This window comes from Phycicoccus avicenniae, assembly GCF_050496545.1.
GTDB classification, from domain to species: domain Bacteria; phylum Actinomycetota; class Actinomycetes; order Actinomycetales; family Dermatophilaceae; genus Phycicoccus; species Phycicoccus avicenniae_A.
The window spans coordinates 55,140-170,482 of record NZ_JBNVZV010000003.1 but is presented as its reverse complement, the minus strand read 5'-3'; the positions used below and the strand labels follow the sequence as shown (position 1 = coordinate 170,482).

The window sequence follows — 115,343 nt, the reverse complement described above, 5'->3', positions numbered from 1 at the left end:
GCGGCCACCCTGCTGCCGGGCGTGGAGTTCTCGACCCGGATGCCCTACCCGGACGCCCGCCGCCTGCTCGACGCCGGCGCCTCGGTGGCGCTGGCCTCGGACTGCAACCCCGGCACGTGCAACACCGCGTCGATGCCGTTCGTCATCGCCCTCGCCGTGCGTGAGCTGCGGATGACCGCGGCCGAGGCGCTCGTGGCGGCCACCGTGGGTGGGGCGCGGGCGCTGCGGCGCGAGGACGTCGGCCACCTGGCGGTGGGGGCCAGGGCCGACCTCGCCGTGCTCGAGGCGCCCGGCCACGAGCACCTCGCCTACCGGCCCGGGATGCCCGTCGCCCGAACCCTCGAGCTGGCCTGACCGCGCCGGCTCCCGCCCTGGCCGCGCCGGGACCACGACCCGAGGTCGCAGGGGTGTGCGCCCGGGACCCGGTCGTTCCGACAGGGATCCCGGTCACCAGGGGAGGGATCGTGGTCGCGCGGTCAGGGATCCCGGTCGCCGGGGGAGGGATCGTGGTCGCGCGGTCAGGGATCCCGGTCGCGGCGACCGCATCTCCGGGAGCACAGGGTGCGTCCTCGGGGCCACGGTCAGCGCTGGACCGCCCGGCCCGGTGCCCGGCGGCTCGCGGGCGGGCGCGGCTCAGCTGACCGGCTGGTCCTTGATCTCGGTGGGCAGGTGCCCGGCCGAGCTGCGGTAGTACTGCGCGGCCTTGCGCTCGGTGAGGGTGCGCGCCGCGCCGACGGCCAGGCCCATGACGGCGGCGTACGCGAGGGCCTTGACGGCCGGGGCGTCGGGGTTCTTCGGGTTGATCTCGTCCTGACCGGCCTTGGCCCAGACCATGTTGACGAGCTTGGTGGCGACGATCCCGGCGAGGATGGGCCCGCCGGTCCCGAGGATCTTCCAGGCGAGCTTTCCCATGGTCGTACCTCTCGACGGATCCGCAGGTCAGGCGACTGCCCGACCGGTCCTCGCCACTCTAGTGCGGACGGGGATATGCTCGGGACGTCCAACGACAGGGGAGCGCCCAGGCGCTGAGAGTGCGGTCCGACCGCAGACCCTCGAACCTGATCCGGTTAGCACCGGTGGAGGAAGTCGGGAATCTCAGGTGTGCTCCACCGTCGCACGGCCGCGCCGCGGTCGCGTGCCGGTGGGGTCACGCCTCCCCGAGGTCATCACCGACCACGGGAGAAGCACAGACATGGCCACGTCCACCACCGACGCGCCCTCGCGTCGCTCCGTCACGGCGACCGGGCGCCTCGCGTCCTGGCGCACCGTCGACATCATCACCATCGCGTTCCTCGGTGCCGCCTTCGGCATCGTCTTCTGGGGCTGGGCCTTCGCCTACGAGCCCCTGAGCAAGCTCGTCACCGTCGCGTACGTCCCCCTCACCGGGCTCTTCGCGGGCACCTGGTTCCTCGCCGGCGTCGTCGGCGGGCTCGTCGTGCGCCGGCCGGGCGCCGCCCTCTTCTGCGAGGTCGTCGCCGCGCTCGTCTCGATGCTCCCCGGCACGCAGTGGGGTGCCTCGACGCTCGTCAGCGGCGTCCTCCAGGGCCTCGGCGCCGAGCTCGCCTTCGCCCTCCTCGGCTACCGCGCGTGGGGCCCGGCTGCCGCCGCCCTCGCCGGCGCGCTCTCGGCCCCGCTCGAGTGGGTCTTCGAGGTCATGAAGTTCCCGGCCTCGTGGGCCGACGTGCCGGTGCTCGGCACGGTCGCGGGGGGCGGCGGCTGGTACGCCGAGCTCGTCCTGCGCGACAAGATCGCCTACCTCGGTGCGCTCGGCGTCTCGGGCGCGGTGATCGCGGGCGGGGTCGGGTGGCTGCTCACCCGGCAGCTGGCCCGGGCCGGGGCGCTGTCCGCCTTCCCGGCGGGCCAGGAGGTCCAGGAGGCCCGGGCTGTCTGACACCGTGCGCACCGCGCAGCGCGGGAGCGTCGAGGTCGAGGGGCTGACCTGGCGCCCCGTCGGCCGCCGCGAGCCCGTGCTGCGCGACGTGACGCTCACCGTGCGCCCCGGCGAGCGCGTCCTGCTCGCCGGGGCGTCCGGGGCCGGCAAGTCGACCCTGCTCCGCGCGCTCACCGGGATGCTCGGCTCGCTCGAGCCGGGCGAGCTCTCGGGGTCGGTGAGGCTCGACGGCGTCGCGCCCGGCGAGCGCCCCGGCGCGGTCGGGCTCGTGCTCCAGGAGCCCGGCAGCGGTGTCGTCGCGGCCACCGTCGGCCGCGACGTCGCCTTCGGCCTCGAGAACGTCGGGGCCGACCCCGCCGGCATGGCCGCCACCGTCGAGCGTGCCCTCGCGGCGGTCGGCCTCGGCGACCTGCCCCTCGACACCCCGACCTCCGCGCTCTCCGGCGGGCAGACGCAGCGCCTCGCCCTGGCCGGCACGCTCGCCCTCGACCCCTCGCTCGTCCTCCTCGACGAGCCGACCGCGATGCTCGACCCCGGCTGTGCCGCCGAGGTCCGCGATGCCGTGGCGGCCCTCGCGGCCGACGACCCGCGGACCCTCGTCGTCGTCGAGCACGTGCTCGGTCCGTGGGTGCCGCTCGTCGACCGGCTCGTCGTCCTCTCCGCCGACGGCCGCGTCGTCGCCGACGGCCCGGTGGCGGAGGTGCTGGCCGCCGAACGCGACACCTTGCTCGCGATGGGCCTCTGGGTGCCCGGCGAACCGGCCCCTCGGCCGCTCCCGGTCGACCCCGCCCTCGTGGCGCGTCCCCAGACCGGCCGGAACGAGTCCGCCCTCACCGCGACGCCGTTCGCGGTCGAGCGCACGGTCCGCCTCGTGGACGGCAGCAGCCGCACGGTGCCCGCAGCCCGGCTGGACGAGCCGCTGGATGCCCCGCCGGGCGGCCTGACCGTCCTCGTCGGCCCGAGCGGCTCCGGCAAGTCGACCGTCCTGGCGACGCTGGCCGGGTTCCTCGACCCCACCCCGGACGGCGCGGTCCGCGTCGGCCCCGGCGACGAGGCGGCGGACCCGCGCCGGCTCGACGCGGCCGGCCTGGCCGCCCGGCTCGCCTGGGTCCCGCAGTGGGCCAGCTCGACCCTCGTGGCCCGGACCGTCGTGGACGAGGTCCTCGTCACCTCGCGCACCCTCGGGCGAACCGACCCGCAGGAGGAGGCGCGGGCCCTCGCCCTGCTCGACGCCCTCGGCCTCTCGGAGCTCGCCGCGGCCGACCCCCGCCACCTGTCCGGCGGCGAGCAGCGGCGGCTCGCCGTCGCCGCTGCCCTGCACCACGGGCCGCCGGTGCTCCTGGCCGACGAGCCGACGGTGGGGCAGGACCGGCACACCTGGGCCGCGGTCGTGGGTCTCGTCGCCGCCCACCGGGCCGCCGGCGGTGCGGTCGTCGCCGCCACCCACGACGCCGAGGTCGTGGCGCGCGCGGACCGGGTGCACTCGCTCGTGGCCCCCGCGAGGCCCCCGGAGCCGGTTTCCCGACGGGTGCCGCTGGCCGCCCGCTGCGGACCGCTCGCCCTCCTCGCCGGCGCGATGCTCGGCATCCCGGCGGGCGTCGTCTCGCCGCACTGGACGACCTCGCTGGTGGTCCTCGCCGCCCAGGTGGTCCTCGCCGGGGTGGCCCTGGCCGCTCCCGGGCCGGGGCCGGCCCCGACCGGCAGGCTGCGTCGAGTGCTGCTGCGCACCCTCCCGGGTGCGCTCGCCGCGCTGTCGACCGGATGGTCCACCTGGTGGCTCGCCGGCCACGACCTCGACACCGCCCTCACCGTCGCGCTGCGGGTGCTCCTCATCGTCATCCCCTCGGCCGTGCTCCTGCCGTGGGTCGACCCCGACCGGCTCGGTGACCACCTCGCCCAGCGCCTCCACCTGCCCGACCGCCCGGTCGTGGCCACGGCCGCGGCGCTCCAGCGGGTGCACACCTTCGGGGCGGTCTGGACCGAGATCGGCCGGGCCCGACGGGTCCGCGGGCTCGGGTCGAGGGTGCGCCGTCCGGGGGAGGTCGCGCGCCACCTCGCCGCGTCGACGACCGGACTGCTCGTGCGCACCCTCGGCGCCGCCGTCGAGCTGTCGGTGGCGATGGACGCCCGCGGTTTCGCCACGGCCCGGCGGCGCACCTGGTGGGCACCGGCGCCGTGGCACGGAGCGGACAGCCTGCTCGTCCTGCTCGCGACCCTCCCGACCGTCCTGGCGGTCCTCGTCCGCTCCGGCGGATGACGCCGGTCATCCGGGGAACCTGCCTGTCCGGAGGGGGGATTGATCAATCCTCGGTCGACGAATAGTAGAACAAGGTCAAGTCTTGGCAAGGGTTCGGTCAAGAAGCCCGCCGGGGTATATGACAACGTTGTCAGAGGTCCTATCGTGGCGAGGCATCGCGCGCTCGCGAGCCACGGTGCGTCGAGTTCCTTCCGGGGGGTCATCCGACACTCCGGTCCCATTCCGGCGGAGCAGGGCCACCGGCACAACGAAGGTGGACGCAGGGTGCGCGGCTCGCTCCTCGGGAGACTGCTGGGTCTCGGTCCGGGCGAGCGCCTGCCCGCCCGCCGCCGCCTCGCGATGCTCCTCGCCACCGCGCTCGTCGTGGTCCTCGGCGGCGCCGTCGTCCTCCCCGCCAGTGCCCAGGCCGCTCCGCCCGCCGCCGCCACCACCGCACAGGCACCGGCCGGCGCGGGCACCACGACCGGCCTCGCCGCTGCCGCGCCCAGCGCCACCCTGTCGGTCAGCGCGAACCCGACCTCGCTGCCCTACGGGGGCGGCAGCGTCACCTACACGTACACGCTGGCCAACAACGGCGACTCCCGGCTCTTCTTCCAGTCGGCCACCGACACGGTGTGTCCCGCGATCGAGTACGTCTCCGGCGGCTCGACGACGGGGGTCGACAACACGCGGGTGGTCGACGCCGGCGGGTCGCTCGTCTTCCGCTGCACGACGACCGTCACCGCGACGGCCACGAGCACCGCGACCTTCACCTTCGGCTACGGCAGCTTCTGCCCCGTGCAGTGCGACGGCTCGCTGACCCGCACCGCGCAGGCGACGGTCACCGTCCAGCAGCCGCTCTTCCCCTGCACCAACATCTGGTACGGCTCGGTCGGTACGTCGTCGACGACCGCAGGGTCCTACGGCCGGATCTTCCCCACCGCGACCTCCGTCGGGAACATCGTCCCGCCCGGACTCACCGGGTCGTGGAGCACGTCCGCCATCGCGATCGACCCCACCAACCCGGACTTCCTCTACTACACACCCCGCACCTCGAACGTCTCCGGCAGCTTCTCCAACACCCTCTACCGGGTCGACCTCAACACCCAGGTGCAGACCAAGGTCGCCGACGGCACGACCGGCGGCCAGGAGTTCGTGACCAACCGGCTCGCGTTCGACGTCAACGGCCGGCTCTGGAGCTTCGCCAACACCGGTCTCATCTACTCGTGGACCGCGGCCGGTGGCTTCTCCGCGGCGAAGTCGCCGACGACGAGCAACGGCGTCCTCTTCTCGAGCCTGCAGTCCGGAGACATCGCCTTCGACGGCAACGGCACGATGTACGTGCTCGCCGCCGATGCGACGACGACCTACCTCTACCGCATCACCGCCGCGTCGCTGGCCACCGCGACCCCGAGCGCCCAGCTCGTCAACACCTTCGCGGCCCCGACCGTCGGCGCCTTCTACAACGGCCTGGCCTTCTCCTCGGACGGCACGCTCTACGCGACGTCGACGAACACGGGGACGGCCACCTACGCGCTCTACAAGGTCGACCCCGACCGCGGCACGGTGACCCAGCAGACCACGGGCACGAACCTGCGCATCGTCGGCGACCTCGCCTCCTGCGCCATCCCCAAGCCCGCACTGCGCGTCACGAAGACCGTCTCGCCGAGCACCGCCGTCCGGGGTGGCGAGACGCTGACCTACACGGTCAAGGTCGACAACATCGGCACGCTGTCGGCGCTCGCGACGGCCGTGCAGGACGCCATCCCGGCGAACACGACCTACGTCCGCAACTCCACGACGCTGAACGGGACGGCGGTGTCCGACACCGGGTCCGCGCCCTTCTTCCCCTACGCAACGTCGACCGCGGTCAACTCGAGCGGTGTCAACAGCGGCATCGTGGCGCAGGGTGCCTCGGCGACGGTGACCTTCCGCGTCACCGTCAACTCCCTGACCGCGGCGGTCCGCTCGGTCTGCAACCAGGCGACCGTCACGGCGAGCGGCCTCAGCTCGACCCTCTCGGACGACCCCGGGGTCGCCGGGTCGGGTGACCCCACCTGCAACCTGGCGTACACGCCGGGCATCCAGGTCACGAAGACGGCCAGCCCGACGACGGTGAACATCAGCGGCCCGGTCACGTACACGTACACCGTCATCAACAACGGCAACGAGCCCCTGCGCGCCGTGACGTTGGCCGACGACAAGGGGACGGTCAGCCAGACGCACACGGGCGACACGAACAACGACAACCTCCTCCAGATCGGGGAGGCGTGGGTCTACACCCTGACCCAGACGCTCTCGACGACGACCACCAACACCGCGACCGCCACCGGCACCGGCAACGTGAGCGGGGCGGCCGCCTCCGACACCGACACCGCGACGGTCACCGTCACGCGGCCGACCCTCAACCTGGCCAAGACCGCGGGGGCCGTGACCGGGCCGGCCGGCGACGGCACCTACCGCGCGACCTACACGGTGACGGTAGGCAACACCGGCAACGGTGCCGGTACCTACGGGCCGATCACCGACACCCCGGCGTTCGCCGCGAACCTCCAGCCGACCGGGGCCTCGTGGAGCGGGCAGGCGACCGGTTCGGCGACGGGCGCCGGCCCCTACTCGATCGGCGCCGCCGGGACGAGCATCGCCGCCGGGGCGACGCACACCTACACCGTCGTCGTGACGTTCCGGTACACCAACGGCACCCAGGCGGTGGCCTGCGCGGGCACCGGGACCGGCCTCTACAACGGCGCCACGTTGCCCGCCGGGCAGGAGGCGGGCGGCACGACCGACAACGCCGCCTGCGCCACGCCCCCGGCCCCGCCAGCCCCGGGGCTCACCCTCACCAAGACCGCCGGTGCCCTCCAGGACCTCGACGGCAACGGCGCCGACGCCGGTGACCGCATCGTCTTCTCGTTCGTCGTCCGCAACAGCGGGAACGTCGACCTCGACACCGTGGCGCTGAGCGACGCGAAGGTCGGCCTCCCCGCGCTCACGTGCCCGGCCACGACGCTGGCGGTCGGCGCATCGATGACCTGTACCGCGGTGTCGTACACCGTCACCCAGGCCGACGTCGACGCCGGTGCCGTGGCCAACACCGCGACGGTGCGGGGCAACGCACCGAACGGCGTGACCACGACGGCGACCTCCTCGACCTCGACGCCCCTCCCGCCGTCCCCGCGCCTGTCGCTCACCAAGGCCGTCGCCGAGGTGACCGACGTCAACACCAACGGTGTCACCGACCCCGGTGACCGCATCCGGTACACGTTCAGCGTCACGAACACCGGCAACGTCACCCTCGGGTCGCTCACCGTCACCGACGCCAAGCTCGGCCTGAGCGCCGTGGCGTGCACCACCGGCTCGCTCGCGCCCGGTGCGACCGCGACCTGCACGACCTCGCCCGTCTACACCGTGACCAGCGCCGATGTCACGGCGGGCGCGGTGACGAACAGCGCGACCGCCTCCGCGAGCCCCGTGAGCGGTGGGTCGGTCACCTCGAACACCTCGAGCACGAGCACTCCCGTGGCCTCCGCCGCGTCCCTCGACGTCGTGAAGACGGCCGGCTCGCTGAGCGCCCTCGACCCCGAGACCGGGCGCTACACCGCGACCTACACCGTGCAGGTCGTCAACTCCGGCCAGACGCCGACGACGTACGGCGCGCTGACCGACACCGCCTCCTTCGGTCCGGGCATCGCCGTCGAGGGCGCCTCGTGGACCGGCCCGACGACGGGTACCTCCTCGACCACCGGGCCGTACACGCTCGCCCCTGCCGGGACCTCCGTCGGCGGGACCACGACGCAGACCTGGACGGTCACGGTGCGCCTGCACATGACCCGCACGACGCCCTCGACGGCCTGCGCCGGGCCGGGCTCCGGCCTGTACAACGCCGCCTCGCTGCCGGCCGGCCAGGAGGCGGGCAGCACCGCGAACAACGCGGCCTGCCTCGCCCCACCGACCCCGCCGGCCCCGTCCATCGACCTCGTCAAGACCGTCCAGGGCGTGCAGGACGTCAACGGCAACGGCCTGACCGACGCCGGCGACCGCATCACCTGGGCGTTCACCGTCCGCAACACCGGGACCATCGCCCTCGCCGGCGCCTCGGTGAGCGACCCGCGCCTCGCGGCCGCGGGCATCACCATCACCTGTGCCGACCCGGCGCTGTCGGTGGGTGAGAGCACGGCGTGCACGGTCTCCGGCCCGTACACGATCACGGCCGCCGACGTGACGGCCGGAGCGGTCGCCAACACGGCGACGGCCACGGGGACACCGCCGTTCCTCCCGGCGGTCACCGACACCGACTCGACGAGCACCCCCACGCAGACCGCCTCGCTGGTCCTCACCAAGACCGCGGGCGCCGTGACCGACGCCAACGGCTCGGGGCGCCAGGACGCCGGGGACGCCGTCGCGTACACCTTCTCGATCCGGAACACCGGCAACACCGCGCTCAGCGACCTGCGGATCGGTGACGCGCGCCTCGGGCTGGGGAACGTCCTCTGCGCGGCGGGCCCCCTGGCTGCCGGCGCGACGACCTCGTGCACCCGCACCTACACCCTGACCCAGGCCGACGTCGACGCCGGCTCGGTCACCAACACGGCGACCGCCACGGGCACGCCGCCGAACGGCGCCACGCCGGTGAGCAACACCTCCTCGGCGACCGTGACCGTGGCCCCCACCAACGGTCTGGCGCTGACCAAGACCGCCTCCGGCATCGCCGACACCAACGCGGACGGCCGACCCTCCGCCGGCGACCGCATCACCTACGGCTTCTCGGTGCGCAACACCGGGACGACGACGCTCACGAACGTCACGGTGACCGACGCCAAGCTGGGCGTCTCCGGTGCCGCCTGCGTGGCGACGCTCGCGCCCGGCGCCACCGCCACCTGCTCGACGGTCGTCGCGTACCCGATCACCCAGGCCGACGTCGACGCCGGGTCGGTCACGAACACGGCCTCGGCCACCGCGACCCCGCCGAGCGGCGCGGCGCCGACCGCGAGCTCGAGCACGACGACCCCCGTCACCACCGTCGCGGCGATCTCGCTGACCAAGACCGCGGGAGCGGTGGCGGACACCAACGGCAGCGGCCGCCAGGACGCCGGCGACCGGGTCACCTACTCCTTCACCGTCACCAACACCTCGAACGTCACGCTCGGCAACGTCACCGTGACCGATGCCAAGCTCGGTCCCGTCACCTGCGTCCGGACCACGCTGACGCCCGGGCAGTCCACGACCTGCTCGGCGGCGGCGTACGTCCTCACCCAGGCCGACCTCGACGCCGGACGGGTCGACAACACGGCGAGCGTCAGCGGCACCACCCCGGGCGGCGGGACGGCGACGGCGACCGCGGCGGCGGTCGTCACGCTCGTCCCCGCGGCGTCCGTGGCCCTCGTCAAGGTGAGCGAACCGGTCCAGGACCTCGACGGCAACGGCCCCGACGTCGGGGACACGGTGGCGTACTCGTTCCGTGTCACCAACACGGGCAACCAGAGCCTCTCGACGCTCAAGATCACCGACGCCAAGCTGGGCATCAACGGATCCGCCTGCGCCGCAGGACCGCTGGCTCCGGGTGCCACGGCGACGTGCGTGGCCCCGGCGCCCTACGTCCTCACCCAGGCCGACGTCGACGCCGGCTTCGTCGAGAACACCGCGACCGTCGACGGCACCGCCCCCGCGGGACCCGTGACCGCGAGCGACGTCGAGCGCCGCGCCCTGGCGCCGACGTCGTCGGTCTCCCTGCGGAAGGTGGCCGGCGCGGTCACCGACCTCGACGGCAACGGCCAGGACGCGGGCGACACCGTCGCCTACTCCTTCGAGGTGACCAACACCGGCGCCACGACATTGCGCGACGGCGTCGTCATCGACCCCAAGCTCGGGCTCACCGCCTTCACCTGCGCCCCCGGCGCGATCGCGCCCGGCCAGAGCGTCTCCTGCCCGGCCCCGCGCGAGTACGTCCTGACGCAGGCCGACGTCGACGCCGGCGGCGTGACGAACACCGCGTCGGTGAGCGCGACGACCCCGACGGGTGGCACCACGGCGGTGACGACCGGCACCTCGACCCGGCCGATCGTCCCCACGAACTCGATCGCCCTCACCAAGACCGCGGGAGCGGTGGTCGACACCGACGACAACGGCCCCGACGCCGGTGACACCGTCACGTACACGTTCACCGTCCGCAACACCGGCGGCTCCACCCTCGACGACATCCGGCTGGACGACGCGCTGCTCGGGCTCTCCGGCAGCGTCTGCGCGGCAGGACCGCTGGCTCCCGGCGCCACCCTCTCGTGCCCCTCGGCGACGTACACGCTCACCCAGGCCGACCTCGACGCCGGCCAGGTGGTCAACACGGCGACGGCGTCCGCGACGCCGCGGGCGGGGTCCCGGCCGACCGCCTCCGCGAGCGCCGTCCGCGACGTCGACCAGCTGGCCACCCTCACCGTCGCCAAGACGGCCGGCCCGGTCGTGGACGCCAACGGCTCGGGGCGCCAGGACGCCGGTGACACGGTGTCGTACGGCTTCCGGGTCACCAACACCTCGAACGTCACGCTCAGCCTCGTCCGCGTCAGCGACGCGATGCTCGGCCTCTCCGGCGAGGTCTGCGGCACGGGCACCCTGGCGCCCGGTGCCTCCACCACCTGCTCCGGCTTCATCCACACGCTGACCCAGCAGGACGTGGACGCCGGTCGGGTGCAGAACACCGCCACGGCGAGCGGCCGGACGCCCGGCGGCACCACGGCCACGGCGGTCGCCACGGCCGTCCGCGACGTCACCGCACCGAGCTCGCTCAGCGCCACGAAGACCGCCGGCGCGGTGGTCGACGCGAACGGCTCCGGTCGCCAGGACGCCGGCGACACCGTGACCTACACCTTCACCCTGCAGAACACCGGGGCGAGCACCCTGACCGCCCCCCGGGTCACCGACCCCCAGGTCGGCGTCGTCGACTACGCCTGCGGGACGGGCTCGCTGGCGCCCGGGGCCTCCGCCACCTGTACCGCCCCCGCGTACACGCTGACCCAGGCGGACCTCAACGCCGGCCGCGTCGACAACACGGCGACGGCGGCGGCCACCACGCCGGCGGGCGACACGGTCTCGGCGTCGGCGAGCGCGACCCGACCCCTGTCGGCGGCTCCCGCGCTGGAGCTGACCAAGCGCGCCTCGGCGGTCACGGACGTCGACGGCAACGGCGCGGACGCCGGCGACACCATCACCTACTCGTTCGCGGTCCGGAACACCGGCAACGTCTCCCTGACGGACGTGCGGGTCGACGACGCCAAGCTCGGGTTGTCGGGGACGCTCTGCGTCACCGGTCCACTCGCACCGGGGGCGGCGTCGGACTGCACCGCGACCCGCACCTACACCCTGACCCAGGCCGACGTCGACAGCGGAGCCGTGTCGAACACGGCGACCGCGACGGCCACCGGCGCCTCCGGCGGGACCGCCTCCGACGGGTCGAGCACGACGACCACCCTGACGACGGTCGCGGCGGTGGCCCTCACGAAGACGGCCGGTGCCGTGGTCGACGCCAACGCCGACGGGCGACAGAGCGCCGGCGACACCGTCGCCTACACGTTCACCGTCCGCAACGTCTCGACGGTGACGCTCTCCTCCGTCTCCGTCTCCGACCCGCGCCTCGGCACGGTGACCTGCACCGCGACGACCCTCGCGCCGGGGGCGAGCACGACGTGCACCGCCGCTCCGTACCGCCTCACCCAGGCCGACCTCGATGCGGGGACGGTCGTCAACACGGCCTCCGTCACCGCGTCCGACCCGCGCGGGGGCACGGCCACCGCCGCGGCGTCGGCCACCGTCACCCTGACGCCGCCGACGACCCTCGCCCTGGACAAGTCCGCCGGGCCCGTCGTCGACGTCGACGGCAACGGCGTCGACGTGGGGGACACGATCACCTACTCGTTCTCGGTGACGAACACCGGCAGCGTCACGGTGACCAACGTGGTCGTCAACGACAACAAGCTGCGACTCACCGGGTACCTCTGTGCCGCAGGGCCGGTCGCGCCCGGGCAGACGGTCGGCTGCACCGCCCCGGCCTTCGTCCTGGCCCAGGGCGACGTCGACTCCGCACGCGTCGAGAACCTCGCGACCGTCACGGCCACCACGCCCGGCGGCGGCACGAGCACGCCTCCGGGCCAGGACTCGGTGGTCACGCCGCTCTCGCCCACCTCGGCGCTCCTGCTCCTCAAGACCGGTGGGGAGCTGCGTGACGCCAACGACGACGGCCTCCCGAGCGCGGGGGACGAGGTCGTCTACACGTTCACCGTGACCAACACCGGCGCCACCACGCTGCGCGACATCCGGGTCACCGACGACAAGCTCGGCCTCGTCGACTACCTCTGCAGCGCCGGCCCGGTCGCGCCGGGGGCGAGCGTGACCTGCCAGGGCCCGCGTCCGTACGTCCTCACCCAGGCCGACGTCGACTCGGGGTCGATCGAGAACACCGCCACCGCGACCGGCCGGCCGCAGGTCGGGTCGACGGTCAGCGACTCCGACACGGCCACCACGCCGGTCGACCAGGTCGCCGAGATCATCCTCGACAAGGCCGTCGGCTCCGTCGCCGACACCAACGGCACGGGGCGGGTCGACGCGGGCGACCGGGTGACCTTCACCGTCACGGTCACCAACACGGCGGCCGTCACGCTGACCGACCTGGCCGTGTCCGACCCGCGGGCGGGAGCGGTGACCTGCGTCCCGACGGTGCTCGGACCGGGGGAGCAGGCGACCTGCACCGTGCCGCCGGTGACGATCACCCAGGCCGAGGCCGACCGGGGTGCCGTCTCCAACACCGCGACCGCCACGGCCCTCGAGCCGGGCGGCGGCACCGTCACGAGCACCGACACGGCGAACCTGCCGATCGCGCAGGTCGACGCCGCCCAGCTCGACAAGACCGCGGGCGCGGTCCTCGACACGAACACGTCGGGGACGGTCGACGCCGGCGACACCGTCACCTACACGTTCGCGGTCCTCAACACCGGGACCACGACGCTGCGTACCGTGCTCGTCGACGACGCCCGGATCGGGCTCAGTGGCTTCTCGTGCGCGGGCGGTGGCTCGCCCCTCACGCCGCGCAACACCCGGACCTGCACCAGCCCGCCCTACACGCTGACCCAGGCCGACATCGATGCCGGCCGGGTCGACAACACCGCGACGATCCGGGCGACCGGGTCCGCCGGGACGGCCACCGCCCAGGACGACGCGACCGTCCTGCTCCCGAGCAGCGGCGACATCGAGCTGACCAAGTCTGCCTCCACCCCCGTCGACATCGACGCGGACGGTCGGATCGAGGCCGGCGACACCATCACCTACACGTTCCTGCTGCGCAACACCTCGACGGTGACCCTGACCGACGTCACGGTGAGCGACCCCCTGCTGGGCCTGGACGGCGCGCGCTGCGGCGCGGCGTCCCTGGCGCCGGGGGCCACCACCACCTGCACCCGCACCCACGTCGTCACGCAGGCCGAGCTGGACGCGGGGGGCGTCGACAACACGGCGAGCGCCCGGGCCCTGCGGCCGGACGGCTCGGCGAGCACCGACACCTCGAGCGCCCGGGTGCCGCTGCCCGGCACCTCCCAGCTGCAGCTGACGAAGTCGGCCTCCGGCGTGGTGGACGGGGACGGCAACGGCCCCGACGCCGGCGACACCCTCGAGTACTCGTTCAGCGTCCGCAACCTGGGCACGACCAGCCTCACGGACGTCCGGGTCTCCGATCCCCGCACCGGCACCGAGGCGGTCCTGTGCGCCGCCGGACCGCTCGCGCCCGGGGCGACGGTCCCCTGTGCGGCGACCGCCACCTACACGCTCACCCAGGCCGACGTCGACGCCGGCGCCGTGGCCAACACCGCGACCGCGACCGCCGTCCCGCCCTACGGCACGACGCCGACCGCGACCAGCTCCACGCTGACGCCGGTCGACAGCGTCGCGTCGATCTCGCTCACCAAGAGCGGCTCGGCCCCCGAGGACACCGACGGGTCCGGCTCGGTCACCGTCGGCGACACCGTCCGCTGGTCGTTCACGGTCACGAACACGACCACCGTGACGCTCAAGGCGGTCCGCGTGGTCGACCCCTCGGCCGGCGAGGTGACCTGCCCGGTGACCACCCTGGCTCCGGGCGAGAGCACCGTGTGCACCATCGCCGGGCACCGCCTCGACCAGGCCGAGGTCGACGCCGGCCGCGTGGACAACACCGCCACCGTGCGCGCCGAGGACCCGCGCGACGTCACCGTCACCGACACCGACAGCACGAGCGTGACGTTCGCGCCGCCGTCGTCGCTGACCCTCGAGAAGACCGCCGGCCCGGTGGTCGACACCAACGGCTCGGGCCGTGAGGGCGTCGGCGACACGGTCACCTACACGTTCAGCGTCCGCAACACCGGTGCGACGACGCTGTCCTCCGTCACGGTGGACGACGCCCGCATCGGCGTCACCGGCCTCGCGTGCGGCACGGCGCTCGCACCGGGGGCGACCACGTCCTGCAGCGCGACCTACACGCTCACCCAGACCGACGTCGATGCCGGCCGCGTCGACAACACCGCCACCGCGTCGGCGGGCACGCCCTCGGGCGGCTCCGTCACGGACGACGACGCGGCGTCGGTGACCATCCGACCGACGACGTCGGTCGAGCTGACCAAGACGGCCTCGGGCGTGACCGACGTCGACGGCAACGGCCCGGACGCCGGTGACACCGTCGAGTACTCGTTCTCGGTGCGCAACACCGGGTCCTCCACGCTGACCGCGGTCACGCTCGACGACCCGCTCCTGGGTCTGGAGGACGAGACCTGCACGACGACGCCGCTGGCGCCCTTCGCGGTCCAGCCCTGCGCGGGAACCTTCGTCCACGTCCTGACGCAGGCCGAGGTCGACGCCGGTGCCGTGCGCAACACGGCGACGGCGACCGCCACGAGCGCGGCCGGCGCCACCGCCACCGACGACTCGACCGCCACCGTGTCCGTCGACACGTTGGCCGCCCTCCGCCTCGACAAGGCCGTGACCGGGGTGGCCGACACCAACGGCAGCGGCCGCCGCGACGCCGGGGACACCGTCACCTACGGCTTCACCGTCACGAACACCTCGGCGGTCACGCTGACCTCGGTCACGGTCGAGGACAGCCGGATCGGCCGGGCCCAGAGCGTCTGCGGGACGGGGACCCTGGCCCCCGGGGCGAGCACGACGTGCTCGTCGACCTACGTGCTGACCCAGCCCGACGCCGACGCCGACCGGGTCGACAACACGGCCGTCGCCCGCGCCGCGACCCCAACCGGCGGCACGGTCGAGGACGACGACACCGCCTCCCTCGTCCTCGGTGCACCCGCGTCGGTCGAGCTGACCAAGACCGCCGGTGTGGTCGTGGACGCCAACGGCTCGGGTCGCCAGGACGCCGGAGACACCGTCGAGTACTCGTTCTCGGTGCGCAACACCGGTGCGGTGAGCCTGACCGACCTTCGCCTCGAGGACCCGGTCGCCGGCCTCTCGAACGCCCTCTGCGCGGCCGGCCCGCTGCTGCCGGGCACCTCCACCCCCTGCGCGGTCCGCGGCACCCACGTCCTCACGCAGGGCGAGGTCGATGCCGGGGTCGTCGACAACACGGCGGTCGTCTCCGCCGCGGCCGCGACCGGCGGCCGGGTCACCGACGCCGCCGAGGCCTCGCGGGCGGTCGACTCATCCCCGCTGGTCGACCTGGCCAAGGAGGGGTCGGCCGTCGTCGACACGGACGCCAACGGCGCGGACGCCGGGGACACCGTCACGTGGACGTTCACGGTCACCAACACCGGGCCGACGACGCTGACCGGCGTCACCGTCACCGACCCGCGCATCGGGGTCGACGCGCTCGTCTGCGCGCCGTCGCTGGCGCCGGGCCAGGTCGTGCGCTGCGCGGTCGACTACTCCCTCACCCAGGACGACGTCGACGCCGGGACCGTCGAGAACACCGCGGGCGTCACCGGCACCGACACCCGGGGCCGCACGGCGACGGACGACGCCACGGCGTCGGTGGCGGTCGACGCGCTGGCCGAGATCACCCTCGACAAGACCGCCGGCGACCCGACGACCGCGCAGGGCGCCGACCCCGAGCGCGTCGACGCCGGGGACACGGTCACCTACACGTTCACGGTCAGGAACACCTCCGCCGTGACCCTGCGGGGCGTCACCGTCACCGACCCGCTGGTGGGCTCGGTCACCTGCCCGCTGACCACCCTGGCCCCGGGTGGGTCGACGACGTGCACGGCTCCCGCGTACGTCCTCACCCAGGACGACCTCGACACCGGGGTCCTGGACAACCGCGCGGAGGTGGCGGCGACCGGGACGAACGGCACCGTGCGCGCGGCCGACGTCGCGACCGTGACGCTCCCGCAGGAGAGCGGCATCGTCCTCACCAAGCTCTCGGGCGGGGTCTCGGACACCGACGGCAGCGGCCGGGTCGACGCCGGAGACACCATCGACTACTCGTTCCGTGTGACGAACACCGGCACCACGCGGCTGGACCCGGTGCGCATCGATGACGCTCGTCTCGACGTCAGCGGACTGCCCTGTGGCAGCGCGCCGCTCGAGCCGGGTGAGACGCGGACGTGCTCGGGGCCGGTCCTCGTCCTGACGCAGGCCGACATCGACGCGGGCTCCGTCACGAACACCGCCACCGCGACGGGCACCGACCCGGGTGGGCGTGACGTGACCGACGAGGACACGACGACGACCCGGTTCGACGGACCCGCGACACTGAGCCTGGCCAAGTCCGCGGGTGCCGTGCAGGACACGAACGGCAGCGGGCGCCAGGACGCCGGCGACACCGTCACCTACACGTTCACCGTGACCAACACCGGGGCGCGGACGCTGCGCGACATCGCCGTCCGCGACGAGCTGGTGGGCGCCACCGCCCTGCCCTGCGCCACGGGTCTGGCGCCCGGCGCCTCGGCGACGTGCTCGGCCGACCTCGTGCTCACGCAGGAGGACGTCGACCGCGGCCGCGTCGACAACACCGCCGACGCCACCGCGACGACGCCAGACGGTGGCAGCGTCTCGGCGGACGCCTCGGCCTCGGTCGTGCTCGCCCCGGCGACCGGCCTGGACCTGACGAAGACGGCGTCGGCCATCCGCGACGTGGACGGCAACGGGGCCGACGCCGGCGACACCATCACGTACTCGTTCACGGTGCGCAACACCGGGACGACCCGCCTGACGGACGTCCTGCTCACCGACCCGATGCTGGGCCTGGACGCGGTGCCCTGCTCCGCCGGCCCGCTGCAGCCGGGCGAGACGGTCGGGTGCGACACCGCGTACGTGCACACCCTGACCCAGGCCGACGTCGACGCGGGGTCCGTGGCGAACACGGCCTCGGCGGCGGCCACGACCCCCACCGGCTCCGCGCCGAGCGACACCTCCTCGACCGTCACCCCGCTGGACCGCGTCGCGGAGCTGCGGCTCGAGAAGGCGGTCGGCAGCATCGCGGACGCCAACGACTCCGGTCGGGTCGACGCCGGCGACACGACGACGTACACGTTCACCATCACGAACACCTCGAACGTCACCCTCTCGACGGTGCGGCTGACCGATGCCCGCCTCGGGCTCGAGGACGAGGTGTGCGGGGCGGGCTCGCTGGCGCCCGGTGCCTCCACCGAGTGCACGAGCGACCCGTACGTGCTGACCCAGGCCGACGTCGACGCCGGGCGCGTCGACAACTCGGCGACGGCGACGGCCACCGGGCCGGACGGATCGTCCACCCGCGCCGATGCGGCCGCCACCCTGCGGGTGCCGACCGTCAACTCGATGTCCCTCGACAAGACCGCCGGGACCCCGACCACGGACCGGGGCCTGGACCCCACCACCACCGACGCGGGTGACGTCGTCGACTACTCGTTCCGGGTGACCAACACCGGGACCCAGACCCTGGACCTGCTGACCGTTGCCGACCCGCGGATCGGGTTGACCGCGCTGCGCTGCGTGGCGACCCTGGCTCCGGGCCGCTCGGTCGACTGCGCGGGCAGCTACACGCTGACCCAGGCCGACATCGACGCCGGTGGGCTCTCGAACACCGCGACCGCCACCGGCTTCACCCCGCCCGGTGACCCGGTGCGGACCACCGACGGCGCCGACCTCGAGGTGACGGGTCGGAACGCCTTGGCGCTGACCAAGTCCGCGTCGGCCGTGGCCGACACCGACGGCAACGGCGCCGACGCCGGCGACACCATCGAGTACTCGTTCTCGGTGCGCAACGACGGCACGACCACGCTGCGCGACCTCACGCTGACCGACCCGCTGCTCGGTCTCTCGGCGGCGCCGTGCGCCAGCGGTCCGCTCGCGCCGGGCGCCTCCATCCCGTGCGACCGCACCTGGACCTACACCCTGACCCAGGACGACATCGACGCGGGCGCGGTCTCCAACACGGCGACGGCCACCGCGGTGCCCCCGTCCGGCACGCCGTCCACCGCCTCGTCGTCCACGACCACCCCGATGACCACGCTCGCGGAGCTCACCCTCGTGAAGAGCGCCGGCGACGTCGTCGACACCGACGGCGACGGGGTGGCCTCGGCCGGCGACACCATCGCGTACTCGTTCACCGTCGAGAACGTCTCCAACGTCACCGTGCGGGTCATCCAGGTCGCGGACCCCAACCTCGACGACATCCGGTGCGCCGCGATCACCCTGCGGCCGGGCGACACGACCACGTGCTCCGCGCCGGCGTACGTGCTCACCCAGGCCGACGTCGACGCGGGCCGGGTCGACAACACCGCGACCGCCGTCGGGCTCGACCCGCAGGACGTCGAGACCACCGCCACCGACACGGTGACCACCCGCCTCCGGACCTCGGGCTCGCTGCGGATGGCCAAGACCGCCGGGGACGTGGTCGACGCCAACGGCAGCGGCCGCATCGACGCCGGTGACACCGTCACCTACGGCTTCGCCGTGACGAACACCGGCTCGACCAACCTCTCCGACGTCTCCGTGGACGACGCCCGTCTCGGCGTCCAGGGGCTGCGCTGCGGCTCCGGTGCGCTGCGGCCGGGCGCGACGGTCCCGTGCCCCCCGGCCGTCCACGAGCTCACCCAGGCCGACATCGACGCCGGTGAGGTCCTCAACACCGCGACCGCCGCGGGGCGCACCCCCTCCGGCGACCCCGTCACCGACGACGACTCCGCCACCGTGCGGTTCTCCGGCCCGTCCTCGGTGCGCCTGGACAAGTCGGTCTCCGAGGTCGTCGACGTCGACGCCGACGGGCGGGCCGACGAGGGCGACCGGCTGGCGTACACGTTCGTCGTGACCAACACCGGGACGATGACCCTCACCGACCCGGTGATCGACGACCCGCTGCTCGTGCTCGACGGGTTCGCCTGCGCCCCGGGCGTCCTCGCTCCGGGTGCGAGCGCGACCTGCGAGGCGCCGCGGCCGTACACGCTGACCGCCGCCGACGTGGACGCGGGCGTCGTCGAGAACACCGCCACGGTGTCGGCGGGGACCCCGGCCGGTGGGTCGGTCATTGACGAGGACTCCGCCTCGGCGCCGCTGGACCGGGTGGCCCAGGTGCGCATCGTCAAGACCGCGGGCGACGTGGCGGACGCCAACGACTCCGGTCGGGTCGACGCCGGCGACACCGTGGCCTTCACCCTCCGCGTCGAGAACACCTCGAACGTCACCCTCACCGACATCGCGGTCTCGGACCCGCTGCTCGGCGCCGTCACGTGCCCGACCTCGACCCTCGCCGCCGAGGCCACGACGACGTGCTCGGCCGGCGTCCACACCCTGACGCAGGCCGACGTCGACGCCGGCCGCGTCGACAACACCGCACGGGTCACCGCCACCAGCCCGGTCTCGGTCGTCTCCGACGAGGACTCGGTGCGCGTGCCACTCACCGGCGCGGCCTCGATCTCGCTCACCAAGACGGCCGGCCCGGTCGTCGACGTCGACGCCAACGGCCCCGACGCGGGCGACACCGTGACGTGGACCCTCGAGGTGACGAACACGGGGACCGTGACGCTCGACTCGGTGCTGGTGGACGACGAGCTGCTCGCTCTCACCGAGTTCGCCTGCGGCTCCGGCCCGCTCGCCCCCGGAGCGAGCCGGACCTGCGTGCTGCCGACGTACGCGCTGACCCAGGACGACGTCGACGCCGGTGCCGTGACCAACAGCGCGACCGTCGCCGGGACACCGCCCACCGGTGACCCCGTGACCGACACCGACTCGGCCTCCGCGACCCTCACGCCGGGTGGTGCGCTGACCCTCGACAAGCAGGTCGTGGGGATCGCCGACACCGACGACAGCGGCCGCGACGACGCCGGCGACACCGTCACCTACCGCTTCACCGCCACGAACACGGGTGCCACGACGGTCACCGGCCTCGTGCTCGACGACCCCCGTCTCGGGCTCGCCGGTGTCCGCTGCGGCGACGCCACCCTGGCCCCCGGGGCCTCGACCACCTGCGAGCGCCCCTACGTGCTGACCCAGGCCGACGTCGACGCCGGTCGGGCCGACAACGAGGCCGCGGTGCGAGGGACCGACAGCCGCGGCGCCGCGGTGCGGGCCGAGGACGGAGCCACCGTCACGTTCGTGCCGACGACTGCGGTCGAGCTGACCAAGACCGCCTCGGGGGTGCGCGACAGCAACGGTGACGGCCGGGTCTCCGCCGGCGACGAGGTCGAGTTCGCCTTCTCCGTCCGCAACGCCGGGGACGTCTCGCTGCGCGACCTCGTCGTGGACGACGCGCGGTTGGGCGTGGACGGTCTGCCCTGTGCGGCGGGCCCGCTCGCGCCCGGTGACACGGCGGTCTGCGCCACGACCGTCTCCTACGTGCTCACCGCGTCCGACCTGGACGCGGGCGCGGTCCTCAACACCGCGACGGTCACGGCGACGCCCTCCACCGGGGGCACCGTCACCGACGACGCCTCGGCCGTGGTGCCTCTCGACCGCCTCGCCGGGCTCGAGCTGACCAAGACCGCGGGCCCCGTGGTCGACGCGAACCAGTCGGGTCGTCTCGACGCCGGGGACACCGTGGCGTACGCCCTCTCGGTGCGGAACGTCGGCACGACGACGCTGCGAGGCGTGGCCGTCACCGACCCGCTGCTCGGTGACGTCACCTGCCCGACCGGCCCGCTCGCGGCCGGTGCCAGCACGACCTGCACCGCCGACCCGTACGTCCTCACCCAGACCGACCTCGATGCCGGTCGCGTCGACAACACCGCCACCGCGTCCGCCACCGACCCCGACGGCGAGCCCACGAGCGACCTCGGCACCGCGGTCGTCGAGCTCGACGCCGCCCCCGGCATCGCCCTCGCGAAGTCCGCCGGCGCCGTCGTCGACGCGAACGACGACGGCCGGGTGGACGCGGGCGACCGCATCACCTACACCTTCCGGGTCACCAACACCGGAACCACGACGCTCGGCGGGGTGACGGTCGACGACGACCGCCTCGGCCTGACCGGACTGGCCTGCGGCACCGGCCCGCTCGCGCCGGGCGAGACCCGTTCCTGCACGGCCGGCTACGTCCTCACCCAGGCCGACCTCGACGCGGGCTCCGTGACGAACACCGCCACCGCGACCGGGACCGACCCGGCGGGGCGCGACGTGACGGGCGAGGGCTCGACGACGACGCGCTTCGACGGGGCGGCCGCGCTCGGGCTCACCAAGACCGCCGGCTCGGTGCAGGACACGAACGACAGCGGACGCCAGGACGCCGGCGACACCGTCACCTACACGTTCACCGTGACCAACACGGGTGCCCGGACGCTGCGCGACGTGGCCGTCCGCGACGAGCTGGTCGGCGCCACCGCCCTGCCCTGTGCCGCGACCCTGGCCCCGGGTGCCTCGGCGTCCTGCACCGCCGACGTCGTCCTCACCCAGGAGGACGTCGACCGCGGTCGCGTCGACAACTTCGCCGACGCGACGGCGACGACGCCGTCCGGCACCACGGTCTCCGCCGACGACTCGGCCTCCGTCGTGCTCACCCCGGCCACCGGTCTCGACCTGACCAAGACCGCCTCGGCCATCCGCGACGTCGACGGCAACGGCGCCGACGCGGGTGACACCATCACCTACTCGTTCACCGCACGCAACACCGGGACCACCCGGCTGACGGACGTCCGGCTCACGGACGCGATGCTCGGCCTGGACGCGGTGCTGTGCTCGGCCGGCCCGCTGCAGCCGGGCGAGACCGTCGGGTGCGACACGGCGTACGTTCACGTGCTGACCCAGGCCGACGTCGACGCCGGGTCCGTCGCCAACACCGCGTCGGCGACCGCCACGACGCCCACCGGCGCCGCGCCGAGCGACACCTCCTCGACCGTCACGCCGCTGGACCGGGTCGCGCAGCTCCGCCTGGAGAAGACGGTCGGCGCGATCGTCGACGCCAACGACTCCGGTCGGGTCGACGCCGGCGACACGGCGACCTACACGTTCGCCATCACGAACACCTCGAACGTGACGCTCGGCAGCGTGCGGCTGACCGATGCCCGCCTCGGGCTCGAGGACGTCGTGTGCGGTGACGGGACCCTCGCGCCGGGTGCGACCACGGAGTGCACGAGCGACCCGTACGTGCTGACCCAGACCGACGTGGACGCCGGGCGCGTGGACAACGCGGCGACGGCCACGGCCACCGGGCCCGGCGGGGTGTCCACCCGCGCCGATGCCACGGCGTCGCTGCGGGTCCCCGTGACCGACAGCATGACGCTGCAGAAGACGGCGGGGACACCGACGACGGACCGCGGGACGGACCCGGCGACGACCGACGCGGGCGACGTCGTGGAGTACGGCTTCCGGGTGACCAACACCGGGACCCAGACCCTGGACCTGCTCACCGTCGCCGACCCGCGGATCGGGCTCACCGCGCTGCGCTGCGTGGCCACGCTGGCGCCGGGCGAGTCGGTCGACTGTGCCGGCAGCTACACGCTGACCCAGGCCGATGTCGACGCGGGCGGCTTCTCGAACACCGCGACCGCCACCGGCTTCACACCGGCCGGCGACCCGGTGAGCGCCACGGACGACGCCGACCTCGTCCTGGCCGGCCGCAACGCCCTGGCCCTGACCAAGACCGCCTCGGCGATCGCGGACACCGACGGCAACGGCGCCGACGCCGGCGACACCATCGAGTACTCGTTCTCGGTGCGCAACGACGGCACGACCACGCTGCGCGACCTCACGGTCACCGACCCGCTGCTGGGTCTGGTGGCGGCACCGTGCGCCACCGGCCCGCTCGCGCCGGGCGCCTCCGTCCCGTGCGACCGCACGTGGACCTACACGCTGACCCAGGACGACGTGGACGCCGGCGCGGTGCGCAACACCGCGACCGCCACGGCGGTGCCCCCGTCGGGGACCGCGCCGACGGGCTCGTCGTCGACGACCACCCCGATGACGGCCGTGGCCCGCCTGACGCTCGTCAAGACCGCCGGTGACGTCGTGGACGTCGACGACGACGGCGTGGCCTCGGCCGGCGACACCATCGCCTACGCGTTCACCGTCCGGAACGTCTCCACCGTCACCGTGCGCGCCATCCGGGTCACCGACCCGAACCTGCAGGACGTGCAGTGCGACGCGGTCACGCTGCGGCCGGGTGGGACGACCACGTGCTCCGCGCCGGCGTACGTGCTCACCCAGGCCGATGTGGACGCGGGCCGGGTCGACAACACCGCGACCGTGGTCGGGCTGGACCCGCAGGACGTGGAGACCACCGCCACCGACACCGTGACGACGCCCCTGGCGACGTCGGGCTCGCTGCGGCTGGCCAAGACCGCCGGTGACGTGGTCGACGCGAACGGCAGCGGCCGGGTGGACGCCGGGGACACCGTCGCCTACGCCTTCTCGGTCACCAACACGGGCTCCACCACCCTCACCGACGTCGCGGTCGACGACAGCCTGCTCGGTGTCTCCGGGATCCGGTGCGGCGGTGGCCTCCTCGCTCCCGGCGCGCGCGTCGACTGCCCGCCCGTGGTCTACACGCTCACCCAGGCCGACATCGACGCCGGCGAGGTCGTCAACACCGCGACGGCCACGGGGCGCACGCCCTCCGGAGACCCCGTCACCGACGACGACTCCGCCACGGTCACGCCGACCGGCCCGTCCTCCGTGCGGCTGGACAAGTCGGTCTCCGAGGTCGTCGACGTCGATGGCGACGGCCGGGCCGACGAGGGCGACCGGCTGACGTACACGTTCGTCGTGACCAACACCGGCGCGACCACGCTCACCGACCCGGTGGTCACCGACCCGCTGCTCGGGCTCGACGGGTTCGCCTGCGCCCCGGGCGAGCTGGCACCCGGCGCGAGCGCCACCTGCGAGGCGCCGCAGCCGTACACGCTGACCGCGGCCGACGTCGACGCCGGTGTCGTCGACAACACCGCGTCGGTCTCCGCCGACAGTGCCTCGGGGGCGGTCACGGACGACGACAGTGCCTCGGCGCCGCTGGACCGGGTGGCCCAGGTGCGCATCGTGAAGGCCGCGGGTGACGTGGTCGACGCCAACGACTCCGGCCGGGTCGACGCGGGCGACACGGTCTCCTACACGCTGCGCGTCGAGAACACCTCGAACGTCACCCTCACCGACGTCGCGGTCTCCGACCCGCTGCTCGGCACCGTCACCTGCCCGACGACCACGCTCGCCGCCGGTGCGACCACGACCTGCACCGCTGCGGCGTACACCCTGACCACCGCCGACCTCGACGCCGGCCGGGTCGACAACACCGCGCGCGTCACGGCGACCAGCCCGGTCTCGGTGGTCTCCGACGAGGACTCGGTGCGGGTCCCGCTCACCGGCGCGGCCTCGGTCTCGCTCACCAAGACCGCGGGCCCGGTCGTCGACGTCGACGCCAACGGCCCCGACGCGGGCGACACCGTGACGTGGACCCTCGAGGTGACCAACACGGGAACCGTCTCGCTCGACGCGGTGGTTGTGGACGACCCGTTGCTCGGCCTCACCGGGTTCGCCTGCGGTGCAGGCGCGCTCGCTCCCGGCGCCAGCCGGAGCTGCGTGCCGCCCACCTACGTGCTGACCCAGGAGGACGTCGACGCCGGTGCGGTCACCAACACGGCGACGGTCTCCGGCACGCCGCCCACCGGTGACTCCGTGACCGACAGCGACTCGGCCACCGCCACCCTCACGCCGGGCGGTGCGCTGACCCTCGACAAGGAGGTCGTCGACCTCGCCGACACCAACGACAGCGGCCGCGACGACGCCGGCGACACCGTCACCTACCGCTTCACCGTCACCAACACCGGGGCGACCTCGGTCGCCGACCTGGTCCTGGACGATGCCCGTCTCGGCCTGGTCGGGGTGCGCTGCGGTGACGCGACGCTGGCCCCCGGCGCCTCGACCGGCTGCGAGCGGTCCTACGTGCTGACCCAGGCCGACGTCGACGCGGGCCGGGTCGACAACGAGGCCGCCGCGCGTGGCACCGACAGCCGTGGTGCCGCGGTCCGGGCCGAGGACCGCGCCACCGCCGTGCTGGACGCCGCCGCGGGCATCGAGCTGACCAAGACCGCCTCGGGCGTGCGCGACACGAACGAGGACGGCCGGGTCTCCGCGGGCGACGAGGTCGAGTTCGCCTTCTCCGTCCGCAACACCGGGGACGTCACCCTGCGCGACGTCGTCGTCGACGACCCGCGGGTCGGTGTCGACGGGCTGGCCTGTGCGGCAGGCCCGCTCGCTCCGGGTGACGAGTTGGCGTGTGCCGCGACGGTCACCTACGTGCTCACCGCGGCCGACCTGGACGCGGGCGCGGTCCTCAACACCGCGACCGCCACGGCGACGCCGACCACCGGAGGCACCGTCACCGACGACGCCTCGGCCGTCGTGCCGCTGGACCGCCTCGCCGGGCTCGAGCTGACCAAGACGGCGGGCCCCGTGGTCGACGCGAACCGGTCCGGCCGCTCCGACGCCGGTGACACGGTCACCTACACGTTCACCCTCCGCAACGCGGGCACGACCACGCTGACCGGGCTCGCGGTCGACGACCCGCTGCTCGGCGCGGTCACCTGCCCGACCGGCCCGCTCGCGGCCGGGGCGAGCACGACCTGCACCGCCGACCCGTACGTCCTCACCCAGGCCGACGTCGACGCCGGGCGTGTCGACAACACCGCCACCGCGTCCGCCACCGATCCCGCCGGCGACCCCGTGAGCGCCGTCGACACCGCGGTCGTCGAGATCGACGGGGCGGCCGGCATCGGTCTGGAGAAGTCCGCCGGCGCCGTCGTCGACGCGGACGACGACGGGCGGCAGAGCCCCGGCGACACCGTCACCTACACCTTCACCGTGACGAACACCGGCACCACGTCGCTCGACGACGTGACGGTCGACGACGCCCGCCTCGGGCTGGCCGACCTCGCCTGTGGCACCGGGCCGTTGGCGCCCGGCGACGAGCGCGCGTGCACCGCGACGTACACGCTGACCCAGGCCGACCTCGACGCCGGTCGGGTCGACAACATCGCCACCGCCTCGGGCTCCTCCGGCGGACCCCAGGGTCCGCGGGTCGCGGCGACCGACGACGTGACCGTCCCGCTCACCGGCGTGGCCTCGCTCTCGCTCGTCAAGACCGGCACGCTCGTCGACGAGGACGGCGACGGCCTGGCCACGGAGGGCGAGACCATCCGGTATGCGTTCCGGGTCACGAACACCGGCACCGTCACCCTGAACGACGTCGCCGTCTCCGACCCGCGCCTCGGTGGCACCGTGCGCTGCCCGGCCGGTCCGCTGGCGCCCGGCGACTCGGTCGACTGCGACGTGCTCGCGTACGCCGTGACCGCCGGCGACGCCGCCGCGGGCTCCATCCGCAACGTGGCCGTGGCCACCGCCGTCAGCGACACCGCCGGCGTGCCGGACCCGGCCCCGAGCGAGAGCACCGCCGTGGTCGAGGCCCGGCCGCCGTCGGGGGTCGTCCTGACCAAGACCGCGCGCCTCCTCGACGAGGACGGTGACGGGCGCGCCGACGCCGGTGAGCGCATCGCGTACACCTTCTCGGTCCGCAACTCGGGGCAGAACCCACTGACCGACGTCCGCCTCACCGACCCGATGCTCGGCCTCGCCGGTGCCCTGTGCACGGCCGGACCGCTCGCGCCCGGCGCCGAGCAGGACTGCGCCTCGCTGACCCGCACGCACATCGTGACGGCCACCGAGGCCCGCAGCGGCGAGGTCGTCAACCGGGCGAGCGTCTCGGCCGCCGACCCCTACGACGGCGTCGTGTCCGACTCCGACACCGCGGTCGTCACCGCCGCCGAGGGGTCGGCCACGCCGCCGCCCGCCGGTGGGGGCGGTCCGCTCGCCCAGACCGGCAGCGAGCTGCTGCGCGGCCTGGTCCTCGGTCTGCTGCTCCTGCTCGGCGGTGTCGTGGCCGTCCGGGTCTCCCGGCGCCGGGGTGCCGGGGCAGACACCGAGCCCCGGGCGTGATGCCATGGAAACCCCTACGAGAGGAAACACCGTCGTGACACCCAGGACGCGGACCGCCGCCGCCCTGACCACCCTCCTGCTGGCCACCGGCCTCGCCGGCTGCTCCGGCGACGAGGCGGACCCGACGCCGACGAACAGCGGCGCCCTGCAGACCGTCACCGCGGCGCCGCCGTCGAACCAGCCCGCGGGCGCCATCAAGGAGCTCTCGAAGGTCGAGTGCGCCCAGGACGGCAAGGACTGGTCCTTCTCGGCCACCCTGACCAACGACGGGTCGGACCGGATGACCTACACCGTCCTCGTCGCGGTCGCGAAGAAGGAGGGCGGCACCGTCGTGGGCAGCAAGACCCTCACCGAGACCCTCGACGGCGGCGACTCGACCGAGCTCGAGGCCAAGGACTTCTACTCCGGCAACGAGAAGGCCGCCGACGTACAGTGCGTGCCGTCGGCCACCAAGGCCGAGGCGAAGTGAGCCCGGCCCCCGCCGGCGACCGGGGTGTCGCCGGCGGCGGGCATACTGGTCGTTCGTGTCCGCCGACCCCCTGACCACCCCCACCGGGGCCGCCCGCATCCCCCGCGAGATCTGGGTGCTCATCGCCGCGGCGTTCGTCATCGCGCTCGGGTTCGGCCTCATCACACCGGTCCTGCCGGGGTTCGCCCAGAGCTTCGGCGTCGGCGCCACGGCCAGCAGCGTCGTCGTCAGCGCGTTCGCGTTCTTCCGGCTCGTCTTCGCCCCGGCGGGGGGCCGGCTCATCGGCCGGCTCGGGGAGCGGCCCATCTACCTCGCCGGGCTGGTCATCGTCGCCGTCTCCACCGGCGCCACGGCGTTCGCCGGCTCCTACTGGCAGCTGCTCGTCTTCCGCGGCCTCGGCGGCATCGGGTCGGTGATGTTCACCGTCTCGGCCGTCGCGCTCATCGTGCGCCTCGCGCCGCCGTCCATCCGGGCCCGGGTCTCCTCCGCCTACGCGTCGGCGTTCCTCATCGGCGGGGTCGGCGGGCCGGTGGTCGGTGGCCTGCTCGGGGGGCTCGGGCTCCGCGTGCCGTTCCTCGTCTACGCGGCGGCCCTGCTGCTCGCCGCCGGCATCGTCTTCGTCTTCCTCAAGGACACCGCGCTGCGCCCGGCGGAGGGCGCCCCGGTCCTGCCCGTGATGGGCGTGCGCGACGGCTGGCGGGACAGCGCCTACCGCGCCTCGGTGGTCTCGGCGTTCGCCAACGGCTGGGCGAACTTCGGGGTGCGCAACGCGATCCTCCCGCTCTTCGCGGCGGCCGTCATCGTCGACCAGTCCCTCGACCCCGCCACGCGCGAGACCCACCAGTCGCTCGTCGCGGGCACCGCCCTGGCGGTCTTCGCGGCCGGCAACGCCGTCGGGCTCACGGTGGCCGGCCGCACCTCGGACCGGATCGGCCGCAAGCCGTTCATCATCGGCGGGCTCCTCGTCTCGGGGGTGGCGACCCTCGGCACCGGCCTGGCCACGAACCTGCCGCTCCTCGTCGCCTTCTCGGTCGTCGCCGGGCTCGGTGCCGGCGCGCTCAACCCGGCCCAGCAGGCCTCGCTGGCCGATGTCGTCGGCCGCGACCGCAACGGCGGCCCGGCGTTGGCCGCCTTCCAGATGGCCTCCGACACCGGCGCGATCATCGGGCCGATCCTGGCCGGCACCCTCGTCGACCACGGCAGCTTCGGCCTCGCCTTCGGGGTCACCGGTGTCATCACCCTGCTCGCCGTCATGCCCTGGGTGCGGGCGCGCGAGACCCACCCGGTGCGCGCCGTGGCGGCCGCGGCGGCCGGTCCCGCGGAACCGGGGCGCCCGGACACGCGTTGACGATGGGCCACTCCCGACCCACCGGAGGTCCGCCATCACCGCTCCCGCCGCCACGACGTCCGCCCTCGACACCCTCGACCAGCAGGTCGACACCCTCCTCGCCCTCGGCTACCCGGCGCTCGCCGGGCGCAGCGAGTCCGCCTTCCTCGAGCTCCTCGCCCCGCTGCGTGAGCACGCGGCCGCCCTCGGCGATCTCCCGGCCCCGGCGCCCGGTCGCGTGCCGCTCGTCCTCGTCCTGACCCGCGAGGTGGTCGACCCCGAGGCCACCGTCCCGCTGCTGCGGCTCGCCCCCCGGGGGACGAAGCCGGGCAGCGTCGACCGCAACCACGGCGAGCAGGGGCTGGCGCCGTACCGCCCGATCGAGCCGGTGGTCCTCCCGCGGCCGGACGCCTACCTGCTGCTCGACGTCGACCGCGGCGAGGAGTTCCGCGGCGTCCGCCCGGAGGAGGCGCTGCCGGTCGTCCTCGGCCGGGGGCGCACGCCGCTGACCATCGAGGAGGGCATCGCGGTCGTCACGCACGCGCCGGAGCTGCTCGAGAAGAACCGGTGCTTCATGCTCTCCGGCTCGCGGCGCGGCGACCGCCGGGTCCCCGCGATGTGGATCAGCGAGCGGGCCCCGAAGCTCGGCTGGTGCTGGGACGGCAACCCGCACGACTGGCTCGGGGTCGCCTCCGCGGGGTCCCGCCTCGGCTGAGGCGCGACGGCCCGGCGTCAGTCCGCGTCGGGGCCGACCTCGCGCACGACCTTGGGCATGACGAGCGAGGCGAGCAGCATCGTCACCGAGACGCCGGCCGCGACGACGAAGACCGCGCTGAGGGCCGGGGCGAGCACCCCCGCCGGCAGCGACTCGAGGTCGGACGGGGTGTGCCCCAACCGGTCCCGCACGACCGTGTTGGCCACCGCCCCGAACGCGGCCACACCCACGGCGCTGCCGACCGAGCGCGCGAAGATCGACGCGCTCGTCGCGACGCCGCGCTCGCGCCACGGCACGGCCGACTGGGCGGCCACGAGCGACGGGCTGGCCACGTAGCCGAACCCGAGCCCCAGGACGAGGCACGCACCGGCGAGCAGCCACACCGAGCTGTCCGGCCCGACCGCGAGCAGCACGCCCGAGCCGGCGACGGTGAGCACCGAGCCGATGAGCAGCGTCGTCCGGAACCCGAGGCGCAGGTAGAGCCGCCCGGACGTGGCCGCCGCGACCGGCCAGCCCATCGTCATCGCGGCCAGAGCGAACCCGGCCACGATCGCGCCCGTCCCGAGCACCCCCTGCGCGTACAACGGCACGTACGACGTGAGCCCGAGGAGCATCACCCCGACGACGAGCGAGACGAGCATCGCCCCGCCGACCACGCGGTGCGAGAAGACCCAGAGCGGCAGGACCGGCTCGGCGGCCCGGCGCTCGACGACGACGAACGCGACGAGCAGGACGACGGCGGCGGCGAAGAGGCCGATGCTCACCGGCGAGCCCCACGACCACAGCACGCCGCCCTCGAGGAGCGCGACGAGCAGCGCGACGGTGCCGAGCAGCAGGAGCATCGTCCCGGCGTAGTCGATGCGCGGCCGCGCCGACTCCGGACGCGGCTGCTCGGTGAAGCGCCGCCAGAGCATCCAGGCCGCGGCCGCGCCGAGCGGCAGGTTGACGAAGAAGATCCACCGCCAGGTGAGGGCCTCCGAGAACACCCCGCCGAGGGTGGGGCCGACCAGCGAGCTGACCGCCCACACCGAGGCGATGTAGCCCTGCACGGTGGCCCGCTCGGCGACGCTGTAGATGTCGCCGACGATCGTCATCCCGATCGGCTGGATGGCCCCGGCGCCGAGGCCCTGGACGGCGCGGAAGGCGATGAGCGCGCCCATCGACCACGCGAGCCCGCAGAGCAGCGAGCCGAGCACGAACAGGCCGACGCCGACGAGCATCACGGTCTTGCGGCCGTAGAGGTCGGCGATCTTGCCGTAGACGGGGACCGAGACGGCCTGGGCGAGGACGTAGACCGAGAAGAGCCACGGGAACTGCGAGAGCCCGCCGAGGTCGCGCACGACGGCCGGGACGGCGGTCGCGAGGATGGTGGCGTCGATGGCGACGAGGCCGGTGGAGAGCATCACCGCGAGGAGGACCGGCCCACGCTCGCTCCGCAGCCCGACGTCGGCGCGGGGGACTCGGGCGGCGGTGGGGGTGCTCACCGCAGGGCCAACCGCCGGGGGCTGGCCGGCATTCCGGGGTCTACCAGCTCGTCTCGACGCACGAGCGGGTGCCACGCGGCTCGACCTGGAGCGTGGCGTGGTCGATGCCGAACTCCTCGCGCAGGCGTGCCCCGGCGTCGGCGAGCACGAGCCCGGGGTCGGCACCGTCGGCGCAGACGAGGTGCGCGGTGGCGACGTGCATCCCGGAGGTGAGGGTCCAGAGGTGGAGGTCGTGGACGTCGACCACGTCGGCCACCGAGCGCAGGGTGGCCTCGGCGGCATCGGGATGGATGCCCGCCGGCGCGTGCTGGCCGAGGACGGCGACCACCTCGCGGCCCAGGAGAACGGCGCGGACGGCGACGAACACGGCGATGGCAAGGGCGACGACGGTGTCCCACACCGGGTTCCCGGTAAGAGCGATGAGGCCCGCCGCCGCGAGCACGCCGACCGACCCGACGGTGTCGGCGACGACCTCGAGGTAGGCGCCCTTGACGTTGAGGCTCTCCGCGGCGCCCCCGCGCAGCAGGGCGAGCGACACGAGGTTGACGACCAGCCCCAGGCCGCCGACGAGGAGCATCGCGCCGGTGGCGACCTCCGGGCTCGCGCCGACCCGCCCGACCGCCTCGACGACGATGTAGACCGACACCCCGAGCATCAGGAGGACGGCCAGCCCCGAGGCGAAGACCTCCGCGCGGTACGAGCCGAAGGTACGGCGGCCGGTGGAGTCCGGGCGGGTGGCGATGCGGGTGGCCACGAGTGCGGCACCGAGGGCGACGACGTCGGCGGCCATGTGCCCGGCGTCGCTGAGAAGGGCGAGCGAGCCGGCGACCAGACCGGCGACGAGCTCGACGACGAAGAAGGCGCCGACGAGGACGAAGGCCACCCGCAGCCGCCACCGGTGCTGCGCGCCGGCGTGCCCGGAGGGTGCGTGGGAGTGGCCGTGGCCGGCGCCCATCGGTGCCCTCCTCCGCTGCTCGGACGTCCTCCCGAGGACGCTACCCCGCGCGCTACGGTGCCGCCGTGAGCGCCCCGCTGAGCGAGACCGAGACCCGGGTCCTGGCCGCCCTCGACGAGGACGAGCTCGTCGCGAGCCTCGTCGCGCTGGTCCGCGTCCCGAGCGTCACGGGCACGGCGGCCGAGGGGGAGGTGCAGCACCTGCTGGCGGGCTGGTTCGCGCAGGCCGGCCTCGAGGTGGACCTCTGGTCCGAGGACCTCGAGGCGGTCCGCGCCGATCCGGGGTTCCCCGGCACCGAGGCGCCGCGCGAGGAGGCCTGGGGGCTGGTCGGGACCACCCCGGGCGAGGGGACGCCCGGCCTCGTCCTCCAGGGCCACGTCGACGTCGTCCCGGTCGGCGACCCCGCGGCGTGGGCGCACGACCCGTTCGCGGCCGTCGTCCGCGACGGCCGGCTGCACGGGCGTGGGGCGTGCGACATGAAGGCCGGGGTGGCCGCCAACCTCGCGGTGGCCCGGGCACTGCACCGCTCGGGGGTCCGGCTCGCGCGGCGGCTGGCGCTGCACTCGGTCGTGGGCGAGGAGGACGGCGGGCTCGGCGCCTTCGCGACGCTGCGCCGGGGCCACGCGGGCGACGCGGCCGTCGTCACCGAGCCGACGAGCGGGCGGCTGCTCACGGCCAACGCCGGCGCGCTGACCTTCCGGCTCGAGGTGAGCGGGCTCGCCGCGCACGGCAGCACGCGCACCGAGGGCGTCTCGGCCCTCGACACCTTCGCCGTCGTGCACGCCGCGCTGCGCCGGCTCGAGGCATCACGGAACGCGGCGCCCGACCCGCTCTTCGCCGGCAACGCGCTGCCGTACGCGCTCTCGGTCGGTCGGGTCACGGCCGGGGACTGGGCGAGCAGCGTGCCCGACCTGCTCGTGGCCGAGGGACGCTACGGCGTCGCCCTCGACGAGGACCCGGCGCAGGCGCGCGAGGCGCTCGAGCGCTGCGTCGCCGAGGCGGCGGCCACCGACCCGTGGCTGTCCACGCACCCGCCCCTCGTCACCTGGCCCGGCGGGCAGTTCGCCTCGGGCCGGCTGCCCACCGGGCACCCGCTCGCGGACAAGGTGGCCGATGCCGCCGAGGCCGTGGGGCTGGTGCGCCCGCGAATCGGCGGTGCTCCGTACGGCTCGGACCTGCGCCTCTACGCCGCGGCCGGCGTGCCGACCCTCCAGTTCGGGCCGGGCGACGTGCGGCTGGCGCACTCGCCGCGCGAGTCGGTGGCCCTCGACGAGGTCGTGGCCGTCGCCCGGGCGCTCGCCGTCCTCGCCGTCCGCCGCCTCGCCACTCCCGCCTCCTGACCCGCCGCCCTCCTCCGCGAACGTGTGTGTACACGCCGCGCGATCCCGGCGTGTTCACACACGTTCGCGAGAACAGAGGGGGGGGCGGGGGGCCTCGCCGGCTGGGGGGTTCCGCACGGCGCGTGCGCGGCCTAGCGTCGGGCGGGTCAGCAGCGTCGCGACGAGAGGATCCGCCATGCCCCTGGACAACCCGTTCTACACGGCCGAGATGCAGGGGACCTTCGAGCTCCTGCGGGTCGGGCGCTTCGAGCTCGAGGAGGGTGGCGTCATCCCGGACCTGCACCTCGCGGTCGCGACCTTCGGCGAGCTGAACGAGGCCAAGGACAACGCGATCCTCGTGCCGACGTGGTTCTCGGGCACGCACGCCACGTGGTGGCAGGTCTACATCGGCGAGGGTCGGGCGCTCGACCCCAGCCGCTGGTTCGTCGTCGTGGTCAACCAGATCGGCAACGGGATGTCGACCTCGCCGCACACCACCGACGACCCCTCGATCGCGATGTCGCGCTTCCCGCAGGTGCGCATCGGCGACGACGTCCGCGCCCAGGAGCAGCTGCTGCGCGAGCACTTCGGCATCGAGCGGCTGGCCCTCGTCGTCGGTGGCTCGATGGGCGCCCAGCAGACGTGGGAGTGGGCGGTCCGGTTCCCCGACAAGGTCCTTCGCGCGGCACCCATCGCCGGCACCGCGCAGAACACCCCGCACGACTTCCTGTTCACGCAGACCCTCATGGACGCCATCACCTCCGACCCCGGGTGGAACGGCGGCGAGTACGCCTCGCACGAGGACGTCCGCGACGGCCTGACGCGGCACGCCGACATCTGGGCCACGATGGGCCTGACCACGGACTTCTGGAAGACCGAGTTCTGGAAGGGCATCCCGCCGATCGCCGAGGGCCTGGAGTTCTCGACCTTCGACGTGTTCCAGCAGAACTTCACCCGCACGCTCTTCACGATGATGGACCCCAACGCCCTGCTCTCGATGGGCTGGAAGTGGCAGCGCGGCGACGTCGCCCGCAACGCCGGCGGCGACCTCGCGGCGGCCCTGGGGCGCATCACGGCCAAGACCTTCGTCATGCCGATCGAGCAGGACATGTTCTTCCCGCCGCGCGACTGCGAGCCCGAGGCGGCGATGACGCCGGGCGCCGAGGTGCGGATGCTCCACAGCATCGCCGGCCACTTCGGACTGTTCGGCTTCGAGCAGTCCTACCTCGACGAGGTCGACGCCCACCTGCGCGAGCTCCTCGACACCCCCGTCTGAGCCCCCTCCACAACGAACGTGTGTGGACGCGCCGGGGATCCCCGGCGGGTTCACACACGTTCGCGGGAGGGACCGGAATCCACGCCGGAGGAAAAAGTTCGGCGAGACCCCCATCCGGCTGAGCCCGGGGCTTCGAAGCCCTCGTGCACGCATCCGCAGGACCGGAGGGAGCACGATGACGCCGCTGACGCAGCGCCTGCTCCGCGCCGTCCTGCTCGCGGTCGGTGCCCTCGTCTCCGGCTTCGTGCTCTCCGTCGCGGTTGCCTCCTCCGCATCGGCCGACGAGGGCGGCGGCCTGCTGGGGCGCGCCGGTGACCTCGTCTCCTCCGTGACCACCCCCGTCGTCGAGCCCGTGACCACGCCCGCCGCCGAGGCCCTCGAGCCCGTCGTGAAGCCGGTGGCGAAGGCGGTCGAGCCGGTGGCGAAGCCGGTCGAGAAGGCCGTCGAGCCCGTCGTGAAGCCGGTCGCGAAGGTCGTCGAGCCCGTCGTGAAGCCGGTCGCGGACCTCGTCGAGCCCGTCACCACACCGGTGGCCGAGACCCTCGCCCCGGTCACCGACGTCGTCCTCGAGCCGCTCGCTCCGGTCACCGACGCCCTGACTCCGGTGGCCGGGACGGTGCCGCCGGTGGACGGCCTGCTCCCGGTCACCGGGCCCTCCGCCGGGTCGAGCTCTTCCACCATGTTCACCCCGCCGGTCCCGGCGGCCCCCGTCGTCCCGGCGACCGAGGCCCTGCCGTCCGCCGCGCCGGTCCTGCCGTCCGACGTGACCCCCACCTCCGCCGTCGAGCGCACCCCTGCGGCCCCGGCCGTCCCGGTCCTCCCCACCACGCCGACCGCCCCCGCCCCTGCACCCGCGGCGCCGGGCTCGGCCGCGACGGTCCACGGCCCGCACGCCCCCGACACCTCCGCGCTCGCCCCCCGGGCGGCACGGGATGCCTCGGCCCTCACCGCGCTGCCCGCCGGTGAAGAGGCCGTCCTCGCGACCCAGGCCTTCCTCCGGCCCGGCGTCGCCCCCGACTGACCCGTCAGGTCGATCCCGCGCGGCTCCACGAGCCGCACGGTGCCGGAGTCCCGACGACCCCGTGCGCCGGCACAGGACACACCTGACGAAAGGTCTGACATGAACACCTGGATCAAGCGATCCCTGGGCACCGCTGCCGTCGCCGGCGGCCTGCTCCTCGGTGGCGCCGCGATGGCGTCCGCCGACGAGGGTTCGAGCGCGTCCCAGAACGCGGCCGACTCCTCCTTCTCCTCGCCGATCCGCATCGGCGGCATCGACCTCGGGGCCACGAGCAGCAGCTCGTCGAGCTCCTCGGTCACCGAGACCCGGACCGACCGGGACGGCTCCCAGGAGTCGACGACGCGCGCGTCGAAGGACTCCTCGAAGAACTCGGTCGGGCTCTCGACCGGCGACATCACGGCCGACCCGTCGGCGGCGATCTCGTCCATCACGAAGTCCGCCACCTCGCGCGACTCAGGCTCCGACGAGAGCAGCTCCTCGTCCAGCACGAAGGGCAAGGCCACGGCGAAGGCGCCCGTCTCCATCGGCGGCCTGGGCCTGACCGGCTCGAACGAGCAGGCCTCCACCGACCAGGAGAAGGTCACCCGCACCGACGAGGACGGCGACACCCGCACGTCGGAGTCGGAGTCGGCGAGCGCGTCGAAGACCGGCTACTCCTTCGGCATCGGCAAGCTCACCGCCGACCCGATGGGCACCCTCTCGGGCGCGCGCAGCGACGAGCTGACGCGTGACGACGAGGACGTCACCGGGGCCTCGACCTCCGAGGCCGCGGGCTCGTTCTCCTCGCCGCTGTCCTTCAAGGGCATCACCGGCGCCTTCTCCGACGAGCGCGCCTCGATGGACGCCCGTCGCGACACCGTGACCGACGAGGACGGCACCCGCTCCGAGGCCACCCGTGAGGCCCGCGCCTCGAAGACCGCGGGCGGGTTCGACACCGGCTCCTTCACGGCCGACCCGAAGGGAACCTTCGGCGCCACGCGCTCGGACGTCTTCTCGACGAAGGACCGTGACGAGGCCGCCACCCGCTCGAAGAGCACCTCGGTGTTCGACCTCGCCGCGCCGTACTCGGCCAGCGGTGGCTCGGGCTTCTTCTCCCGTGAGGACGCCTCGGCGACCGAGCGCGAGACCGTGCGCTCCGACGAGGACGGCACCCTGACCCGCACCGAGCGGGACGAGGACGCCAACGCGTTCGGCCAGACCTTCGGGTTCGACCGCAGCGAGGGTGACCTGCTGGGTTCCTTCCGCAGCACCAGCCTCTTCGACGGGGTGTTCGACAACCGCTGACCCCTGGGTCGGCACTGCACCACCCGGACCCGGCCGGCAGCCACCCGGCTGCCGGCCGGGTCCCCGGTGCCCGGGCGCGCTGTGCCGTGATGTGCCGGGCTGGAAGAGTGGTCGCCATGAACGACGCCGAGGTGACCATCGACGGACTGCCCGACCGGTACACGACGACCCGACCGGAGGTCGAGGACGTCCCCGAGGTCGCCGCCCTGCTCGCCGCGCACCAACGGGCCGCCAAGGGCTCCGCGGGTGTCGACCCCGAGGCCGTGATGGTCCAGCTCGCCGGCACCGGGTCGTGGACCCGCCGGCAGGTCCTCGTGCGCGACCCCGACGCCCGCCTCGTCGCGTGGCTCTCGGTGCACGACAGGGCGGCCGGGCGCACGCTCGTCGAGGTCACGGTGGCACCGGACCTCGCCGACGACGAGGCCACGGACCTGGCCGGCCACCTCTTCGCGGCCGGTGAGCGCTACGCCCGCGACATCTCCCGGATGCGGCGGCTGCGCACCACCCTCCTCGACTCCGGCGCCTACGCCGACGACCCCCGCCAGCAGCGCTGGCTCGAGGCGGCCGGCTTCCACCACACCCGGACCTGGCTGCAGATGACCCGCCCCGTCGACCCCGCGGAGGCGAGCAGCCTGCCCGGCCCGCGCGAGGGCGTGCTCGTCCGGCAGGTCGACCGCCACGACGACGGCCTGCCCGTCGCCCAGGACCTCCAGGCCGTCCACCGCGTGCTCGAGGAGTCCTTCCAGGACCACTTCAGCTCCTACCGCGAGAGCTTCCCCGAGTTCGTCATGCGCCTGCGCGAGGACCCCGGCCACCGCTGGGACCACTGGTGGCTCGCGACCGTCGAGACCGAGGACGGCGCGGTCCCCGCCGGGGCGGTCGTCTCGTCGGTCCTGCGCCCGGATGCCGACGGCATCCCCGGCAGCTACGTCGACTACATCGGCGTCCACCGGCGGGCTCGCGGGCGGGGCGTCGCGAAGGCGTTGCTGCACACCGTGATCGCCGATGCCGCGCGTCGCGGCCGCAACCGTGTCGGGCTCGAGGTCGACGCCGACTCACCGACCGGCGCCGATGGCCTCTACACCTCGATGGGCTGGGTCACCGACTACCGGACGCAGTCCTGGCACCAGGACCTCGACCTCTGAACGAGCGGGCCGCCGTGCCTCAGCGGGCGATGTCGACGACGAGCCGGCTGGGGTTCGTGGCCGTCGTGACCTTGAACGGCCGCCGCTCGCCGGTGAGGCCGATGAAGCCCTGCCCGATGCCCTCGAAACCACCCCAGATCGCCTTGGCCTCGGCGACGCCGGTGCCCTTCAGCGTCGCCGGCAGCGGGTCGTCGGGGCTGGGAGCGGACTCGCCGGGGACGTCGAGGGAGCTGACGAGGACCTCGAGCCAGACGTCGCCGGCCACCGTGACGCGGTCCCCCGACCCGTCCGCGACGGGCGCGTCCACGTAGCGCACGGCGTAGTTCGGGACGTCCGGGCCGCTGAACTCGTAGACGACGCGGACGTAGCCGGTGTGCTTCCCGACGCGGCTCTCGAGGCCGATCCCGAGTGCGCCACCGAGCTCGGGCCAGTCCTTGCTCTGCCGGTCGGCGAGCGAGAACCCGGCGAGCGTGGGGCTCGTGCTGGGCGACGGAGTGGACGAGGACGCAGTGGGGGTCGGGGTGGGGCTGGCGGAGGGGGAGGAGGCGGTGGTCGACGGGTCCGGGCCGAGCCCGGGCTCCTCCTTGCCGCTCGTCGTGCAGGCGGCGAGCGCCACGACCGCGAGCGCGGCCGCGAGAACCACCCCCGTCCGCCGCGTGCGGTCGGTCCTGCGTGCCTCGTCCATCGGTGCTCCCTTCACGACCCCATGGTCCCGGACGGGGTGCCACCCGCGTGGGACGTCAGGGGAGGGGCGTGCCGTTCCGGGCCTCAGCGCACCGAGATCCGCGCGCCGTGGCGCGGCACGCTCGTGATGTTCCGGACGCGTGGCTCCTCGGTGCCGACCGTCTCGACGTCGTACTCGACGAGCACCTCGCGCAGCACCGCGACGGCCTCCATCAGCGAGAAGCCGGCACCGATGCACCGGCGCACCCCGCCGCCGAAAGGAATCCAGGTGTTCGGGGCGGGCTGACCACCGAGGAAGCGCTCGGGGCGGAACGCCGCGGGGTCCTCGTGGCTCTCGGCGCGGGAGTGGGCGAGGAGGATGGAGGCGGCCACGGTCGTGCCCGAGGGCAGGTCGACGCCGGCGAGCGTCGTCGGGGCCGTGAGCACCCGGACGACCATCGGGATGACGGGGTGCAGGCGCATCGACTCCTTGACCAGCGCCTCGAGCCGGTCCTCGTCGCCGGTGCGGGCGGCATCGCGGGCCCAGGCGCGCAGGTCGGGGTCGCGGCCCACCTCGTACAGGGTCCAGGCCAAGGCGGTCGCGGTCGTCTCGTGACCCGCGAGCAGGAGGGTGACCAGCTGGTCGCGCAGCTCGGCGTCGGTGAGGCGGTCACCGCCGTCGTCGACGCGGATGAGCCGGGTGAGCACGTCGGTGCGCTCGTCGAGGTCGTGGCCGGCCCGACGCTCGGCGATCTCCTCGTACACGAGCGCGTCGAGGGCTGCGGTCCGCTGGGCCGCCCTGCGCCACATGCCGACCGAGCGCAGCCGCGGGACGAGCGACCCGAGGAAGACGAGCGGGCTGACCTCGACCAGCTCGCGCACGAGGGGGCGCAGACGGGCCAGCCGGGTCTCGTCGGTGACGCCGAAGACGACGCGGAGGATGACCTCGAGGGTCAGCGCGTTCATCCGCTCCAGGGCGGGGAACGGCACGCCCGGGCGCCAGGCGCCGACCTCGGTCTTGGCCAGCCCCGTCACGAGGTCGGCGTACCCGCGCAGCGCGCGCCCCGAGAAGGCCGGGGTGAGCAGGGCGCGGGAGCGGCGGTGCTCGGCCCCGTCGACCAGCAGCAGGGAGTGCTCGCCCATGACCGGGGCGAGGATGGAGTTGGCCTCGCCGGCGTGGAAGACGTCGGGGTCGCCGGCGAAGATCTCACGCACCGCGGAGGGGTCGGCGAAGAGGACGACGGTGCGAGGGCTGGGGACGAGCCGCACGGTGATGACGTCCCCGTACCGGCGGTGCAGCCACGGCACGAAGCGGTGCCGCATCCGCATCATCCCGATGCTCTGGACCAGGCGGGGGAGGCGCGGGCCCGGGGGCAGGGCGGTCGTGCGGTGCATCCCGTCCTCCTTCCGGTCCCTCGAGCCTAGCCGCGCGGGCCGCTGGACCACGCCGTCTCGACCTCCCGCAGCACCTGGGCCGCCTGGCGGCGTCCGGCGCGGGCGGCGTCGGCCCGCCGGGCGGGGTCGAGCACGTTCTTCCCGATGGCGGCCAGCGCGCGGGCGTCGGGGGCGACGACGGCGGTGCTGCGGGCGCCGGTCCTCGCCAGCTGCGCCTCGATCGAGGAGGCCTTCGTCAGCGAGCGGGGGAGCGGGGCGATGACGACGACCGGGTCGCAGCCCTCGGCGACGTCGGCGTTGGTGGTCGAGCGGACGCCCCCGTCGACGTAGTGCCGGTCGCCGACGGCGACGGGGGGCCAGACCATCGGGACGGCGCAGCTGGCGGCGACGGCGTGGACGAGGTCGACGCCGCCGTCACGGTCGAGGACGACGAACTCGCCCGTGCGCGCGTCGACGGCCGTGATGCGCAGGTCGGCGGAAGGCCAGTGCTCCCACGGCACGCGGTGCCGGATGACGGCCACCCGCTCGGCGCCGTCGCCGGGGTGCGCGCGCAGGGCCTTGCGCCCGACCCGGGCGCGCTTCTGGTGCGCGCTGCCCGGTCGCACCACAGCGGGTAGGAGGCGCAGCATCGTCCACCGGGACAGGGTGGCGCCGATCTCCCCCTCGGGCGGGGCGAGCTGCGCGTCGTAGAGCTCGGCGAGCGGTGTGCCGGAACGGATCTGGGCGCCGGCCACCGACCCTGCGGAGGTGCCCACGACGAGGTCGGCCGTCGTGAGGTCGACACCCGCCTCGGCGAGGCCGTGCAGGAGCCCGAGCTCCCACGCGATGCCGGTAATGCCGCCACCGCCGAGGACGAGTGCGCTGCGGGTCATCGCCCCACCGTAGGTGCCGGGGGCCGGCGGGGTCGCCGGACGTACCCTGACGTCATGGGTCGACGGGTGGCGCTCGCGCTCGGCGCCGGTGGTGCACGCGGGTACGCGCACATCGGCGCCCTCCAGGTCATCGAGGAATGCGGCTACGAGGTCGTGGCCGTCGCCGGGACGTCGATGGGGGCGCTCGTCGGCGGGCTCCACGCGGCGGGCCGGCTCGATGCCTACACCGAGTGGGTGACGGGCCTGACCCAGTACGACGTCTGGCGGCTGCTCGACATGAACCTCGGTGGGGGAGGGGCGATCCGGGCCGAGCGCATCTTCTCCAAGGTCGGTGACATCCTCGGTGGCGCGCTCATCGAGGACTGCGCCATCCCCTTCACGGCGGTGGCCACGGACCTCAACCACCGGCGCGAGGTCTGGTTCCAGCGCGGGCCGGTGGCGACGGCCATCCGCGCCTCGGTGGCCATCCCGAGCCTGGTGACGCCGATCGTGGTCGACGGCCGGCTGCTCGTGGACGGTGGCCTGATGAACCCGGTGCCCATCGAGCCGACCGCAGCCGTGATGTCCGACCTCACGGTGGCGGTCAGCCTCCAGGCGGGGCACAGCCAGGGCATGCCGGTGGCGCCGGTGCGCACGCCGGGGCCGATCGCCGGGTCGGTGCGCTCGTTGACCCACCGCGTCAGCGCGCTGATGGGCGGCGGCTCGCACGCCTCGACGGAGGCGCCGGACGCGGCCTCGGGCGAGGAGGTCGAGCCGGTGACGGAGGGGGCGTCACCGGCGTCGGTGGCCGCGCCCGGGTACGCGCCCGCACCGAAGGACCTCGCATCGACCGAGATCTTCAACCGGTCCTTCGACACGATGGCGGCGCTCATCACCCGCTACCGGATGGCGAGCAACCCGCCGGACGTCCTCGTCTCGGTGCCCTCGGACGCCTGCCGCACGATGGACTTCCACCGCGCGAGCGAGATGATCGCCCTCGGCCGCGAGCTGACCGCCACGGCCCTGGACGACGCCGGCTACTGACGGCGCGCGGGCACCCTCACTGCGGGTCGACGCGGGGCGAGGCGCCCTGCAGCTCGTCGATGAGCTCGGAGGCGCGGGCCTTGGTGAGGCCCTCGGGCACCTCGCGGCCGGCCTCGCGGGCGAGGGTGGACAGGTAGCTCAGCTGGGGCCCGGTGGCGGGCTCGTCGCCGGTGGCCCACTCCTCGGTGGGCTTGGCGGCGTCCTGCGGGTCGGGGGTCTGCTCGGGCATCGGGGTCTGGTCGCTCATCCGGCCACGCTAGGCGGGAGCACCGACAACGTGGTCGCGCGCGTCTCGTTAGCGTGGTCGGCGTGCAGCCCTCCCTGAAGTACGCGGTGGTCGAGCGCGAGCGCCGGTTCCTCGTCGCGGGCGTCCCCGACGGCGACGTCGAGCGACGCGAGATCACCGACCGCTATCTCATCGGGACGCGCCTGCGGCTGCGCGAGGTGCGTTCGCCCGACGGGAGCGTGACCCGCAAGCTCGGGCACAAGGTGCGGCTCGGCGACGACGCGTCCGCCGTGGCGTGCACGAACCTCTACCTCGACGAGGCCGAGTGGACGCTGCTCGCCGACCTCCCGGCCCGGGTGCTGCGCAAGACCCGCCACCTCGTGCGACGGGACGGCCGGCTCGTCGCGGTCGACGAGCACGAGGACGGCACGCTCGTCGCCGAGGTCGACGACGGGGACTCCCCGCCCGCCCCGCTCCCCCCGTGGCTCGAGGTCCTCCGGGACGTGTCGCACGACGAGGCCTGGACCGGGGTCGCCCTGGCGCGCTGACCGGGGTGGGTCCCTGCCGGGTCGAGGTGGAGCCGGCCCCTGTGACGGTGCGGTATCACCTCGACCGGTCACGGGCGGCCCGAGCGGCGTCGAGGTCCGCACGGGTCAGGACCGACCGGGTGGCCACGTCGACGTCGAGCAGCGGACCGCCGTCGAGACCGCTGCGGTCGATCGCGCAGACCGCCGTGCCCACCCTGGCGCCTAGGCCGCGCAGGGCGAGCGTCGCCTCGCGGGCCGCGCCGCCGGTCGTGAGAACGTCCTCGACGAGCGTGATCACCGCACCGTCGACGTCGGCGCCCTCGACGAGGCGGCGCGTGCCGTACTCCTTGGCCTGCTTGCGCACGAAGACCACCGGCAGCCCGGTGAGCGACGAGACGACCGTCGCTATGGGGACACCACCGAGCTCGAGCCCGCCGAGCACGCCGGTGCCGGGGGGCAGGAGCGGCACCATCGCCTCGGCGACCGCCCGCAGGAGGGCGGGGTCGGACTCGAAGCGGTACTTGTCGAAGTACTCGGTCGCGGTGGCTCCCGAGCGCAGCGTGAACGAGCCGGTCAGCCGGCACGTGGCGTCGATCCGGGCGGCGAGCTGGAGGGGGTCCACGGCGTCCAGCATGCCCGGGCGGGAGGGCGGCCGCGCGACGGCGGGGAGTGATCGCGACCCTCGAGATCGGGCACCACGCAGACGAAGGAGCGCCCCGGTCTGCGTGTCTCCCTCTCTCTCGACGTGCCGCCTGCGCAGCGGCTCAGGCCGGTGGGCCCTCCCAGGGGTAGCCCGCCCCGACGAACGCCTCACGGACGGCGGCCTGGTCGCCCTCGACGTCGTCCCGGAACAGGACCCGCCCGCCGGCGGACTCGATGACGACCTTCGAGCCGCGTCGGTGCACCCCGTCCACCGCCTCGCGGGGGATGACCCGCTCGACCGAGCCGCGGCGCTCGACCCGGACCTCCTGCGGCCCGACGTGCAGCACCGCGGTGTTGGTGAGGACCCACGCCGCGAACGCCAGGCCCAGCACGAGGCCGATGAGCGGCCGCCCCCACACCAGCCACGAGCCGTCGAACGAGGCGAGCCAGCGCACCGGGCCGCCGAAGGGCACCCAGCCGTTGTCGGCCGCGAACCCCGCGAGCCAGGGCAGCAGCAGCCCGAGCGCCAGGCCCACCCCACCGAAGAGCGTGACCACGAACGTGCGTCCCGCCGTGTCGAAGCCCCCGATGCGCCGGGTCGGGTCCGCGTCGTCGTTCCCCATGCCCGTCGAGGCTACGGGAGCGCGGGCCCACGGGCCGGGGAGGCGGGCGTACGGTCCGAGGATGAGCATCCGCCTCGGCTACCAGATCCCGAACTTCAGCTACCCGGGCGGCGACCCGGCGCGCATCGTCCCCACCGTGGTGCAGCAGGCGCGGGAGGCCGACGCCGCCGGTGTCGACGCCGTGCTCGTGATGGACCACTTCTACCAGCTGCCGGGCATCGGCGACCCGGACCAGCCGATGCTCGAGGCCTACACCCTCCTCGGGGCGCTCGCCACGGCCACCGAGCGGGTGCAGCTCTCGACGCTCGTCACCGGCAACACCTACCGCAACCCCACGCTGCTCGCGAAGGTGGTCACCACCCTCGACCTCGTGAGCGGTGGGCGCGCCGTCCTCGGCATCGGCGCGGGATGGTTCGAGCTCGAGCACCAGCAGCTCGGCTTCGAGTTCGGCACCTTCACGGACCGGTTCAACCGGCTCGACGAGGCGCTGCGGATCATCGAGCCGATGCTGCGCGGCCAGCGCCCCACGGTCTCCGGCGACTGGTACCGCACCGAGGGCGCGATGAACGAGCCCCGGCTGCGCGACGACCTGCCCATCCTCATCGGCGGTGGGGGAGAACGGAAGACGTTCAAGTTCGCCGCCCGGCACGCCGCGCACCTCAACCTCATCTGCAACGCGTCCGACATCCCGCAGAAGCTGGAGGCGCTCGAGGCCCGCTGCGCGGAGGAGGGCCGCGACCGCTCCACGCTGGAGACGAGCTACCTCGCCTTCGTGATGATGGACGAGGACGGCGACGCCGCCCGTGCGATGCACCGCGACTTCCTCGGGTCGCGCGGGGTCGACCTCGACGCGATGGACGACGACCAGCGCCGCGTGGCCACCGACCGGCAGTTCGTCGGCACCCCCGACGAGGTCGCGGGCCAGCTGAAGGAGCGGGTGCTCGACCGCGGGGTCGACGGGCTGGTCGTCAACATGGTCGCCAACGGCCACGTGCCCGGCGCGGTGACGATGATGGCCGACGCGCTCGCCCCGCTGGTCCCCCGGGCCTGACACAATCCATGCGCGGGGGGCGTTCCGAACACCCGCGCAGGGGCCGCGTCGCGCACGTGGCGCGACCCTGACGGGCATCGTCGCCGGTCGGTGCCCGAAGCCGTCCGCAGGGGACCGTCATGCAGCACCGCACTCCGTCCGTCGTCTTCTCCACCCGCGCGCTCCTCGTCCTCGCCGCCGCCGTCGGCCTCGGGGCCACGGCCGTCGCGCCGGCCGCGGCGAGCGCCCCGGCGTCCGCCGGCACCGCCGCGATGGGTACCGCCTGGGTCCGCGCCGCCCACCTCGTGCCGGGCCTGGGGACGATGTCGATCTCCCTGGTGCCCTTCGCGGGCAGCACCCCGGGCGAGGTCACGAAGCCCGGTGTCCCCGCCGCCCCGCTCCAGGGCGAGGGCCGCGTCCTGGCCCCCGCGGCGGACTTCGGGAGCGCCGGTGACTACCGCCAGGTGCCCGAGGGCCTCTACAACGTGGAGGTCCGCCCGATCGGGGCCGCCGCAGACACCCCCCCACTCCTGACCGGGACGGTCGACGCCGTCGCCGACCGGGCCTACACGGCGGCCGTCCTCGGCCCGACGTCGTCGCCGCAGGTGCAGGTGCTCACCGACGACCTGCGGCCGCCGGAGCCGGGCACGGCCAGGGTCCGGCTGCTCGCCGCGGCGACCGGCGCCGCGACGGTCACCGTGCGGGCGCAGGACGGCCCGACGGTCGCCGAGGACGCCGCCTTCGGCCGGCTCACCGCGTACGCCGTGGTCCCGGACGGCCGCTGGACCCTTGATGTCACCACGACGGCCACCGGCACGGGGACCACGACCGGCGGCACCGCCCGCGGCACGGTCGACGTCGCGAGCGGCGGTGTGTACACGCTCCTGGTGGTCGACGCCGCCGGCGGTGGCGTGCGGCTGTTGCCGCTGGTGGATGCCCAGGGCGTCCCCACCGCGCCGAAGAAGGGGGTGCAGACCGGCCTCGGCGGGGCCGCCGAGCGCCCGGCCGACCCCGCGCTCGGCGGCGGACTGGCCCTCGCGGGGGCCGGTGCCACGGTGCTCGTGGCCCTCGGTGCCCGCCGTCGGGTGGCGGCCCGGTCCGTCGGTCGGGTGCTCGGGCGGGCCGACTGACCGCACCCGAGCCGCCCTGTCGGTGGCCGCGGCGAGGATGGCGGGGTGCCCGAGGGCGACAGCGTGCACCGGCTCGCGCGGCGGCTCGACGCCCGCCTCGCGGGTCGTCGCGTCGTGCGCTCCGATCTGCGCCACCCGCGGCTGGTGGGGGCCGACCTCGCCGGTCGGCACGTCATCGGGCACGACACCCACGGGAAGCACCTGCTCACCCGGTTCTCCGCCGCCGACCGGTCGGGTGGGTCCGCCGGGTCCGACGAGGCGCCGCCGCTCACCCTGCACAGCCACCTGCGGATGGACGGCGAGTGGACCGTCACCCGGCCCGGGCGCCGGCTGCCGGCCCGACTCGGGCACGAGGTGCGGCTCGTCCTCGCCCTCGACGACGGCGCCACGGTGTGGGGGCTGCGCCTGCACGACCTGGCCCTGGTCCCCACCCGCGACGAGCGGCGCCTCCTCGCCCACCTCGGCCCGGACCCGTTGCGTGAGGACTGGGATGCCGCGGAGGCGGCCCGCCGGCTACTCGCCGACCCGGCCGTCCCGCTGGCCGCCGCCCTGCTCGACCAGCGGCGGGTCGCCGGCTTCGGCAACCTCTGGGCCAACGAGCTCTGCTTCCTCGCCGGGGTGAGCCCGTGGACCCCGGTCGGGGAGGTCGACGTCCCCGCCCTCCTCGAGCGCGGTGCCGCGATGCTGCGCCGCTCGGCCACCGTGCCCGGGGCGCACCAGGTGACCACGGGCTCGCGGCGCCGGGGCAACGAGCACTGGGTGACCGGCAGGGTCCGGCAGGGGTGCCTGCGCTGCGGCGGACCGGTCCGCGTGGCGGCCGAGGTCCCAGGGGATCCGGCCCGGCGCAGGACGTGGTGGTGCCCCGCGTGCCAGCCCGGCCCCGGCCCCACGGACGGTCGCTAGCAGGCGGGAACATCCGGCACCCACCAAGAGTTGAGTTGGGTGAACGCAAGGTTGGCGATCCTGGTTTGCGCAGGTGCGAACCGTCGTCCTACCGTGAGTCCCAAGCACTCAACCCCGTGACACCACAGCAAGGAGAACCCGGACATGGCCCGTGCAGTCGGCATCGACCTCGGCACCACGAACAGCGCCGTCGCCGTCCTCGAGGGCGGCGAGCCCACCATCATCGCGAACGCCGAGGGCGGTCGCACCACCCCGTCGGTCGTCGCCTTCTCCAAGGGCGGTGAGGTCCTCGTCGGCGAGATCGCCAAGCGCCAGGCCGTCACCAACGCCGACCGCACCATCCGGTCCGCCAAGCGCCACATGGGCACGGACTGGAAGACCGACGACATCGACGGCAAGGCGTACACCGCCCAGGAGATCAGCGCCCGCATCCTCCAGAAGCTCAAGCGCGACGCCGAGTCCTACCTCGGCGAGCCCGTCACCGACGCCGTCATCACCGTCCCGGCGTACTTCGACGACCACGAGCGCCAGGCCACCAAGGAGGCCGGCGAGATCGCGGGCCTGAACGTGCTGCGCATCGTCAACGAGCCCACCGCCGCGGCGCTGGCCTACGGCCTGGACAAGGGCAAGGAGGACGAGCTCATCCTCGTCTTCGACCTCGGTGGCGGCACCTTCGACGTCTCGCTCCTCGAGGTCGGCAAGGACCCCGAGGACGGCTTCTCGACCATCCAGGTCCGCTCCACCAGCGGTGACAACAAGCTCGGCGGCGACGACTGGGACGAGCGCGTCGTCTCGCACCTGCTCACCACGGTGAAGAACACCAGCGGTGTCGACCTGTCCAAGGACAAGATCGCGATGCAGCGCCTGCGCGACGCCGCCGAGCAGGCCAAGAAGGAGCTCTCGTCGGCCAGCTCGACGAGCATCTCCCTCCAGTACCTCTCGATGTCCGAGAACGGCCCGATCCACCTCGACGAGACGCTGACCCGCGCCCAGTTCGAGCAGATGACCAAGGACCTCCTCGACCGCACCAAGCAGCCGTTCCAGAACGTCATCAAGGACGCCGGCATCTCGGTCTCCGACATCGACCACGTGGTCCTCGTCGGCGGCTCGACCCGCATGCCGGCCGTCAGCGCCCTCGTCAAGGAGCTGACCGGCGGCAAGGAGCCCAACAAGGGCGTCAACCCGGACGAGGTCGTCGCGCTCGGCGCGTCGCTCCAGGCCGGTGTCCTCAAGGGCGAGCGCAAGGACGTCCTGCTCATCGACGTCACGCCGCTCAGCCTCGGCATCGAGACCAAGGGCGGGCTGTTCACCAAGCTCATCGAGCGCAACACCGCCATCCCGACCAAGCGCAGCGAGGTCTTCTCGACGGCCGAGGACAACCAGCCGTCGGTGCTCATCCAGGTCTTCCAGGGCGAGCGCGAGATCGCGCAGCAGAACAAGCCGCTCGGCACCTTCGAGCTCTCCGGCATCGCGCCGGCGCCGCGCGGCGTGCCGCAGGTCGAGGTCACCTTCGACATCGACGCCAACGGCATCGTCAACGTCTCGGCGAAGGACCGGGGCACCGGCAAGGAGCAGAAGATCACCATCTCCGGCGGCTCCGCGCTGTCGAAGGAGGAGATCGAGCGGATGGTCAAGGACGCCGAGGCGCACGCCGAGGAGGACAAGGCCCGCCGTGCCGAGACCGAGACGCGCAACATGGGCGAGTCCCTCGTCTTCTCCACCGAGAAGTTCCTCTCCGAGTCCGGTGACAAGGTCGCCGACGAGCACCGCGCGCCGGTCGACACCGCGCTCGCCGAGCTCAAGGACGCCATCAAGGCCGACAGCGGCGCCTCCACCGAGGACATCCAGGCCAAGATCGACCAGCTCAACAAGGTCTCCCAGGAGATGGGCGCCGCCGTCTACGCCGCGGCCGCCGAGCAGGGCGAGTCGGGCGACGTGCCCGGCGCCGAGGCCAGCGACGGCGGCCAGCCGGCCACCGACGCGGGTGACGACGACGTCGTCGACGCCGAGGTCGTCGAGGACGACGAGGAGAAGAAGTGACCGACTCCTCGAGCGACGACTCGGTGAACACCGAGGCCGTCAACGACGAGCCGCAGCACCACGGCGAGGAGGTGGCCCCGGGGCAGTCCGGGGCCACCGCCCCCGGTGGCGTCCCGGCGGGCGAGCCCGCCGAGGCCCCGGCCGGCGCCGAGAACCCCTCTGCCGCAGGGGAGGACGTCCACCCGGACACCGTCCTCGCGGCCGAACGGCTCGGTGACCTGCAGCGGCTCCAGGCCGAGTACGTCAACTACAAGCGGCGGGTCGACCGCGACCGCGCCGTCGTGCAGGAGCGCGCGGTCCGCGACGTCCTCGAGTCGGTGCTGCCGGTCCTCGACGACATCCACGCCGCGCGAGAGCACGGCGACCTCGAGGGCGGGCCCTTCGCGGCCATCGCCGACAAGCTGGAGTCGACCCTCGGGCGCTACGGCCTCGAGCGCTTCGGCGCCAAGGGCGAGGCCTTCGACCCGCAGCAGCACGAGGCCCTGATGCACGCGCCGTGGCCGGCCGACGACGCCGAGCTGCCGGGCGACGCGTCGGGCACGACCGTCGTCACCGTGCTCCAGCCCGGCTACCGTGCCGGTGAGCAGGTCCTGCGGCCCGCTCGCGTCGCGGTCGCCGACCCCGACTGACCCGACCCACCGACAGCGACCGAGAGGAGGCGCCGATGGCCAGCCAGGACTGGTTCGAGAAGGACTTCTACGCGATCCTCGGCGTCCCCAAGGACGCCGACGAGGCCGCGATCAAGAAGGCGTATCGGCGCCTCGCCCGCAAGCACCACCCCGACCAGAACGCCGGGGACGCCGCGGCCGAGCAGCGCTTCAAGGACATCGGCGAGGCCAACGCGGTGCTCTCGGACCCCAAGCAGCGCCAGGAGTACGACGCCGTGCGTTCGATGGCCGGCGGTGGTGCCCGCTTCCGCGCCGGTGCGGGTGGCCCCGGTGGCGCCGGGGGCTTCGAGGACATCTTCAGCGCCTTCGGCGGCGGCGGCGGAGCCGGGGCAGGCGGGAGCCGGGTGCGGTTCTCCTCCGGCGGCGCCCAGCCGGGCGGCGAGGACATCAACGACATCCTCGCGCAGATGTTCGGCGGCGGCGCGGGTGCGGCCGGCGGGGACCCCTTCGGCGGCACCGGTTTCCGCGGCTCGCGCGGTCCCCGGCCGGGCGCCGACGTCAACGCACGCACCACCCTCGGCTTCCGCGACGCCGTCGAGGGATCCACCGTCACGCTGACCACCGCCGACGGCAAGCGGGTCACCACGAAGATCCCCGCCGGCGTCCGTGACGGGCAGAAGATCCGGTTGCGGGGCAAGGGTTCCGACGGCGACCCCGGCGCCCCGAAGGGTGACCTCATCCTCACCGTGGCCGTCGAGAAGCACCCGGTGTTCGGGCGCGACGGCGACCACCTGACCGTCGACCTGCCGGTGACCTTCGCCGAGGCCGCTCTCGGTGCCACCGTGCCCGTGCCGACCCTCGAGGGGTCCTCGGTGCGGGTCAAGGTCGCCCCCGGCACCCCGAGCGGGCGCGTCCTGCGCGTCAAGGGTCGCGGCGTCACCGGCCGGCACGGCACCGGCGACCTCCTCGCCCGCGTGCAGGTGGTCGTGCCCCAGCGTCTCTCCGACGACGCCCGGCGCGCCGTCGAGACCCTCCGCGAGGCCGAGGGAGACGCCGACCCCCGGGCCGCCCTGTTCCAGCAGGCCGCGACCTGACGACGGGAGCATCGATGGCCACTCTCGACGCCTCCGCGTTCAGCCCCGACGACGACACCCCCGTCTTCGTCATCTCGGTCGCGGCCGAGCTCGCCGGGATGCACGCCCAGACGCTGCGCCAGTACGACCGGCTGGGGCTCGTCACGCCGTCGCGCACCAAGGGCGGCGGGCGCCGGTACAGCCGGCGCGACGTCGGCCTGCTGCGCGAGGTGCAGCGCCTCTCCCAGGAGGAGGGGGTCTCGCTCGCCGGCATCGCGCGCATCCTCGAGCTCGAGAACCAGGTCGATGCCCTGCGGGCGCGGGTCGCCGAGCTGGCCGCCGAGGTCGACGCGCTCGAGGCCGGCAGCGGCCGCACCACCCGGGTCTTCTCGGTCAGCCCCGCCGGCGACGTCTACGCGGCCCGCCTCGGCGAGCGGCCGCGCAGCACCCGCAGCCAGGCCCTCGTCGTCTGGCGCCCCACCCACCACCGCTGACCCACCCGACCGGCGGCGCGCCCGGGCCCGGGCAAGGCTCTGGCACGATGGTGCCTCCCGCGCTCCCGCGAACGACCCGGAGGTGCCGTGCCGCACGTGTTCGTGGGTCTCGACGTCGGCACCGGGAGCACCAAGGGCGTGGCGGTCACCGCCGACGGCACCGTGCTCGCCAGCGCCACGCGCCCGCACCGGGTGAGCCTGCCGCGCCCCGGGTGGGCCGAGATGGACCCCGAGCGGACGTGGTGGCCGGACGTCGCCGCCGTGTCGCGCGAGCTGGTCGCCGCCGTCGGGGCCGAGTCCGTCGCCGGGCTCTGCGTGAGCGGGATGGGTCCGTGCCTCGTCCTCACCGACGCCGACGGCACGCCGGTGCGCCCCGCGGTGCTCTACGGCATCGACGGCCGGGCCACGCGGCAGATCGCCGCGCTCACCGGACGGCTCGGTGCCGAGGCCGTCCGCGCCCGCTGCGGCAAGGACCTCACCACGCAGGCCGTCGGTCCGAAGCTCCTGTGGGTGCGGGAGGAGGAGCCCGAGCACTTCGCGCGGGCGCGGCGCTGGTGGGGCCTGAGCTCGTGGGTCGTCGGCCGGCTCACCGGTGAGTACGTCCTGGACCACCAGTCGGCCAGTCAGTGCGACCCGCTCTACGACGTCTCGGCGACCGGCTGGGCGCAGGACTGGGTGCCCGAGGTCGCGGGGCACCTCGACATGCCGCGCCTCGTCTGGCCGCACGAGGTGGTCGGCGTCGTCGGCGCCGCGGCCTCGCGGGAGACCGGGATCCCGGAGGGCACCCCGGTCTCCGCCGGCACGGTGGACGCGTGGGCGGAGGCGTTCTCGGTCGGGGTGCGCGACACCGACGACGTGATGCTCATGTACGGGTCGACGATGTTCCTCGTCCGCCCGCTCGACCGGTTCGCGGTCCGGCCGGGGCTGTGGACGACGGTCGGCGTGCGCCCCGACAGCCTGACCCTCGCGGCCGGGACGGCGACCAGCGGGTCACTGGTCCGCTGGGTCCACGACCTCACGGGAGGCGCTCCGGTCGGCAGCCTCGAGGCCGAGGCGGCCGAGGTGCCCGCCGGGGCCGAGGGGCTGCTGCTCCTGCCCTACTTCGCCGGCGAGCGGACGCCCGTCCAGGACCCGCGTGCCAGCGGCGTCGCCGTCGGGCTCACGCTCCGGCACACCCGCGGCCACGTCCTGCGCGCCGCCTACGAGGGCATCGCCTTCGGGGTGCGCCAGATCCTCGAGCTCTTCGACGCCGTCCCCCTGTCGCACCCGGACGCCGTGCCCCGGCTCGTGGCGGTCGGCGGCGGCACCCGGTCCGCCCTCCTCACCCAGGTCGTCAGCGACGTCTGCGGACGCGCCCAGGTGGTCCCGGAGGAGACGGTCGGGGCCAGCTACGGCAGTGCGCTGCTCGCGGCCATCGGCACCGGGCACGTCGCGCCGGAGACCGACTGGGCGCGGGTCGGGCGGGTGGTCGAGCCCGACGCCCGCGCCCGCGACCACTACGACCGGCTGTACCCCGTCTTCACGGAGCTGTACGCCGACACGGTGCGGCACGCGCACCGGCTGGCCGACCTCGCGGACGTCGCCGACCGGGAGGCTCAGGCGCGCTGAGCCGCCGGGTGCTCGAGCAGCGCCGCGGCGGTCGGCTCGTCGGTGACCAGCTGGGTCACGTACCCGGCGCGGACGGCAGCGAGGATGCCGGCCACCTTGACCGTCCCCACGGCCACCCCGATGGCCGCGGGGATGCGCCGCAGGTCCTCGAGCCGCATCGCGACCAGGCGCTCGCTGCCGGGGAACTCCAGCGGCCGGCCGGACGCGTCGAAGGGCCGTGAACAGATGTCGCCGACGGCCGTCGTGAGGCGCGAGTTGCCCCCCGGCAGGACGCTCGGGAGCGAGGTGCGGGTGCTCGGGGGCGCACCGATGCCGAGCACCGCGGCCCGGGCCCGCTGCCAGAGGTCGGTGACGCGGCGCGTCGTCGGGTCGTTCGTGAGGATCGCGTGCAGGTCCGGGCCCGGCATCGCGGGGGCGTAGAGGAACTGGGGCACCCCGCCGACCCGGGCCGCGACCTGCCGGGTGATCTCGTTGGTCTGGTAGTACTCCTCGGGCTCGTCGGTGCCGCCGACGACCGGGGCCACGAGCACCCCGGGGAGCGCGGTGAGCTCGTGCTGCGCGATGCCGTGGACGGTGGCGCCCGAGGAGACGAGCAGGGCATCGCCGGACGCGAGCCCCGCGGCCGAGAGCGCTTCTCCCACAGCGGGTGCGAGCACCGAGCCGGGTCGGTTGCCGCCGACGGCGGGGGTGACCCAGCACCGCGTCAGCCCGAGCTGCTCGGCCACCCGCGCGCCCAGCTCGGCGGTGCGGTCGGGGCGCGGCTCACGCACCTCGATGTGCACGATGCCCTGCGCCCGCGCCTCGGCCAGGAGCCGGCTGACGGTGGGGCGGCTGGTGCCGAGCGCCGCGGCCACCTCGGCCTGGTTGGCGTCCTCGAGGTAGTACATCCGGGCCGCCCGGTAGAGCAGGTCCGGGGGGAAGCGGCCGCCCACGACGCGCTCGACGTCGGCAGCACGGCGCGCGGGACTCATCGGCGCCCTCCTCCCACCTCGTGCGGTCGCAGGCAGTATGCCCGACGTCCGCTCTGAAAATTAGTTCTGGACAAACGTGCGCACCCGTCCTACGGTGGGCGCCACCACCCACGACAGGCGCGACGACGCGCCGGACCACCGGAGGTCTCCCCGTGACGGACACGGCCACCAGCCAGGGACCAGCGACCCATGAGCTGCCGACGACGATGCAGGCGGTCATCTGCCACGGGCCGCGCGACTACCGCCTCGAGGAGATCCCGGTGCCGACCCCGGGTCCGGGCGAGCTGCTCGTGCGGGTCGAGGCGGTGGGCATCTGCGCGAGCGACCTGAAGGCGTACCACGGCGCCGCGAAGTTCTGGGGCGACGCCAACCGCCCCGCGTGGGCCGAGACCGAGGTCGTCCCCGGCCACGAGTTCACGGGCACGGTCGTGCGCGCCGACGACGAGGCGCGGGCCCACTGGGGCGTCGAGGTCGGCGACCGCGTCGTCGCCGAGCAGATCGTGCCCTGCTGGGACTGCCGTTACTGCGACACCGGGAACTACCACATGTGCGCGCCGCACGACATGTTCGGCTTCAAGCGCCGCAACCCCGGCGGCATGGCGAGCTACATGGTCTTCCCGACCCAGGCCCTCGTGCACCGGATCAGCAAGGACCTGCCGCCGGCCCACGCCGCGTTCGCCGAGCCGCTGTCCTGCGCGCTGCACGCCGTCGAGCGGGCGAACATCCGCTTCGACGACGTCGTCGTCGTCGCCGGCTGCGGGCCGATCGGCTTGGGGATGATCGCCGGCGCCGCCGCGAAGTTCCCGGCCGAGATCGTCGCCCTCGACATGGACCGGCGCAAGCTCGACCTCGCGCTGCGCACCGGGGCCACGCGGGCCATCAACATCGGCGAGGAGGACGCGGTCGCGGTCGTCAAGGAGATGACCGGCGGCTACGGCGCCGACGTCTACCTCGAGGGCACCGGGCACCCGTCCGCGGTGCTCCAGGGGCTCAACCTGCTGCGCAAGCTCGGCCGGTTCGTCGAGTACTCGGTCTTCAAGGACGACGTCTCCGTCGACTGGTCGATCATCAGCGACGACAAGGAGCTCGACGTCCTCGGCGCCCACCTCGGCCCCGGCTGCTGGCCGGCGGCCATCCGGCTCATCGAGTCCGGGCGCCTGCCGATGGACGACATCTGCACGCACCAGCTGCCCCTGTCCGAGTTCCAGCACGGGCTCGACCTCGTCGCCTCCGGCCAGGAGTCGATCAAGGTCTCGCTCATCCCGTCATGAACGTCCTGACGCGCGTGAAGCGCCGCTCCCTCGTCCTCACCACCGCGCTCGTGGTCCTCCTCGTCGCGATGGTCGTCTCGACCCGCTTCGTCACGCCGGAGGAGGCCCAGGCGCTGCGCCCGCAGGTCTTCGAGGCCAAGGGCTACGTCGCCGAGAACTTCCCGAAGGTCGTGCAGACGTTGCAGGAGAAGGGGACCGACCTCGGCACCCTCGCGCCGGCCGTCGACGCGGATGCCGCAGCGGCCGGCAAGGAGTACGGCATCGACGTCGGCAGCGGCAAGTTCGCCTTCCCGGTCACCGTCACCGGTACCGTCGCCTCGGTCGACAACGGCTTCCTCGAGCTGACCGTCCCCGGCGTCCCCGCCGACGACACGGTGCGTATCCCCGTCGCGAACGCCGTGAGCGGCACGCCGATCCGTGACGCCTCCGGGTTCATGACCTTCAGCGACTTCCCCGGTCAGACCGACTTCCAGAACGTCGCCAACGAGCTGAAGATCAAGGTGCTCGCCGACGTCGTCGGGAAGCTGGAGCCGGCGTCGCTGCAGGGCAAGCAGGTGACCGTGGTCGGCGCCTACAGCACCGGTGGCCCGAAGAACTCCTTCCTCGTCCAGCCCGTGTCCGTGCAGGTGGCGTCGTGACCCAGGTCGCCGAGGCCGCCCCCGCGACCGACGAGCCCGACGGCGAGGTGGTCCTTCGCGCGGTCGACATCACGAAGACGTACGGCGTGACGCGCGCCCTCAAGGGCGTCAACTTCCAGGTGCGCCGCGGCAAGGTGACGGTCCTGTTCGGCGAGAACGGTGCCGGCAAGTCCACGCTCATGAAGATCATGTCCGGCGTGGAGCAGCCCACCGGTGGCGTGCTCGAGCTCGACGGCGAGCCGGTCGAGCTGGCGTCGACGACCGACGCGGTGGCCCGCGGCATCGCGATCATCCACCAGGAGCTCAACCTCTGCCCGAACCTGTCGGTGCGCGACAACATCTTCATCGGCCGCGAGCTGCGGACCCGTCGCGGTGACGTCGACTACGGGCGCGAGGCCCGGATCACGCGCGAGCTGATGGAGCGACTCGAGGAGCCGATCCACCCCTCGACCCTCGTCGCGGACCTGCGCCTGGGCCAGCAGCAGATCGTCGAGATCGCCCGGGCGCTGGCGGCCGACGCTCGCATCCTCATCATGGACGAGCCGACCTCGGCGCTGTCCGCGGCCGAGGTCGAGGTGCTCTTCAAGGTCATCCACGACCTGACCGCCGACGGCGTCGCGATCGTCTACATCAGCCACCACCTCGAGGAGGCCATCGAGGTCGCCGACCACGCGGTCGTCTTCCGCGACGGCGAGCTCGTGGCCGACCGCGACGCCGAGGGGCTGACCCTCCCGTGGGTCGTCGGGGCGATGGTCGGGCGTGAGGCCGAGTACGACTTCACCGACACCCCGCGCGACTTCGGCGAGGTCGCCCTCAGCGTCGAGGACGTGCGGGTCGTCGACCCCGACGCCGGCGGCCGGCTGGCCGTCGACGGGGTGAACATCGACGTGCGCGCCGGCGAGATCGTCGCCGTGTACGGGCTGATGGGCGCCGGGCGCACCGAGCTGATGGAGGCCCTCTCCGGCCGGGAGCCGATCGCGTCCGGACGCGCCGTCCTCGGCGGCACCGACCTGGCCGGCCACTCGATCCAGGAGCGGATCGCCCTCGGGATCGGGCTGGTCCCCGAGGACCGCCAGCGCGACGGCCTCGTGCAGCTGATGACGGTGGGGCAGAACCTGTCCCTGGCCAGCCTGCTCGGCGCGGTACGCCGCGGGTTCGTCTCGCGCAAGCACGAACGCGGCGGCATCGACGACCAGATCCGCGACGTGCGGGTCAAGACGGCCGGCCCCGAGGCGCTCATCACCTCGCTCTCCGGCGGCAACCAGCAGAAGGTCGTCATCGGGAAGATGCTGCTGACCCGCCCCAAGGTGCTGCTCCTCGACGAGCCCACCCGCGGCATCGACGTCGGCGCCAAGGGCGAGATCTTCAGCCTCCTCTTCCGCGAGGCCGAGCGCGGCCTGGCCGTCCTCTACGTCACCTCCGAGATCGGTGAGGCGCTGACCGCGTCGCACCGGGTCGTCGTCATGTCCAAGGGCCGGGTCGTGCGCGAGTTCGACCCCCGCACCTGCACCCGCGAAGAAGTCATGGCCGCTGCCGGCGAGGCCGGCGGCGACGTCCACCCGAAGGAGCCCGACAGTGAGTGACACCCTCGCCCCGCCGCGCGAGACCCGCCCGGCCGCGACACCGCCGCCCGCCGGCCGGTTCCGCAAGGTCAACTGGAACGCCCTGCTCGTGGAGGGCCGGGCGCTCATCGCGCTCGCGATCATCGTCGTGATCTTCGCGTCGCTGTCCCCGAACTTCCTCGATCCCTCGAACCTCATCCTGATGACGCGGCACGTCGCGATGAACGCGATCCTCGCCATCGGGATGCTCATGGTGATCCTCAACGGCGGCATCGACCTGTCGGTCGGCTCGACCGTGGGGGTCACCGGCGTCGTCGCCGGCTACCTCCTCCAGGGCTGGGACATGCCGCTGACCCAGCTCGTCGCCTACCCGCCGGTCTGGGTGGTCATCGCGGCGGCGGTCCTCATCGGCGCCTTCGTGGGGTGGCTCAACGGCGTCCTCGTCTCGAAGCTGAACGTCGCACCGTTCATCGCGACGCTCGGGATGCTCTACGTCGCCCGCGGCATCGCCCTGCTCATCACGAACGGCGAGACCTTCACCAAGCTCCAGGGCGAGGAGGGCCTCGGCAACACGGGGTTCGTCTCGTTCCTGGCCAGCGCGCCCCTCGGCATCCCGATGCCCGTGTGGTTCATGGTCGTCTTCGCCGTCGTGTTCTCGTTGCTGCTCAACCGGACCGCGTTCGGCCGCTGGCTCTACGCCACCGGTGGCAACGAGCGGGCTGCCGAGCTGTCCGGCGTCCCGGTCAAGCGGGTGCAGACGGTCGTCTACGTGCTCTCCGGGCTGTGCGCCGCGACGGTCGGCCTGCTGCTCACGGCCGACCTGCCCGCCGCCACCCCGCGCGCCGGCGAGTTCTACGAGCTGAACGCCATCGCCGCGGTCGTCATCGGTGGCGCCGCCCTCTCCGGCGGGCGCGGCACCATCCGCGGCACGCTCATCGGCGCCTTCGTCATCGGCTTCCTCGTCGACGGGCTCGTGCTCGTCGGGGTCTCGGTCTTCTGGCAGCAGGTCATCAAGGGCGCGGTGATCATCCTCGCCGTCGCGGTCGACCAGCTGCAGCAGTCGCTCCAGAAGCGGCGGGCCCTGCGCAAGGTCGCCGCCGCCACGAACCGGCCGGGCGCGCCGCGTCCTGCCTGACCTCGGTGGGTGCCGCACCAGTGAGGGGTGCGGCACCCACCGGGACCCGCACCACCCCTCCCCCCGAAAGGAATCCCATGTTCCGCAAGCTCACGACGGCGGCAGCCGCGCTCGTCGTCACGGTCGGGCTCGCCGCGTGCGGCTCGTCCGACAGCGGCTCGTCCTCCTCCGGTTCCGCCGCCGCGGGCGGCTCGGGCGGCGGTGGCGGCACGATCGCCGTCATCACGGTCGACCCGTCGAACCCGTACTGGAAGGCGGAGGTCGACACCGCCGTCGCCGAGGCGAAGAAGCTCGGCTACCAGACGACGGTCGACGCCCACGGCAACGACGCCGACAAGCAGAACCAGTTCATCGACGGCGCGATCTCCAAGAAGGTCAAGGCGATCATCCTCGACCCCGCCGGGGCCGACGAGTCGGTCGGTGCCGTGAAGAAGGCGACCGACGCGGGCATCCCCGTGTTCCTCGTCAACGCCGAGATCGCCGACCAGGGCATCGCCAAGAGCCAGATCGTCTCGAACAACGCGCAGGGCGCGACGCTCGGTGCGCAGTCGTGGGTCGAGTCGGTCGGTGAGAAGGGCGAGTACGTCGAGCTCTTCGGCAACCCGACCGACAACAACGCCCAGGTCCGCTCGGACGGCTACACCGAGGTCATCTCGCAGTACCCCGACCTCAAGCTGGTCCAGAAGGAGACCGCGAACTGGGACCGCGCCGAGGGCAAGGCGAAGATGGAGATCATGCTCCGGGCGCACCCGAACATCGTGGGTGTCGTCTCCGGCAACGACGAGATGGCGCTCGGTGCGATCCAGGCGCTCAAGGACGCCGGCAAGCTCGACAAGGTCAAGGTCCTCGGCTTCGACGGCAACCAGGACGCCGCGGACGCGGTGAAGGCCGGCGAGATGGTCGCGACCGTCCTGCAGCCCATCGTCCAGGGCACGACCCTCGCCGTGCAGCAGGCCGACGCCTTCCTCAAGGGCGGCAAGACCGGCGCCTCGACGGAGAAGCAGGCCATCGACTGCGTGCTCATCACCAAGGACAACGTCGACAAGCTCGACAACTTCGTCCTCTCCGAGTGACGTCGCGGGGCGTCCGCGCGACCAGCCGCGCGTGACACCCCCGCGTCCCCGACCCGGGGCGGCCGGTGCCTGTGTGCATCGGGACCGGCCGCCCCGCCCCACACCCCCACCGGCCGCGGAAGGGCCTGCCATGACGCACATCCACGACGACCCGTCCCAGTTCAAGGAGGAGGTCATCGCCGGGTTCGCCCGCGCCTACGCGCGCTACGTGCGCCGCGTCCCGGGTGCGGCCGGCTTCGTCCGCCGCGGCGGTCCGGGCGCCGGCAAGGTGAGCCTCGTCGTCGGCGGCGGCTCCGGCCACTACCCGTCCTACTCCGGCGTCACGGGCGCGGGGTTCGCCGACGGTGCGGTGCTCGGTGACGTCTTCACCTCGCCCTCGACCGAGCAGGTCTACCGGGTCGCGCGGGCCGCGAGCGGCGGCGGCGGTGTCGTCCTGTCGTTCGGCAACTACGCCGGCGACCGGCTGAACTTCGGTGCGGCGCAGAAGCGCCTGGTCGAGGAGGGCATCGACACCCGCATCGTGTCCGTCACCGACGACGTCGCGTCGGCGCCCGTCGAGGAGAAGGACCGCCGCCGGGGGATCGCCGGCACCTTCACCGTCTACAAGGTGGGCGGTGCCGCGGCCGACCGGGGAGACCCCCTCGACGAGGTCGAGCGGCTCATGCGCCTGGCGAACGACCGAACGTACTCCTACGGCGTCGCCTTCGACGGCTGCACGCTGCCGGGCCGGGACGACGCGCTGTTCCACGTCGAGGACGGCCGGATGGACTTCGGCCTCGGCATCCACGGCGAGCCGGGCATATCGTCCGCGCCGTGGATGCCGGCGCCCGAGCTGGCCGCCGCGCTCGTCTCGACGGTCCTGTCCGAGAGGCCTGCCGACGCCTCGGGGCGCGCGGCCGTGCTCGTCAACGGGCTCGGGGCCACGAAGTACGAGGAGCTGTTCGTCCTGTACGGGCACGTCGCCCGGCTGCTCGAGGAGGCCGGGGTCGAGGCGGTCCAGCCCGAGGTCGGTGAGCTCGTGACGAGCCTCGACATGGCCGGGTGCTCGCTGTCGGTCACCTGGCTCGACGGCGGGCTCGAGGAGCTTTGGGTGGCACCGGCCGACACCGCGGCCTTCCGGCGCGGGGACGTCGGTGAGCTGCCGACGTACGAGGCGGTCGAGGTGGCGTCGGCGGCCGACGAGCACGCCGTCGACGTCACCGCGAGCGAGGCCTCGCTCGCCGCCGTGCCCCGGGTGCGTGCCGCGCTCGACGCGATGACGCGAGCCGTCGAGGACAACGAGGACGAGCTCGGCCGGATCGACGCGATCGCCGGCGACGGGGACCACGGCATCGGGATGGTCCGCGGCTGCCGCGCCGCCCGCGAGGCCGCGCACGGAGCAGCCGGTGGTGCGGGTGCGGTGCTCGCCGCGGCGGCGGACGCGTTCGGGGACAGGGCCGGTGGGACGAGCGGCATCCTCTGGGGCATCCTGCTCTCCGGTGTCGGTGCGGAGCTCGGCAACGAGCAGGAGGTCACCGCCGAGGTCGTGGCGGCGGCCGTCGCCCGGGGACTCGACGCGGTGCAGGCCGCCGGTGGGGCGCAGGTGGGCGACAAGACGCTCGTCGACGCGCTGGTCCCCTTCGTCGACACCCTGCAGGCGCGGGTCACCGCCGGGGACGACCTCGGTGGGGCGTGGATGGTGGCGGCCTCGGCCGCGGTCGACGCGGCCCACGAGACGGCCTCCCTGACACCGAGGCTGGGGCGCGCGCGGCCGCTGGCCGAACGAAGCATCGGCACCCCGGACGCCGGGGCCGTGTCGTTGGGCCTCATCGTGACCGCCGTGGGCTCCGTCCTGGCGGGCGAGAGCGTCGGCAGTGCGGGCGGTGCGTCGTGAGCGCCCCGTACCGGATGCTCGTCGGGTCCGACGTCGCCGGCTTCGACTACAAGGAGGTGCTCCTGGCGGACCTGCGTGACGACCCGCGGGTGTCGGCCGTCGAGGACCTGGGAGTGACGGCCGAGGACCTGGAGTCGGAGTCGTACGGCGAGGTCGCCATCCGGGCCGCGGAGGCCATCCGCGACGGCCGGGCGGACCGGGCGATCCTCGTGTGCGGCACGGGGATCGGGGTCGCCATCGCCGCCAACAAGGTGCCCGGCATCCGGGCCACCGTGGCCCACGACTCGTTCAGCGTCGAGCGCTCGGTGCTCTCGAACGACTGCCAGGTGCTCACCTTCGGGCAGCGCGTCGTCGGCCTCCAGCTGGCCCGGCGGCTGGCCCGCGAGTGGCTCGGCTACGAGTTCGACCCCGCGTCGCCGTCGCAGGAGAAGGTGGAGGTCATCTCGGCCTACGAGGGCTGCTGAGCGTGTGGCTCGGCACGAGCTGGAAGATGACGAAGACCCTCGCCGAGGCGCGGGCGTGGGTCGGCGAGGTGACGGCGGTGCCGGTGCCCGACGGTGTCGACGCGTTCGTGCTGCCCTCCCACACGGCGTTGGCGTCGGTGCGCGACGCCGTCCCTCCCGGGCACCGGCTGGGCGTCGGTGCGCAGGACGCGCACTGGTCGGCGGATCCGGAGTGGACGGGGGAGGTGTCGATGGCGCAGGTGCGGGACGCCGGCGCCGTCCTCGTCGAGGTCGGGCACTCCGAGCGCCGGCGGGGTCTCGCCGAGGACGACGCGGTGGTGACCCGCAAGGCCCGTGCGGTCCTCGACGGCGGGCTGGTGCTGCTGCTCTGCGTCGGCGAGCCCCCGGCGGTGCGCGAGCGAGGTGAGCACCTCGACCACGTACTCGACCAGGTGCGGTCGGCCCTCTCCGGGCTCGAGCCCGACGGTGCGCGCCGGGTCCTCGTGGCCTACGAACCGGTGTGGTCGATCGGGGTGGGGGGGCGTCCGGCCGATCCGGCCGATGTCGCCCCGGTGGTCGACGCCCTGCGTGCCGAGCTCACCTCCCTCGCCCCCGACGCCGGCGTCCCGGTCCTGTACGGCGGGAGCGTGGACCCCGCGAACGCGGAGGCGCTGCTCGACACCGGGGTCGACGGGTTGTTCGTCGGCCGCGCCGCGTGGGCGCCGGGTGGTTTCCTCGCCCTGCTCGACCTCGTGGCCCGGCGCGTCTGAGCGCCGACCATCCGTCGAGATCAGGTGACTGGCCGGCGATCTGCCTCGACCTCCTGCGTGTCACCTGATCTCGGCGGGGCGGACCGGCCGGGTCAGCGGGCCGGGAGGCGGGTGACCCAGTAGCGCGCCGTGGCCGGCGAGGCGACCCCGAAGCGGGCGTTGACGGCCCAGAGCGCGCCACCGGCCAGGGTGGCCGTCGACGGCACGTCGAGGGTCGGGTCGGTCAGGGCACCGCGCCAGCGCGCCGCCCATCCGCGGTGACCGCAGGACAGCGAGAGCACCGACACCTCGGCCTGCCCGCTGCCGCGCACGACGTAGAGCGTCGAGCCGCGCAGCTCGAGGCCGTCGCCGCCGACGATGCCCGGGCCGCCGGAGACCGGGACCTCGCGGACCCGGCCGGTGCGGGGGTCGGCGGCCCAGAGCCCGCCCGCGGAGCTGTGGTCGAGGAGGGCCACGCCCCGGGTGACGCGGATGCCGTTGGCCGCCAGGTTCGTGCCGTCGTAGCCGGGCCACGCGCCGGTGAGCGGCACGAATCGCGGTGTCGTGGAGGCGGGCCGGCCGCGACGGTCGAGGTCGATGGCGGTGAGCCGGTCGACGCGCGAGTCGGTGACCCAGACGGTCCGCTGCGTGACGTCGAGGTCGTTGAGGAAGCCGCCGCCGGGGACGACGACATCGGCCACGACCGTGCCGCGCCGGGCATCGACGGCCCACACGTGCGCCACGGTGCCCACGTTGCCGACGGCCCAGACGAGGCCGGAGCGGCCGTCCCAGCGCAGGCCGCGCAGCTGGCGACCGGTGGCTCCGGGGAGGAGCACGCGCACCGAGCGCGAGCCCTTGGCCAGGTCGCCGGTGACGATGCGTCCGTCGTTGAGGGAGCCGACGTAGAAGCGGGTGCCGGGGCCGGAGGTGATGCCCTCCGGCTGGATCCCGTCGGGCAGGCGGACGGTCTCGGGGAGCCGGCCGCCGTGCCCGCGCCCGTGGGCGTCGGCGCGGTCAGGGGCCACGAGGAGGGCGGCGGCGCCGAGGGCGGTGGCGGCCACGGCGGTGCGGCGCGAGGGCCGGGGGAGGGCGACGGTGGTGCTGCGCTGGGTCGTGTCCATGCCCCACCGTGCCCCCTCGGGCCCGCGAACGGGGGAAACGGTGCAGACCCGCTGACCGGGCGTCGACCCTGCTCAGGCCGTGCGTCGGGTGCGCACCCTCGCCGTGGCGGTGACGACGACCACCGCGGCGGCGATCGCACCGAGGGCCACGAGCGCCGACGAGGGCTCGTCGGTGAGCCGGCCCCACGCCAGCCACGCCAGGCCCCAGGCGATGGCGGCCGCGACCGCCCACCGGCCGCCCAGGCGCCGGGCCAGCCAGGTGCCGAGCGCGGCGACGACGGCGAGCACCACGAGGGCGACGACGACGCCGGCCGTGCCGTCGAGGTCGACCCCGGAGGCCGAGACCGTCGCCACGATGTTGGCGAAGGTCGCCACCGACACCCAGCCGAGGTAGAGGCCGAAGGTGCCGTCGACGAGCACGGTCTCGGGGGTGCCGTAGGACGGGTGCTCCTGGAGCCGCAGCACGAGCACGACGAGCGTGGCCCAGAGGGCGATGATGACGACGACGCTCGCCCACAGCCAGGACTGCTGCGTCACGAGCAGCCAGGCGGCGTTGAGCACCATCGAGACGGCGGCGAGCCACCCGATGCTCCGGTGCCGGCGGTCGGTGGCCTGCCCGGGCAGCCACTGCCACACCGTGTAGCCGAGCAGGCCGGCGTAGATCACGGACCAGATGGAGAAGGCGGGGCCGGCCGGCGCGACGTAGGTGGCGTCGGCGGCGAGCGCCCCGCCGGAGGACTCCTCGACGCGGGTGCCGATGACGCCGACGCCGACGAGCGTGCCGACGACGCAGAACACCTCGGCGAGCGTGACGCCCACCTGGCGCAGGCGGTCGGCGGAGGTCGGGGCGGTCGAGGTCGTCGTCGCGGCGCTCATGCGGCGACGCTACCGGGGGCTCCCGGGCCGCGGTCGCGCCACCCGCGCAGGGCCTGCCTGCGCGTCCATACTTGGCGCGTGACCGAGCACCTCATCGTCTTCCCCGACCGCGAGACCGCCGAGGACGTGGCCGACGGCCTGCGCGAGGACGGCTTCGACGACGTCCGGGTCGTGCGCGAGGCGCTGGCCGGAGAGGACGACGCCGAGGACCACGAGTGGGGCGTGTACGTCCGCGAGGAGAACGTCGTCGACGAGAGCCGCCCGGTCGCCCAGGGGCTGCGGGACCGGTTCGCGGCCCTCGCCGACGAGCGCGGTGGCTGGTACGACCCGGACCCCGCCGGCTGACCCGGGCCGGTCCCCTGATCCGGTCGCGCGACAGGGCTGAGCGGAATACACTCAACTTTGGTGAGCGTTGACCTCGATGACGCCCCGACCGCACGACCAGGAGACACGCACGCATGGAGCTGAAGCCGACGACGAAGGTCGCCGAGGCCCTCGCCCTCGCCCAGCGGGCCGCGCAGACCGACGGCCACCCCGAGATCACCCCCGACCACCTCACCAGCGCCGTCGTCCGCCTTGACACCCCGATGGCCGACGCGCTGCTCACCGCCGCCGGCACCGGCGCCGCGCACGTCCTCGCGCAGGCCGACGCCCGCCTGCGCGCCCTGCCGAGGACGAGCGGCGCTGCGGCCACCCCGACCCCCGGGCGCGACCTGGTCGCCGTCCTCCAGCAGGCCGACACCCTCATGCGCGCGAAGAGCGACACCTTCCTCGCCCTCGACCTCGTCCTGCTGGCGCTCGCCGAGACCGGCCACCTCGCGGCCGTCGAGAAGCGCGGCGCCGCCGACATGGAGCGGCGCATCACCGAGCTGCGCGGCGGCCGCCAGGTCACCTCCGAGACCCCCGTCGAGGGCGGCGAGGCCCTGGCCCAGTACGGCACCGACCTCACCCAGGCCGCCCGCGACGGCCGGCTCGACCCCGTCATCGGCCGGGACGACGAGATCCGCCGGGTCGTCCAGGTCCTCTCCCGGCGCACCAAGAACAACCCCGTCCTCATCGGCGAGCCCGGCGTCGGCAAGACCGCCGTCGTCGAGGGACTGGCGCAGCGCATCGTCGACGGCGACGTCCCGGAGTCGTTGCGCGGCAAGCGGCTCGTGAGCCTCGACCTCGGCGCGATGGTCGCCGGCGCCAAGTACCGCGGCGAGTTCGAGGAGCGCCTCAAGGCCGTCCTCGAGGAGATCAAGGGCTCGGACGGCGAGGTCGTCACGTTCATCGACGAGCTGCACACCGTCGTCGGGGCCGGCGCCACCGGCGAGTCCGCGATGGACGCGAGCAACATGCTCAAGCCGATGCTGGCCCGCGGCGAGCTGCGCCTCGTCGGCGCCACGACCCTGGACGAGTACCGCGAGCACGTCGAGAAGGACCCCGCGCTCGAGCGCCGGTTCCAGCAGGTCTTCGTCGGCGAGCCGTCCGTCGAGGACACCGTCGCCATCCTCCGCGGCCTCAAGGAGCGCTACGAGGCGCACCACAAGGTCGAGATCGAGGACTCCGCGCTCGTGGCCGCGGCCTCGCTCTCGGACCGCTACATCACCGGACGACAGCTGCCCGACAAGGCGATCGACCTCGTCGACGAGGCCGCGTCCCGCCTGCGGATGGAGATCGACTCCAGCCCGGTCGAGATCGACGTGCTGCGCCGGGCCGTCGACCGGCTGCGGATGGAGGAGCTGCACCTCGCCAAGGAGACCGACGACGCCTCGCGCGAGCGGCTCGAGCGGCTGCGCGCCGACCTCGCCGACCGCACCGAGGAGCTCGCCGCGCTGACCGCCCGCTGGGAGGCCGAGAAGGAGGGCCTCAACCGCGTGGGCGAGCTCAAGGCCCGCCTCGACGACCTGCGGACCCAGTTCAGCGTCGCGTACCGCGAGGGGGACTTCGGCGCCGCCGGCCGGCTGCAGAACGGCGAGATCCCCGCCCTCGAGCGCGAGATCGAGGCCGCCCAGGCCGCCGAGTCCGCGGCCGCCGCCGACGACCTCATGGTCAAGGAGCGGGTCGGCGCCGACGACATCGCCGAGGTCATCGCCGCCTGGACCGGCATCCCCGCCGGGCGGCTGCTCCAGGGAGAGACCGAGAAGCTGCTGTCGATGGAGACGATCATCGGCTCCCGGCTCATCGGCCAGGCCGAGGCCGTGCGTGCCGTCTCCGACGCCGTCCGCCGCAGCCGCGCCGGCATCGCCGACCCCGACCGGCCCACCGGCTCCTTCCTCTTCCTCGGGCCCACCGGCGTCGGCAAGACCGAGCTCGCGAAGTCGTTGGCGGACTTCCTGTTCGACGACGAGCGGGCGATGGTCCGCCTCGACATGTCCGAGTACTCGGAGCGGCACGCGGTGGCCCGGCTCATCGGCGCCCCGCCCGGCTACGTCGGGTACGAGGAGGGCGGCCAGCTCACCGAGGCCGTGCGCCGCCGCCCGTACTCGGTGGTGCTGCTCGACGAGGTCGAGAAGGCGCACCCCGAGACCTTCGACATCCTCCTGCAGGTCCTCGACGACGGCCGGCTCACCGACGGCCAGGGCCGCACCGTCGACTTCCGCAACGTCATCCTCGTGATGACCTCGAACCTGGGCTCGCAGTACCTCGTCGACCCGCTGCTCGACCCGGGCGACCGGCGCGAGGCCGTGATGGCGGCGGTCCGTGGCGCCTTCAAGCCCGAGTTCCTCAACCGGCTCGACGAGGTGGTCGTCTTCGACCCGCTCTCCACCGACGAGCTCGCGCACATCGTCGACCTCCAGGTGCGCGCGCTGTCGGCACGGCTCGCCGACCGGCGGATCGACCTCGCCGTCACCGACGACGCGAAGGCCTGGCTGGCCCGCACCGGGTACGACCCCGCGTTCGGCGCCCGCCCCCTGCGCCGCCTCGTCCAGCGCGAGATCGGCGACCGCCTGGCGACCGCTCTCCTCGCCGGCGACGTGCGCGACGGCGACACCGTGGGCGTCGACGTCGACGGATCGGGCGACGGGCTCACCCTGACCTGATCCCCGGGGCGGCGCGTGGCGGTTACCCTGCCGCCATGCGCCGCCGTCCGTTCCTCGCCGCCCTGGCCGCGGCCACCCTCCTCGCCGCGGGCTGTGGTGGCGGCGCCGAGGACGCGCCCGCCAAGCCCCCGGCCGAGCGCCTCGCCGCCGCCCGGACCGCGCTCGAGAAGGCCGGCTCGCTGACCCTCGACCTGACGAGCACCGACGTCCCGGCCACGCAGAACGGCGTGAGCGCCGCCAAGGGGCAGGGCGTCGTCGACGCCGCCGAGCCGAAGTTCAAGGGCACGATCACGGGCACGGTGCGCGGCGTCGCGGCGACGGTCGACGTCATCGCCGTCGGGAAGGACGCCTACCTCAAGCTCTTCACCCCCGACTTCGAGAAGTTCGACCTCTCGACGCTCAACGCCCCCAACCCGGCCACCTTCTTCGACCCCGCCGCCGGCATCGCCGGGCTGCTGCCGAAGACCGCGTCGCCGACGACCGGCGGGCAGGTCCGGGCCGGCAAGGAGGTCCTCACCCAGATCTCCGGAACGCTTCCGGCGCAGGAGGTCTCGGACCTCTTCCACCTCGGCGACGGTACCGGCACGTACAAGGTCACCTTCGCGCTCACCGAGGCCGACCAGCTCCGCACCGCCACCCTCGTCGGCCCGTTCTTCGAGGGCACGACGTCGACGTACACGCTCACCCTCACCGACTACGGCTCGCCCGTTGAGATCACCCGCCCCTAGGGCGCTGCTCGGCGCGGCCTCCGTCGCCGTCGCGCTCGCCGCCGCCGACACCTACGTCGTCGTCCTGGCGCTCACCGACATGATGCGCGGTGTCGGCGTGGGCATCGACTCCCTCCAGCGCGCGACCCCCATCGTCTCCGGCTTCCTCCTGGGTTACGTCGCGGTCCTGCCCCTCGTCGGGCGGCTGGCCGACCTCGTCGACCGGCGCCGCGTCCTCCTCGGCTGCCTCGCCGTCTTCGTCGTCGGGTCGATGGTCACCGCGCTCGCCGTCGAGCTGCCGGTGCTGGTGGCGGGCCGGGTGGTCCAGGGCGTGGGCGGCGGCGGCCTGGTGCCGGCCACCCTCGCGCTCGTCGCCGACCTCTGGCCGGCCGGGCGGCGCGGCGTGCCGCTCGGTGTGGTGGGCGCCGTCCAGGAGCTGGGGTCGGTGCTCGGGCCGGTGCTGGGGGCGGCGGTGCTCGTCGTCGCCGACTGGCGCGCCATCTTCTGGGTCGGGGCGCTCGCCGGGGTGGTGCTCGCGGTGGCCGTGGTCGTCACCGGCGGGGGCGGGGTGCGGCGCCCGCGCGTGCTGCCGACCGTGCTCGGTGCGCTGGCCGTGGCCACCGGATGGCTCGCGCTGGCGGCGCCGGAGTCGCTGGCGACGAGCGTCGAGCTGGGGGTGCCCTTCGTCCCCTTCGGCGACGCGACCTCGCGGCTGGCGACGCCCGTCGGTGGGGTGGCGGTGGTGCTCACGGTCCTGGCGCTCGCCGCCGTGATGCACGGCCGTTGGGCGGCGCTGCGGCGGGTCGACCTGCTCGGGGCCGCGCTCGTCGGCGGGGCGCTCGGATGCGTCGTCCTCACCTTCGCCGCCGCCGAGCCCGAGCGCGAGGTCGTCGGGCCGCTCGGCTACGCGCTCCTCCCGGTGGCCGTCCTCCTGGTGCTCGCCTACCTCGTCCACCACCGCCGCGCGGTGGCGCCGCTCGTGCCCCGGGGGCTCGTCCGCGGCCGGCTGGTGCGCGCCCTCGGCGTCTCGCTGCTCGTCGGGGTCGCGCTCGTCGCGGTCGTCGTCGACGTGCCGCTGCTCGCCCGGCTCGTCCACACCACCGACCAGGGGGAGGCGGCGCTCGTGCTCGTCCGCTTCCTCGTGGCCGTGCCCGTCGGCGCGCTGGCCGGTGGCTGGCTGCTGCGCCGGGTCGGCGCGGGCATCATCGCCGGTGTCGGACTGGCCCTCACGGCAACGGGACTCGCGGTGATGTCGACGTGGGGCAGCGGGTCGCTCGAGCAGTGGACCTCGACGCTCGTGCTCGCCGTGACGGGCCTCGGCATAGGCCTGGCCCTGGCGCCCGTCAACGACGCCGCGCTCGCGGAGTCCTCCGAGGAGACGCACGGAACCGCCTCGGCCCTCGTCGTCGTCGCCCGGATGGTCGGGATGGTCGTCGGGCTCGCGCTGCTCACCGCCGTCGGGCTGCACGCGTACTACGGCGCGGTCGCCGCGCTGCCCGACCCCACCGACACCGACGCGCTGCGGGAGGCGGCCGTCGTCCAGGTGTCGTCCGTCTTCCGCGGGGCGGCCGGCGCCGCGGCGCTCGGAGCCCTGCTGGCGCTCACCCTCGGCCGGGCCGCCCACCGCCCGGACGCCTCCCGGCCGGAGGGGTTCGCCCTCGCCGCCCGCGGGTAGCGTCGGCCCATGGCCACCACGAGCGACCTCCTCCTCGACACCCTCGACCGCGTGCGAGAGACCGTGCACGGGCTGCTCGAGGACACCCCCGAGGAGCGGCTCGCCGAGCCGCCGGCCGAGGGCGCCAACACCGTCGCCTGGCTGATCTGGCACCTGACCCGCGTCCTCGACACCCACGTCGCCGACGCCTTCGACCGCGACGTCGCGTGGACGAGCGACGGCTGGTTCGACCGGTTCGGGCTGCCCTTCCCGGCCAGCGCCCACGGGTACGGCATGTCGTACGACGACGTCCTCGCGGTCCGCGCCTCCGCGGCCGACCTGCGCGGCTACTTCGACGCCACGCACGCCCTCGTCGCCGACGCCCTCGGAACGGTCACCGATGCCGAGCTCGACCGGGTCGTCGACGAGGACTGGGACCCGCCGGTCACCCTGGCCGTGCGCCTCGTCAGCGCGCTCAACGACGCCACCCAGCACGTGGGCCAGGCGTCGTACGCCGCGGGCATCCTCACCCGCGGCTGACCGGCGGATGCCCGAGCTTCCCGAGGTCGAGTCCGCCCGCGCCGTCATCGAACGGGCGGGCCTGCAGCGCACCGTCGTCGACGTCGACGACTCCGACACCTGGGAGTGCCGGCCGCACCGGCCCGGCGAGATCCGCGACGCCCTCGTCGGCCGGCACCTGACGGCGGCGCACCGGCGGGGGAAGTCGATGTGGTGCGAGGTGTCGGGCGTCGCGGCGCCGACCCTCGGCATCCACCTCGGGATGAGCGGGCGCATCCTCGTCAGCGGTCCCGGTGGCGTGGCCGAGGGTGGGGACTACCAGGGCACCGGCCGGCGCGCCGACCCGAGCCGCCGCCGGGAGGTCTGGTTCCGCTTCTCGCTGGTCTTCGAGGACGGCGGGATGCTGCGCCTCCTCGACCCGCGCCGGCTCGGCCGGGTGCGGCTGGACCCCGACGTCGACGCGCTCGGACCCGACGCCGCGGAGGTGGGGCGCGAGGAGTTCCGCGAGCGGGTCGGGCGGGGGCGGCTGCCGCTCAAGGCCCGGCTGCTCGACCAGACCACCATCGCGGGGGTGGGGAACCTGCTCGCCGACGAGGTGCTCTGGCAGGCCCGGCTCGACCCGCGGCGGCCGGCGGGAGAGCTGACCGTCGAGGAGCTCGACGGGCTGCGGCGGAGGCTGCGCTCGGCGGTGCGCACCGCGGTGCGGCAGGGCGGGGTGCACACGCTCGAGGTCGTGCCGCACCGGGGCGCCGACGGGCACTGCCCGCGCTGCGGGGCCGAGATGCGCCGCGCCACGGTGGGCGGCCGCACGACCTGGTTCTGCCCCCGCGAGCAGGTCTGAGGCGGTGCCTCAGGCGTGGCGCAGGCTCGGGCCCGACCCCTCGCCGTCGACGCCGACCGGCACCGGCAGGGGCGCGACCCCGGTGAGGCACTTGCGGTAGCGCACGTGCGACCCCCAGCGCGCCAGCTCGTCCCACAACGCGGCGTGCGCCGCCCACGGCAGCGGCTCGGCGCCCTGGCGCCAGGAGCCGCCGAAGGAGATCCACGCCGGCACCCAGTCGGCGGCGTCGTCCCAGGCCCCGCGGCGTGCCTCCACGACCCGCCGGCGGTACTGGAACGCCTGGCGCGGGCCGTCCTCGCAGATCGGTGCCGTCGCCATCGGCCACACCCGCAGGTCGAGGTGCATCAGGCTCACCTCGAGGGCAGCGAGCACCGCCGGGTCGACGAGGACCGTCGCGACGTTCTCGTGGGGCGGACGGGTCATCCCGGCACGGTAACCCCGACCCCCGACGTCCGTCAGCCCCCGCGGCCGGACGTTCGACGCCCGGGCCCCGCTCAGGCGTCGAGCTCGACGACGACCGGGGCGTGGTCGCTGGCGCCGGTGCCCTTGCGCTCCTCGCGGTCGATGGCCGCGCCGGCCACGCGGGCCGCGAACGACGGCGAGCCGAGCACGAAGTCGATGCGCATCCCGCGCTTCTTGGGGAACGCGAGGCGCTGGTAGTCCCAGTACGTGTAGGCGCCGGGGGTGTGCGGGCGCACGACGTCGACGAACCCGGCCTCGAGGAACGCGTGGAACGCGGCGCGCTCGGGCGGGCTGACGTGGGACTTGTCGAGGTAATACTCCATCGACCAGACGTCCTCGTCCTGCGGCGCGATGTTCCAGTCCCCGCAGAGGGCGACCGGCGTGCCGTCGGCGGCCCACTCGACGGCGCGGTCCCGCAGCTGCCCGAGCCAGGCCAGCTTGTAGGCCATGTGCGGGTCCTCGAGGGCGCGGCCGTTCGGCACGTACACCGACCAGAACCGCACGCCGCCGCAGGTCGCTCCGATGGCGCGCGCCTCGGGCGCGAGCGGCTCGCCCCATCCGGGGTCGCCGTCGAAGCCGACCTGCACGTCCGTGAGCCCCACCCGCGACAGGACCGCGACGCCGTTCCACTGGTTCAGCCCGTGGTGGGCGACCTCGTAGCCGAGCGCCTCGAAGCGGTCGAACGGGAACTGGTCCTCGCGGGCCTTGGTCTCCTGCATGGCGAGCACGTCGACGTCGGTGCGCTGGAGCCAGGCCTCGACGCGGTCGATGCGGGAGCGGATGGAGTTGACGTTCCAGGTGGCGATGCGCACGCCGCCAACCCTAACGAGCACCTCCGACGGCCCCGGGTGTGAGGATCGGGTGATGGACGCAGCGGCGGTGCGCACGACGGACGTCGACACGGACGGGGCGCGGATCCACGTCGCCGTGAGCGGCGAGGGCCCGCCGGTCGTCCTCCTCCACGGCTACCCGCAGACCCACCGCCTCTGGGACCGCGTCGCCCCCGCGCTCGCCCGCCGGCACACCGTCGTCGCCCCCGACCTGCGCGGCTACGGCGACAGCAGCACCCCGCCCGGTGGCCCCGACCACGCCGGCTACGCCAAGCGCGCGATGGCGCAGGACGTGCTCGAGGTGATGGCCGCGCTCGGCCACGACCGGTTCGCCGTCGTCGGCCACGACCGCGGCGCCCGGGTCGGGCACCGGCTGGCGCTGGACCACCCGGAGGCGGTCGAGCGGCTCGCCGTCCTCGACATCGTGCCGACGCTGCACATGGTCGAGCACACCGACGCCGCCTTCGCGACCGGCTACTACCACTGGTTCTTCCTCGCCCAGCCCGACGGGCTGCCCGAGCGGCTCATCGGCACCGACCCCGAGTGGTTCCTCCGGGAGAAGCTCCGGCGGTGGTCGGCGCCCGGGCACGCGCCCGACGAGGAAGCCGTGGCCGAGTACGTCCGCTGCTTCACGCCCGGGACCGTGCACGCGAGCTGCGAGGACTACCGCGCCGCGCTCGGCATCGACCTCGAGCACGACCGCGCGAGCCGTGCCGCCGGCGAGCGGGTGGCCGCGCCGCTGCTCGCGCTCTGGGGCGAGCGCGGCTTCGTCGCCCGCACCTACGACGTCCTCGACGTCTGGCGCGGGTACGCCGACGACGTCGCCGGCCACGCGGTCCCCGGCGGCCACTTCTGCGCCGAGGAGGCGCCGGCCGAGGTCCTCGAGGCCCTCGACGGATGGCTCGCCGGTTAGCGTTCCCGGATGAGCACCGCCCTCGTCACCGGCGCCTCGGCCGGCATCGGCCGCGCGTTCGCGCAGCGCCTGGCCCACGACGGCCACGACGTCGTCCTCGTGGCCCGCGACCGCGCCCGCCTCGAGCGCCTCGCCGACGAGCTGCGGCAGGCCCACGGCGTCGGGGTCGAGGTGCTCGTCGCCGACCTCGCCGACCGGGCGCAGACCGACGACGTCTGCCGGCGGCTCGCCGACGAGGCCCGTCCGGTCGAGGTCCTGGTGAACAACGCCGGCTTCGGCCTGCACCGGCCCTTCCTCGACAACGACCTCGCGCAGGAGGAGGCCGCGCTGGACGTGATGGTGCGGGCGGTCCTCCTCACGAGCCACGCCGCCGGGCGCGCGATGCGCGGGCGCGGCCGGGGGAGCATCGTCAACATCAGCTCGGTCGCCTCGTTCATGGCGAACGGGACCTACGCCGCCGAGAAGTCCTTCGTCACGGTGTTCAGCGAGGCGCTCGCGGGTCAGCTGCGCGGCTCCGGCGTCACCGTGACGGCCGTGTGCCCCGGCCTGACCCGCAGCGAGTTCCACGAGCGCGCGCGGATGCGGCTGCCCGGGGTGCCGCGCGGGATGTGGCTCGACGCCGACGAGGTGGCCCGCCAGGGGCTGGCCGACGCCGCGGCCGGGAAGGTCGTCTCGGTGCCGGGCCCACAGTGGAAGGTGCTCTCGACGCTCGTCCGGGCGATGCCCCGCCCGCTCGTGCGCGGTGGCGCCGCCCGGGTCGTCGAGGCCCTGCGGCGCCGCTGAGCCGGCCGGCGTATCACCCGCCGGTGCCCGGCGCTCCTCCCCGGTGACCCCGCACCTCGCGGGACCCCGGACGAGGAGAACCCCCATGGCTCGGAACTGGAAGGCGCTCGCGAAGCTCGGTCTCATCCCGCCGCGCGCGTGGGACGCCGTCATCCCGCACGGCCCGGTGCTCGCGGGCGCCGCGCGTCGCGGCGACGCCGTCGCGCTCAACCCGCAGCCGCTGCCGCCGGTCGAGGCCGAGGTCGGCGCGGACCTGATGCGCGGCATCGTCTACAGCTCGATCATCATCGTCGGGGGGCGCGACGGCGGTGGGGCGCGCGCGATGCTCGAGGAGATCGACGACTGGTGCGGCACCGGGTGGCCGCGCCGCTGGCCGCGCCCGAAGCCCCCGCGCGGGTGGGACGACGGCCAGGTGCTCGCGGCCGCCGCCGTCACCGCAGCCGGCCTCGCGGCCCAGTACGACCACGACCCGGAGGTGCAGGAGGCGCTCGGTGCCGCCGCCGAGCGCCTGATGGACGCCGCCGCCGGCTGAGCCGGAGCCGTCGACGGACGCAGCGGGCCGGCCGCCCCTCCGCGGCCGGCCCGTCGTCGTGCGCCCGGTGCGTCGTCAGTCGACGTCGAAGATCGAGTGGGCGTCGTAGAAGTGCAGGACGTAGCGGCAGCGCCGGCAGACGAGCAGCGTCATCCGGTGGGAGGTGAAGCCCCACCGCGACTCCTGGCGCGACTCCTCGCGCTGGAAGTCGGTGCACGCACAGAGCGGGCAGCGCAGCTCGGGGGCCTGGGACGGGACGGGCTGGGTCATCGCGGTCTCCTCCGGGGTCGGTGGTGCGGGGGTCCGACGGCGCCTCGGACCTTCCGGTTCCCGCGGCCCGGACGTACCCTCGGGAGGGTGCGACCCGCCGCCGAGACGGCGGTGCTCCGCGAGTACCGCCACCTGCTGCGCACCGGCCCTGTCGACTGGCAGGAGACGGCGCACCGCCACGCCCTGACCGCGCTGGGGTCCGCGGCCCGCGGGCTGCTCCTCGCCGAGGTGCAGCGGCTGCTCCTCACCGGCACGCGGCTGCACCCCGACGACGTCCACGAGGTCGCCCGGCTGCTCGTGCTCGCCGAGCGCCGGCGCCCCCGCGTCCTGCTCGACGGGCTGCGCCCCGACCTGCTCCGGGTGCTCGCGCGGGCGGTCGTCAGCAGCCCCACCGGCCGGACCCTCGCCGTCGGCGGCGACGTCTGGGACGGCACCGACCCCGACCCGGAGCCCGACGACGAGCCGCTCGTGCGCGGCGGCGTCGGCTGGGGCGGGGAGTGGGGCACCGGCGTGGTCTCCACCGACCTCGGCGCAGCCTTCTTCGGCACCACGCCGCCGCGCCGCCGTCCCTGAGCGGCGGACGCGCTCGCCCGGCGGCCGCGGGGAGCCCCTACGGTGGGGGCCGTGACCGACATCGCCGCCGACCGTGCCCGCCTCCTCGACATCGTGCGCGACAAGGCCGTGGTCCACGGCCGCGTCACCCTCTCCTCGGGCAAGGAGGCCGACTACTACGTCGACCTGCGCCGCATCACCCTCGACGGTGAGGCGAGCCCGCTCGTCGGCCGGGTGATGCTCGACCTCGTCGCCGACCTCGACTTCGACGCGGTCGGCGGCCTGACCCTCGGCGCCGACCCCGTCGCCACCTCGATGCTCCACGCGCGCGCCGCGGCCGGTGGGCGGCTGGACGCGTTCGTCGTCCGCAAGGCGGGCAAGGCGCACGGACTGCAGCAGCGCATCGAGGGCCCGTCGATCGCCGGGCGCCGCGTGCTCGTCGTCGAGGACACCTCCACCACGGGCGCCTCGCCGCTCGACGCCGCGCAGGCCGCACAGGAGGCGGGTGCCACGGTCGTCGCCGTCGCGACCATCGCGGACCGCGCCACCGGTGCGGCCGAGAAGTTCGCCGAGGCCGGGCTCAAGTACCGGCACGTCTTCTCGCTCGGGGACCTCGGCCTGGCCTGAGGCGGGCCGGCGCGCCACGCCCTACGATCGACCCCACCACCAGCCACCGGAGGACCGCTCGTGATCGCCACCATCGTCGTCGTCGTCATCGTGCTCGCCCTCGTGCTGTGGGCGGTGGCCGCCTACAACGGGCTCATCAAGCTGCGCAACCTCGTGCAGGAGGCGTGGCGCCAGATCGACGTCGAGCTGACCCGCCGGCACGACCTCATCGGCAACCTCGTCGAGACCGTCAAGGGGTACGCGGCGCACGAGCGCGGCACGCTCGAGGACGTCATCTCGGCTCGCGCACAGGCGATGTCGCCCGGCCAGTCGCCGGCCCAGCAGGCCGAGAGCGAGAACATGCTGAGCCAGGCGCTCGGCCGGCTCATCGCCGTCGCCGAGGCCTACCCCGACCTGAAGGCGAACGAGAACTTCCTCGCGCTGCAGGCCGAGCTGACCTCCACCGAGGACCGCATCGCCTCGGCCCGGCGCTACTACAACGCGACCGTCCGCGACCTGAACACCAAGGTCGAGACGGTGCCGACGAACATCGTCGCCAACCTCTTCACGATCGAGCGGGCCGAGTACTTCGAGGCCGTCGGCGAGCAGCGCGAGGCCCCGAAGGTCGACTTCGGCCAGCGCGAGACCCCCATCCCGCCGCCGAGCGGTGCCCAGACCCCGGGTGCGGGTTCGACTGCGCCCGAGGCCGGTTCGTCGCCTCCCTCGGCGCCACCAGCGGCCGGACCGGGCGCGCAGGGCTAACCGTGCGACGCGGGGGAGGACGGTGCATCCTGTTCGTCCTCGCTGCCGCGACGGGCCTGGCGGCCTGCGATCCCGGTCCCCCGGCCCCCGCCACGTCCACGGTGACGACGGCGCCAGCCTCGTCGACGCCCGCGGCACCCCCGTCCTCGTCGCCGCCCCCGTCCGTCCCCGACCCGGGGGACGCCCGGCGGGTGGCGGTGACCGCCTTCGAGACGCCGTCGGGCAACATCCAGTGCTCCGTCGAGGGGGAGGGCGACGAGCAGCTCCTCGACTGCGTCATCGCGACCGCCGACTTCCCGCTCCCGACCCCCACCGAGCCATGCGACGTCGACTGGGCCGCGAACGAGGTCACGCTGGCCCCCCCCGACGGTCCGACGATGGGCGCCTGCCGCGGTGACCCCCCGCCCGCGGTCCTCCACCCCGAGCGCAGCACCCTCGAGTACGACACGGTCAGCGTGGTGGGTGACTTCCGGTGCCTCAGCCGACGCACGGGGCTCACCTGCTGGAACGTGCGGTCAGGGCACGGGTTCGAGCTGGCCCGCGAGGCATATCGGCCCTTCTGACACCCGGTCGCCTCCGAGCCGAGGTCTCGACGGCCCGGCGGGCGGTACTGTCCGGGCCGGCCGACCCGGTGAGGCGCCGCGGTCAGGGCTCCTGCGTCTCGGCGTCCCCGGCGGGGAGCACGAGCCCGTAGACGTTGTAGGCCCGGGCGCCCTCGGGGTGCTCGCGGCGTGTTCGCCCGCGATGCCGGCGCAGGACCGCGTGCAGGTCCTCCCGCAGCGTGCGCTCCTCGGCATCGGTGAGCCACAACCGTCCTCGTGAGGTCATGCCGTGCGTCTCGCCGTCGCCGACCGCGTCGACGAGCCGGTCGAGGTCGGCGTCGAGGTCGGAGAACCACGTGTGCACGGAGGCGCGGCTGGTCTCCGTACCGGCTCCGCGGTGCGCCTCCGGCGTGACGTTGATGGCCGATGCCGTTGCCCGCCAAGGCCGTTCGCGACCGTCCGTGCTCTCGTCGCGCTCGACGATGCCCCACTTCTCCAGCGCGCGCAGGTGGTAGCTCATCGCGGACGGGGTGAGGTCGCAGAGCCGCGCGGCCTCGGTGGCCGTGAGCACCTCGCCGGAGAACAGCTCGGTGATGACGCGCTGGCGCGCGGGGTGGGCGAGGGCCCGCAGGGCGCGGGGGTCGGTGATCCGCAGCTCGGACGGGGTGTCGGGCACGGCCATGGCCCCGATGCTAGTTGACGGCGACCGATCTGAAGCGTTACCTTCACAAGTGTGAAACAGATGCTTCGGAACTACCGGGAGGTGCTGGGCGTCCCCGCCGTGCGGACCGTGCTCCTCGCGGCGGCCGTGAGCGTCGCGGGGGACTCGGCGGCGATGGTCGCCCTGCTCCTGCGGGTCCACGACGGCGGCGTCGGGCCCTGGGCGGTCGCGCTGCTCCTGGGGGCCTTCGCGCTGCCGGTGGTCCTGACGATGGGCCTCGCCGGCGCGCTCGCCGACCGGGCCGACCCCCGCCGCCTCCTCGCCGTCACGGGGTTGGTGCAGGCGCTCGCGGCCCTCGCCCTCGCCGCGGTCGACGGGTTGGTGGCGACCCTCCTGCTCGTCCTCGTGCTGCAGACCGCCTTCGCCCTCGGCAACCCGGCGTGGACGGCGGTCGTGCCCCGCCTCGTCCCGGCCGGCACGTCCGGGCGGGTCGTCGCGCTCCAGCAGGCGCTGCGGGGGGTGGCCGGCCCGGCCGGAGCGGGGCTCGGCGGCGTCCTCGTCCAGTGGCGCGGCCCGTCCGCGGCCCTGCTGCTCGACGCGGCGACCTTCCTCGTCCTCGCCGGCGCGGCGCTGACCCTCGGCCGGGCCGCCCGGTCCCTCCCGGCCGACGCCCCCACGAGCCGGCCCGGGTGGCGGGCCCACCTGCTCCCGCGCGACGGCGTCACCGCGCTGCGGTCCGACCCGGTGCTGGCCGTGCTCGTCCTCGCGCTGCTGCCGGTCGTCGTGACCCTCGAGTCGGTCAACGCCGTCGAGGTCTTCATGCTGCGTGACGTGCTCGGCGCGAGCCCGGCCCAGTTCGGGCTGGCCGAGGCGGTGCACGGTGCGGCGGCGGTCCTGGGCGCGCTGGCCTCGGGCGCGGCAACGACCCGGACGGCGCGGGTGCGGCTCGTGCTGGTCGCGATCGCGCTCATCGGCCTCGGTCAGGCCGGCCAGTCGGTGGCGCCGGGCTACCTCACCTACCTCGCGCTGGGGGCGGGGCTCGGCATCGTCCTGGGCGTCGTCAACGCGCTGGTGTTCGGGCTGCTGCTCGACGAGCTGGAGCCCGACCACCGTGGTGCCGTCGTGGCCCTCGTCAGCGGCCTCTCCCGGGCGGCCGGGGCGGTGGCCCTCGTCCTCGGCGGGGCCGTCGGCACGCTGGCCGGACCGCGCGCGGCCTACCTCGTGGCCGGCGTCGGCACCCTCGTCCTCGCGGCGGTCGCGGCCTGGCGCGTCCACCGGGCCCGCCTCGGCTCCGCCGCGCCGGTGCCGGCCGGGTCGAGGTGATGTCGGCCCTTCTCGCGGTCTCCTCTCACCTCGACCCGGGGAGGGCGGAGCGCGGGTCGAGGTGATGCCGGCCCTTCTCGCAGCCCGGTTTCACCTCGACCGCGAGGGACGGCGTGTCCACCGGTCGGTGGACGGGCTGTCCACCGGCCGGGCGTCCCGCGCCGCCGGCGACCCGAGCACGCTGGAGCCATGACCACAGCCATCCGCATCCGCGGCCTCGTGAAGTCCTACGGCGAGCACCGCGCCGTCGCCGGCCTCGACCTCGACGTCGAGTCCGGCGAGGTGTTCGCCCTCCTCGGCCCCAACGGCGCCGGCAAGACGACGACCGTCGAGGTCCTCGAGGGGTTCCGCGACCGGGACGGCGGCGAGGTCTCCGTCCTCGGCACCGACCCGCACGGCGCGCCGCTCGCGTGGCGCGACCGCATCGGCATCGTCCTGCAGACGAGCGGGGGCCTGGACCTGCTGACGCCGCGCGAGGTGCTCTCGAGCACCGCCCGCGCCTACCGCCACGCCCGCGACGTCGACGAGGTCCTCGCCGCGACCGGTCTCACCGAGAAGGCCGACGACCGCGTCGTCGGCCTCTCCGGGGGCCAGCGCCGCCGGCTCGACGTCGCGCTCGGCATCGTCGGCCGCCCCGAGCTGCTCTTCCTCGACGAGCCGACGACCGGCTTCGACCCCCAGGCCCGGCGCGACTTCTGGGAGCTGATCCGCTCGCTCGCGCACGACGGCACGACCATCCTCCTCACGACGCACTACCTCGACGAGGCCGAGCACCTGGCCGACCGCGTGGGCGTCATCGCCGCAGGGCGGCTGCTCGCCCTCGACACCCCGGCCAACCTCGGCGGCCGGCAGAGCGAGGAGGCGACGGTCACCTGGGAGGAGGAGGGCACCCGGCGCTCGGTCCGCACCGCGACCCCGACCCTCGAGGTCTCGCGGCTCGCGGCCCGCTTCCCCGGCGAGGTCCCCGAGCTCACGGTCAGCCGACCCTCCCTCGAGGACACCTACCTCGCGCTCATCGCCCCGCACGTCACCCACGAGTCCACGGAGGTCCCGGCGTGAACACCCTCGCCCTCGGTCTCGACCGCACCCGCGTCGAGCTGAAGATGTACTCCCGCGAGAAGGAGGCGGTCTTCTTCTCCTTCCTCTTCCCGATCATGCTGCTCGCGCTGTTCTCGGTGATCTTCTCGAGCCAGTTCGACGACGCCGGCCCCGACATGAGTGCCGCGCGCTTCTTCCTCCCGGGGATGGTCTCGGCCGGCGTGCTGCTCACCAGCTTCCAGACGATGGCGATGTCGGTCGCCACCGAGCGCGACGACGGCACGCTCAAGCGCCTCCGCAGCACGCCGATGCCGCCGGTCACCTACTTCCTCGGCAAGGTCGGCCTCGTGGGCGTCTCCTCCCTGCTGCAGCTGGTCGTCCTGCTGCTGGTGGCCCGCTTCGCCTTCGGTGTCCCGCTGCCCACCAGCGCCGACCGCTGGCTGGTCTTCGCCGCCGTCTTCGTGCTCGGCGTCTTCGGGGGCACCGTCCTCGGCATCGCCTACTCGTCGCTGTCGACCTCGCGCTCCATCGGCGCGGTGGTCATCGGACCGCAGCTGGTGCTCCAGTTCATCTCCGGCGTCTACCTCAACTTCAACGACGTGCCGGAGTGGCTGCAGCGCATCGCCTCCGTCTTCCCGCTGAAGTGGATCGCGCAGGGCATGCGCTCGGTGTTCTTCCCCGACGGCATGGCCGCGCAGGAGATGGCCGGCTCGTGGGAGACGGGGCGGACCCTCCTCGTCCTCGGGGCGTGGGCGCTCGTCGGGCTCGTGCTCTGCGTGACGACCTTCAAGTGGTTCAAGCGCGGCTCGGTGTGAGCGGGGGGCCGGAGGGGCGATGATGGGCGGCGTGGACGACGTGGCAGCGCCGGCGAGCACCTCGCGCCAGGACCTCACCGCGATGTGGCGGCGCCAGGAGCCCTACTGGCACGGCGTGTTCGCCGCGGTGTGGGCCGCCGCCGTCATCGTCACCGCGCTCGACGACCCCCCGCCGCACGGTCGGCTCCTGACGTACGCGTTCCTCGTCCTCGTCGCCGTCGCCTACCTCGGCCTCGGGGTGCGGGGGCTGCGGCACCAGGGCGAGCGCTGGGCCATCGCCTACCAGGTGGTCGCCTGGCTCGCGCTGCTCGGCATCCAGGCGGTCGACCCGGAGACCCAGAGCTGGCTGCTGTTCTTCGCGCTCTTCCCGCAGATGTGGGCGATGCTCGAGGTGCCGAACGCGGTGCGCGGCACCGTCCTCGCGCTCGTCGTCTTCGGCGGCCTGCGGTGGGTGCAGGCCGACTTCTCCGGGCAGGGCCTGGTCAACATCCTCATCAGCACGGTCATCTCGCTCAGCCTCTCGCTGGCCCTCGGCCTGTTCATCAACCGGATCGTCGCCGAGGCCGAGGGGCGCGCGGCGACCATCGACGAGCTGCGCGAGACCCAGGCCCGGCTCGCCGTCGTCGAGCGCGACCGTGGCGTGCAGGACGAGCGGGAGCGCATCTCCCGCGAGATCCACGACACCCTCGCTCAGGGCTTCACCTCGGTGGTCACCCTCACCCGGGCGGCCGAGGCGGCGCTGGCCCGCGGCGACGTCGACACCGCCCGCGAGCGGCTCGCGCTCGTCGAGCGGACCGCCGTCGACAACCTCGCCGAGGCGCGGCTCATCGTCGCCGAGCTGACGCCGGGCCACCTCCAGTCGCGCACGCTCGTCGAGGCGATGCAGCGGCTCGGCGCGGCGGTCAGCAGCGAGGCGGGTCTGCAGACCGAGGTGCGCGTGGACGGCGAGCCGGCGCCGCTCGGGGGCGTCGCCGAGGTCGTCCTGCTGCGCACCGCCCAGGAGGCGCTCTCCAACGTCCGGCGGCACGCCACCGCGCGCCGGGTCGACCTGGCGCTCGCCTACGAGCCCGAGCGGGTCGTCCTCACCGTCACCGACGACGGCTGCGGCTTCGACGTCGTGGCCGACCGGCAGGGCTTCGGCCTCGACGGCGTGCGCGCCCGCGCGGAGCAGGTCGGTGGCGACGTCGGGCTGACGAGCGCGCCGGGCTCCGGCACGACGCTGCGCCTGGAGGTGCCCCGGTGATCCGCCTGCTCGTCGTCGATGACCACCCCGTCGTGCGGGCCGGGATGGTCGCCGTCCTCGGCGAGGAGGCCGACCTCGACGTCGTCGGGGAGGCCGGCAACGGCGCCGAGGCGCTGGCCCTCGTCCCTCGGCTCGAGCCCGACGTCGTGCTGATGGACCTGCGGATGCCGGTGATGGACGGCGCCGAGGCCACGGCGCGGCTGCGCTCGATGCCCGGCGCGCCGCACGTGCTCGTCCTCACCACCTACGACACGGACGCCGACATCGTGCGGGCCGTCGAGGCCGGCGCCCGCGGCTACCTGCTCAAGGACGCCCCGACCTCGGTGCTCACCGACGCCATCCGGCGGGCGGCGCGCGGCGAGACGGTGCTGGCTCCTCCGGTGGCGGCGCGCCTGGCCGACCGGCTCCGGGCTCCGGCGGCCCCGGATCTCACCGGGCGCGAGGTCGAGGTGCTGACCCTCGTCGCGCGCGGGATGTCGAACGCCGAGGTCGGCCGTGAGCTGTTCATCGGCGAGGCGACGGTCAAGACCCACCTCATCCGGGCGTTCGCCAAGCTCGGGGTGCAGGACCGGACGGCGGCGGTCACCGAGGCCCACCGGCGCGGGCTGGTCGACCTCGGCTGAGGGCGCCGCCCATCCGGGCCGTGCGAGCCGGTTCCCTGTCGTCGAGCCGCCTGCAGAGGGCTCGACCACCGGAAACAGGCTCGGGTGCGGGCTCCGTCGTGCTGACGCGGTCGGACCGGGCGCTCAGGGGCGCTGCTCGACCTCGTCGATGACCTCGTCGGACTCGCGGGCGACCTCGGCGCGCGACATCGCGGCGGACCGCCGGTGCCGCAGCCACTCGACGACGACCGGCAGCACCGAGACGGCGACGATGGCGAGGATGACCACCTCGAGGTTGTTCTTCACGAACGCGACGTTGCCGAGGAAGTGGCCGGCGAGGGTCACGACACCCACCCAGAGCGCGGCGCCGACGGCGGACCAGGTGAAGAAGTGCCGGCGCTCCATCCGCCCGATGCCGGCGACGACGGTGATGTAGGTGCGCACGATCGGCACGAAGCGGCCGAGGACGAGGGCCTTGGCGCCGTAGCGGTCGAAGAACTCCTCGGTCTTGTCGAAGTACTGGCGCTTGATGATCCGCCCGTCGCGGTTGCGCAGCGGCGCCCCGAGCCGGCGGCCGAGCTCGTAGCCGACGACGTTGCCGGCGAAGGCCGCGACGAAGAGGGCGACGAGGGCGAGCGCGAGGTTGGTCTTCAGCTGGCCGCTCGCGACGAACAGGCCGACGGCGAAGAGGAGGGAGTCGCCGGGCAGGATCGGGAAGAACAGCCCGCACTCGACGAAGACGATGGCCAGCGAGATCCAGAAGAAGGCCGACCCGTAGGTGTCGAGGAGGTACTGGGGGTCCATCCACTGCGGACCGAGGGAGTGCATCACGGGCCCAAGGGTAGGACCCCGGGCCGGTGCGCGGGCCGACCCGGCGCTGTGGGTCGGCTGTGGGTGGCCGCGCCCGGTGCATCGCGGCGGTGAGGTGACCGTGCACGACGGATCCCGTCGCCATGTGGGACGACCGCGACGGGTTCCGTCCCGGGCGTCTAGCGTGTCGCTCGAACGCGCGGAGCCGTGGTCCGCGCGCGTCCGGAAGAGAGCACCGCCATGACCCGACGTCCTCGCCTCGTCACCCCCGTCCTCCTCGCCGCCGCCCTGGCCCTCGCCGGCTGCGGCGCGCCCGTCGACGAGCAGCCCGCCGGCTCGGCCACCCCGAGCGGCACCTCGTCGGACCCGCTCGCCGGCTGCACGCCCGACGCGCTGAAGACCCTGACCGCCGGCACGCTGACCGTCGGCACCGACAAGCCGGCCTACGGCCCGTGGTTCGCGGACGACGACCCGAGCAACGGCAAGGGCTACGAGTCGGCCGTCGCCTACGCCATCGCCGACAAGCTCGGGTACGCGAAGGAGAAGGTGACCTGGGCGGTCGTGCCGTTCAACACCGCCATCGCCCCCGGCCCGAAGACCTTCGACCTCGACCTCAACCAGGTCTCGATCAGCGACGAGCGCCGCAACGCCGTGGACTTCTCGGCCGGCTACTACGACGTGCGCCAGAGCGTCATCACGTACAAGGGCAGCCCCATCGACGGGAAGACCACCGTCGCCGACCTCAAGGGCGCGAAGCTCGGCGCGCAGGTCGGGACCACCTCGTACACCGCCGCGAAGGACCAGATCGCGCCCACCGAGGACGTCGCCGTCTTCGACACCAACGACCTCGCCGTGCAGGCGCTGAAGAACAAGCAGATCGACGGCATCGTCGTCGACCTGCCGACCGGCTTCTACATGACCGCCGCCCAGCTCGACGACGGCGTCATCGTCGGGCAGCTCCCGGCCACCGGCAGCACGCCCGAGCAGTTCGGCGCGGTCCTCGACAAGGGCAGCTCGCTCACTCCCTGCGTCACGGCCGCGGTCGACGCGCTGCGCACCGACGGGACGCTCGAGAAGCTCGTCACCGAGTGGCTCTCCACCCAGGGCGCCCCCGAGCTGTCGTGACGACCGCCGCGCACGAGCCGTCGGCGCTCGAGCTCGAGCGCCGGCGGTACCGGCGCGGGCGGGCGGTCCGCTCCGCGGGGATCTCGGCGGCTTCGACCGTCGTCCTCGTCGGGGTCGTCGTCGCGCTCGTCGTCACCTCGCCGGGCTGGCCGCGGGTGCGCGAGACCTTCCTCGACCCGGACAAGGCGCTCGAGGCGCTGCCGGTGGTGCTCGAGGGGCTCTGGCTGAACATCCGGGTCATGCTGGTGTGCGGCGTCGTCATCGCCCTGCTGGGGCTCACCCTCGCCGTGATGCGCACCGTGCGCGGCCCGGTCGCGTTCCCGCTCAGGCTGTTCGCCACCGCGTACGTCGACCTCTTCCGCGGCCTGCCCCTGCTGCTCGTCATCTTCGTCCTCGGCTTCGGGGCGCCGGCGCTGCGGCTGTCGGGCCTGCCGTCCTCGGCCCTCTTCTGGGGCTCGTGCGCGCTGGTGCTGTCCTACTCGGCGTACGTCGCGGAGGTGTTCCGCGCGGGCATCGAGTCGGTGCACCCCTCGCAGCGGGCGGCCTCGCGCTCCCTCGGGCTGACCTACGGGCAGACGATGCGGCACGTCGTCCTCCCGCAGGCGGTCCGCCGGGTGGTGCCCCCGCTGATGAACGACCTCGTCTCGCTGCAGAAGGACTCCGGCCTCATCGCCGTGCTCGGGGTCATCGACGCCATCCGGGCCGCGCAGATCGAGACCGCCACCGACTTCAACTTTACGCCGTACGTCGTGGCCGGGGCGCTGTTCGTCTGCCTGACCGTCCCGATGGCGCGGCTCACCGACCACGTCGCGCGCAAGCAGGGCTTCCACGGTGCGGGAGGGATGCTGTGAGCGAGGTGCTGCGTCTGGAAGGCGTGCGGAAGTCGTTCGGGGACAACGAGGTGCTGCGCGGACTCGACCTGTCGGTCCACGAGGGTCAGGTGGTCGTGCTCATCGGCGCCAGCGGCTCGGGCAAGTCGACGCTGCTGCGCTGCATCAACCTGCTCGAGGTCGTCGACGACGGGCGCATCACGCTCGACGGCGAGGACGTCACCGACCCCCGGGTCGACGCCGACGCCGTGCGCTCGCGGACGGGCATCGTCTTCCAGGCCTACAACCTGTTCCCTCACCTCTCCGTCCTCGAGAACATCACGCTCGCGCCCGTGCGGGTCCACAAGGTGGCGAAGGCCGAGGCGCGGGAGCGGGCGATGGCGATGCTCGAGCGGGTCGGGCTGGCGGACAAGGCGTCCGCGCGCCCCGACGACCTCTCGGGCGGGCAGCAGCAGCGCGTGGCCATCGCCCGGGCGCTGGTCAACCAGCCGCGGCTGATGCTCCTCGACGAGGTCACCTCGGCCCTGGACCCCGAGCTCGTCGGCGAGGTGCTCGACCTCCTGCGCGGGCTCAAGGACGAGGGCATGACGATGGTCCTCAACACCCACGAGATCGGGTTCGCCCGCCAGGTCGCCGACTCCGTCTGCTTCCTCCACGGCGGCGTGGTCCACGAGGAGGGACCGCCCGCCCGGGTGCTCGACGACCCGCGCGAGGAGCGCACCCGCCGCTTCCTCTCCCGGGTCCACGCCTAGCCTTCTCCCCGTGGACGAGCAGCGCGAGGTCGGGGTCGGGCCCTGGGAGGGGCCGTGGCCCGAGGGGCCGCGGTGGGACCCCGAGCTGCTCCGTGATGGCGACCGCCGCAACGTCGTGGACCGGTACCGGTACTGGTCGATGGAGGCCGTCGTCGCCGACCTCGACACCCGCCGGCACCCGTTCCACGTCGCCATCGAGAACTGGCGCCACGACCTCAACATCGGCTCCGTCGTGCGGACCGCGAACGCCTTCAACGCCGCCGCCTTCCACGTCGTCGGCAAGCGGCGCTGGAACCGGCGCGGGGCGATGGTCACCGACCGGTACCAGCACGAGCACCACCACGCCGATGCCGCCGCGTTGCGGGAGTGGGCTTCCGGTGCCGGGCCGGGCGGTGGCGCGCTGCCGCTGGTCGGCATCGACAACGTGCCGGGGTCGCAGCCGCTCGAGACCCACGACCTGCCGCGGGCCTGCGTGCTCGTGCTCGGGCAGGAGGGGGAGGGGCTGACGCCGGAGATGCAGCAGGCCTGCGACGTCGTGCTGCACATCGCCCAGTTCGGCTCGACGCGCTCGGTCAACGCCGGGGCGGCCGCCGCCGTGGCGATGCACGCCTGGGTGCGCCGGCACGTCTTCGACCAGCACCCCTCCGCGTCGAGTGCGGACGTGGCTGCCCCGGCGACCACCTCCGCACTCGACCCCGAGGACCAGCCGTCGGAATAGGGCCGGCGCCGGGGCCGCTGGACCTTCGGTGACCACCCCCGCACTCTCCGTCCTCGACCTCGTCCCCGTGCGCTCCGACCAGGACACCGCCGACGCCGTCGCCGCCACCCGCTCCCTGGCCCGCGTGGCCGACCGGCTCGGCTACCGCCGGTACTGGCTCGCCGAGCACCACAACATGCCGGCCGTCGCCGCCACCAACCCGCCGGTCCTGGCCGCCGTCGTCGCCGCCGCCACCGACCGCATCCGGGTCGGCTCCGGTGGTGTGATGCTGCCCAACCACGCGCCGCTCGTCGTCGCCGAGCAGTTCGCCCTCCTCGAGGCCGCCTTCCCCGGCCGGGTCGACCTCGGCATCGGCCGCGCGCCCGGCACCGACCCCGTCACGGCCTGGGCGCTGCGCAGCGGCACCGGCCAGGGGGACGGCGACGCCGTCGACCGCTTCCCCGACCACGTCGACGCCGTCATGACGATGATGTCGCCCGCCGGCGCTGCGCTGCGCCTGGCCACCGGCGACCACGTCCTGCGCGCCACCCCCCGGGCCGCCTCGGTCCCGACCCTGTGGCTGCTCGGCTCGTCGGACTACTCCGCCCGGCTCGCCGCCTCGCGCGGGCTGCCCTACGTCTTCGCCTCGCACTTCTCCGGGCGCGGGACGGCCGAGGCGCTGGCCCTCTACCGCGGCGGCTACGTGCCGTCCGAGGAGCACCCCGAGCCGCGCACCCTGCTGACGGCCAACGTCGTCGTGGCGCCGACGGCCGAGGAGGCGCGCCGGCTCGCGCTGCCCAACATCCGCTCGATGGTCGCGCTGCGCACCGGGCAGCCCCTGCGGGCGCTCGCGTCGGTCGAGGAGGCCGAGTCCGAGCCCCTGCCCCCGGCGCACGAGGCGCTCGCCGAGGAGATGCTCTCGCGCTGGCTCGTCGGCACGCCGGAGGACGTCGCATCGCGCCTCACGGCCCTGGCCGCCGAGCACGCCGTCGACGAGGTGATGGTCAGCCCGGTCGCCGGCGCCGTCGCGGGGACGCCCGCAGACCGCGCGCCCGCCCGCGAGGAGACGCTGCGCCTCCTCGCCGGGGCCCTCTCCTGACCCGGTCCCGCGCATCCGGCGGAAAAGTTCGGTAGACCTGTCGAATCGTCGGACGCCCGCGCGTCACGGGGGTGAGGTCGCAGCCGCGGCCCGGACCGAAGGAGCACGAGATGACCGAGTACGTCGTCCTCATCGTCGGTGATGCCGACCGCTGGTGGACCACGATGGATGCCGAGCAGCGCACCGCCGGCTACGCCGAGTACACGCGCTTCGGCGAGGAGCTGACCCGCCGCGGCCACCGCATCACCGGCGGCGCCGAGCTGCACGGCTCGGCCGAGACCAAGCGCATCCCCGGCGGGGGCGGCGCGGTGACCGACGGCCCGTTCGCCGAGACCGCCGAGCAGGTGGGCGGCTTCTACCAGGTCGAGAGCGAGGACCTCGACGACCTGCTCGAGTGCTGCCAGATCATCGCGGCGCTCGGGGACTCCGTCGAGGTCCGCCGGACCGTGCAGCCCGAGGACCGGCCCGCGTGAGCCGCCACCTGGTCCTGCTGCCCGCGCCCGAGGCCGAGTGGGCGCAGCTGCCGCCCGAGGAGCACGAGAAGGGGATGCGCTCGCACGAGCGGTTCCATCGCGACCTCGCTGCCGGCGGCCACCGGATCGTGGCCACCTCCCCCTTGCGGCCCTCCGCGGAGGCCCTGTCGATGCGCCCCGACGGTGCCGGTGGGGCGCTCGTCACGGACGGGCCGTTCACCGAGTCGGTCGAGCAGGTCGTCGGGTTCTACCTCCTCGAGTCGCCCGACCGCGCCGACCTCGTCCGGCTGTGCTCCGAGTTCGCCGCGCGCGGTGAGCTCATCGAGCTGCGCGACCTCGAGGGCGACGGACCCGACGGCGGAGGTGCGTCATGAGGTACGTCGTCCTGCTCCCCGGTGACGAGTCCCGGTGGGCCGCAGCCTCGGCCGAGGAGAAGTTGGCCACCTACGCCCGGCACGGCGACTTCGCGCAGGCGCTCGCGGCGCGCGGCCACACCATCACCGGTGGTGCCGAGCTGACCCGGTCCACCGAGGCGAAGGTGGTGCGTGCGGGTGACGGCGCGGTCACCGTCACGGACGGTCCCTACGCCGAGACCGTGGAGCAGCTGACCGGCTACTACGAGGTCGAGTCCGACGACCTCGACGACCTGCTCGAGGTCGTGGCCGTCCTCGCGCAGCCGGACGGTGCCGTCGAGGTCCGCCGGGTCGTCACCGACGAGGAGCGTGCGTCGTGAAGCGGTACGTCGTCCTCATCGCCTACCGCCCCGGTGAGTGGGAGGCGGCCTCGCCCGAGGAGCGCCAGGAGTACTTCGACGCGCACCACGCCTTCGAGCGGTACGTCGACGAGCACGGCCGCCGGCTCTCCAGCGGTGCGCTCTGCGACGCCGACACCGCGACGACGGTGCACCCCGGCCGGGGCGAGGAGCGGACCGTCACCGACGGGCCCTTCGTCGAGCTGGCCGAGCAGGTCGGCGGCTACTACGACGTCGAGCTGCCCGACCTCGACGCGGCGATCGCGGCGGCCCGGCTGATGCCGTCGGCGTACACGGTCGAGATCCGCCCGGTCATGGTCATCGAGGGCTACGAGTCGGTGTGAGCCCCGACGAGGTCCTGGCCGCCACCGTGCGCGAGGAGTGGGGGCGGCTCGTCGCCCTCCTCCTCGGCCGGTTCCGGCGCCTGGACCTCGTCGAGGACGCCCTCGGCGACGCCGTGGAGGCCGCCGCGCGGCGCTGGCCGGCCGACGGTGTCCCCGACTCCCCGGCTGCGTGGCTGCACACCGCGGCGAGGCGCCGGCTGCTCGACCGTCTGCGCGCCGAGGCGATGGCGGCGCGCAAGGCGCCGCTGCTCGTCGTCGACGCCGAGCCCATCGGAGGAGGGACTGTCATGGCCGACCCCGGCGGTCTCGTCGAGGACGACGTCCTGCGCCTCGTCCTGATGTGCTGCCACCCGGCCCTCGGCCCGGAGGTGGCCAGTGCGCTCGCGCTGCGGCTGGTGGTCGGGGTCTCGACCGCCGACATCGCCCGGCTCTTCCTCGTGCCGGAGCCGACGATGGCGGCCCGGATCACCCGCGGCAAGAAGAAGATCGCGGCGGCGGGCATCCCGTTCGCGGTCCCGGCGGCCGACGACCTGCCCGACCGGCTGCGCGTCGTCGCGCAGACCGCCTACCTGGCCTTCACCGCCGGCTACGCGCCGGGCTCCGGCCCCGACCTCGTGCGCGCCGACCTCGCCGGCGAGGCGGTCCGGCTGGTGCGGGTGACCCTGGCGCTGCGCCCCGCCGAGCCGGTTCTCGTGGCCCTGCTGGCCCTCACCCTCCTCCAGCACTCGCGGCGGGACGCGCGGGTCGGACCGGACGGCGCGCTGGTCCTCCTGCCCGACCAGGACCGCGCCCGGTGGCACCGCGACGAGGTCGACGAGGCAGTGCGGCTGCTCGCCGGGCTCGCCCCCTCGACCGACCTGCTCACCGAGTCCTACCGGTTGCAGGCCCTCGTCGCCGCCGAGCACGCCCTCGCGCCCACCGCGGCGGACACGCGCTGGGACCGTATCTGCGCCGCGTACGACGCCCTCGCCGTCGTCAGCCCCTCACCGATGGTCCGGCTCGCCTCCGCGGTGGCCGTCGCCGAGCGGGACGGCGCGGCGGCCGGGCTGGCCGCCCTCGACGGGCTCGACGCCGAGCTGTCCGGCAGCCACCGGCTGCCCGCCGTGCGGGGGGAGCTGCTGGCCCGGCTGGGGGAGGACGACGCGGCCGTCATCGCCCTCGACGACGCGATCCGTCTGTGCGGCAACGAGGTCGAGCGCGCGCACCTCACCGCTCGTCGGGACGGCCTGACGACCCCCTGACGCCCCGGCGCCCGCCGTCGAGTGCGGAAGTGGCCGCCCCAGCGACCACTTCCGCACTCGACCCGGGGGCGCGTGAGCGGTCCCGGGTCCCGAGCAGGGCCACCCCGAGCACGGGCAGCAGCGCCCACCACCAGCTGAGGCCCTCGCGCCCGACCAGCCCGCGGGCCGCCATCACGCCGAGCCCGCCGCAGCCGAGCACCGTCGCCGCGACCGGCTGCCACGCGGCGGCCCGCCCGCCGAGCCGCCGCACGTCCTCGAACCGTCCCACGAGCGCGACGACGCCCGCCGTGAGCACCCCGAGCACCAGCCACCACAGCGGGCGCGTCGCCCACCAGCCACCCGACAGCGGCTCGACACCCAGCCCGAACCCGCCGACCAGCAGCGAGGCCCCGATGACGAGCACCATCACCGTGAGGTGCCACAGGTAGACCGACATCATCCGGCGGCCGAGGACGACGACGGCCGCCCACGCTTCGGCCCGGGACATCGCCCGCCGGAGCGCCGGCTCGAGCGCGAGGACCACCCCGCCCTGCAGCAGCCCGAGGAGCCCCAGCGTCACCCGCGTGGGGTAGCTGTTGTTCACGGCGGCGCCGTCCAGCCCGATCATGGACACCGGGTACGGGCCGGCCCACACCAGCGCCACCAGCCCGACGAGCCCGACCCCGGCCAGCGCCAGCCGGCGCCCCGTCCCGCCGACCCGTCCGTCGAGCCACGCGTACCCCAGCTGGTGCACGGCGCCCCAGACGACGACGTAGTTCGCGAACCCGACCCACCACGGCCCGACGGTCAGGCTCACGACGTCGACGACCCCGCCCACCACCAGGCCACCGACGACGGATGCCCACCCGAAGCGCTCCCAGAGCCGCAGGGTCAGCGGCGCCAGCGCGCAGACGACGACGTACGCGGCCAGGAACCACGTCGGCACCAGCGCCACCTGCGATGCCGTGCGCAGTGACGCCCGGTCCACCCCGGCGGCATCGGCCACGAGGAGGAGCCCGACCCAGAACAGCAGCAGCGGCACCACCGGTACGAGCAGCCGACGCAGCCGGCCACGCAGCCACTCCGGCCAGCCGACCCCGCGCTCGCGAGAACGCCTCCACGACAAGCCGTTCGCGTACCCGCCGACGAGGAAGAAGACCGGCATCACCTGGAACACCCACGTGAGCGGGTGCGTCCACGACGCCCGGTCGAGGACGGCCCCGGCGTCCAGCCGGCCGTCACGCACGACGACCGCCGCGACGAGCCAGTGCCCGAGGACGACGACGGTCAGGGCCGCGACGCGCAGCAGGTCGACGACCCGGTTGCGGTCGGTGGGGGTGGCGGCGTCGATCTCGCGTGCCGTGAGGGTCTGCATGCGCCCAGCGTGACGCCTCGAGCGGCACCGGGGCCTGAGCACACGTACCCGGGTCCACCCCGTGGAGGGGGGTGGACCCGGGAACGAGGTGACCGGTTCGGTCGGCCCGGCCCCAGCACGGGCCGACCGACGGTGCGGGCCGCCGTCAGGCGGCCCCGCTCGCGGCGACGGTCGCCGGGAGCACGACGGAGAAGCGGCCCTCGCCGTAGCCCGCGACGGACACCGCGAGGTCGTCGCGGGTCAGCGACCCGTCGACCGTCCCGAGGACGTCCGCCGGAGGGGCCTCCGGGGGGAACCACACCCGGCCGAGGCGCACGTGCGTGCCGCCCCCGCCGTTGAAGAGCGAGGTGAAGACGTTGAGCACCTCGGAGAAGGCGGCCCGGACCGGCGGCGTGGTCTCGCCGTCCTTCACGAGGTCCTCGGCCGCACCGGCCGGCGTCAGGGACAGGCAGGCGCCGGCCCGCACGACGAGCTCGTGGTCGGCGACGAGGAGCGCCGTGACCCGGCCCTCGTCGTCGACGATCTCGCCCGACGTGGTCCGGCCGTCGGCCGGGGTCGGGTACCCGAGGGCGTCGGTGACGACGCAGTCCCGGCCGAGCAGCCGCTCCAGCAGGTCGCGGGTCTCCTTGCGCTCCGGGAGACCGTTGTGCCCGAGCACGCGGTCCTCGACGGCCGCCACCGCCGGCGCGTGCCCGCCCCGGCCGAGGACCGGGTCGAGGTGCAGCGCGAAGGACTCGGCGGTGAAGGGCTTGCCGACGAGGAAGAGCGCACCGGCGGCCAGCGCCTGGGAGCGCATCGTCACCGAGCCCTCGGAGGTGACGAAGCCGAAGGGCGTGCCGTCGCCGGACGCGCGCAGCGCCTCGAGGAACTCCAGCCCGGACATCTCGGGCATGTTCCAGTCGGACAGCACGAGGTCGGGACGGTGGGCGGCGACGGCCTCGAGGCCGGAGCGGCCGTTGTCGGCCTCGACGATGTCGTGGCCTCCGTGACCGGCCTGGCGCAGGGTGCGCGTGACGATCTGGCGCATGACGCGGGAGTCGTCGACGACGAGCAGCTTCATCGGGGTCCCTCCTGGGTGGTGACGTCGACCCGCAGGCGGCCCGCGGTCGCGTGGTAGGTGGCGGCGACCAGGGCGTCGGCGCGCTCGCCCCGCTCCGCGGGGGCGCCGGCGGCCCGGCCCTGGCGGACCTCGGGCAGGCCGAGCTCGGCGTGGTCCGGCAGCAGCGACTTGACGTTGCCGGCGACGATGTTCGCGATCTCGCCGAGTGCGTCGTGCACCTCCGCGGTGTCCGGGTCGGCGTCGTCGGGGAGGGCGAGCAGCTCGCGGGCCAGCCCCGAGGCGACGGCGGGCGCGCAGGAGACGACGACCGAGCCGCTCCACGAGCCGTGGATGTCCACGCTCGCGCGCACGGCGTCGTCGGCCTCGTCGGCGGTCGGGGTCACGACGACGGGCTCGCCGAAGAGCGACTCCCACACCGACGTGACGATGGAGTCGAGGTACTCGGCCTCGATGGGGGCAGGGATGGTGGTCATGCTCGACCGCCTCTCGTCGTGAGCTGGTAGGCCATCGCGCGCCCGAGCGCCACGCGCTCGAACCCGGGGTCGAGGCCGAGGGTCGTCTCGGCGGCGCCGAGGAAGAGGTACCCGCCGGGGCGGAGCACCCCCCGGACGGCGGCCAGCACGGCCGCCTTGGTGGGGACGTCGAAGTAGATGAGCACGTTGCGCAGGAACACGACGTCGAAGCGGGGCATCAGGGGCAGGGGCGCCGCGAGGTTGAGCGTGCGGGCGTTGATGGTCGCCCGCAGCGCGGCCGAGGCCTCCCACTCCGTCCCGACCCGCTGGAAGTGGGCGACGAGCCGGGGTGCGGACAGGCCGCGGGCCACCTCGAGCTGGCTGAACCGGCCGGCGCGGGTGCGCTCGACCATCGCGGGGGAGAGGTCGGTCGCGGTGATCCGCGCCTGCCACCCGGGCGGGAGGGTCTCGGCTGCCGTCATGGCGATCGAGTACGGCTCCTGGCCCGAGGAGCACGCCGCGGCCCAGACGTTGAGTGTCCGGTCCGGGCGGGGCACCGAGGTGACGGCCGGGATGACGTGCTGCCCGAGGGCCTCGAACGGGTGGATGTCCCGGAAGAAGGAGGTCTCGTTCGTCGTCATGGCCTCGACGACGCTGGCCCGCACGGGATCCGAGGGACGGGAACGCAGCCGCGCCGCGAGGGTGGCGAGGTCGGGCAGGCCGGCGCGCGCAGCGACCGGGGCGAGCCGGGCGCTGACGAGGTACTCCTTGCCGGGCTGGAGGACGATCGCGCTGTCCTGCTGGACGATTCGCGCGAAGAGCTCGAAGTCGGCGGTCTCGAGGAGGCTCATGCGGCACCTCCCCAGGTGCTGGGCCGGCCGACCGCGACCCGCGCGCCGACGATGCTCGCCATCGTCGTGAGCGGCAGCACGCGTGAGGCGTGCCCCGCCGAGACGACGGCTCCGGGCATCCCCCAGACGACCGAGGTGGCCTCGTCCTGGGCGAGCACGATGCCGCCCGAGCCGGCGATCTCACCGGCACCGGCGGCGCCGTCCGCGCCCATCCCGGTCAGCACCACGGCGAGCGTGCGCCGGCCGAAGACGGTTGCGAGGGAACGGAAGAGGACGTCGACGGCAGGACGGCAGTGGTGCTCCTTCTCGGCATCGGTCAGGGCGACGGAGGGCGCCGCGGGGGACCCGACGACGGTGAGGTGGCGGTCGCCCGGGGCGACGTGCACCACGCCGGGGCGCAGGGGCTCGCCGTCGACGGCCTCGTGCACCGACAGCTCGGTGGACCGGTCGAGGCGCTCGGCGAGCAGCCGGGTGAAGACCGGGGGCATGTGCTGGACGACGAGGACGGGCACGGCGAGGCCGCGGGGCAGACCCTCGAGGAAGACGCCCAGCGCCTCCGGCCCGCCGGTCGAGGCACCGACCGCGAGGACGTCGACGCGTCCGGAGTGGTCGGAGGCCAGGCCGCTGCCCGGCCGCGGGACGGTGGCGACGGGGCCGGTGCGCCGGCCCGTCGGGCGCGCCCGGGGACGCTCGGGCGCCTCGGGGGCGGGCTCCCGCGGCGGGCAGAGCGCGACCAGCCGCTCCCCGAGCTCGCGCCGGATCGTCGCGACCGACTCCACGAGTCCGCTCTGGCTGCTCGGCTTCGTCACGTAGTCGCGGGCACCGGCGGCGAGGGCGTCGAAGGTGGCCCGCGCCCCGCGCTCGGTGAGCGTCGAGAACATGATGACCGGCAGCGCCGGACGGGTGCGGTGCAGCTCGCGCATCGTCTCGATGCCGTTCATCACCGGCATCTCGATGTCGAGCACCACCGCGTCCGGGCGCACCTCGTCGATGAGGGCCAGGCCCTCGCGACCGTTGACCGCCTGGCCGCCGAGCTCGACGCCCGGCAGGCCGCGCAGGGCCTCGCCGACGATCCGCCGGACGGTGGGGGAGTCGTCCACGTGGACGACGGTGATGGTCATGACGCGGGCACCAGGCCGAGCAGCTGGAGCTTCTCCTCGATGGCCTCCGGCGGGAAGGGCTTGATGAGGTACTCGTGCGCACCGGCCGCGAGCGCCCGCACGATCTGCCCGTGCTCGGACTCGGTCGTCACCATCATGAGGTTGATGTCCCGCCACGCCGGTTTGGCGCGGACGGCGACGACGAACTCCAGGCCGGTCATCACGGGCATGTTCCAGTCGACGAGGCAGACGTCGGGGAGGGCGCCCGCCGCGGCGGCGGACTCCACCGCCTCGAGCGCCTCCTGCCCGTCGGCGGCCTGCTCGACGGAGAACCCCATCTGGTGCAGCAGGCGGCCGAGCAGCACCCGCATCGTGCGGGAGTCGTCGACGACGAGGGCGCGCATCAGACGGTGAAGCGGTCGACGGCGGCGCGCAGCGTGCTCGAGATGGTCTCGACCTCGCCCGCGGTGGTCCTGACGGTCGCGACGCCGTCGGCGGCGCGGGCCTGGGCCTCGGCCTCCTCGGCGACGCTCGTCGCGATGCTGCCCGTGCCCGTCGCCGCGTCGGCGACGGTGCGGGACATCTCGCTCGTGGTCGCGGTCTGCTCCTCGACGGCCGAGGCGATCGTCGTCTGGTGGTCGTTGATCTGGGCGACCACGCCGTCGATCCGGCTGATGGCGGCGACCGCGGCCTCGGCGTCGGACTGGATCGAGGAGACGCGGACCTGGATCTCGGCCGTGGCCCGGCGGGTCTCCCGCGCGAGCTCCTTGACCTCGTTGGCCACGACCGCGAAGCCGCGGCCGTGCTCGCCGGCCCGGGCCGCCTCGATGGTGGCGTTGAGGGCGAGCATGTTCGTCTGCTCGGCGATCTTCTCGATGGTCTCGACGACCGAGCCGATCTGGGTCGAGGACTCGCCGAGGCTGGCGACGGTCTGGCTCGTCGAGGCGGCGAGCTGCACGGCGTCCTGGCCGACCCGCGCCGCCTGGTTGGCGGAGTGGGCGATCTCGCCGACGGAGGCGGCCATCTGCTCGGTGGCGGCGGCGACCGTCTGCACGTTGGCCGAGACCTGGTGGGCGGCGGCGGCGGTGCTGCGCGAGGTCTGCGCGGCCGTGTCGGCGCCGTGGGCCATGTCGGCGGTGACGGCGGTCATCGTCGAGGACACGTGGCTCAGGGCGTTGGCGTTGTCGGCGATCGCCTTGACCATCCCCCGGACGCCCGTGACGGCCTCGTTGAAGGTGCTGGCCATGACGCCCATGTCGTCGGAGCTGAGGACCTCGACCTCGGCGGTGAGGTCGCCGTCACGCAGCGCCGACAGGCCCGCCGAGATGTGGCGCACGGACAGGACGATCGAGCGCATCAGGCCGAGCCCCAGGAGCAGGGCGATGGCACCGCCGAGGACGATCGCGACCCAGACGGTGCGGGTCGTCGACGCGCTTCGCGCTTCGGCGTCCGCGACGACGACGTCGGCGGCGGTGTTGCGCGAGGTCTGCTCGGAGAGCAGGCCCTTGCGCATGGCGTCCTCGAGCGGGAGGAGCTCGGTCTTGGCAGCGGCGTCGAACGTCGCCACGTCACCCCGGCGCAGCGCCGGGAGGAGAGTGGTGTCGCGCAGCGTGACGTACTTCGCCCAGCCCGCGGTGAACTCGGCCCACCCGGTGCTGCCGGCGTCCTCACCCTTGGAGTCCAGGACGGTGTAGGTGTCGGCGGCCTTCTCGGTGGCGGCGTCCTGGGCCGCCAGCCGGTCGACGATCGAGAGGTCGGCCCGCCCTCCGGCGGTGGCCAGGGCCAGGTCGTCGCGGCCCTCGAAGGCGACGCGGACGTCGGCGAGACCGATGACGGCGATGGATCCGTCGTAGCGGACCGACGCGATGGCCTCGTCCGTGGCCTTGAGGCCGGTGAACGCTGCGGCCGCGACGACGGCCACGGCCACGACGAAGGCGCCGATGGTGAGGACCATCTTCGTCACGAGCCGCAGGTCGGCGTACCAGGCCAGCGGCGAGGGAAGGCGGGTGGCGGACATGGGGGTTCCTCCGGAGTCGGTGGTGCGGGTGGTCATCGGTCGAGCGAGAGGACGGCGTCCAGGCGGACGTCGAGGAGCAGGGAGTCGGCGAGGACGTACGCCCCGCGGACGAGGTCGCGGATGGGGCCGACGAGGGTCGCGGGCGGGGGCTGGGGGTCGTCGACGTCGATGACGTCACCGATGCGGTCCACGACGAGCGCGACCGGTCCGCCGGGGGAGCGGACGACGACGGTGCCGGTGCCCTCCTCGCCGGTCGGCAGGCCGAAGCGGCTGCGCAGGTCGATCCCGGTGACCACCTGGCCGCGGAGGTTGAGCAGGCCGGCGACCCGGCCGTCGGCCCGGGGGACGGGGGTCATCGGCAGGGCGCCGAGGACCTCCTGGACCCGGTCCACGGGGAGGCCGACGAGGTGCTCGCCGAGCGAGAACGTGACGTACGTGGAGCCGCTCATGCCGGCACCCCCTCGAGGACGTGGGCGGTGGGGACGGTGCCGGCGACCCGCAGGGCCGCGGCGAGGTCGAGGATCTCGACGAGCCGGCCGCCGACGACCGCGCCGCCGACGACGCCGGGGCCGCGGTGGCCCGCCTGCGACGCGACCTCGGGGTCCTCGTCGGCGATGTCGACGATGGCGTCGACGACGAGCCCGACGGGCTGGTCGTCGCGGGTGACGACGATGACCGCGCGGGTGTCCGCCCCGGAGTCGGTGACGTGGCCGATGCGGGTGGGGGCCCGGCGACCGCCGACGACCGTCCCGACCTCGACGAGGGGCATGATGCCGCCGCGGTAGCGCACGGCCCAGCCGTCGCCGAGCCGCTCCACCGCCGAGGCGTCGAGGTCCTCCAGGCGGGTGACCACGTCGAGCGGCACGCCGAGCGTGCGCTCGCCGTCGGCGCGCACGACCACGAGGCGCCGGGCGTCCTCGCGGGACACGGACTCGACGTCGTGCTGGGCGAGGAGGTCGGGCCGCAGCTCGCCGGTGAGCGAGAGGGTCGCGAGGCCGCTGCCGTCGAGGATCAGGGCCACGGCGCCGTCGCCGAGGATCGTCGCGCCGGAGAAGACCTCCGTGCCGGCGAGGTGCTCGCCGAGCGCGGACACGACGATCTCCTCGGTGTCGAGGACCTCGTCGACGACGAGCCCGAAGACCTTGCCCTCGACGTCGAGGACGACGATCGCGCCGGGCGGGCCGCTCGGGGCCTCGAGGAGGGAGCGGCCGTCTACGAGGGTCAGCAGCCGCTCGCGCAGGCGGAGCACCTGGACCCCGGCGACGTCCTCGACGACGTGGCCGCCGTCGTGGACGACGACGAGCTCGCGGACGAGGGTCTGCGGCACGGCGTAGCGCTGCTCACCGACGACGACGATGAGGGCCGGCACGATGGCCAGGGTCAGCGGGAGGGTCAACCGGCAGGTCGTGCCCTTCCCGGGGACCGAGCTGAGCTCGACGGTGCCGCCGATGGCCTCGATGTTCGTGCGCACCACGTCCATGCCGACCCCGCGGCCGGAGACGTTGGTGACGGCCTCGGCGGTCGAGAAGCCGGGGCGGAAGACGAGCGCGTAGGCCTCGTGGGGCGTCATCGCCGCCGCCTGCGCCGCGGTGATGATCCCGCGCTCGACGGCCTTGGCCGTGATGCGGGCGGGGTCCATCCCGGCGCCGTCGTCCTGGAGCTCGATGACGACGCGGCCGGACTCGTGGTAGGCGCGCAGGACGAGCGTGCCGGTCGACGGCTTGCCCGCCGAGATGCGGGTCTCGGGGGTCTCGATGCCGTGGTCGACGGCGTTGCGCACGAGGTGGGTCAGCGGGTCGCGGACGGCCTCGACGAGCCCGCGGTCGAGCTCGGTCTCGCGGCCGAGCATCGTCAGGGCGACGTCCTTGCCGCACGCCGTCGCGAGGTCGCGCACGACCCGCGGGAACTTGGCCCAGACCGTGTCGACCGGCTGCATCCGCGCCTTCATGACCGCGTCCTGCAGGTCGCTCGTCACGATGTTGAGGCGCTGCATCATGCTGCCGAAGGCGAGCCGGCCGTCCTCGCCGGTCGCGCCGGCGCGGCTGGCAGAGCCTCCGACGCCTCCGGCACCACTCTGGACGCCGTTGTGGGCGGAGAGCTGGTTGCGGGTGAGGACGAGCTCGCCGACGAGGCGCATCAGCGAGTCGAGGACGGCGACGTCGACGCGCACCGAGGACTCGGCGGCGCCGCGGCGACCGAGGTCGCGCTCGTCCTCCTCGACCGCGGGCTCGGGGGCCGGAGGGGCCACCGGGGCGAGCGACACGACGGGGGAGGGAGCCGGTGCCGCCGCCCGGAGGGGGGTGGATGCGGCGGCACCGGCGGTCTCGGGCTGGGTGTCGGTGGGGGGGAGAGTTCCGACCCCGGCGCCCGGACCCCCGTCCCCGGACGTGCCGGGGAGGGTGATGAGCGGCTCGTCCTCGACGGACCGCTCGAGCTGGATGACGAGCTCCTCGAAGCGGTGCGGGCCCTCGCCCGCGCCGGTCTCGACGGAGGCGAGGATGTCGCGGACCGCGTCGACCGTGGCCAGCAGCAGGCTGGCCCGCTCGGTCGTGAGGACGAGGTCGCCGTCCCGCAGCGAGGCGAGGAGGTTCTCGCCGGCGTGCGCGACGTGCTCGAGCACCGGCAGGCCGAGGAAGCCCGAGGTGCCCTTGATCGTGTGGACGGCGCGGAAGACCCGGGCCAGCCGGTCGCGCGAGGTCGGGTCCTTCTCCAGCGCGACCAGGTCGACGTCGATCTGGTCGAGGTTCTCGTGGGACTCCACGAGGAACTCACGGATGATCTCGTCCATGCCGTCCTCCACGCTCCCTCACCTCCGTGCGTGGTCGTCCCGACGGGGTGCCGGGAACTGTCTCCGCTCGCATCGGCAGCGGTCCGGGGGGAGTTGACGAAGGACAGGTCAAGAAGCCGTGCTGGTCCGGTGCGGCCACCGAAACCGTGGATGCTCCTCGCCTCCGGCCGCCGAAAACGCGCAAGCCATGGACAGGGAGTACCGGATCACGGCACACTGGCCCTGCGCACGGACGGAAACCGCAGCAGCGGTGACCTCCGGAGGCGGTCGTTGGGTGTGCAGGGCACCGGGCGGCCGGACCACCCGGTGTGCAGGGCACCGGGAGCGGCCCGGGCGGGGCGACACGTCAAGCGTGCGCCCCGCCCCCGGGCGCGGGGGTCGCCCCGCGAGCCGCGCCCCTCCTCTGGGACCGGCCTCGTACCGACCGGTACGGACAGGGCTCCACGCCGCGCGGGAGATGGTGGAAGGATCGGGGCGTAGGCACATCCCACGTCACGAGGAGAACACCGTGCCCATCGCAACGCCCGAGGTCTACGCGGACATGCTGGACCGGGCCAAGAACGGCTCGTTCGCGTACCCCGCCATCAACATCACGTCGAGCCAGACCGTCACGGCCGCCATCCGCGGCTTCGCCGAGGCCGGCTCCGACGGCATCATCCAGGTCTCCACCGGGGGTGGCGAGTACGCCTCCGGATCGACCGTCAAGGACATGGTCACCGGTGCCACGGCGCTCGCGGCCTACGCCGAGGAGGTCGCGAAGAACTACCCGGTCAACATCGCGCTGCACACCGACCACTGCCCGAAGGACAAGCTCGACACCTTCGTGCGGCCGCTCATCGCGCTGTCCACCGAGCGGGTGAAGGCCGGGGGCCTCCCGATCTTCCAGTCGCACATGTGGGACGGCTCGGCCGTGCCGCTCGACGAGAACCTCCAGATCGCCGAGGAGCTGCTCGCGGCGTGCAAGGCGGCGCACATCATCCTCGAGATCGAGGTGGGCGTCGTCGGCGGCGAGGAGGACGGCGTCGAGAACGCCATCAACGACAAGCTGTACTCCACCCCGGAGGACGCCGTGGCCACCGTGCGTGCGCTCGGCTCGGGCGAGAACGGCTACTACATGACCGCGCTGACCTTCGGCAACGTGCACGGCGTCTACAAGCCGGGCAACGTCAAGCTGCGCCCGGAGGTCCTCAAGGCCGCCCAGGAGGCCGCCGCCGCCGAGCTCGGTGTCGCCGCCGACAGCAAGCCGTTCCACCTCGTCTTCCACGGTGGCTCGGGCTCGCTGCCGCAGGAGATCTCGGACGCGGTCGACTACGGCGTCGTCAAGATGAACGTCGACACCGACACGCAGTACGCCTTCACCCGCCCGGTCGCCGACTGGATGCTCAAGAACTACTCGGGCGTCCTGAAGATCGACGGCGAGGTCGGCAACAAGAAGCAGTACGACCCCCGCGCGTGGGGCAAGGAGGCCGAGGCCGGGATGGCGCAGCGCGTCGTCGAGGCCTGCCAGAACCTCCGCTCGGCGGGCACCCACCCCGCCTGACCGGCCGCAACCGCACCCCCGTCCGGGTCCCCGGGCGGGGGTGCGGCGTCTGCGGGCGGGCGGGCTAGCGTGGCGCCCATGAGCACCAGCGACCTCCTCGGCATCCCGCCCACCCAGCTGCCCCAGGACCCGGCGGCCCGCCCGCTCGAGGACGGTGTGGCACCCGACCAGGTCGCCGCGGCGCACCCGGCGTCCTCGCTGGCCTGGGCGGTGCTCGCCGAGGACGCGCTCGCCGACGACCGGGTCGTGGAGGCCTACGCCTACGCCCGCACCGGCTACCACCGGGGCCTGGACGCCCTGCGCCGCAGCGGCTGGCGCGGCCAGGGGCCGGTGCCGTGGGAGCACGAGCCGAACCGGGGGTTCCTCCGCGCGCTGGCCGTGCTCTCGCGGGCGGCGGGCATCATCGGCGAGGAGGAGGAGCGCCACCGCTGTGCCGAGTTCCTGCGCGCCTCCAGCGCCGAGGGGGCCCGCGCGCTGGGCCTCTGAGCCCGCGGGCGGAACGTTCCTGCTGGACGGGCGAAGGACCCGGGCGCACGCGCCCGGGCCCTTCCAACCGGAGACCTAATCACCGGGGCCGGCTCCGCCGCGCTCTCGCTGCGGCGATCGCCCCCGGTGGTCCCCTGCCCCCCGGTTGTTCTCCCAATCGTGCACGGAGTGCAGTCGTTTCTGCGACACTTGGTGGCCACTGACAACAAATGGCCACAGGGAACATGGCAGGTCAGCAGGGGTAGGTGGGGCGATGACCGGGTCACCCGGGGAGCTCGAGGGGGCGGTGCTGCTCGTCCTCGAGGAACAGCTGCGCCGCGAGCGCGAGCGCATCGACGAACGTCGCCGGGACCTGGACGAGGCGGCCCGGCTGCTCACCCGCGCCACGAGCCGCAGCCTCGGGGCCCGCGAGACCGGCGCCGAGCCGCTGAGCCCGGCCGTCACCCCCTCCGTGGTCAACCAGCTGCTCACCGAGAGCCGCGGCATGGTGCGCAACTTCGTCCTCACCGTCGCGCAGGGACCGGCGCTGGACCAGGCCACCGTGCGGGCCAACCGCACCCGGATGGAGCGCGGCGACGAGCAGCGCGCCGTCTACCCGGCCGAGGTGCTCACCACGGTGCGGGGCCAGCGCTGGCTCTCGGTCTGGGCCGAGGCCGGCGAGGACCAGCGCGTCCTGCCGAGCACCGGCACCGAGTTCGCCGTCTTCGGCGACACCGCCGTCGTGGCGCTGGGCGCCTGGGACGACCTCGACGGCGGCTACGTCCTGCTGCGCGACCCGCTGGTCGTCCGGCTGTACACCGCGTACTTCGACCTCGCCTGGCGGCACGCGATGCCCGTGCCGGGACCGGGGGAGGACGGCGACCCGCGCCTGGTCGAGCTGCTCGAGCTCGGGCTCAAGGACGAGGCGATCGCCCGTCACCTCGGCGTCAGCCTGCGCACGGTGCGTCGGCGGGTGGCCCGGCTGATGACCGTCAACGGCGTCGACACCCGCTTCCAGCTCGGGTGGGTGCTCGCGAGCCGCGAGTCCTGACCCCGACGGCGGGTCCGGGTGCGGGGGCCGCTCGGGACCCGGCCCGGGCCCGTGGCTCCGGCCGGGGTCGCGGTAGGGTGGGGTGGAACGAGGCCCCGGCGCGATCCGCGAGGGGCCTTCGCCACGCCGGGGCTCCGACGTCCCGGCGCACGCGTCGGAAGGAGCCGGGATGCCGGCGATCGTGCTGGTCGGAGCCCAGTGGGGCGACGAGGGCAAGGGCAAGGCCACCGACCTCATGGGCACCGACGTCGACTACGTCGTCAAGTTCAACGGAGGCAACAACGCCGGCCACACGGTGGTCATCGAGGGCGAGGACGGCACGCGCGAGAAGTACGCGCTGCACCTGCTGCCCTCGGGCATCCTCACCCCGACGGTGACCCCGGTCATCGGCAACGGCGTGGTGGTCGACCTGGAGGTGCTCTTCCAGGAGCTCGACGGGCTCGAGGCGCGCGGCGTCGACACCTCCAAGCTCGTCGTGTCGGCCAACGCGCACGTCATCGCGCCGTACAACCGGACGCTCGACAAGGTCACCGAGCGCTTCCTCGGCAAGCGCAAGATCGGCACGACGGGCCGCGGCATCGGCCCGACGTACGCCGACAAGATGAACCGGGTCGGCATCCGCGTCCAGGACCTGTTCGACGAGGGCATCCTGCGCCAGAAGGTCGAGGCGGCCCTGGGGTTCAAGAACCAGGTGCTCGTGAAGATCTACAACACGCGCGCGGTCGACGTCGACCTCGTCGTCGAGGAGCTGCTGGGGTACGCCGAGCGGCTGCGGCCGATGGTCGCCGACAGCGCGCTGGTGCTCGAGGAGGCGTTGAACGCCGGGCAGAACGTGCTGCTCGAGGCCGGTCAGGCGACGCTGCTCGACGTCGACCACGGCACCTACCCGTTCGTCACGTCGTCCTCGGCGACCGCCGGCGGCGCGTGCACCGGTTCGGGCATCCCACCGACGCGGGTGTCGCGGGTCATCGCGATCCTCAAGGCGTACACGACCCGCGTCGGTGAGGGGCCGTTCCCCACCGAGCTGTTCGACGACGACGGCGAGACGCTGCGCAAGACCGGTGCCGAGTACGGCACGACCACCGGCCGGCCGCGCCGCTGCGGCTGGATGGACACCGTCATCGGCCGCTACGCCACGCGCGTCAACGGGGTCACCGACTTCGTCATCACCAAGCTCGACGTGCTCACCGGGTTCGAGAAGGTGCCGGTGTGCGTGGCCTACGAGGTCGACGGTGTCCGGCACGACGAGATGCCGGTGTCGCAGAGCGACTTCCACCACGCCAAGCCCGTCTACGAGATGCTCGACGGCTGGTGGGAGGACATCTCCGGCTGCCGCGAGTTCGACGAGCTGCCGGCGGCGGCGCAGGCGTACGTGCTGCGTGTCGAGGAGCTCATCGGGGCGCGCGTGTCGGCCATCGGCGTCGGTCCGGGGCGGCACGAGATCATCCAGCGCCACCCCCTCCTCGACGCCTGACCCGCGGTCCTCGTCGGGGACGGGGAGGCCCCGCACACGACAACCGTCGTCCGAGGACGTCCATGTGCTCCCGATGCTGGGCCAGCCTGGTCCGGTTCTGGGGGCAAATCTCCATGTGCTCCTGATGCCGGGCCGTTCTGATCCGGTTCTCGGAGCAAGTCTCCAGGTGCTCCCGATGCTGGGCCGTTGTGGTCCGGTTCTGGGAGCAAGTCTCCATGTGCTCCCGATGCTGGGTCGTTGTGGTCCGGTTCTGGGGGCACGTCTCCATGTGCTCCCGTATTCGGGGCATGGCCCGGTTCTCGGAGCACATGGACGTCGTGGGCACGACACGTGTGTGGTGCGGGGGCGGGCCGCGCCGGGTGGGTCGACCGCCGGGACGTGCGAGCCCCGAGCCGGAGGGCTCAGGCGGGGCGCAGGACGTGCATCCGGTGCGCCGCGCGGGTCAGCACGACGTAGAGCACGCGCACGCCGCCGGGTGACTCCTCGGTGACGGCGTCGGGGTCGACGACCACGGTCGCGTCCCACTCCAGGCCCTTGGTGGACAGCGGGTCGATGACCTGCACGCGCCCCTCCCCGGCACCGTCGAGGGCGGCCAGCCGCTCCTCCCAGCGCCGGGGCGTGACGACGGCGATCGAGCCGTCGACCTCGCCGAGCAGCTGCTCCACCGCGTCCGCCGCGGCCTCCGCGAGCGATCCCTCGACGACCCGGTCGACGGGGTGGACCCCCGTCTCCCGCACGGCGTCCGGGATGTCGGCGTCCGGCACGAGCGGGAGGATGACGTCGCGCGCGTGGTCGAAGATCTCGCGGGCGTTGCGGTAGTTCGTGTCCATGTGGAACGCGCGGCGCTCGAGGCCGGAGAAGGCCTCCTCGCGCGCTCGGCCCGCCTCGACGAGGTCCGGCCACGACGCCTGCGCGGCGTCGCCGACCACCGTCCACGACGCCGACCGCCCGCGCCGGGCGACCATCCGCCACTGCATCGGCGAGAGGTCCTGCGCCTCGTCGACGAGGACGTGCGCGAACCCGGACGCCCGCTCGAGCCGCCCGGTCAGCAGCCGCTCGCGTGCGTCGGCCGGAGTCACCTCGGCCCGGCTGTCGGCACCCCAGGCGGGTCCGCCGCGCGCGCCGGCACGCACGTCCGCGACGCCGTACGCCGCGAGGTCGTCGAGCTCCTCGATGTCGTAGAAGCCGGCCTCCTCGCGCTCGACGTCCTGGACCGGGCCGAGGCGGGCCAGCAGGTCGTCGGCGAGGGCGATGTCGGAGACCGACCACTCACCGACCTCGAGCGCCTCGCGGTAGGAGTACGCGATCGCCGCGGCCTCCTCCTGGTCGAGGACGCCGCGCGAGACCGCGTAGGCGTGGTCGGTGTCGGCGAGGGTGAGCAGCAGCTCGCGGGGGTCCAGCGGGCGCCACCACGACGTCATGAACTCGTCGACCTCGCGCGAGGCGTCGAAGGCGTCGAGGAAGTCCGAGCGCTCGCCCTGGCGCACCGAGCGCCACGCCGCCTCGGCGAGGGCCGAGCGGGCGGCGTCGGCCGCCAGGTTGTGCTGGTGGCCGCGCAGGACCTCGGCGCGCACGCGGCGCAGGACGTCCTCGTCGAGGCGTACCGCGTGACCGGCGACGAAGGACCGGAAGGCGCGCGGCGAGCCCTCCGGGGCACGCGCGGCCAGCCGGGACAGTAGCCGGCGGATCCGCAGCGAGCCCTTGACCTCGGCGACCTCGGGGGTGTCGGAGCGCCGCGCGGTCACGCCGTCGACGACGTCGCCGAGCGCGCGCAGCGCCACGGACTCCTCGCCGAGGCTGGGCAGCACCCGCTCGATGTACGCCGTGTACGCCGCGGACGGGCCGATGACGAGGATGCCGCCGTGCTCGAAGCGGCGCCGCTCGGCGTAGAGCAGGTACGCGGCGCGGTGCAGGGCGACGACGGTCTTGCCGGTGCCGGGGCCGCCGGTGATCTCGGTGACGCCACGCGAGGGGGCGCGGATGGCCTCGTCCTGGTGGCGCTGGATGGTGGCGACGATGTCGCGCATCTGCCGGCCGCGGCTGCGGGTGAGCGCCGCCATCAGGGCGCCGTCGCCGACGACGACGATGTCGTCCGGCGCGACCGGCACCATGAGGTCGTCCTCGACACCGACGACCCTGGCCCCGCTGCAGCGCAGCACACGACGCCGGACGACCCCCATCGGCTCGACCGGGGTGGCGCGGTAGAACGCGGCCGCCGCGGGCGCCCGCCAGTCGACGACGAGCGGCTCGTAGTCGTCGTCGCGCACACCGAGCCGGCCGATGTGGCGGACCTCGCGCTCGGCGGCGGTGGAGTCCTCCTCGCCGAGGTCGAGGCGCCCGAAGACCAGCCCCTCGTACTGCGTGTCGATCATCGCTCGGCGTCGGGCGGCCGCGAAGACGAGGGCGTCGCGCTCGAAGAGGCCGGTCATCTCCTCGTCGCGGACGTCGCCGGTGCGGTCGGTGCGGCCGCGCGCGAGACCGTCGGCCTCGACGTCGGCCGCGCGCAGGCTGGCCTTGGCCAGCTCGGCGTAGACGCGGTCGACGTGGGCCTGCTCGGTGGCGACCTCGGCCGCGACCTCGGGGGAGGTCTCGGCAGGGTGGTGGGCGGTCACGGGCGGGCGATCTCCTGGGTCCTGGGGCGCGGCACGGCGCAGGTCACGGAACTCACCAGTCTAGACCGGCACGGCGCGCGCCGAGGCGGGACCGGCCGATGACGGGCGCCCCCGCCCGGGGCGGCCGTCGCCACCTAGGATCGGGCCCCGTGAAGGTCCTCGTCATCGGGTCCGGTGCTCGCGAGCACGCCATCGTCCGGGCGCTGTCCCTCGACCCGGCGGTCGACGCCGTCGTCGCGGCCCCCGGCAACCCGGGCATCGAGGCGGTCGCGCTCTGCGAGCCGCTCCCCGGCGGGGTCACCGACGCCGAGGGGGTCGTCGCGCTGGCCCGCAGCCACGAGGTCGGCCTCGTCGTCGTCGGGCCCGAGGCGCCCCTCGTCGCGGGGGTCGCGGACGCCGTGCGCACCGCCGGCATCCCCTGCTTCGGCCCGTCCGCCGAGGCGGCCCGGCTCGAGGGGAGCAAGGCCTTCGCCAAGGAGGTGATGTCGGCCGCCGACGTCCCCACCGGCCGCGCGCACGTGTGCACGAGCCTCGACGAGGTCGCCGAGGCACTCGACGCCCTGGGCGCACCGCACGTCGTCAAGGACGACGGCCTGGCCGCGGGCAAGGGAGTCGTCGTCACCGACGACCGGGACGCCGCCCTCGAGCACGCCCGGACCTGCCTCGACAAGCCGGACGGCCGCGTCGTCGTCGAGGAGTTCCTCGACGGCCCGGAGGTCTCCCTCTTCTGCGTCTGCGACGGCACCGACGTCGTGCCGCTGAGCCCGGCCCAGGACTTCAAGCGCGTCGGCGACGGCGACACCGGCCCGAACACCGGTGGGATGGGCGCCTACAGCCCGCTCGACTGGGCGCCGGCCGGCCTCGTCGACGACGTCGTCGCGCGCATCGCGCGCCCGGTGCTCGTCGAGATGGCGCGCCGGGGCGCGCCGTTCGTCGGCGTCCTCTACGTCGGGCTGGCGCTGACCTCGCGCGGACCCCGGGTCATCGAGTTCAACGCCCGGTTCGGCGACCCCGAGACCCAGGTGGTCCTCGACCGGCTCCGCACGCCACTCGGGCGCCTCCTGCTCGCGGCGTCCACCGGTGGGCTGGCCGAGCTCGAGCCGCTCCGGTGGAGCGAGGACCACGCCGTCACCGTCGTCGTCGCCGCGCGCGACTACCCCACGACGCCGCGCACGGGCGACCCCGTGACCGGCCTCGACGACGTGCCGGGCGCCCCGGACGCCTACGTCCTGCACGCCGGCACCACGCGGGACGCCGACGGCGTGCTCGTCTCGTCCGGCGGTCGCGTGCTGACCGTCGTCGGGCGCGGTTCCTCGCTCGCGCAGGCGCGGGCGCGGGCCTACGCCGCGGTCGACGCGGTCGGCCTGGAGGGCTCGCACCACCGGCGCGACATCGCCGAGCGGGCCGAGCGCGGCGAGGTGTCGGTCAGCCGGTGAGCGCCGCGTGGGCGTCGGCGAGGTGGTCGAGGTCGGCGAGGTCGAGGACCTGGAGGTAGACCCGGCTCGCCCCGGCCTCGGCCAGGCGCCCGAGCCGCTCGCGCACCTCGTCGGGGGTGCCCGCCAGCCCGTGCTCGCGCAGCTCGCGGGGGTCGCGGCCGATGGCCTCGGCCCGCCGGCGCACGGCGGCGTCGTCCCGCCCGACGCACAGCACCTGGGCGGCGCTGTGCACGAGGCTCAGGGGGTCGCGGCCGTGCTCCTCGCACACGGCGTCGACCCGCTCGAAGAGCACGCCGGTCTCCTCCGGTGACGAGAACGGTGCGTTGAACTCGGTGGCGTACCGGGCCGCGAGCGAGGGGGTGCGGCGCTTGCCCCCGCCCCCGACGATGACCGGCACGCCGCCCTCCTGCACGGGCCGGACGAGCGCCGGCGAGCCGCTGACGGGGTAGTGCGAGCCGTCGTGCTCGTACGTGCTGCCGGCGGGCGCCGACCACATCCCGGTGATGACGGCCAGCTGCTCCTCGAGCCGGTCGAAGCGCTCCTTGAGCGGCGGGAAGGGGATGCCGAAGGCGGCGTGCTCGGCGGCGAACCAGCCTGCGCCGAGGCCCAGCTCGACGCGCCCACCGCTCATCCGGTCGACGTCCGCGACGGTGACGGCCAGCGGCCCGGGGAGGCGGAAGGTCGCGGACGACACGAGGGTGCCGAGCCGGATGCGGGAGGTCTCGCGGGCCAGGCCGGCCAGCGTGGTCCAGGCGTCGGTGGGCCCGGGGGCGCCGTCGCCGGACATGTGGAGGTAGTGGTCGGACCGGAAGAACGCGTCGTAGCCGAGGTCCTCCGCGGCCCGGGCGACGGCGAGCAGGTCGTCGTAGGTGGCGCCCTGCTGGGGCTCGGTGAAGATGCGCAGGTCCATGGGCCCACGCTACGGAACGTCGCGGCCCCGGTCACCCCACGGGCCGGGCGCCCTCCCCGCGGGCCGTGCGTCCGGGGACCACCCGGCCGCCGCCGAGCGCGACGAGCAGGGCGACCAGACCCCCGGCCGCCATCAGCACGGCGAAGCGCGGGCCGTCCATCCCGGGGCCGAACCACGCGACGGCGCCGCCGACCACCGCCGTCTGCAGCGCCACGCCGGTGGCCCCGGCCAGGCTCTGGGCGGCGCTCGCCCGCCCCTGCCCCGAGGTCGGCGCCAGGGCGAGCAGCTGGGTCGAGAGCGTGGGGGAGAGGATGCCCATGCCCGTGGCCGCGAGGGCCCACCCGACCATCCCGGGCGCCAGGGGGAGCAGGTCGAGCGCGAGCAGGACGGGCCCGAGCGACCCCACGGCGATGAGGAGGCCGCCGGCCCGGGCGCGCGTGCCGGGGCCGAACCGCTCCTGGGCGGGCGCCGTGCTGTTGAGCCAGGACCCGAACGCCCAGAAGAGGCCGGTCACGGTGAGCGAGACCCCCGCCACCGCCGTCGAGACGTGGTGGGTCGTCACGAGCATCAGCGGGAGCACCCCACCGACGGCGGTGAACGCCGCCGCGGTCAGCAGCCCGGTCCCCGCGACGGCGGGCAGCCCGCGCGCAAGCCGGGCCGTCCCCCGCGGCAGGGCCCGCGCCGCCCCGAGCAGGACGACGACCACGCCGCCGAGGACCAGCGGCAGCCCGACCGCCCGGGTGTCCGCGGACTCGAGCAAGGGGGCCGTGAACGTGGTCACGGCCAGACCGGCGGCCAGCACCACCGACGCGGCGATCCGGGCCCGGGCGCCGGGGTCGGCGCTCGCTCCCGCCGCTCCGGTCTCGCGCAGCGCCGCCCGCAGCAGGAGGACGGCGGGGAGCACGACGAGCAGCGGTCCGGCGAACACCCAGCGCCAGCCCGCGAGGGACTCGATGGCCCCGGCGAACCCGGGGCCGAGCAGCGACGGGAGGATCCACGCCGCCGCGAACGACGCGAAGACCTTGGCGCGCAACGACTCCGGCAGGGCTCGCGCGACGACGACCATCAGCGTCGTGTCGATGAGGGCCTCGGCGGCTCCGGACACGGCCCGGCCGGTGACGAAGACGAGCATCGTCGGGGCGAGGGCGGAGACGAGCTGTGCGCCGGCGAAGAGGGCCAGCCCGCCGAGGAGGACGGGCCGGGGCCCGAGCCGGTCGGTCCACCGCCCGGAGAAGGCCATGCCGAGCGTGAACATCACCAGGCCCGCGCCCGTGGAGGCACCGAAGAGCGCCCACCCGTCGAGCTCGCGGACGACGACGGGCAGGACGGTCTGGACGGCCCGGTTCTCGAAGGCCGCGAGCGTCACGAGCGCCACCACCCCCACGACGACCGGCAGGTGCCGGCGGTCGAGCAGGCGCTCGGGCCGGTCGTCGGGCAGCACGTCGGTCGGGTCGGTCGTCGTCACCACCTCATCCTGATACCTCAAGTCCACTTGAGGTCAAGCGCACTACACTGCACGCATGGACCGGATGGACCTGCTCGCCATCGGCGAGGTGGCGCGTCGCTCCGGCGTGAGCGTGCCGACGGTGCGCTTCTACGAGGAGCGGGGCCTCATCACGTCGGTCCGGACGACCGGCAACCAGCGCCGCTTCGAGCGGCACGTCCTGCGCCGCATCGCCGTCGTGCGGGCCGGGCAGCGGTTCGGCATGGGGCTCGCCGAGATCGGGGACGCGCTCGCGACCCTGCCCGTCGACCACCCGCCGACCAAGCGCGACTGGGTGCGGATGTCGTCGCACTGGCACGCGCTGCTCACGGCGCGCATCGAGGCCATGGAGCGGGTGCGCGACGGGCTGTCGTCGTGCATCGGCTGCGGCTGCCTGTCGCTGCGGGCCTGCCCCGTCTACAACCACGACGACGAGCTGGCCGAGGAGGGGCCTGGCCCCCGCCGCTGGCCGGCGGCGGCGCGCGACGCCTGAGGGCGCTCGGGACGCCGCCCCGGTCGGCATCAGTCCCTCGTCAGCACGCCGGTCGGGAGCAGGGCGTGCACTCCCCAGGTCCGGTTGGCCACCTGGGTGACGCGCAGGTCGACGACCGTGCTCGCGAGGGCCAGGGCGGTGGCGGTGTCGAGGTCGTGGAGCACGCAGAGCCAGCGGCACATCGCGTCGAGGGCGTCGCCGGTGGCTGCGTTGAGGTCGGCGTCGAAGCCGAAGGTCACGAGGCCGGCGGGGGTCTCGGCGTGCACGCCGGCGAGCGGGCGGTCGCGGACGACGTCGACCGTGAGGGTGGTGCGCATCGGGCACTCGATGGCGGTGCCGCCGACCTCGCCGTCGCCCTGGGCCGCGTGGCCGTCGCCGAGGTACAGGAGGGCGTCGGGCACGGTGACGGGGAGGTAGAGGGTGCTGCCGGCCACGAGCTCGCGGCAGTCGATGTTGCCGCCGTTGCCCGCGCGGGGCGGGACGGTCGAGTGCTCGCCGGGCTCGGCGGGGGCGGTGCCCACCACGCCGAGGAAGGGGGCGACGGGGCGCCGGAAGCCCCGGCTCTCCACCGCTTCCCCGTCGTCGATCTCCCAGAGCAGCCAGGTGGCCGGGGCGTCGCCGATGCCGAGCCGCTCGGCGTGCGCGCTCTGCCCGCCGGCGACCGTCCAGCCCCAGCCCAGCGGCTCGAGGTGCTCCACGTGCAGCGCCAGGTGGTCGCCCGGACGCGTCCCGGCCACCGCGACGGGGCCGGTCAGGCAGTGCCCGCGACGCCCCGGGAGGAGCAGCGGGCGCTGCTCCCCCGGGACGGTCTGGCGCTCCAGGTGGCCGGAGGCGTCGAGCGAGGTGACGGTGAGGCGGTCACCGGGCTCGACGGTGAGGCACGGCCGGTGGCCGGGGTCGTAGACGTCGACGGCGGTGGTGGGGGAGGGCCCGAGCTCGTGGTGCGTCACGGACCCATCCTCACTGCCGGGCGGCGCGGGTGCAGCCTCAGGCCGACCCGACCGTGACGGCCTCGGCCTCGGTCTCGGAGTCGACCGGCTCGGCGCCGTGGTCGGGCTCGTCGTCGATGGTCCGGATGAACGAGTGGCCGGTGGAGAGCACCGCGACGGCGAGGAGGACCGCGCCGGCGCCGACCCAGAACGGGATGTGGACCGAGCGCTCGCCGAGCGTGCCGGCCAGCCACGGCGCGACGGCGCCGCCGCCGAACCGGACGAAGCTGTACGCGGACGAGGCCACGCTGCGCTCGACGGGCGAGACGCTCATGACCGTCTCGGTGATGAGCGTGTTGTTGATGCCGAGGAAGCCGCCCGCGAGGACGACGCCGACCACGAGCACGGCCTTGTTCTCCGTGAACACGGCCATGACGGCGAGGATGACGGCGAACCCGAGGAGCGCGACGACCATCCCGGTGAAGGTCCCGAGGTGCTTCTGGATCCACGGTGCCGCGACGACCGAGGTCAGGGCGAGCAGCAGGCCCCACCCGAAGAAGACGAGGCCGGTGCCGTGCGCCGACATGTCGAGCGGGAACGGCGTGAAGGCCAGCAGGGTGAAGAAGCCGAAGTTGTAGAGCAGCGCGGTGAGGCCGACGGTCAGCAGGCCGCGGTGGCGCAGGGCCTTCAGCGGGGCGCTGAGCGGCGTGGGGTGCGGCTTCTCGTTGGCCGCCGGGAGGGTGACCCAGGTGGCGACGAGGGCGACGAGCATCAGGGCGCTGACGCCGAAGAACGGTCCGCGCCAGGAGATCCCGCCGAGGGCGCCGCCCACGAGGGGGCCGGCGGCGATGCCGAGGCCGAGCGCGGCCTCGTAGAGGATGATCGCCTGGGCCACCGAGCCGCGCGCGGCGTTGACGATGGTCGCCAGCGCGGTGGCGATGAAGAGGGCGTTGCCGAGGCCCCAGACGGCGCGGAAGCCGACGATGCCGTTCACGGTGTCCTGCATCCCGGCCAGGCCGGCGCCGACGATGATGATCGCCAGGCCGATGAGCAGCGTGCGCTTGGCGCCGATGCGGCTCGAGATGAAGCCGGTGACGAGCATCGCGACGCCCATGACGGCCATGTAGCTCGTGAAGAGCAGGCTGACCTGGGACGGGCTCGCGCCGAGCTCGTCGGCGATCGGCTTGAGGATGGGGTCGACGAGGCCGATCCCCATGAACGCGACGACGCAGGCGAACGCCACGCTCCAGACGGTCTTGGGTTGACGCCACATGGGCTGGTGGTTCCTCTCGGTGGTGGGGGTCAGGAGGTCGCGCCGGCGGGCTCGCGCTCCGCGGTGGTGCGGGTGGCCTCGACGAGCCGGACGAGCAGGTCGACGGCGGTGCGCACCTGCTCGGGGTCGGCGTCGAGGCCGGCGAGGACCGGCTCGAGGGTGCTCGCGCGGGCCCGGCGGGCGGCGGCGAGCGCCTCGGTGCCGGCGGCGGT

Annotated in this window: 96 protein-coding genes and 1 riboswitch (2 of these 97 cut by a window edge); of the genes, 64 read left to right on the top strand and 32 right to left on the bottom strand. The window is 74.3% G+C overall.

Annotation, left to right across the window (positions count from 1 at the left end; translation table 11 throughout):
* On the top strand, positions 1-354 hold the final stretch of the coding sequence (gene hutI / locus ACQZ2A_RS03920; protein ID WP_430207328.1) for an imidazolonepropionase. 858 nt of this gene lie to the left of the window's left edge; the window shows 354 of its 1,212 coding nt (coding positions 859-1,212); its start codon lies beyond the left edge, outside the window; it ends in the stop codon at positions 352-354.
* Positions 355-633: 279 nt separating this feature from the next.
* Here hutI and ACQZ2A_RS03915 read toward each other — a convergent pair whose 3' ends face one another.
* Positions 634-912, bottom strand: a complete 279-nt coding sequence (locus tag ACQZ2A_RS03915) for a DUF4235 domain-containing protein (RefSeq protein ID WP_430207325.1) — start codon at positions 910-912, stop codon at positions 634-636.
* A gap of 86 nt (positions 913-998) precedes the next feature.
* Positions 999-1,102: riboswitch (TPP riboswitch) on the top strand.
* Between the two features lie 90 nt (positions 1,103-1,192).
* Here ACQZ2A_RS03915 and ACQZ2A_RS03910 point away from each other — a divergent pair.
* The 6 genes from ACQZ2A_RS03910 to ACQZ2A_RS03885 all read left to right on the top strand — a co-directional run bounded on the left by ACQZ2A_RS03910 (position 1,193) and on the right by ACQZ2A_RS03885 (position 29,987).
* A complete protein-coding gene (locus tag ACQZ2A_RS03910; RefSeq protein ID WP_430207324.1) occupies positions 1,193-1,891 on the top strand; it encodes an ECF transporter S component in 699 nt (232 codons plus the stop codon).
* 4 nt (positions 1,892-1,895) lie between these two features.
* Entirely contained in the window at positions 1,896-4,148 is a 2,253-nt protein-coding gene (locus ACQZ2A_RS03905) for an ATP-binding cassette domain-containing protein (RefSeq protein WP_430207321.1), read from the top strand.
* A 264-nt stretch (positions 4,149-4,412) separates the two neighbouring features.
* Complete coding sequence (locus tag ACQZ2A_RS03900; protein ID WP_430207318.1) at positions 4,413-27,476, top strand: DUF7507 domain-containing protein; 23,064 nt, start codon at positions 4,413-4,415, stop codon at positions 27,474-27,476.
* A gap of 34 nt (positions 27,477-27,510) precedes the next feature.
* Entirely contained in the window at positions 27,511-27,945 is a 435-nt protein-coding gene (locus tag ACQZ2A_RS03895; protein ID WP_430207316.1) for a hypothetical protein, read from the top strand.
* 55 nt (positions 27,946-28,000) lie between these two features.
* On the top strand, positions 28,001-29,293 hold the full coding sequence (locus ACQZ2A_RS03890) for an MFS transporter (protein WP_430207313.1): 1,293 nt from the start codon (positions 28,001-28,003) through the stop codon (positions 29,291-29,293).
* A complete protein-coding gene (locus ACQZ2A_RS03885; RefSeq protein WP_430207310.1) occupies positions 29,175-29,987 on the top strand; it encodes a DUF5701 family protein in 813 nt (270 codons plus the stop codon). Before ACQZ2A_RS03890 ends, ACQZ2A_RS03885 begins: the two co-directional genes overlap by 119 nt.
* A 17-nt stretch (positions 29,988-30,004) precedes the next feature.
* On the opposite strand, the gene ACQZ2A_RS03880 is transcribed toward ACQZ2A_RS03885, so the two are convergent.
* Positions 30,005-31,471, bottom strand: a complete 1,467-nt coding sequence (locus ACQZ2A_RS03880; RefSeq protein WP_430207307.1) for an MDR family MFS transporter — start codon at positions 31,469-31,471, stop codon at positions 30,005-30,007.
* A gap of 40 nt (positions 31,472-31,511) precedes the next feature.
* Positions 31,512-32,426, bottom strand: coding sequence for a cation diffusion facilitator family transporter (locus ACQZ2A_RS03875; RefSeq protein ID WP_430207305.1), 915 nt, complete (start codon positions 32,424-32,426; stop codon positions 31,512-31,514).
* A 65-nt stretch (positions 32,427-32,491) separates the two neighbouring features.
* Between ACQZ2A_RS03875 and ACQZ2A_RS03870 the strand changes: the two genes are divergently transcribed.
* The 5 genes from ACQZ2A_RS03870 (at position 32,492) to ACQZ2A_RS03850 (ending at position 38,471) form a co-directional block, all read left to right on the top strand.
* Positions 32,492-33,766, top strand: a complete 1,275-nt coding sequence (locus ACQZ2A_RS03870) for an ArgE/DapE family deacylase (RefSeq protein ID WP_430207303.1) — start codon at positions 32,492-32,494, stop codon at positions 33,764-33,766.
* Positions 33,767-33,941: 175 nt separating this feature from the next.
* Positions 33,942-35,021, top strand: a complete 1,080-nt coding sequence (locus ACQZ2A_RS03865) for an alpha/beta fold hydrolase (RefSeq protein ID WP_430207301.1) — start codon at positions 33,942-33,944, stop codon at positions 35,019-35,021.
* A 175-nt stretch (positions 35,022-35,196) separates the two neighbouring features.
* Positions 35,197-36,042 carry a hypothetical protein gene (locus ACQZ2A_RS03860; protein ID WP_430207299.1) on the top strand — a complete coding sequence of 282 codons (846 nt, stop codon included), beginning with the start codon at positions 35,197-35,199 and terminating at the stop codon, positions 36,040-36,042.
* A gap of 99 nt (positions 36,043-36,141) precedes the next feature.
* Complete coding sequence (locus tag ACQZ2A_RS03855) at positions 36,142-37,326, top strand: hypothetical protein (protein ID WP_430207296.1); 1,185 nt, start codon at positions 36,142-36,144, stop codon at positions 37,324-37,326.
* A 116-nt stretch (positions 37,327-37,442) separates the two neighbouring features.
* Complete coding sequence (locus tag ACQZ2A_RS03850; RefSeq protein ID WP_430207294.1) at positions 37,443-38,471, top strand: GNAT family N-acetyltransferase; 1,029 nt, start codon at positions 37,443-37,445, stop codon at positions 38,469-38,471.
* A gap of 19 nt (positions 38,472-38,490) precedes the next feature.
* On the opposite strand, the gene ACQZ2A_RS03845 is transcribed toward ACQZ2A_RS03850, so the two are convergent.
* From ACQZ2A_RS03845 to ACQZ2A_RS03835, 3 genes are all read right to left on the bottom strand, one after another.
* Complete coding sequence (locus tag ACQZ2A_RS03845) at positions 38,491-39,171, bottom strand: AMIN-like domain-containing (lipo)protein (protein ID WP_430207293.1); 681 nt, start codon at positions 39,169-39,171, stop codon at positions 38,491-38,493.
* Between the two features lie 68 nt (positions 39,172-39,239).
* Positions 39,240-40,529, bottom strand: a complete 1,290-nt coding sequence (locus ACQZ2A_RS03840; RefSeq protein ID WP_430207292.1) for a cytochrome P450 — start codon at positions 40,527-40,529, stop codon at positions 39,240-39,242.
* Between the two features lie 26 nt (positions 40,530-40,555).
* Positions 40,556-41,401 carry a patatin-like phospholipase family protein gene (locus tag ACQZ2A_RS03835; protein WP_430207290.1) on the bottom strand — a complete coding sequence of 282 codons (846 nt, stop codon included), beginning with the start codon at positions 41,399-41,401 and terminating at the stop codon, positions 40,556-40,558.
* Positions 41,402-41,455: 54 nt separating this feature from the next.
* Between ACQZ2A_RS03835 and ACQZ2A_RS03830 the strand changes: the two genes are divergently transcribed.
* On the top strand, positions 41,456-42,424 hold the full coding sequence (locus ACQZ2A_RS03830; RefSeq protein ID WP_430207288.1) for a patatin-like phospholipase family protein: 969 nt from the start codon (positions 41,456-41,458) through the stop codon (positions 42,422-42,424).
* A 16-nt stretch (positions 42,425-42,440) separates the two neighbouring features.
* Here ACQZ2A_RS03830 and ACQZ2A_RS03825 read toward each other — a convergent pair whose 3' ends face one another.
* Complete coding sequence (locus tag ACQZ2A_RS03825) at positions 42,441-42,671, bottom strand: DUF3072 domain-containing protein (protein ID WP_430207287.1); 231 nt, start codon at positions 42,669-42,671, stop codon at positions 42,441-42,443.
* Between the two features lie 62 nt (positions 42,672-42,733).
* On the opposite strand from ACQZ2A_RS03825, the gene ACQZ2A_RS03820 reads away from it, so the two are divergent.
* Entirely contained in the window at positions 42,734-43,198 is a 465-nt protein-coding gene (locus ACQZ2A_RS03820; protein WP_430207286.1) for a hypothetical protein, read from the top strand.
* A 55-nt stretch (positions 43,199-43,253) separates the two neighbouring features.
* On the opposite strand, the gene ACQZ2A_RS03815 is transcribed toward ACQZ2A_RS03820, so the two are convergent.
* Positions 43,254-43,799: an orotate phosphoribosyltransferase gene (locus ACQZ2A_RS03815; RefSeq protein ID WP_430207285.1), complete on the bottom strand. Its 546-nt coding sequence runs from the start codon at positions 43,797-43,799 to the stop codon at positions 43,254-43,256.
* Positions 43,800-43,941: 142 nt separating this feature from the next.
* Positions 43,942-44,442 (bottom strand): YqeB family protein, encoded by a 501-nt coding sequence (locus tag ACQZ2A_RS03810; protein ID WP_430207284.1) that lies wholly within the window; start codon positions 44,440-44,442, stop codon positions 43,942-43,944.
* Between the two features lie 61 nt (positions 44,443-44,503).
* On the opposite strand from ACQZ2A_RS03810, the gene ACQZ2A_RS03805 reads away from it, so the two are divergent.
* The 8 genes from ACQZ2A_RS03805 (at position 44,504) to ACQZ2A_RS03770 (ending at position 53,328) form a co-directional block, all read left to right on the top strand.
* Complete coding sequence (locus tag ACQZ2A_RS03805; RefSeq protein ID WP_430207282.1) at positions 44,504-45,493, top strand: LLM class F420-dependent oxidoreductase; 990 nt, start codon at positions 44,504-44,506, stop codon at positions 45,491-45,493.
* Between the two features lie 119 nt (positions 45,494-45,612).
* Positions 45,613-46,602 carry a DUF4397 domain-containing protein gene (locus tag ACQZ2A_RS03800; RefSeq protein WP_430207280.1) on the top strand — a complete coding sequence of 330 codons (990 nt, stop codon included), beginning with the start codon at positions 45,613-45,615 and terminating at the stop codon, positions 46,600-46,602.
* Positions 46,603-46,647: 45 nt separating this feature from the next.
* The gene (locus tag ACQZ2A_RS03795) at positions 46,648-47,505 is read left to right on the top strand and encodes a DNA-formamidopyrimidine glycosylase family protein (RefSeq protein ID WP_430207278.1); all 858 of its coding nucleotides are present in this window, start codon (positions 46,648-46,650) and stop codon (positions 47,503-47,505) included.
* A gap of 144 nt (positions 47,506-47,649) precedes the next feature.
* Positions 47,650-49,545 carry a molecular chaperone DnaK gene (gene dnaK / locus ACQZ2A_RS03790; RefSeq protein WP_430207277.1) on the top strand — a complete coding sequence of 632 codons (1,896 nt, stop codon included), beginning with the start codon at positions 47,650-47,652 and terminating at the stop codon, positions 49,543-49,545.
* Entirely contained in the window at positions 49,542-50,174 is a 633-nt protein-coding gene (gene grpE / locus ACQZ2A_RS03785; protein WP_430207276.1) for a nucleotide exchange factor GrpE, read from the top strand. Before dnaK ends, grpE begins: the two co-directional genes overlap by 4 nt.
* A gap of 35 nt (positions 50,175-50,209) precedes the next feature.
* Positions 50,210-51,247 carry a DnaJ C-terminal domain-containing protein gene (locus ACQZ2A_RS03780; RefSeq protein WP_430207275.1) on the top strand — a complete coding sequence of 346 codons (1,038 nt, stop codon included), beginning with the start codon at positions 50,210-50,212 and terminating at the stop codon, positions 51,245-51,247.
* A gap of 14 nt (positions 51,248-51,261) precedes the next feature.
* The gene (locus ACQZ2A_RS03775; protein ID WP_430207273.1) at positions 51,262-51,720 is read left to right on the top strand and encodes a heat shock protein transcriptional repressor HspR; all 459 of its coding nucleotides are present in this window, start codon (positions 51,262-51,264) and stop codon (positions 51,718-51,720) included.
* A gap of 87 nt (positions 51,721-51,807) precedes the next feature.
* The gene (locus ACQZ2A_RS03770) at positions 51,808-53,328 is read left to right on the top strand and encodes an FGGY-family carbohydrate kinase (protein ID WP_430207272.1); all 1,521 of its coding nucleotides are present in this window, start codon (positions 51,808-51,810) and stop codon (positions 53,326-53,328) included.
* Here the strand turns inward: ACQZ2A_RS03770 and ACQZ2A_RS03765 are convergent.
* Positions 53,316-54,299: a sugar-binding transcriptional regulator gene (locus tag ACQZ2A_RS03765; protein WP_430207270.1), complete on the bottom strand. Its 984-nt coding sequence runs from the start codon at positions 54,297-54,299 to the stop codon at positions 53,316-53,318. The genes ACQZ2A_RS03770 and ACQZ2A_RS03765 overlap by 13 nt on opposite strands.
* 206 nt (positions 54,300-54,505) lie before the next feature.
* Between ACQZ2A_RS03765 and ACQZ2A_RS03760 the strand changes: the two genes are divergently transcribed.
* The 8 genes from ACQZ2A_RS03760 (at position 54,506) to ACQZ2A_RS03725 (ending at position 63,064) form a co-directional block, all read left to right on the top strand.
* The gene (locus tag ACQZ2A_RS03760) at positions 54,506-55,570 is read left to right on the top strand and encodes an alcohol dehydrogenase catalytic domain-containing protein (protein WP_430207534.1); all 1,065 of its coding nucleotides are present in this window, start codon (positions 54,506-54,508) and stop codon (positions 55,568-55,570) included.
* Positions 55,567-56,208, top strand: a complete 642-nt coding sequence (locus ACQZ2A_RS03755) for a DUF2291 family protein (RefSeq protein WP_430207268.1) — start codon at positions 55,567-55,569, stop codon at positions 56,206-56,208. Before ACQZ2A_RS03760 ends, ACQZ2A_RS03755 begins: the two co-directional genes overlap by 4 nt.
* A complete protein-coding gene (locus tag ACQZ2A_RS03750; RefSeq protein ID WP_430207266.1) occupies positions 56,205-57,791 on the top strand; it encodes a sugar ABC transporter ATP-binding protein in 1,587 nt (528 codons plus the stop codon). The genes ACQZ2A_RS03755 and ACQZ2A_RS03750 overlap by 4 nt, the downstream gene beginning before the upstream one ends.
* Complete coding sequence (locus ACQZ2A_RS03745) at positions 57,784-58,905, top strand: ABC transporter permease (RefSeq protein ID WP_430207265.1); 1,122 nt, start codon at positions 57,784-57,786, stop codon at positions 58,903-58,905. Before ACQZ2A_RS03750 ends, ACQZ2A_RS03745 begins: the two co-directional genes overlap by 8 nt.
* 77 nt (positions 58,906-58,982) lie before the next feature.
* Positions 58,983-59,978, top strand: coding sequence for a D-ribose ABC transporter substrate-binding protein (locus ACQZ2A_RS03740; protein ID WP_430207263.1), 996 nt, complete (start codon positions 58,983-58,985; stop codon positions 59,976-59,978).
* A gap of 130 nt (positions 59,979-60,108) precedes the next feature.
* Positions 60,109-61,851 (top strand): dihydroxyacetone kinase family protein, encoded by a 1,743-nt coding sequence (locus ACQZ2A_RS03735; protein WP_430207262.1) that lies wholly within the window; start codon positions 60,109-60,111, stop codon positions 61,849-61,851.
* A gap of 14 nt (positions 61,852-61,865) precedes the next feature.
* Complete coding sequence (locus ACQZ2A_RS03730) at positions 61,866-62,315, top strand: ribose-5-phosphate isomerase (RefSeq protein ID WP_430207531.1); 450 nt, start codon at positions 61,866-61,868, stop codon at positions 62,313-62,315.
* Between the two features lie 2 nt (positions 62,316-62,317).
* Positions 62,318-63,064, top strand: a complete 747-nt coding sequence (locus tag ACQZ2A_RS03725; protein WP_430207261.1) for a triose-phosphate isomerase family protein — start codon at positions 62,318-62,320, stop codon at positions 63,062-63,064.
* A 92-nt stretch (positions 63,065-63,156) separates the two neighbouring features.
* On the opposite strand, the gene ACQZ2A_RS03720 is transcribed toward ACQZ2A_RS03725, so the two are convergent.
* Both ACQZ2A_RS03720 and ACQZ2A_RS03715 read right to left on the bottom strand, forming a co-directional pair.
* The gene (locus tag ACQZ2A_RS03720; RefSeq protein WP_430207260.1) at positions 63,157-64,164 is read right to left on the bottom strand and encodes a hypothetical protein; all 1,008 of its coding nucleotides are present in this window, start codon (positions 64,162-64,164) and stop codon (positions 63,157-63,159) included.
* Between the two features lie 72 nt (positions 64,165-64,236).
* A complete protein-coding gene (locus tag ACQZ2A_RS03715; RefSeq protein ID WP_430207258.1) occupies positions 64,237-65,040 on the bottom strand; it encodes a TspO/MBR family protein in 804 nt (267 codons plus the stop codon).
* A gap of 78 nt (positions 65,041-65,118) precedes the next feature.
* On the opposite strand from ACQZ2A_RS03715, the gene ACQZ2A_RS03710 reads away from it, so the two are divergent.
* The 6 genes from ACQZ2A_RS03710 to ACQZ2A_RS03685 all read left to right on the top strand — a co-directional run bounded on the left by ACQZ2A_RS03710 (position 65,119) and on the right by ACQZ2A_RS03685 (position 71,787).
* Positions 65,119-65,385 (top strand): ribonuclease E inhibitor RraB, encoded by a 267-nt coding sequence (locus ACQZ2A_RS03710; RefSeq protein WP_430207256.1) that lies wholly within the window; start codon positions 65,119-65,121, stop codon positions 65,383-65,385.
* A gap of 113 nt (positions 65,386-65,498) precedes the next feature.
* Entirely contained in the window at positions 65,499-68,066 is a 2,568-nt protein-coding gene (gene clpB, locus ACQZ2A_RS03705) for an ATP-dependent chaperone ClpB (protein ID WP_430207254.1), read from the top strand.
* A gap of 35 nt (positions 68,067-68,101) precedes the next feature.
* Positions 68,102-68,794, top strand: coding sequence for an LppX_LprAFG lipoprotein (locus ACQZ2A_RS03700; RefSeq protein WP_430207252.1), 693 nt, complete (start codon positions 68,102-68,104; stop codon positions 68,792-68,794).
* Entirely contained in the window at positions 68,775-70,448 is a 1,674-nt protein-coding gene (locus ACQZ2A_RS03695; protein ID WP_430207250.1) for an MFS transporter, read from the top strand. Before ACQZ2A_RS03700 ends, ACQZ2A_RS03695 begins: the two co-directional genes overlap by 20 nt.
* 9 nt (positions 70,449-70,457) lie before the next feature.
* Entirely contained in the window at positions 70,458-70,967 is a 510-nt protein-coding gene (locus tag ACQZ2A_RS03690) for a mycothiol transferase (RefSeq protein WP_430207248.1), read from the top strand.
* Positions 70,968-70,974: 7 nt separating this feature from the next.
* On the top strand, positions 70,975-71,787 hold the full coding sequence (locus tag ACQZ2A_RS03685) for an Fpg/Nei family DNA glycosylase (RefSeq protein ID WP_430207246.1): 813 nt from the start codon (positions 70,975-70,977) through the stop codon (positions 71,785-71,787).
* 9 nt (positions 71,788-71,796) lie between these two features.
* Here the strand turns inward: ACQZ2A_RS03685 and ACQZ2A_RS03680 are convergent, their stop codons facing one another.
* Both ACQZ2A_RS03680 and ACQZ2A_RS03675 read right to left on the bottom strand, forming a co-directional pair.
* On the bottom strand, positions 71,797-72,210 hold the full coding sequence (locus ACQZ2A_RS03680; RefSeq protein ID WP_430207244.1) for a hypothetical protein: 414 nt from the start codon (positions 72,208-72,210) through the stop codon (positions 71,797-71,799).
* Between the two features lie 71 nt (positions 72,211-72,281).
* Positions 72,282-73,061 carry an exodeoxyribonuclease III gene (locus ACQZ2A_RS03675; protein WP_430207242.1) on the bottom strand — a complete coding sequence of 260 codons (780 nt, stop codon included), beginning with the start codon at positions 73,059-73,061 and terminating at the stop codon, positions 72,282-72,284.
* A 52-nt stretch (positions 73,062-73,113) separates the two neighbouring features.
* On the opposite strand from ACQZ2A_RS03675, the gene ACQZ2A_RS03670 reads away from it, so the two are divergent.
* The 3 genes from ACQZ2A_RS03670 (at position 73,114) to ACQZ2A_RS03660 (ending at position 75,307) form a co-directional block, all read left to right on the top strand.
* On the top strand, positions 73,114-73,992 hold the full coding sequence (locus ACQZ2A_RS03670) for an alpha/beta fold hydrolase (protein WP_430207241.1): 879 nt from the start codon (positions 73,114-73,116) through the stop codon (positions 73,990-73,992).
* 9 nt (positions 73,993-74,001) lie between these two features.
* Complete coding sequence (locus ACQZ2A_RS03665; protein WP_430207240.1) at positions 74,002-74,775, top strand: SDR family NAD(P)-dependent oxidoreductase; 774 nt, start codon at positions 74,002-74,004, stop codon at positions 74,773-74,775.
* Positions 74,776-74,860: 85 nt separating this feature from the next.
* Complete coding sequence (locus tag ACQZ2A_RS03660) at positions 74,861-75,307, top strand: hypothetical protein (RefSeq protein WP_430207239.1); 447 nt, start codon at positions 74,861-74,863, stop codon at positions 75,305-75,307.
* Positions 75,308-75,382: 75 nt separating this feature from the next.
* Here ACQZ2A_RS03660 and ACQZ2A_RS03655 read toward each other — a convergent pair whose 3' ends face one another.
* Positions 75,383-75,577, bottom strand: coding sequence for a hypothetical protein (locus ACQZ2A_RS03655; RefSeq protein WP_430207237.1), 195 nt, complete (start codon positions 75,575-75,577; stop codon positions 75,383-75,385).
* Between the two features lie 87 nt (positions 75,578-75,664).
* Here ACQZ2A_RS03655 and ACQZ2A_RS03650 point away from each other — a divergent pair, with 87 nt between their 5' ends.
* The 4 genes from ACQZ2A_RS03650 (at position 75,665) to ACQZ2A_RS03635 (ending at position 78,060) form a co-directional block, all read left to right on the top strand.
* A complete protein-coding gene (locus ACQZ2A_RS03650) occupies positions 75,665-76,150 on the top strand; it encodes a hypothetical protein (protein WP_430207235.1) in 486 nt (161 codons plus the stop codon).
* 51 nt (positions 76,151-76,201) lie between these two features.
* On the top strand, positions 76,202-76,756 hold the full coding sequence (gene pyrE, locus ACQZ2A_RS03645; protein ID WP_430207233.1) for an orotate phosphoribosyltransferase: 555 nt from the start codon (positions 76,202-76,204) through the stop codon (positions 76,754-76,756).
* A gap of 60 nt (positions 76,757-76,816) precedes the next feature.
* Positions 76,817-77,497 carry a LemA family protein gene (locus tag ACQZ2A_RS03640; RefSeq protein ID WP_430207232.1) on the top strand — a complete coding sequence of 227 codons (681 nt, stop codon included), beginning with the start codon at positions 76,817-76,819 and terminating at the stop codon, positions 77,495-77,497.
* 191 nt (positions 77,498-77,688) lie between these two features.
* Complete coding sequence (locus ACQZ2A_RS03635; protein WP_430207230.1) at positions 77,689-78,060, top strand: DUF6636 domain-containing protein; 372 nt, start codon at positions 77,689-77,691, stop codon at positions 78,058-78,060.
* An 82-nt stretch (positions 78,061-78,142) separates the two neighbouring features.
* Here ACQZ2A_RS03635 and ACQZ2A_RS03630 read toward each other — a convergent pair whose 3' ends face one another.
* Complete coding sequence (locus tag ACQZ2A_RS03630) at positions 78,143-78,721, bottom strand: ArsR/SmtB family transcription factor (RefSeq protein WP_430207228.1); 579 nt, start codon at positions 78,719-78,721, stop codon at positions 78,143-78,145.
* 60 nt (positions 78,722-78,781) lie between these two features.
* Here ACQZ2A_RS03630 and ACQZ2A_RS03625 point away from each other — a divergent pair, with 60 nt between their 5' ends.
* The 5 genes from ACQZ2A_RS03625 to ACQZ2A_RS03605 all read left to right on the top strand — a co-directional run bounded on the left by ACQZ2A_RS03625 (position 78,782) and on the right by ACQZ2A_RS03605 (position 83,742).
* Positions 78,782-80,023: an MFS transporter gene (locus ACQZ2A_RS03625; protein WP_430207227.1), complete on the top strand. Its 1,242-nt coding sequence runs from the start codon at positions 78,782-78,784 to the stop codon at positions 80,021-80,023.
* Positions 80,024-80,212: 189 nt separating this feature from the next.
* Positions 80,213-81,082, top strand: coding sequence for an ABC transporter ATP-binding protein (locus ACQZ2A_RS03620; protein WP_430207225.1), 870 nt, complete (start codon positions 80,213-80,215; stop codon positions 81,080-81,082).
* Positions 81,079-81,876 carry an ABC transporter permease gene (locus ACQZ2A_RS03615; protein WP_430207224.1) on the top strand — a complete coding sequence of 266 codons (798 nt, stop codon included), beginning with the start codon at positions 81,079-81,081 and terminating at the stop codon, positions 81,874-81,876. The genes ACQZ2A_RS03620 and ACQZ2A_RS03615 overlap by 4 nt, the downstream gene beginning before the upstream one ends.
* Positions 81,877-81,907: 31 nt before the next feature.
* Positions 81,908-83,119, top strand: coding sequence for a sensor histidine kinase (locus ACQZ2A_RS03610; RefSeq protein ID WP_430207223.1), 1,212 nt, complete (start codon positions 81,908-81,910; stop codon positions 83,117-83,119).
* The gene (locus ACQZ2A_RS03605; RefSeq protein ID WP_430207221.1) at positions 83,116-83,742 is read left to right on the top strand and encodes a response regulator; all 627 of its coding nucleotides are present in this window, start codon (positions 83,116-83,118) and stop codon (positions 83,740-83,742) included. The genes ACQZ2A_RS03610 and ACQZ2A_RS03605 overlap by 4 nt, the downstream gene beginning before the upstream one ends.
* A gap of 123 nt (positions 83,743-83,865) precedes the next feature.
* Here the strand turns inward: ACQZ2A_RS03605 and ACQZ2A_RS03600 are convergent, their stop codons facing one another.
* Complete coding sequence (locus tag ACQZ2A_RS03600; RefSeq protein WP_430207529.1) at positions 83,866-84,549, bottom strand: DedA family protein; 684 nt, start codon at positions 84,547-84,549, stop codon at positions 83,866-83,868.
* Positions 84,550-84,771: 222 nt separating this feature from the next.
* Here ACQZ2A_RS03600 and ACQZ2A_RS03595 point away from each other — a divergent pair, with 222 nt between their 5' ends.
* The 10 genes from ACQZ2A_RS03595 (at position 84,772) to ACQZ2A_RS03550 (ending at position 91,843) form a co-directional block, all read left to right on the top strand.
* On the top strand, positions 84,772-85,656 hold the full coding sequence (locus ACQZ2A_RS03595; protein WP_430207219.1) for an ABC transporter substrate-binding protein: 885 nt from the start codon (positions 84,772-84,774) through the stop codon (positions 85,654-85,656).
* A complete protein-coding gene (locus tag ACQZ2A_RS03590) occupies positions 85,653-86,507 on the top strand; it encodes an amino acid ABC transporter permease (RefSeq protein WP_430207218.1) in 855 nt (284 codons plus the stop codon). The genes ACQZ2A_RS03595 and ACQZ2A_RS03590 overlap by 4 nt, the downstream gene beginning before the upstream one ends.
* Positions 86,504-87,238 carry an amino acid ABC transporter ATP-binding protein gene (locus ACQZ2A_RS03585; RefSeq protein WP_430207217.1) on the top strand — a complete coding sequence of 245 codons (735 nt, stop codon included), beginning with the start codon at positions 86,504-86,506 and terminating at the stop codon, positions 87,236-87,238. Before ACQZ2A_RS03590 ends, ACQZ2A_RS03585 begins: the two co-directional genes overlap by 4 nt.
* Before the next feature lie 10 nt (positions 87,239-87,248).
* On the top strand, positions 87,249-87,956 hold the full coding sequence (locus ACQZ2A_RS03580) for a TrmH family RNA methyltransferase (protein WP_430207215.1): 708 nt from the start codon (positions 87,249-87,251) through the stop codon (positions 87,954-87,956).
* A gap of 28 nt (positions 87,957-87,984) precedes the next feature.
* Positions 87,985-89,034, top strand: a complete 1,050-nt coding sequence (locus ACQZ2A_RS03575) for an LLM class flavin-dependent oxidoreductase (protein WP_430207213.1) — start codon at positions 87,985-87,987, stop codon at positions 89,032-89,034.
* A gap of 110 nt (positions 89,035-89,144) precedes the next feature.
* A complete protein-coding gene (locus ACQZ2A_RS03570) occupies positions 89,145-89,507 on the top strand; it encodes a YciI family protein (protein ID WP_430207211.1) in 363 nt (120 codons plus the stop codon).
* A complete protein-coding gene (locus tag ACQZ2A_RS03565) occupies positions 89,504-89,881 on the top strand; it encodes a YciI family protein (RefSeq protein WP_430207209.1) in 378 nt (125 codons plus the stop codon). Before ACQZ2A_RS03570 ends, ACQZ2A_RS03565 begins: the two co-directional genes overlap by 4 nt.
* On the top strand, positions 89,878-90,240 hold the full coding sequence (locus tag ACQZ2A_RS03560; protein WP_430207207.1) for a YciI family protein: 363 nt from the start codon (positions 89,878-89,880) through the stop codon (positions 90,238-90,240). Before ACQZ2A_RS03565 ends, ACQZ2A_RS03560 begins: the two co-directional genes overlap by 4 nt.
* Positions 90,237-90,602, top strand: coding sequence for a YciI family protein (locus ACQZ2A_RS03555; protein WP_430207205.1), 366 nt, complete (start codon positions 90,237-90,239; stop codon positions 90,600-90,602). Before ACQZ2A_RS03560 ends, ACQZ2A_RS03555 begins: the two co-directional genes overlap by 4 nt.
* Positions 90,599-91,843 (top strand): RNA polymerase sigma factor, encoded by a 1,245-nt coding sequence (locus tag ACQZ2A_RS03550; RefSeq protein ID WP_430207204.1) that lies wholly within the window; start codon positions 90,599-90,601, stop codon positions 91,841-91,843. Before ACQZ2A_RS03555 ends, ACQZ2A_RS03550 begins: the two co-directional genes overlap by 4 nt.
* Here the strand turns inward: ACQZ2A_RS03550 and ACQZ2A_RS03545 are convergent.
* The 9 genes from ACQZ2A_RS03545 to ACQZ2A_RS03505 form a co-directional block, all read right to left on the bottom strand.
* Complete coding sequence (locus ACQZ2A_RS03545) at positions 91,809-93,197, bottom strand: acyltransferase family protein (RefSeq protein ID WP_430207203.1); 1,389 nt, start codon at positions 93,195-93,197, stop codon at positions 91,809-91,811. The genes ACQZ2A_RS03550 and ACQZ2A_RS03545 overlap by 35 nt on opposite strands.
* 145 nt (positions 93,198-93,342) lie before the next feature.
* The gene (locus ACQZ2A_RS03540) at positions 93,343-94,257 is read right to left on the bottom strand and encodes a response regulator (RefSeq protein ID WP_430207202.1); all 915 of its coding nucleotides are present in this window, start codon (positions 94,255-94,257) and stop codon (positions 93,343-93,345) included.
* Positions 94,254-94,730 carry a chemotaxis protein CheX gene (locus tag ACQZ2A_RS03535; protein WP_430207201.1) on the bottom strand — a complete coding sequence of 159 codons (477 nt, stop codon included), beginning with the start codon at positions 94,728-94,730 and terminating at the stop codon, positions 94,254-94,256. The genes ACQZ2A_RS03540 and ACQZ2A_RS03535 overlap by 4 nt, the downstream gene beginning before the upstream one ends.
* A complete protein-coding gene (locus ACQZ2A_RS03530) occupies positions 94,727-95,560 on the bottom strand; it encodes a CheR family methyltransferase (protein WP_430207200.1) in 834 nt (277 codons plus the stop codon). The genes ACQZ2A_RS03535 and ACQZ2A_RS03530 overlap by 4 nt, the downstream gene beginning before the upstream one ends.
* Positions 95,557-96,681: a chemotaxis-specific protein-glutamate methyltransferase CheB gene (gene cheB, locus ACQZ2A_RS03525; protein ID WP_430207199.1), complete on the bottom strand. Its 1,125-nt coding sequence runs from the start codon at positions 96,679-96,681 to the stop codon at positions 95,557-95,559. Before cheB ends, ACQZ2A_RS03530 begins: the two co-directional genes overlap by 4 nt.
* On the bottom strand, positions 96,678-97,064 hold the full coding sequence (locus tag ACQZ2A_RS03520; RefSeq protein WP_430207197.1) for a response regulator: 387 nt from the start codon (positions 97,062-97,064) through the stop codon (positions 96,678-96,680). The genes cheB and ACQZ2A_RS03520 overlap by 4 nt, the downstream gene beginning before the upstream one ends.
* Positions 97,064-98,677: a methyl-accepting chemotaxis protein gene (locus ACQZ2A_RS03515; protein WP_430207196.1), complete on the bottom strand. Its 1,614-nt coding sequence runs from the start codon at positions 98,675-98,677 to the stop codon at positions 97,064-97,066. Before ACQZ2A_RS03515 ends, ACQZ2A_RS03520 begins: the two co-directional genes overlap by 1 nt.
* A gap of 32 nt (positions 98,678-98,709) precedes the next feature.
* Complete coding sequence (locus ACQZ2A_RS03510) at positions 98,710-99,126, bottom strand: chemotaxis protein CheW (protein ID WP_430207195.1); 417 nt, start codon at positions 99,124-99,126, stop codon at positions 98,710-98,712.
* Positions 99,123-101,465: a chemotaxis protein CheW gene (locus ACQZ2A_RS03505; RefSeq protein ID WP_430207194.1), complete on the bottom strand. Its 2,343-nt coding sequence runs from the start codon at positions 101,463-101,465 to the stop codon at positions 99,123-99,125. Before ACQZ2A_RS03505 ends, ACQZ2A_RS03510 begins: the two co-directional genes overlap by 4 nt.
* A 508-nt stretch (positions 101,466-101,973) precedes the next feature.
* On the opposite strand from ACQZ2A_RS03505, the gene fbaA reads away from it, so the two are divergent.
* The 4 genes from fbaA to ACQZ2A_RS03485 all read left to right on the top strand — a co-directional run bounded on the left by fbaA (position 101,974) and on the right by ACQZ2A_RS03485 (position 105,995).
* Entirely contained in the window at positions 101,974-103,005 is a 1,032-nt protein-coding gene (gene fbaA, locus ACQZ2A_RS03500) for a class II fructose-bisphosphate aldolase (protein WP_430207192.1), read from the top strand.
* 78 nt (positions 103,006-103,083) lie between these two features.
* Positions 103,084-103,491 (top strand): DUF3151 domain-containing protein, encoded by a 408-nt coding sequence (locus ACQZ2A_RS03495; protein ID WP_430207190.1) that lies wholly within the window; start codon positions 103,084-103,086, stop codon positions 103,489-103,491.
* A gap of 253 nt (positions 103,492-103,744) precedes the next feature.
* Positions 103,745-104,521: a helix-turn-helix transcriptional regulator gene (locus ACQZ2A_RS03490; RefSeq protein ID WP_430207188.1), complete on the top strand. Its 777-nt coding sequence runs from the start codon at positions 103,745-103,747 to the stop codon at positions 104,519-104,521.
* Positions 104,522-104,690: 169 nt separating this feature from the next.
* Positions 104,691-105,995, top strand: coding sequence for an adenylosuccinate synthase (locus ACQZ2A_RS03485; protein ID WP_430207186.1), 1,305 nt, complete (start codon positions 104,691-104,693; stop codon positions 105,993-105,995).
* A 401-nt stretch (positions 105,996-106,396) separates the two neighbouring features.
* On the opposite strand, the gene ACQZ2A_RS03480 is transcribed toward ACQZ2A_RS03485, so the two are convergent.
* Entirely contained in the window at positions 106,397-108,607 is a 2,211-nt protein-coding gene (locus ACQZ2A_RS03480) for a HelD family protein (protein WP_430207184.1), read from the bottom strand.
* A gap of 149 nt (positions 108,608-108,756) precedes the next feature.
* On the opposite strand from ACQZ2A_RS03480, the gene purD reads away from it, so the two are divergent.
* A complete protein-coding gene (gene purD, locus ACQZ2A_RS03475; protein WP_430207182.1) occupies positions 108,757-110,043 on the top strand; it encodes a phosphoribosylamine--glycine ligase in 1,287 nt (428 codons plus the stop codon).
* Here purD and ACQZ2A_RS03470 read toward each other — a convergent pair.
* On the bottom strand, positions 110,033-110,953 hold the full coding sequence (locus ACQZ2A_RS03470) for an LLM class F420-dependent oxidoreductase (protein WP_430207180.1): 921 nt from the start codon (positions 110,951-110,953) through the stop codon (positions 110,033-110,035). The two genes, purD and ACQZ2A_RS03470, sit on opposite strands and share 11 nt — an antisense overlap.
* A 31-nt stretch (positions 110,954-110,984) precedes the next feature.
* On the bottom strand, positions 110,985-112,418 hold the full coding sequence (locus tag ACQZ2A_RS03465; RefSeq protein ID WP_430207178.1) for an MFS transporter: 1,434 nt from the start codon (positions 112,416-112,418) through the stop codon (positions 110,985-110,987).
* Between the two features lie 55 nt (positions 112,419-112,473).
* On the opposite strand from ACQZ2A_RS03465, the gene soxR reads away from it, so the two are divergent.
* Positions 112,474-112,929 carry a redox-sensitive transcriptional activator SoxR gene (soxR, locus tag ACQZ2A_RS03460; protein ID WP_430207177.1) on the top strand — a complete coding sequence of 152 codons (456 nt, stop codon included), beginning with the start codon at positions 112,474-112,476 and terminating at the stop codon, positions 112,927-112,929.
* A 29-nt stretch (positions 112,930-112,958) separates the two neighbouring features.
* Here soxR and ACQZ2A_RS03455 read toward each other — a convergent pair whose 3' ends face one another.
* The 3 genes in view from ACQZ2A_RS03455 to ACQZ2A_RS03445 are tightly spaced (at most 37 nt apart) and all read right to left on the bottom strand, a layout consistent with a single transcriptional unit that may run on beyond the window.
* Complete coding sequence (locus tag ACQZ2A_RS03455) at positions 112,959-113,879, bottom strand: acetamidase/formamidase family protein (RefSeq protein ID WP_430207176.1); 921 nt, start codon at positions 113,877-113,879, stop codon at positions 112,959-112,961.
* A 37-nt stretch (positions 113,880-113,916) separates the two neighbouring features.
* Positions 113,917-115,131 carry an MFS transporter gene (locus ACQZ2A_RS03450; RefSeq protein WP_430207174.1) on the bottom strand — a complete coding sequence of 405 codons (1,215 nt, stop codon included), beginning with the start codon at positions 115,129-115,131 and terminating at the stop codon, positions 113,917-113,919.
* Positions 115,132-115,160: 29 nt separating this feature from the next.
* Positions 115,161-115,343 carry the 3' portion of a MarR family winged helix-turn-helix transcriptional regulator gene (locus ACQZ2A_RS03445; protein ID WP_430207172.1) on the bottom strand. The gene runs 273 nt beyond the window's last position, so the window shows 183 of its 456 coding nt (coding positions 274-456); the start codon falls outside the window, past its right edge; its stop codon occupies positions 115,161-115,163.

What these genes read in the sequence shown, in the direction of transcription:
- cheB (WP_430207199.1), bottom strand. Translation starts at nt 96,681, where the DNA reads ATGACCATCACCGTCGTCCACGTGGACGACTCCCCCACCGTCCGGCGG.
- ACQZ2A_RS03875 (WP_430207305.1), bottom strand. Translation starts at nt 32,426, where the DNA reads ATGGGCGCCGGCCACGGCCACTCCCACGCACCCTCCGGGCACGCCGGC.
- ACQZ2A_RS03470 (WP_430207180.1), bottom strand. Translation starts at nt 110,953, where the DNA reads ATGGACCTGCGCATCTTCACCGAGCCCCAGCAGGGCGCCACCTACGAC.
- ACQZ2A_RS03735 (WP_430207262.1), top strand. Translation starts at nt 60,109, where the DNA reads ATGACGCACATCCACGACGACCCGTCCCAGTTCAAGGAGGAGGTCATC.
- ACQZ2A_RS03720 (WP_430207260.1), bottom strand. Translation starts at nt 64,164, where the DNA reads ATGGACACGACCCAGCGCAGCACCACCGTCGCCCTCCCCCGGCCCTCG.
- ACQZ2A_RS03915 (WP_430207325.1), bottom strand. Translation starts at nt 912, where the DNA reads ATGGGAAAGCTCGCCTGGAAGATCCTCGGGACCGGCGGGCCCATCCTC.
- ACQZ2A_RS03835 (WP_430207290.1), bottom strand. Translation starts at nt 41,401, where the DNA reads ATGACCCGCAGCGCACTCGTCCTCGGCGGTGGCGGCATTACCGGCATC.
- ACQZ2A_RS03780 (WP_430207275.1), top strand. Translation starts at nt 50,210, where the DNA reads ATGGCCAGCCAGGACTGGTTCGAGAAGGACTTCTACGCGATCCTCGGC.
- ACQZ2A_RS03700 (WP_430207252.1), top strand. Translation starts at nt 68,102, where the DNA reads ATGCGCCGCCGTCCGTTCCTCGCCGCCCTGGCCGCGGCCACCCTCCTC.
- ACQZ2A_RS03840 (WP_430207292.1), bottom strand. Translation starts at nt 40,529, where the DNA reads ATGCACCGCACGACCGCCCTGCCCCCGGGCCCGCGCCTCCCCCGCCTG.
- ACQZ2A_RS03825 (WP_430207287.1), bottom strand. Translation starts at nt 42,671, where the DNA reads ATGAGCGACCAGACCCCGATGCCCGAGCAGACCCCCGACCCGCAGGAC.
- ACQZ2A_RS03570 (WP_430207211.1), top strand. Translation starts at nt 89,145, where the DNA reads ATGACCGAGTACGTCGTCCTCATCGTCGGTGATGCCGACCGCTGGTGG.
- ACQZ2A_RS03515 (WP_430207196.1), bottom strand. Translation starts at nt 98,677, where the DNA reads ATGTCCGCCACCCGCCTTCCCTCGCCGCTGGCCTGGTACGCCGACCTG.
- ACQZ2A_RS03765 (WP_430207270.1), bottom strand. Translation starts at nt 54,299, where the DNA reads ATGAGTCCCGCGCGCCGTGCTGCCGACGTCGAGCGCGTCGTGGGCGGC.
- ACQZ2A_RS03620 (WP_430207225.1), top strand. Translation starts at nt 80,213, where the DNA reads ATGACCACAGCCATCCGCATCCGCGGCCTCGTGAAGTCCTACGGCGAG.
- ACQZ2A_RS03510 (WP_430207195.1), bottom strand. Translation starts at nt 99,126, where the DNA reads ATGAGCGGCTCCACGTACGTCACGTTCTCGCTCGGCGAGCACCTCGTC.
- ACQZ2A_RS03660 (WP_430207239.1), top strand. Translation starts at nt 74,861, where the DNA reads ATGGCTCGGAACTGGAAGGCGCTCGCGAAGCTCGGTCTCATCCCGCCG.
- ACQZ2A_RS03800 (WP_430207280.1), top strand. Translation starts at nt 45,613, where the DNA reads ATGCAGCACCGCACTCCGTCCGTCGTCTTCTCCACCCGCGCGCTCCTC.
- soxR (WP_430207177.1), top strand. Translation starts at nt 112,474, where the DNA reads ATGGACCGGATGGACCTGCTCGCCATCGGCGAGGTGGCGCGTCGCTCC.
- ACQZ2A_RS03715 (WP_430207258.1), bottom strand. Translation starts at nt 65,040, where the DNA reads ATGAGCGCCGCGACGACGACCTCGACCGCCCCGACCTCCGCCGACCGC.
- ACQZ2A_RS03860 (WP_430207299.1), top strand. Translation starts at nt 35,197, where the DNA reads ATGACGCCGCTGACGCAGCGCCTGCTCCGCGCCGTCCTGCTCGCGGTC.
- ACQZ2A_RS03655 (WP_430207237.1), bottom strand. Translation starts at nt 75,577, where the DNA reads ATGACCCAGCCCGTCCCGTCCCAGGCCCCCGAGCTGCGCTGCCCGCTC.
- ACQZ2A_RS03775 (WP_430207273.1), top strand. Translation starts at nt 51,262, where the DNA reads ATGGCCACTCTCGACGCCTCCGCGTTCAGCCCCGACGACGACACCCCC.
- ACQZ2A_RS03545 (WP_430207203.1), bottom strand. Translation starts at nt 93,197, where the DNA reads ATGCAGACCCTCACGGCACGCGAGATCGACGCCGCCACCCCCACCGAC.
- ACQZ2A_RS03690 (WP_430207248.1), top strand. Translation starts at nt 70,458, where the DNA reads ATGGCCACCACGAGCGACCTCCTCCTCGACACCCTCGACCGCGTGCGA.
- ACQZ2A_RS03520 (WP_430207197.1), bottom strand. Translation starts at nt 97,064, where the DNA reads ATGCGCGCCCTCGTCGTCGACGACTCCCGCACGATGCGGGTGCTGCTC.
- ACQZ2A_RS03685 (WP_430207246.1), top strand. Translation starts at nt 70,975, where the DNA reads ATGCCCGAGCTTCCCGAGGTCGAGTCCGCCCGCGCCGTCATCGAACGG.
- ACQZ2A_RS03600 (WP_430207529.1), bottom strand. Translation starts at nt 84,549, where the DNA reads ATGCACTCCCTCGGTCCGCAGTGGATGGACCCCCAGTACCTCCTCGAC.
- ACQZ2A_RS03830 (WP_430207288.1), top strand. Translation starts at nt 41,456, where the DNA reads ATGGGTCGACGGGTGGCGCTCGCGCTCGGCGCCGGTGGTGCACGCGGG.
- ACQZ2A_RS03485 (WP_430207186.1), top strand. Translation starts at nt 104,691, where the DNA reads ATGCCGGCGATCGTGCTGGTCGGAGCCCAGTGGGGCGACGAGGGCAAG.
- ACQZ2A_RS03530 (WP_430207200.1), bottom strand. Translation starts at nt 95,560, where the DNA reads ATGAGCCTCCTCGAGACCGCCGACTTCGAGCTCTTCGCGCGAATCGTC.
- ACQZ2A_RS03495 (WP_430207190.1), top strand. Translation starts at nt 103,084, where the DNA reads ATGAGCACCAGCGACCTCCTCGGCATCCCGCCCACCCAGCTGCCCCAG.
- ACQZ2A_RS03755 (WP_430207268.1), top strand. Translation starts at nt 55,567, where the DNA reads ATGAACGTCCTGACGCGCGTGAAGCGCCGCTCCCTCGTCCTCACCACC.
- ACQZ2A_RS03595 (WP_430207219.1), top strand. Translation starts at nt 84,772, where the DNA reads ATGACCCGACGTCCTCGCCTCGTCACCCCCGTCCTCCTCGCCGCCGCC.
- ACQZ2A_RS03680 (WP_430207244.1), bottom strand. Translation starts at nt 72,210, where the DNA reads ATGACCCGTCCGCCCCACGAGAACGTCGCGACGGTCCTCGTCGACCCG.
- dnaK (WP_430207277.1), top strand. Translation starts at nt 47,650, where the DNA reads ATGGCCCGTGCAGTCGGCATCGACCTCGGCACCACGAACAGCGCCGTC.
- ACQZ2A_RS03450 (WP_430207174.1), bottom strand. Translation starts at nt 115,131, where the DNA reads ATGTGGCGTCAACCCAAGACCGTCTGGAGCGTGGCGTTCGCCTGCGTC.
- ACQZ2A_RS03630 (WP_430207228.1), bottom strand. Translation starts at nt 78,721, where the DNA reads ATGGCCGTGCCCGACACCCCGTCCGAGCTGCGGATCACCGACCCCCGC.
- ACQZ2A_RS03505 (WP_430207194.1), bottom strand. Translation starts at nt 101,465, where the DNA reads ATGGACGAGATCATCCGTGAGTTCCTCGTGGAGTCCCACGAGAACCTC.
- ACQZ2A_RS03665 (WP_430207240.1), top strand. Translation starts at nt 74,002, where the DNA reads ATGAGCACCGCCCTCGTCACCGGCGCCTCGGCCGGCATCGGCCGCGCG.
- clpB (WP_430207254.1), top strand. Translation starts at nt 65,499, where the DNA reads ATGGAGCTGAAGCCGACGACGAAGGTCGCCGAGGCCCTCGCCCTCGCC.
- ACQZ2A_RS03910 (WP_430207324.1), top strand. Translation starts at nt 1,193, where the DNA reads ATGGCCACGTCCACCACCGACGCGCCCTCGCGTCGCTCCGTCACGGCG.
- ACQZ2A_RS03865 (WP_430207301.1), top strand. Translation starts at nt 33,942, where the DNA reads ATGCCCCTGGACAACCCGTTCTACACGGCCGAGATGCAGGGGACCTTC.
- ACQZ2A_RS03850 (WP_430207294.1), top strand. Translation starts at nt 37,443, where the DNA reads ATGAACGACGCCGAGGTGACCATCGACGGACTGCCCGACCGGTACACG.
- ACQZ2A_RS03740 (WP_430207263.1), top strand. Translation starts at nt 58,983, where the DNA reads ATGTTCCGCAAGCTCACGACGGCGGCAGCCGCGCTCGTCGTCACGGTC.
- ACQZ2A_RS03760 (WP_430207534.1), top strand. Translation starts at nt 54,506, where the DNA reads ATGCAGGCGGTCATCTGCCACGGGCCGCGCGACTACCGCCTCGAGGAG.
- ACQZ2A_RS03490 (WP_430207188.1), top strand. Translation starts at nt 103,745, where the DNA reads ATGACCGGGTCACCCGGGGAGCTCGAGGGGGCGGTGCTGCTCGTCCTC.
- ACQZ2A_RS03670 (WP_430207241.1), top strand. Translation starts at nt 73,114, where the DNA reads ATGGACGCAGCGGCGGTGCGCACGACGGACGTCGACACGGACGGGGCG.
- ACQZ2A_RS03560 (WP_430207207.1), top strand. Translation starts at nt 89,878, where the DNA reads ATGAGGTACGTCGTCCTGCTCCCCGGTGACGAGTCCCGGTGGGCCGCA.
- ACQZ2A_RS03730 (WP_430207531.1), top strand. Translation starts at nt 61,866, where the DNA reads ATGCTCGTCGGGTCCGACGTCGCCGGCTTCGACTACAAGGAGGTGCTC.
- ACQZ2A_RS03540 (WP_430207202.1), bottom strand. Translation starts at nt 94,257, where the DNA reads ATGAAGCTGCTCGTCGTCGACGACTCCCGCGTCATGCGCCAGATCGTC.
- ACQZ2A_RS03805 (WP_430207282.1), top strand. Translation starts at nt 44,504, where the DNA reads ATGAGCATCCGCCTCGGCTACCAGATCCCGAACTTCAGCTACCCGGGC.
- ACQZ2A_RS03625 (WP_430207227.1), top strand. Translation starts at nt 78,782, where the DNA reads ATGCTTCGGAACTACCGGGAGGTGCTGGGCGTCCCCGCCGTGCGGACC.
- ACQZ2A_RS03535 (WP_430207201.1), bottom strand. Translation starts at nt 94,730, where the DNA reads ATGACCACCATCCCTGCCCCCATCGAGGCCGAGTACCTCGACTCCATC.
- ACQZ2A_RS03810 (WP_430207284.1), bottom strand. Translation starts at nt 44,442, where the DNA reads ATGGGGAACGACGACGCGGACCCGACCCGGCGCATCGGGGGCTTCGAC.
- ACQZ2A_RS03855 (WP_430207296.1), top strand. Translation starts at nt 36,142, where the DNA reads ATGAACACCTGGATCAAGCGATCCCTGGGCACCGCTGCCGTCGCCGGC.